Raw genomic sequence first — 115,343 nt, 5'->3', positions numbered from 1 at the left:
ACGCCGTCGTCAATCACCAGCGTAAAGCGCGGATCGTCATAGCTACCGGCATTGTGGTTAGGCAGATGCTCGCGGCAAAACGCCACCACGCCTGCGTCGATTTCCACCATCGTGATAGATTCCACGCCCTGGTGGCGAGTCACTTCACGCAGCATGGCGCCGTCGCCGCCGCCGATAATCAGCACGCGTTTCGCGTGGCCGTGGGCCAGCAGCGGGACATGCGTCATCATCTCGTGATAGATAAACTCGTCGCGTTCGGTGGTTTGCACCACGCCGTCCAGCGCCATCACCCGACCAAAGGCGGAGTTCTCGAAAATAATCAGATCCTGATGATCGGTCTTTTCGCGATAGAGCACTTTGTCGACGGCAAAGTATTGACCAAACTGATCGTGCAGCGTTTCGTGCCACATTGGATTCTCGGTCACTGGCTGATACCTCCTTCGTTAACAACCCTTAAAAATGGGCGCAACATCATAGCTAACTATGACCGTGGATGCACGGTCACCATTTCACCAAAGGAGCAGGGGAGGGGGATTACTTCACGTAGGCAAGCAGGCTTAACGAATCACGCGCCAGGGCTTTGCACTTTTTAGCGGTAGGAATAGCGATGCCGCTCAGATCGCGGTAACTGTCCTCGCCGAGCGCCTTCATATTAAAGCTGTCATAATTGCTTAGATCCCACTGATTCTGCTGGGCGAAAAAGACCAGCGCGCGGCGGATCTGGCCGTTCGGCAGGTTCTGGTAGCCACAATCATTTTTCAGAAATACAAAAACAGCCGTCAGGTCGGCCATGTCTTCCGCTTCTGATTCACTGAGCGCAAAACTGTTGGTGGAAAAGGCCAACAGACAGCCCAGAAACATTAGCCTGACTACTTTTCTCATCACGTCTACCACTCGCCAACCGATACCCAACGATAGCACATTTCATTCAGGCGCGACGAGGGGATTTCACCCCTCAGCGGGCTGATAAATTCCCATATCAAGCGGTCTGGTGCGAACGTCAGGTAGCGGAAAGCGGGCAGGAAAAGTACCTTTCAACGATTAAGAAAACACGCGGGCTTACGCACTGAAGAGCAAACAACCGAACGGATGAAACGATAAAAGTCATCGGCGTGGAGTCTTACGTCTGAACCCTTTTTTATGGCCCGCTTCTAACCTTTTGATTTTTATGGCGCGTAGCTCAGTGAAGAAAAAAGGGTTTTAGCCGGGAAAAGGCAAAATTTGTTTTTAATTCAGGCAATCCGGTAATATTCGCTCTTGTTCACTGCCGTACAGGCAGCTTAGAAAATGCCGCCCAAGGCATGACACGCAGCGAATACGTTCACTGCCGTACAGGCAGTCTCACATCTTATTCCTTCACCGCCAGACTTGACCTTCCCGCAAGGGGAGGGTTTAAGCTCAACGGGTGCACGTTGACGATAAGGACGGGAAGATGCAACGCCGAGATTTTATTAAGTATACCGCCGCGCTGGGGGCGATAAGCGCGCTGCCGACATGGAGCCGGGCCGCGTTTGCCGCAGAGCAACCCGCGCTGCCCCTCCCCGCGCTACTCACGCCGGACGCCCGCAGCAGCATCCAGCTCACGGTTCAGGCGGGTAAAACCGCATTTGCGGGCAAAAATGTCACGACCTGGGGCTACAACGGTTCGCTTCTGGGCCCGGCGATAAAACTGCGCCAGGGCAAGCCGGTAAATGTCAATATCCGCAATAACCTCGCCGAAGCGACCACGTTGCACTGGCACGGTCTGGAAGTGCCGGGGGCGGTGGACGGCGGGCCGCAGGGCATTATCGCGCCGGGTCAGACGCGCAGCGTGAGCTTCACGCCTGAGCAGCGCGCCGCAACCTGCTGGTTTCACCCGCATCAGCATGGCAAAACCGGTCATCAGGTAGCGATGGGGCTGGCGGGGCTGTTGCTTATCGAAGATACCGAAAGCCTGCAACTGATGCTGCCCAAAATCTGGGGCGTCGACGACGTGCCGCTGATCATTCAGGATAAGAAATTCACCGCCAACGGTCAGGTCGATTATCAGCTGGATGTGATGACCGCTGCGGTGGGCTGGTTTGGCGATACGCTACTGTGCAACGGCGCGATTTATCCGCAGCATACGCCGCCGAAAGGCTGGCTGCGTCTGCGTCTGCTGAACGGTTGTAACGCGCGTTCGCTGAAAATCGCCGCGAGCGATAACCGCCCGCTGTACGTTATCGCCAGCGACGGCGGCCTGCTGGCGGAGCCGGTGAAAGTGACTGAACTGCCGATGCTGATGGGCGAGCGTTTTGAAGTGCTGGTGGATACCAGCGACGCGCGGCCTTTCGATATCGTGACATTGCCGGTCACACAAATGGGCATGACGGTCGCGCCATTTGATAAACCGCAGCCGGTGGTGCGTATTCAGCCTGTCGTGGTGCCCGCCTCGGGGACACTGCCGGATAAGCTGGTGGACGTTCCGGCGCTGCCTTCGCTCGACGGGCTTCAGGCGCGCTGGCTGCAATTAATGATGGACCCGATGCTGGATATGATGGGCATGGATGAACTGGCGAAGCGCTACGGTAAGCAGGCGCTGGCAGGGAATTCGCACGGACAGATGATGGGCCAGATGGGACACGGGAAGATGTCGCATGGCGCCATGGGCCACGATGGTCACGGGTTTGATTTCCATAACGCCAATAAGATCAACGGTAAAGCCTTTGATATGAACGCGCCCGCGTTTGCGGCGGCGCTCGGCAAGTACGAGCGCTGGACCATTTCCGGCGAGGGCGACATGATGCTGCATCCGTTCCATATCCACGGTACGCAGTTCCGCATTTTGACTGAGAACGGCAAGCCGCCCGCCGCGCATCGCGCCGGATGGAAAGATACGGTATGGGTGGAAGGCGCGCGCAGCGAAGTTCTGGTGCGGTTTGATTACGCGGCGTCAGCCGAGCATGCCTATATGGCGCATTGTCATTTGTTAGAGCACGAAGACACCGGGATGATGTTAGGGTTTACGGTGGCGTGATGGATACGCGTTAATGGCGGGTGCGCTGTGCTTACCCGCCCTACAAAAGGATTATGGCGAGCTCTGTGTAGGGTGGGTAAGCGAAGCGCACCCACCGGTTCCCGAATAAATACACTGGTCCCAAATAAAGCCCGGCCCACAAACCGCGCCCATAAAAAAAAGCCCCTCGATGAGGGGCTTTTTGCTTTCCGATACGGTATTACTTCGCATCATCCGGCAGGGCATAGGCAACGATGTAATCGCCCATTTTGGTACCGAACGAACCGTGGCCGCCTGCAGAGATCACGACATACTGCTTGCCGTTCACTTCATAGGTCATCGGCGTCGCCTGGCCGCCAGCCGGCAGGCGGGCTTCCCACAGCTTCTCGCCGTTGGTCACGTTGTACGCGCGCAGATAGTTATCCGCGGTCGCACCGATGAACAGCACGTTGCCGCCGGTGGTGATCGGGCCGCCAAGCATCGGCATACCCATGTTAAACGGCACCGCGAACGGCATCGGGAACGGCATGCTGTCGCGCGGCGTACCGATACGTTTTTTCCACACCACGTCGTTGGTCTTCAGATCCAGCGCGGAGATATAACCCCATGCCGGCTGCTTACACGGCAGACCAAACGGAGAGAGGAACGGGTTCAGGGTGACGCCATACGGCACGCCGTACTGCGGCTGGATACCGGATTCCGTACCGGTGCCCTTCGCGTCTTTCGGCTGCTCCATCGGGTTGCCCGGACCACGCGGGATAAGCTTCGATACGAACGGCAGCGCCATCGGGTTGGCAATCGCCACCTGACGGTGCGGGTCAACGGCCAGGCCGCCCCATTCGAACATCCCCAGGTTACCCGGGAACACCAGCGTGCCCTGCTCGGACGGCGGCGTGAAGATGCCCTCGTAACGCAGGCTGTGGAACATCACGCGGCAGACCAGCTGGTCATACATCGTGGCGCCCCACATATCCGCGCCGCTCAGATCTTTCTTCGGACGGAAGGAAAGGTCAGAGAACGGCTGCGTCGGCGTTACGTAGTCGCCTTTCGCGGCGCCCTGCGGAACCGGTTTTTCCGGCGCCGGGACGACGAGCTTACCGTTACGGCGATCCAGCACGAAAATGTTGCCGGTTTTCGCAGGCGCGTAGATGACCGGAACGGTTTCGCCTTTCACGGTAATGTCAGCAAGGGTCGGCTGCGCAGGCAGGTCCATATCCCACAGGTCGTGGTGAACGGTCTGATAAGACCACACCAGCTTACCGGTAGACGCGTTCAGCGCGACGATGGAGCTCGCGTAGCGTTCCTGCTCCGGTGTGCGATTACCGCCCCAGATATCTGGCGTGGTCACGCCCATCGGCAGGTAAACCATGTCGAGTTTCGCATCATAAGACGCCGGCGCCCAGGAGTTCGGGGAGTTCAGCGAGAAATGATGTTCATCCGCCGGGATCGCATTCGGGTCTTTCGCGCCCGGATCGAACGCCCACAGCAGCTTACCGGTATTGATATCAAAACCACGGATGACGCCGGACGGCTCACGGGTGGAGAAGTTATCGGTCACCGCGCCTGCAATGACAATCACCTTATCGGTGACGATCGGCGGCGATGTCGGCTCGTACATACCTGGTGTAGTCACCGGCATGTTGGTTTGCAGGTTCAGAATACCTTTATTGGCGAAGCTTTCGCACAGCTTGCCGTTATCCGCATTCACCGCAAACAGACGACCGTCGTTCACCGGCAGGATAATACGACGCGGACAATCCGCGACGACATCCGGGTTGGCATTCGCCGTGGTCGCTTCGTGATACGACACGCCGCGGCACGTGACGTGCTGGAAGGTCGGGTTCGTATTCAGTTGCGGATCGAAGTGCCATTTTTCTTTACCGGTCGCGGCATCAACGGCGAAAAGACGCTGGTGCGCGGTGCAAAGGAAAAGGGTGTCGCCGACTTTAATTGGCGTCACTTCGTTAGTAATTTCACCTGGGTCATTCGGCAGCTTCAGGTCGCCGGTGCGGAACACCCAGGCTTCTTTCAGCTGATGAACGTTGTCGGTGTTGATCTGCTTGAGCGGGGAGTAACGCTGGCCTTCCTGGTTACGCCCGTAAGCCGGCCAGTCGCCGTCAGGAATGCTCTGGCTGCCGTTCACGGCGGCAGGGGTGCTGTCCGCGCTGAGCGTGCCGTTGATTTCCTGCGGATCGTTAAAGCCTGCCCAGAACAGCAGCCCGGCAGTAATGATTAACGAGACCAGCAGCGCCGGTACGCCTGCGCGAGACGGCGTGCTGAGGCGACGCCAGACAAACGGCAGAATCAGCCATACGCCGAAGAACACCAGCACGTCACAACGCGGCGTCAGCGCCCAGAAGTCGAAGCCGACTTCCCAGATGCCCCACGCCATCGTACCTAACAGGATGATTGCGTAGAGCCACAACGCCGCAGCGTTACGTTTCCACAGCAGCCAGGCGGTCGCCAGCATGCCTACCCCGGCGATGGGGTAGTACCAGGAACCACCGATTGAAACCAGCCATATACCACCAACCAATAAATACAGTCCTGATAATGCTGCGAACAGGGCTGTGAGAATCACGAGAAGCCGTGATTGTGTCTTTTTTGTTTCTTCCATAACCACACTCTTAATTTTTAAGTAGCAAGTTATTATAGTTGTTAACATATGTGATCTTAATCACAAAAAGAGCTTTTCGCACTTTTCTGTCGGAAGGGCGTTTTGCTGGTATACTGCCCCGCTTATCTATCGTTACCGGCAGCAGCCGCAGCGGGTATCGGTGATTTATTTTTAAATCAAACGGTTAGCGATATGAAACATACTGTTGAAGTGATGATTTCCGAGGCGGAAATTAAGGCGCGCGTCGAAGAACTGGGGCGTCAGATTACTGAGCGTTATCAGGACAGCGGCAGCGAAATGGTGCTGGTAGGGCTGCTGCGCGGCTCATTTATGTTCATGGCGGACCTGTGCCGTCAGGTTCACGTGGCGCATGAAGTCGATTTTATGACCGCCTCCAGCTACGGCAGCGGCATGTCCTCCACGCGCGATGTCAAAATCCTTAAGGATCTGGATGAAGATATCCGTGGCAAAGATGTGTTGATCGTCGAAGATATTATCGACTCCGGCAACACGCTCTCCAAAGTGCGCGAAATCCTGAGCCTGCGCGAGCCGAAATCCTTGGCCATCTGTACGCTGCTTGATAAACCGTCGCGCCGTGAAGTGGATGTCGCCGTGGAATATGTCGGCTTCTCCATCCCGGATAAATTCGTGGTGGGCTACGGCATCGATTATGCCCAGCGCTATCGCCATCTGCCGTATATCGGCAACGTCGTGATGCTGGAAGAGTAAATCCGGCGCACAAAAAAGGGGCCAGCGGCCCCTTTTTTTATTTCACGCTCGCCCTTATTTATGGCTGGCGTGGGTTTTCTGGATATTGGATACGCCTTTGCGATAGCCCTGTTCCAGCGTTTCGCGGTCAGTAGCGGTCACGTCCAGATCGCGCAGAAGACCGTCGTGGATGCCGTAGGCCCAGCCGTGAAGCGTCACTTTCTGGCCGCGTTTCCAGGCGGACTGCATGATGGTGGAGTGGCCGAGGTTATAGACCTGCTCCATCACGTTCAGCTCGCACAGCGTGTCGAGGCGTTTTTCCTGCGGCAGTTCGCCCAGCAGCGCGCTATGTTTAAACCAGATGTCGCGAATGTGCAGCAACCAGTTGTTAATCAGGCCCAGTTCCGGGTTTTCCACCGCCGCCTGCACGCCGCCGCAGCCGTAGTGACCGCAGATGATGATGTGCTCAACTTCCAGCACGTCAACCGCGTACTGGACGACGGAGAGGCAGTTAAGGTCGGTATGGATAACCAGGTTCGCCACGTTGCGGTGAACGAAAATCTCGCCCGGCTCAAGGCCAGTGAGGCGTTCAGCCGGTACGCGGCTGTCGGAACAACCGATCCACAGGAAGCGCGGTTTCTGCGCCTGCGCCAGACGTTCAAAAAAGCCAGGGTCTTCTTCCACCAGCATTTTTGACCAGACTTCGTTATTACTAATGAGTGTGCTGATATCTTTCATAGAGGTTAACAACCTGTAACCAGACAATTGCGTTGGGGTAATATAGGGCAACTAAACTTTTTTTTAAACCACACAACTTCTGCAAGTAAATAAGGTGACTGTACTTTCATGACCATTGCACTGGAACTGGAGCAGCTTAAAAAGACATATCCCGGCGGCGTGCAGGCGCTACGCGGCATTGATTTACAAGTCGAAGCGGGAGATTTCTACGCCCTGCTGGGGCCGAACGGCGCGGGGAAATCCACCACTATCGGCATCATCAGTTCGCTGGTAAATAAATCGTCCGGTCGGGTGCGCGTGTTTGGGTACGATCTGGAACGGGATGTGGTTAACGCGAAACGCCAGTTGGGTCTGGTGCCGCAGGAGTTTAACTTCAACCCCTTCGAGACCGTGCAGCAGATCGTGGTGAACCAGGCGGGTTACTATGGCGTTGAGCGTCGCGAAGCGGTCGAGCGCAGCGAAAAGTATTTAAATCAGCTCGATCTTTGGGAAAAACGCAACGAACGTGCGCGTATGCTTTCAGGCGGGATGAAGCGTCGTCTGATGATTGCCCGCGCGCTGATGCATGAGCCGAAGCTGCTGATCCTCGATGAGCCAACGGCGGGCGTGGATATCGAACTGCGCCGCTCGATGTGGGGCTTTCTGAAAGATCTTAACGATAAAGGCACCACGATTATCCTCACCACCCACTATCTCGAAGAAGCGGAGATGCTGTGTCGCAATATCGGCATCATCCAGCGCGGTGAGCTGGTGGAAAACACCTCGATGAAGTCGCTGCTATCCAAGCTTAAATCGGAGACGTTCATCCTCGATCTGGCCTCGAAAAGCCCGCTGCCGAAGCTCGAAGGCTATCAGTATCGTCTGGTGGATACCTCAACGCTTGAGGTGGAAGTGCTGCGCGAGCAGGGCATTAACAGCGTCTTTAATCAGCTGACCGCGCAGGGCGTTCAGGTGCTGAGTATGCGCAACAAAGCGAACCGTCTTGAAGAGCTGTTCGTCACGCTGGTGAATGATAAACAAGGAGAGCGCGCATGATGCAGCTTTACTGGGTCGCCCTGAAAAGTATCTGGGCGAAAGAGGTGAACCGATTTGCCCGCATCTGGATACAGACGCTGGTGCCGCCGGTCATCACCATGACCCTCTATTTTATTATCTTCGGCAACCTTATCGGCTCGCGTATCGGCGAAATGCATGGCTTCTCGTACATGCAGTTTATCGTGCCGGGTCTTATCATGATGGCGGTGATCACTAACTCTTACGCCAACGTGGCGTCGTCGTTTTTCAGCGCCAAGTTCCAGCGCAATATTGAAGAGCTGCTGGTGGCCCCGGTGCCGACGCATGTGATTATCGCCGGTTACGTGGGCGGCGGCGTGGCGCGCGGGCTATGCGTCGGTATTCTGGTAACCGCCGTGTCGCTGTTCTTCGTGCCGTTCCAGGTGCACTCATGGCTGTTTGTCGCCCTGACGCTGCTGATGACCGCCATTCTGTTCTCGCTCGCCGGGCTGCTGAATGCGGTGTTCGCCAAGACCTTCGACGATATCAGCCTGATCCCGACCTTCGTGCTGACGCCGCTGACCTATCTCGGCGGGGTGTTCTATTCGCTGACGCTACTGCCGCCGTTCTGGCAGGCGCTGTCGCACTTGAACCCGATCGTCTACATGATTAGCGGTTTCCGCTTCGGTTTCCTCGGGATCTCCGATGTTCCGCTGCTGTTTACCGTCGCGGTGCTGGCGTGCTTTATCATCGCGTTCTATCTGCTGTGCTGGTATCTCATCAGCCGCGGGCGCGGCCTGCGTTCCTGACGGGCTAACCGCGTCGGCGTTGATGAAAATCACGCCGACGCGTCGCCACTTCGCTACACTATCCCGCCGTTTCGAAGGAGATTCACCATGCCAGGCTGGGTTATCGCCTGCCACGATTACATCGCCCGCGACTACTCGCAGCAGCTTGAAGCGCAGTTTGGCCCGCTTGCGCAGTGCAGGACGGTTAATTACTGGGCAGGGCTTAGCACCAATATGTTAAGCCGCATGATGTGCGACGCGCTCTGGCATGTGGATACGGGCAACGGTGTGATTTTCCTGACCGACACCCCCGGCGGCGCGCCGTATCGCGCCGCGGCGCTGATGAGCCACAAGCATCCGCATTGTGAAGTCATCGCCGGCGTCACCTTATCGCTGCTGATGCAGATGTATCCGCTGCGTAAATCGTTGACCAGCGAGGCGTTTCGCGATGCTATCGTGCAGGCGGGCGGCGAGGGCGTTACCAGCCTGTGGCATGAGCAACAAAAAAATCCCCCGTTTGTTTTACTGCACGATTACTGATTACCAGGCTTGGTATTCATGTCACTTTTGTTAAAATGTGCATAATTTCACCTCTGGCAGTCACTGTTCCATCACTCCTATGCTAAATCGTCTCTTTTTCTGTCTGCTGCTGGCTGCAGGTGTCGCGCAGGCCAGCCTGCTCGGTCGCGAACAACCCTCTGCGCAATATATGCAAATCACCGAAGATGCCGCGATCTGGGCGAAGGTCGGCGATAGCGTTCAGACGGTCGGCACCGTCCGCGAAGGGCAATTGCTCGCCGTGGTGCCGATTGCCGCCGACTACTATGAATTTCGCTTCGGCTTCGGCACCGGGTTTATCGATAAAGCGCATCTGACCGGCGTGCAGGGCAGTAACCGCGTAAAAGACAGTCTCGGCGATCTGAATAAGCCGCTCAGCAACCAGAATCTGCTCACCTGGCGGGATGTCACCATCTATAACGAGCCGGATGCGAACAGCGCGCCGTTCGGCACGCTCGCGGAAAACCTGCGCTACCCTGTCGTCGGCAAGCTGAAAGACCGCCTCAACCAGACCTGGTATCAGATCCGCATTGGCGACCGGCTGGGTTATATCAGTAGCCTGGACGCGCAGGAAGATAACGGCATTCCGGTGCTGACGTACCACCATATCTTGCGCGATGAAGAGAACACCCGGTTTCGCCACACCTCGACCACCACGTCCGTGCGCGCCTTCAGCAACCAGATGACATGGCTGCGCGATCAGGGCTATGCCACGATTAGCCTCTACGATCTCGACGGCTACGTGCATAACCGTGTGAATCTGCCCGCCCGCGCGGTGGCGATCACTTTCGACGATGGGCTGAAGTCGGTTTATCGCTACGCGTATCCGGTACTGAAAGAATATGGCTTTAAAGCGACGGCGTTTATTATTTCGTCGCGCATTAAGCGCCAGCCGCAGCGGTGGGAGCCGAAATCGCTCCAGTTTATGAGCGTTTCCGAGCTGAAATCGATTCAGGGCGTGTTTGATATCCAGTCGCACACCCATTTTCTGCATCGCACCGACGGCGCGCGCCATCCGATTTTGTTAAGCCGCACGTATCACAACATTCTCTTTGATTTTCAGCGATCTCGCCGCGCGCTCTCACAGTTCAATCCGCACGTGCTGTTTCTCTCTTATCCGTTCGGCGGGTATGACGATAAGGCGGTGAAGGCGGCGGGCGACGCCGGGTTTCATCTGGCGGTGACGACGGTGAAGGGGAAAGTGAAGCCGGGCGATAACCCGTATTTGCTCAAGCGGCTCTATATTCTGCGCACCGATTCGCTGGAGACGATGGCGAAAATCATCAGTAACCAGCCGCAGGGATAAAAAAAAGCCCTCGCGAGGAGGGCGTTATGGCGATGCGGGAGGGCGGTTACGCCACCTGCACCGGCACCGCTTTGGCGAGACGTTTCATCTCGTTGTCGCCATCAAAATAGGCGACTTTCGGCTGCCAGCTGCGCGCCTGCTCATCCGGCATGGTCACGTAGCTTGCGATAATCAGGATATCGCCGACATCCGCGCAGTGGGCCGCCGCGCCGTTCACCGAAATGATCTTCGAGCCGCGCTCGCCCGCGATGGCGTAAGTCGAAAAGCGTTTGCCATTGGTCACGTTGTAGATATCAATAGCTTCATATTCCAGAATGCCCGCGGCCTCGAGGAAATCCTGATCGATGGCGCAGGAGCCTTCATAATGCAGGTCCGCCTGAGTAACTTTGACGCGGTGCAGTTTACCCTGCAACATGGTGCGAATCATAACTTGAACCCTGTTTACCTGAATGTCGTCAGAGCCGGGCGGTGACCCGGCTCCAGGAATTTATCCCGGGCAGTATTGCCCTTTTTACCCATGCTGTCTACTGGGTTAATTCCACGGTCTGATTGTCGATTAACCGCGCCTGGCCGAGCCACGCCGCCATCAGAATCACCGCCCGATGGCTTGCCGGTGAGAGCGCCTGCAGCGTGTCGGCATCGCGGATTTGCAGGTCGTCCGGACGGAAACCTTTCTCGCTGAGTTCGTCGCTTGCCGCGGCGATAATCGCCTCCAGATCGCGCTCGCCCGCGCGCAGTTTGTCCGCCATCGCGTTCATCACTTTGCTTAAGCCCGGCGCGATTTTACGCTGGTCGCTGGTGAGATAGCCGTTGCGGGAGCTGAGCGCCAGCCCGTCTTTGGCGCGTACCGTCGGCACGCCGACAATCTCGATGTCATAACCCATGTCGGCCGTCATTTTGCGGATCAGCGCGAGCTGCTGATAATCCTTTTCGCCAAAGCAGGCGACATCCGGCTGCACCAGGTTAAATAGCTTGCTGACCACGGTCGAGACGCCGCGGAAATGGCCCGGACGGCTTGCGCCTTCCAGCATCGTGGAAAGGCCTGGCACGTCAACATAGGTCTGGTCATTCATGCCCTGCGGATAGACCTCTTCCGGCGTGGGGGCGAACACGAAATCGGCGCCGCGTTTTTTCAGCTTTTCGCAATCTTCCTGAAGCGTGCGCGGGTAGCGCGCCAGATCGTCGGCGCGGTCAAACTGCATCGGATTAACGAAAATACTTACCACCACCGCGTCGGCGTTGGCTTTCGCCTCGTCCACCAGCTTCATATGACCGTCGTGAAGATTGCCCATGGTCGGCACCAGAGCGATGCGTTTGCCTTCCATGCGCAGGCGACGGATCTGCTGGCGCAGCAGCGGCAAGGTTTCAATAATCAGCACAATGACACTCCTTTAGTGAAAACTGTGTTCTTCGCCCGGATACGCGCCGGACTCCACTTCAGCAATATACTGGCGCACCGCGGCGCGCATATCGCCCGCTTCAGCCAGGAAGTTTTTGGCAAATTTCGGGATGTGACCGCCGGTAATGCCGAAGGCGTCATGCATCACGAGAATCTGCCCGTCAGTGACGTTACCGGCGCCGATGCCGATAACCGGAATGGAAAGCGCGTCGGTGATGCGCTGCGCCAGCGCGACTGGCACGCACTCCAGCACCAGAAGCTGCGCGCCGGCGGCTTCTAAGGCCAGCGCGTCGTTAAGCAGCGTCTGCGCGGCGGCTTCATCGCGGCCCTGTACTTTATAGCCGCCGAAAATATTGACGGATTGCGGGGTCAGCCCCAGATGCCCGCACACCGGCACCGCGCGCTCGGTCAGCATACGTACCGTGTCGGCAAGCCACTGGCCGCCTTCAATTTTCACCATATTGGCGCCCGCGCGCATGACGGCGGCGCTGTTTTCAAAGGCCTGCTCAGGCGTGGCATACGCCATAAACGGCAAATCAGCGAGCAGAAGACAGTGCGGCGCGCCGCGGCGTACAGCGCGCGTATGATAGGCGATATCGTCGACGGTGACCGGCAGGGTCGAATCGTGGCCCTGGACGGTCATGCCCAGCGAATCTCCCACCAGCATGACGCCAATTCCTTCTTCTTCAAAGAGTTTCGCAAAGCTGAAATCGTAGGCGGTGATGGTGGCGAATTTTTTGCCGGTTTCCTTCAGGCGTCGCAATTGAGAAATGGTTGTCGGTTTCATGGGTGTCCCGCAAACAGAAAAAAAGCAGTGTAAACGATGCGTTTACGGGAGGATACCGCGAGGAAATACGAAGGGGAACTTTTTGATTTACCAGTGGCGAATTGCTGAACAATCAAGGCGTTTGAGCACATCGGCCAGACGCTCGCCATCCGGGAAGCGCAGCGCGGGCGCTATCTCTGAAAGCGGCAGCAGCATAAAGGCGCGGTTTTTCATGTCGTAGTGGGGAACGGTCAGCCGCTCGGTGTTTATCGTCGCGTCGCCAAACAGCATGATGTCGAGATCGAGCGTACGCGGGCCCCAGCGCTCCGCTTTACGCACGCGCCCCTGCTCAAGCTCAATGCGCTGCGTGTTATCGAGAAGTTCTTCGGCGCTAAGCGTCGTCTCCAGCGCCACGGCGGCATTCAGGTAATCGGGCTGATCCTGCGGGCCAAGCGGCGGGGTGCGATAAAAAGAAGAGGTGGCCACAATGCGGCTGTGAGGAATACGCGCCAGCGCGGCCAGCGCGTTATTGACCTGAGAAAGCGGCTCGGCAAGATTGCTGCCGAGCGCGATAAAGGCCAGCGTCACGCGTTACCCTCGCGGCGCGGGGTGGTGCGACGGCGTGGACGACGCGTACGGCGACGCGCGGCCGGTTCGTCGCCCAGATCGTTGAGCATATCTTTTTGCATCGGCGGCGCGGCGGACTGGAATTCGCCCCACCAGTTCGTCAGGCGTTGCAGCTCGCTGTTGCTTTCCGCTTCGGCGCGCAGCGCCAGAAGATCGTAGGCGGCGCGGAATTTCGGATGCTCCATTAACTTCCACGCGCGTTTTCCCTGACGGCGAGACAGGCGCAGTTGCAGCATCCAGATATCGCGGATAAGCGTCGTGATGCGTTTGGGAATAGCCAGCGAGCGGCAGGCTTCATCCAGCACGTCGTTCATGGCGAGCGCGAACGCGTCGTAGTAGGCAAGGCCGCTCTCCTGGGCGATTTTCTGCGCCATTTCGAGCTGCGGATACCAGAACATCGCGGCGAACAGGAACGCCGGGTTCACGCGCATATCATTGTGAATGCGATGATCGGTGTTCTTCAGTACCTGCGCGATGATGCGCTCCATCGGGCTGTCGCCTTTCTCAGTGAAATAGCGGCTGATACCCGGGAACAGCGGCTGGAACAGGTTGTATTCGCACAGCAGGCGATACGTCGCATAGCCGTAACCGGCCTGCAACAGCTTCAGCGATTCTTCAAACAGACGCGCCGGCGGCACATCGTTCAGCAGCGTGGCGAGGCGCGGGATAGGCTCCCCGGTTTCCGGGCTGATGCGCATATCAAGCCGTGCGGCGAAGCGCACCGCGCGCAGCATACGGACCGGATCTTCGCGATAGCGCGTTTCCGGATCGCCGATAAGGCGAATAATGCCTTCGTTGAGATCGTTCAGGCCGCCGACATAATCACGTACCGTGAAATCGGCCACGCTGTAATAAAGGCTGTTGATGGTGAAATCGCGGCGCTGGGCGTCTTCTTCGATGGAGCCGAAAATGTTGTCGCGCAGCAGCATGCCGTTCTGGCCGCGCTGGGAGGTGGCGCGATCGCTTTCGCTCTCTTCGTGATGGCCGCGAAAAGTGGCCACTTCAATGATTTCCGGCCCGAACATCACGTGCGCCAGGCGGAAACGACGGCCGACCAGGCGGCAGTTGCGGAACAGCTTACGGACCTGATCCGGCGTGGCGTTCGTGGTCACGTCAAAATCTTTCGGCTTTTTGCCAAGCAGCAGATCGCGCACACCGCCGCCGACAAGCCAGGCTTCATAGCCCGCTTTATTCAGGCGGTACATCACTTTAAGCGCGTTCTCGCTGATATCTTTGCGGGAGATAGCGTGCTGTTCACGCGGGATTATGGTTATGGCGGGCTGTGCGACGCCTTCGTCAACCACGCTCTCCTCGCGGTTTAACACCTTACGGCAAAAATTAGCGACTCGGGTAAAAATGGTGCACCTCGGTAGTGTCAGACTCTGGACAAAAAACAGCGGCTAATATAGCTCAGCGCAACGCATTTGAGAATGCCGGATTCGCGGCTACCGCCGCAGGCACCGCGCTGAGAACCCATTTTTCCACCGCCTGACGCAACAGCGCTTCGGTGGAAAGCGAACGCCAGTCGTCATCGACCGGCTGGTTTAAAAACCTCAGCGCCTCAACCAGCACTGGCCGCGGATCGCCTTTGGGCAGCGGCGGCGCGTGGTTCTGTTTGGAAAGCTTATTACCATCCGGGTTCACCACCAGCGGCAGATGCACGTAATCCGGCGCCTGCCAGCCAAGTTGCTGGTAAAGCGAAATCTGGCGCACCGTCGGTTCGATAAGATCCGCCCCGCGCACGATTTCCGTCACGCCCTGGAAATGATCGTCGACGACGACGGCCAGGTTATAGGCGAACAGGCCGTCGCGGCGGTGAATAATAAAATCTTCGCGGGCGAGCGCCGGGTCGGCGATGATTTCACCGCGCAGCGTATCGGTAAACGCCATAACCGGGTGCGTCTGCACCAGGCGTACGGCGGCGTTCTCCGGGCCGTGATGCAACGCGCGGCAGTGGCCGTCGTAAATGCCGCCCCGTTGTTGAATGCGGCTGCGCGGGCAGGTGCAGTAGTAGCTTAGCCCGTGCTCGCGCAGGTACGCCAGCGCCTCGCGGTAGGCCTCGTGACGCTGCGACTGATACAGCACCTCGCCGTCCCAGTGCAGGCCGTAATGCTCAAGCTGGCGTAAAATCGCGTCGGCGGCACCCGGCACTTCGCGCGGCGGATCGATATCTTCGATACGCACAAGCCAGGCGCCCTGCAATGCACGGGCCTGAAGATAACTGCCGAGCGCGGCAATCAGCGAGCCGAAATGCAGTTCGCCGGAAGGTGAGGGGGCGAAACGCCCAACGTATGGCTTAACAGACATGGTGATGGCAGATATAAAAGAATACGGCGGGAAAATCCCGCCGTAAGTGTTATTAATTTGCGTCGGCGATTAGCCGGCCATCTGTTTTTCGCGGATTTCAGCGAGCGTCTTACAGTCGATGCACAGATCGGCGGTCGGACGGGCTTCCAGACGACGGATGCCGATTTCAACACCGCAGGATTCGCAGTAGCCGAAATCTTCGTCTTCCACTTTTTTCAGCGTCTTTTCAATCTTCTTGATAAGCTTGCGTTCGCGGTCGCGGTTACGCAGCTCAAGGCTGAACTCCTCTTCCTGGGCGGCACGGTCTACCGGATCCGGGAAGTTTGCAGCTTCATCCTGCATATGGGTTACGGTGCGATCGACTTCATCCCGGAGTTGATTACGCCATGCCTCAAGAATACGCCTGAAGTGCGCCAGCTGGGCTTCGTTCATATACTCTTCGCCCGGTTTCTCCTGATAAGGCTCCACCCCAGCGATGGCGAGAATACTCAGGGACGATGTTTTACGGTTTTGCCCTTCTTGCATGTTGCTTCTCCTTAACACGCACTATCGATCCCCTTCTCGGGGGAAAAATCAGGCCGCTATAAATAACAGAAGCTTTTCCGGATAGCAATTATCTAAACGTTACACTTGACAACCCTGTGAGGAAAAGCGTATTTGCGCACGCGGCCGTATCATTATTAGTCGATTGCGGATCAACTGGTTATAAGCGAACCGGCAAAGGCGACGTCAGCGTTATCTCACTGGCGGAAAGCGAGGCCTTCCAGGCCAGCACTTCCACCCCCTTGCGCTGCGCCTCGCTCAGGAGCTCGGCATAGCGTTCATCAATATGGCGCGCCGGGGCGACCTGCGTAATGGCGGAGTGCAACACGGCGAACAACAGCACGGCGCGATCCCCTTGTTCCACTACGCTCATCAGCTCCCGCAAATGCTTCTGACCGCGCGCGGTCACCGCATCCGGGAAGTACCCTGAATCCTGCTCCGACAGCGTCACGGATTTCACCTCAATATAGCAGTTAACCTTGTCACTCGCCTGCAACATAAAGTCGATGCGGCTGCGTTCGGCACCGTACTTGACTTCACTCTTCAGGCTCTCGTAACCGACGAGCGCAGGCAGCCTCTGCGCCTGCAAGGCCTCTTTCACCACCGTGTTGGCGCGCAGCGTATTCACGCAAATAAAAGCGCCGTCACGGGTTTCAGTTAATTCCCAGGTGTGCGGATATTTGCGCGTCGCGACGTCAGAGGTGGAATACCAGACGGTATCCCCCGGCGTCGCGCAGCCGGTCATCGCACCGGTGTTCGGGCAGTGCAGGGTTAAGGTGTCGCCTTGCGGCGTGACCACATCGGCAAGAAAGCGCTTGTAGCGCTGAATCAGCCGGGCCGGTTGCAGTGCGGGCGTAAATTCCATGTCGCTTCCTTATGGGTTCAGAGACCAGCTTTGCAGCGGCTGGTAACGGGTACGTCCCTGTTCAAATCGCGATTCATACAGCACAAACTCCCGCACCGGAAGCTGCCAGCCAAACCCTGGCGGCGGCAGCCTGACCGGGTGCTGAGCGTTACGCAGTAATGTGACATGCGGATGAAAGGGTTGCGTGCTTTGTGGGCAACCGCTGCGCGCCGCCTGCGCACGCAGCAGATTCGCGAGCTGCAACAGGCCGCGCGGCGGCTGGCGGGAGCCGAGCCAGACCACCTGCGAGCGGGGCCAGTGCCCGGCGTCGTCGAGCGCAAGCGTAAACCCTGGCTGTTGAATACGCCCGGCAAGCGCGCTTAACGTGCGCTGTTTTTGCGCGCTGACGTCGCCTAAAAAGGCGAGCGTGATATGCAAATTCGCGGCGGCGATGGGCCTGCCCGCGTCGGGCGCAAAGCTTGCGGCGCGCCACTCAATAATGCGTTGCTGAAGGTCGGCTGGCAGCGGCAGCGCGAAAAACAGCCGTTTCTGGTCTGACATAGCGGTAACTCGTAATGATCGGGCGGAATGCTACAATGCGTGCCTTTCATAGTAACCCTCTGGAGCCTGTCGTGTCGTCTTTACCGGTCGCCGCCGTTTTACCTGATCTTCTCAACGCCCTGCAGCACGCGCCGCAGGTGCTGCTGTGCGCCCCGACCGGCGCCGGGAAATCGACCTGGCTGCCGCTGGAAATCTTAAAATCCGGCGGTCTGGACGGAAAAATCATCATGCTGGAGCCCAGACGGCTCGCGGCGCGTAACGTGGCGCAGCGTCTGGCGGATCTGCTCGGCGAGCCATGCGGCGAAACCGTGGGCTACCGGATGCGCGCCGAAAGCTGCACCGGCCCGGCCACCCGGCTGGAAGTGGTGACCGAAGGCATTCTGACGCGGCTGTTGCAGCGCGACCCGGAGCTTTCCGGCGTGTCGCTGGTGATCCTTGATGAATTCCACGAGCGCAGCGTGCAGGCGGATCTCGCCCTGGCGCTGCTGCTCGATGTCCAGCAAGGGCTGCGCGAGGATCTCAAACTGCTGATTATGTCTGCGACCCTGGACAACGCGCGCCTGCAGGCGATGCTGCCGCAGGCGCCGACGGTGGTGTCCGAAGGGCGCAGCTTCCCGGTGGAGCGGCGTTACCAGACGCTCTCTGCGCATCAGCGTTTCGATGAGGCGGTGGCGCAGGCCGTGAGCGGCTTGCTGCGTGAAGAATCCGGTTCGCTGCTGCTGTTTTTACCGGGCGTCGGCGAGATCCAGCGGGTGCAGACGCAGCTTGCAGAACGCGTGGGGCGCGATGTGCTGCTGTGTCCGCTCTACGGCGCGCTGCCGCTCGCCGAGCAGCGCAAGGCTATCCTGCCCGCGCCGTCCGGCTTTCGCAAAGTGGTGCTCGCCACCAATATCGCGGAAACCAGTCTGACCATCGAAGGCATCCGGCTGGTGGTGGACAGCGCCCAGGAGCGCGTGGCGCGCTTTGACGCCCGCACTGGCCTGACGCGGCTTATCACGCAGCGCATCAGCCAGGCGTCGATGACCCAGCGCGCCGGTCGCGCCGGACGCCTTGAGCCCGGCATCTGTCTGCATCTTCTTCCGAAAGAGCAGGCGGAGCGCGCCGCCGCGCAGGCGGAAGCCGAAATTACCCAAAGCGATCTCTCCGGGCTGCTGCTGGAGCTGCTGATGTGGGGATGCCGTGACGTAACGGATCTCCAGTGGCTGGATCTGCCGCCCGCGGCGAACCTTGCCGCCGCGCGCGAACTGCTCACCGCGCTGGGCGCGCTGAAAGACGGCCAGTTAACCGCGCGCGGACGCCAGATGGCGCAGTTCGGCAACGATCCGCGCCTCGCCGCGATGCTGGCCTGCGCAGAAGGCGCTGACGCTCAGGCGACGGCGGCGCGGCTCGCCGCAATCATGGAAGAGCCGCCGCGCGGGGCGGAGGCGGATTTGCGCAGCGCCTTTTCCCGAAGCCAGAGCAACTGGCAGGCCCGCTGCGCGCAACTGATGAAGCGGCTTAACGCCCGCGGCGGCACGCCGTCGCTCTCTCTTGCGCCCGCGCTGCTGGCCTGCGCGTTCAGCGACCGTATCGCGCGCCGTCGCGGTCAGGAGGGGCGCTATCAGCTCGCCAACGGCATGGGCGCGATGCTCAGTCAGGACGACGCGCTGACACGCTATGAGTGGCTTATCGCGCCGCTGCTGCTTCAGGGCAGCCACAGCGCCGACGCACGCATTTTACAGGCGCTGCCGCTCGACATCGACGCGCTCATTGACGCATGCCCGCATCTGCTGAGCCAGCGCGATTCGCTGGAGTGGAATGACGAACAGGGCACGCTGCGCGCGCAGCGCCGCTGGCAGGTTGGGCAACTGGTGCTGAAAACCCAGCCGCTCTCAAAGCCTTCCGAAGAGGAGCTTCACCAGGCGATGCTTAACGGCATTCGCGAAAAAGGGCTTTCTGTTCTTAACTGGACGCCAGAGGCGGAGCAGTTGCGCCTGCGTTTGCAGTGCGCGGCGCGCTTTCTGCCGGAACATCCGTGGCCGGACGTCAGCGACGAGGCGCTGCTGGCTTCGCTCGATGTCTGGCTGTTACCCGCGCTTCGCGGCGTACATTCGCTGCGCGCGCTGAAAAACATCAATCTCGCCCAGGCGCTGCTGCATTTACTCGACTGGACGCAGCGGCAACGGCTGGATAGTGCGCTGCCGGAGCATTACACTGTGCCGACCGGCAGCCGGATAGCGATTCGCTATCATGAGGAAAACCCACCGGCGCTGGCCGTGCGCATTCAGGAGATGTTCGGTGAGGCCGACACGCCGGTTATCGCCGAAGGCCGGGTGCCGCTCACCCTTGAACTGCTTTCGCCCGCCCAGCGACCGCTACAGATCACGCGCGATCTCAGCGCGTTCTGGCGCGGCGCCTGGAAAGAGGTGCAGAAAGAGATGAAAGGGCGCTACCCGAAACATGTCTGGCCGGACGATCCGGCGAATGCGCTGCCGACCCGGCGCACCAAAAAGTATCAGTAACGACGGCCTTGCCGTCGTGATGATTTGAGAGCTTTCTTCTTCCGCCTGCGGGCGGAAGAGCCAAGAATCTGGCCTTTGCGCCTGTACGTTGTGGAGAAAAAGCATGGCGGGGAATGACCGCGAACCTATCGGACGCAAAGGACGACCGACGCGTCCGACTAAACAGAAGGTAAGCCGTCGTCGTCTCAGGGAAGAGGATTATGACGATGAGTATGAAGACGATGATGAGGAGCCGATGCCGCGTAAAGTAAAAGGCAAAAAAGGCAAGGGCGGCAAACGCCGCTGGCTGTGGCTTCTGTTAAAGCTGTTTGTGATTTTTGTGGTGCTGCTGGTTATTTACGGCGTCTATCTCGATCAAAAAATCCGCAGCCGTATCGATGGCAAAGTCTGGCAACTGCCGGCGGCGGTCTATGGGCGCATGGTTAACCTTGAGCCGGATATGACCATCAGCAAGCAGGAGATGGTGAAGCTGCTGGAGGCGACGCAGTATCGTCAGGTGACGAAAATGACGCGCCCTGGCGAATTTACCGTCCAGGCGAACAGCATCGAGATGATTCGCCGTCCGTTCGATTTCCCGGACAGCAAAGAGGGGCAGATCCGCGCGCGCCTGGAGTTTGATGGCGACCATCTGGCCTCTATCGAGAACATGGACAGCAACCGTAACTTCGGTTTCTTCCGCCTCGATCCGCGGCTGATTACGATGCTGTCATCGCCCAACGGCGAGCAGCGCCTGTTTGTGCCGCGCTCCGGCTTTCCGGATCTGCTGGTCGATACGCTGGTCGCGACGGAAGACCGCCACTTCTATGAGCATGACGGCATCAGCGTCTGGTCGATTGGTCGCGCGGTGCTGGCGAACCTGACGGCGGGCCGCGCGGTGCAGGGCGGCAGTACGCTGACGCAGCAGCTGGTGAAAAACCTGTTCCTGACCAACAAGCGCACCCTGTGGCGTAAAGCCAACGAAGCGTACATGGCGCTTATCATGGACGCGCGTTATGACAAAGATCGTATCCTTGAGCTGTACCTGAACGAGGTGTATCTCGGTCAGAGCGGCGACGATCAGATCCGCGGTTTCCCGCTGGCGAGCCTCTACTACTTCGGCCGTCCGGTGGAAGAGCTTAGCCTCGATCAGCAGGCGCTGCTGGTGGGCATGGTGAAGGGCGCGTCGCTCTATAACCCATGGCGTAACCCGAAACTGGCGCTGGAGCGTCGTAACCTGGTGCTGCGCCTGCTCCAGGAGCAAAAGGTCATCGACCAGGAGCTCTACGACATGCTGAGCGCCCGTCCGCTCGGGGTGCAGCCGCGCGGCGGCGTAATCTCCCCGCAGCCGGCGTTTATGCAGATGGTGCGTCAGGAGTTGCAGGCGAAGCTTGGCGACAAAGTGAAAGATCTCTCCGGCGTGAAGATTTTCACCACGTTTGACTCGGTCGCGCAGGATGCGGCGGAGAAAGCGGCGGTGGAAGGTATTCCGGCGCTGATTAAACAGCGCAAGCTGAAGGATCTGGAAACCGCGATGGTGGTGGTGGACCGCTTCACCGGCGAAGTCCGTGCGATGGTCGGCGGCGCGAATCCGCAGTTCGCGGGCTATAACCGCGCCATGCAGGCGCGCCGTTCGATTGGCTCGCTCGCCAAACCGGCGACCTACCTGACCGCGCTTAGCCAGCCGAACACGTACCGTCTCAACACCTGGATCGCCGATGCGCCGATCGCCCTGCGCCAGCCGAACGGGCAGGTGTGGTCGCCGCAGAACGACGATCACCGCTACAGCGGCCAGGTGATGCTGGTGGATGCGCTGACGCGCTCCATGAACGTGCCGACCGTCAACCTCGGTATGGCGCTGGGGCTGCCCGCCGTGACCGAGACCTGGAAAAAACTCGGCGCGCCGGAAAATCAGCTGCATCCGGTTCCGGCTATGCTGCTCGGTGCGCTGAACCTGACGCCGGTTGAAGTGGCGCAGGCGTTCCAGACCATCGCGAGCGGCGGCAACCGCGCCCAGCTCTCCGTGCTGCGTTCGGTAATCGCCGAAGATGGCAGCGTGCTGTATCAGAGCTTCCCGCAGTCGGAGCGCGCCGTACCGGCGCAGGCCGCCTACCTGACGCTCTGGACGATGCAGCAGGTCGTGCAGCGCGGCACCGGCCATGCGCTGGCGGTGAAATTCCCGAAACTGCATCTCGCCGGGAAAACGGGGACCACCAACAACAACGTCGACACCTGGTTTGCCGGTATCGACGGGCGTGAAGTGGTGATCACCTGGGTGGGGCGCGACAATAACCAGCCGACCAAACTCTACGGGGCCAGCGGCGCGATGGCGATTTACCAGCGCTATCTGACCAATCAGTCGCCGATCCCGCTGGATCTGACGCCGCCTGAAGATATCGTCGACATGGGCGTTGATGATATGGGCAATTTCCTATGCGGCGGCGGTGGTATGCGTACGCTGCCAGTCTGGACCAGCGATCCGAATGCGCTCTGCCAGCAGAGCCAGCCGGTCGCGCCGTCGGGCAATCCGTTCGATCAGTCTGCGCCGCAGCAGCCGCAACAGCAGCAGCCTCAACAGGCGCCGCAGCAGGAAGAGAAGAGCGACGGCGTCGCGGGCTGGATTAAAGATATGTTCGGCAGCAACTGACGTCCCCTTCGGTAACACAGGGCTTAGCGCCTCTCCGGCTTCGGCGGGAGCAGGGCTAAGCCCTTTTTTATTGTCACGGGTCTTTAAAGTGCCGGTAACGTTTCGATAGCCGCTGATTAACCAGATAATTTCCTCTGGTGATTAATTGGGCCATTGGCCGCCCGCGCTGCGCCAGGCGCTTGCTATATAAACAACCTTTCGCATATCATCTCGGGCGCATAATAATAATTCTCGTTTACGTTATCATTTGTCACTATCACTCAGAGAAATTAGCATGGCGCGTTCTACTCACACTCAGATCAATACCAGGATTTGCAGACTGGCGGTTGTTGTTGCTACGGCGTGCGGCGGTTTTACCGCCTCCGCGTTAGCCGCCGACGGCCAGAAAGAGGAAACCATCACCGTTTCCGCTGCTGCTGCGCAGGAGAGCGCCTGGGGCCCGGCCCCGACCATTGCGGCAAAACGTTCCGCGACCGCCACCAAAACCGATACGCCGATTGAAAAAACGCCGCAGTCCGTGTCCGTCGTGACGCGCGAAGAGATGGACATGCGTCAGTCTCAGTCGGTGAAAGAAGCGCTGGGCTATACGCCGGGCGTGGTTGTCAGCAACCGTGGCGCCTCTACCACTTATGACTTTGTCAGCATTCGCGGGTTTACGTCCGTGGGCTTAAGCCAGAACAATTATCTGGATGGGCTGAAACTGCAGGGCAACTTTTACAACGATGCGGTTATCGACCCTTACATGCTGGAACGCGTGGAGCTGATGCGCGGCCCGACGTCCGTACTTTATGGTAAGAGCAATCCCGGCGGCATTATCGCGATGGTCAGCAAGCGTCCGACCACCGAACCGCTGCATGAAGTCCAGTTCAAAATGGGCACGGATAATCTTTACCAGACCGGTTTTGACTTCAGCGACTCTCTGGACGATAACGGCGAGTTTTCTTACCGCCTGACCGGCGTGGCGCGCTCAAACGATCAGCAGCAGGTTAACGCTAAACAGAAACGCTACGCGATTGCGCCGTCGTTTACCTGGCGTCCTGATGAAAACACGAATTTCACGTTCCTTTCTTATTTCCAGAACGAACCGCAAACCGGCTACTACGGCTGGCTGCCGAAAGAGGGAACGGTCGAACCGTTACCGAACGGCAAACGTATCGGCAGCGATTTTAACGAAGGCGCGTCTAATAACTCCTATTCCCGCAACCAGAAAATGGTGGGGTATAGCTTCGAGCACGCTTTCGACGATACCTTTACCGTGCGCCAGAATCTGCGTTTTGCAGAGATGAAAACGGCGCAGCAGAGCGTCTACGGCACGGGTATTCAGGCAGATGGCCATACGCTGAACCGCGGCACCGTCGTTGATAACGAGCGTCTGCAGAACTTCAGCGTCGATACCCAGCTACAAAGCAAATTCGCGACCAGCGCCCTGGATCACACGCTGCTGACCGGTGTCGATTTCATGCGTATGCGCAACGACATCAATGCCGCGTTTGGCTCAGCGCCAGCCATCGATCTTTACGGCTCTTACACGCCGGAAGACTTTGATTTTGGTAATGCCGAGCCATATCAGCTTAACGAAACGAAACAGACCGGTATTTACGTTCAGGATCAGGCTGAATGGGATAAATGGGTGTTTACGCTCGGCGGCCGCTATGACTGGTCTCAACAAGGGACGACCGTACGGGCTGATGGTGGTTCTATTGAGCGCAACGACCACCAGTTTACCTGGCGCGGCGGCGTGAACTACCTGTTCGACAACGGTATTTCTCCGTACGTTAGCTACAGCCAGTCTTTCGAGCCGAACGCTTTTGATCTCTACAGCACGCCGCGCATGGCTTTTGCGCCGTCTAAAGGCGAGCAGTATGAAGCGGGCGTGAAATATGTGCCGAAAGATATGCCGATCGTGATTACCGGCGCGGTGTATCAGCTGACCAAAACCAACACGCTGACTACCGATCCTAATGACGCAACCTTACAGGTGCCATCGGGTGAAGTGCGCTCGCGCGGTGTCGAGCTGGAAGCCAAAGCCGCAGTTAATGCGAACATCAACGTGACGGCGTCTTACACCTATATTGATGCGGAATACACCAAAGACACCAATCTCAAAGGCAATCACGTTGAGCAGGTGCCGCGCAATATGGGCTCGCTGTGGGGCGATTACACGTTTAATAATGGACCGCTCTCCGGGCTGACGATTGGCACCGGCGGTCGCTTTATCGGCTCCAGCTACGGCGATCCGGCGAATACCTTTAAAGTCGGTAGCGCCGCGGTCATGGACGCTGTGGTCAAATATGACCTCGCGCGAGTGGGCCTGCCAGGCTCAAGCGTTGCGGTAAACGTTAATAACCTCCTTGACCGTGAATATGTCTCTAGCTGCTTCCAGACCTATGGTTGTTTCTGGGGCGCGGAACGTCAGGTTACGGCGACCGCAACATTCCGCTTCTGATCCGTCTTCGGGCACGCTCCGGCGTGCCCTTCAACAAGTTGGCTACCATGCAGGACAAAATTTCCTCGCCCGATGCTGGTTTTTCGTTAAAAGATCTCACTTTCCGTGTGCCCGGACGCACGCTGCTGCACCCCTTATCGCTCACCTTTCCGGCGGGCAAAGTCACCGGTCTCATCGGCCATAACGGCTCCGGCAAATCCACGCTACTGAAAATGCTGGGGCGTCACCAGAAACCCTCCGGGGGTGACATTCTGCTTAACGGTGAGCCGCTCGCGGACTGGAACAGCAAAGCGTTCGCGCGTGAAGTCGCGTATCTGCCGCAGCAACTGCCTGCCGCTGAAGGCATGACGGTGCGTGAACTGGTGGCGATTGGCCGCTACCCGTGGCACGGCGCGCTCGGGCGTTTCGGGGCGGAAGATCGCGAACGGGTGGAGGAAGCGATTAGTCTGGTAGGGCTTAAACCGCTTGCGCACCGGCTGGTGGACAGCCTTTCCGGCGGTGAGCGCCAGCGCGCCTGGATAGCCATGCTGGTAGCGCAGAACAGCCGCTGCCTGCTGCTCGACGAGCCGACCTCGGCGCTGGATATCGCCCATCAGGTTGACGTGCTGGCGCTGATCCACCGCTTAAGCCAGCAGCGCGGGTTAACGGTGATCGCGGTGCTGCACGACATCAACATGGCGGCGCGTTACTGCGACCATCTGGTGGCGCTGCGCGGCGGGGAGATGATAGCTCAGGGCAGCCCGCTTGAACTTATGAACGGCGAAACGCTGCAACAGATTTATGGCATTCCGATGGGCATTCTGCCGCATCCGGCGGGCCTGGCACCCGTGAGCTTTGTCTGCTGATGCGCGATATTCTCTCTACGCCTTTCAGCCGTCGGCGTCTGATGACGGCGATGGCCCTCTCGCCGCTGATGTGGCACATGGCGAAAGCCCGTGCGGCATCGGTGGATCTCAAACGTATCGTGGCGCTCGAATGGCTGCCCGTCGAACAGCTTATCGCGCTCGGCGTGGTGCCTTTCGCGGTCGCGGATGTGCCGAACTATCGCCTGTGGGTTGACTACCCGCCGCTACCGGATTCCGTCATCGACGTCGGGCTGCGTACCGAGCCGAATCTGGAGTTGCTTACCCAGCTTCAGCCGTCGCTGATGATCTGGTCGGCCGGTTATGGCCCGGCGGAGGCGCAGCTTAAGCGTATCGCGCCTGGTATGGGCGTGACGTTTACCGACGGCAAAGCGCCGCTTGCCATGGCGCGCCAGTCGCTCGTGGCGCTGGCCGCACGGCTGGGGCTGGAGAGCGCGGCGCAGGCTCACCTTGATGAGTTTGAACGGTTCCTGGCGCAGATGAAGCTGCGCTTTGCGGGCCGCGGTCAGCGTCCGCTGCTGATGATGTCGTTACTGGACTCACGCCACGCGCTGACGCTCGGCACGAACAGCCTGTTCCAGCCGGTGCTGGATGCGGTAAATATTCCCAACGCCTGGCAGGATAAGACCAATTTCTGGGGCAGCGCGATTGTCGGCATCGAACGCCTCGCGCAGTTCCGCGACGCTGACGTCATCTGCTTTGAGCATGGCGATGATCAGGCGATGCGCCAGCTTGCCGCCACGCCGCTCTGGCAGGCGATGCCGTTTGTGCGTGAGGACCGGTTTCAGCGCGTGCCCGCCGTCTGGTTTTACGGCGCGACGCTTTCGGCGATGCGCTTTGGCCGCGTGCTGGATAACGCGCTGGGAGGCCGGGCATGAGACAACGTTCTTTGCTGTTCCCGGCGCTGTTGCTGGGGCTGTTGTTCGCGCTGGCGCTCGGTCTGAGCTGGGCTAACCTGAACGCCTGGTTGCCGCGCGCGCAATGGGGCGAGGCGCTGTGGCGCCCGGATATCGACGCCATCGATCAGATGTTGTTCCACTACAGCCTGCTGCCGCGCTTTGCGGTGTCGCTGTTGGTTGGCGCAGGGCTTGGGCTGGTGGGCGTGCTGTTTCAGCAGGTGCTGCGTAACCCGCTTGCGGAGCCGACCACGCTTGGCGTGGCGACCGGCGCGCAGCTTGGCGTGACCGTAGCGACGCTCTGGGCGTTGCCGGGCGGCGTACTGACCGCTCAGTTCGCGGCGCTGGCCGGGGCCTGCGTGGTCGGATTGCTGGTGTTCGGCGTCGCCTGGGGTAAACGTCTCTCGCCGGTCACGCTCATTCTGGCGGGCCTGGTGGTGAGCCTCTATTGCGGTGCCGTCAATCAACTGCTGGTGCTGTTCCACCACGATCAGCTGCAAAGCATGTTTTTATGGAGCACCGGCGCGCTTAACCAGAACGACTGGAGCGTGGCGGCGCGGCTGTGGCCGCAACTGCTGGCGGGCTTTTTACTGACGCTGCTGCTGCTGCGCCCGCTTACCCTGATGGGGCTGGATGACGGCGTGGCGCGCAATCTGGGGCTGGCGCTGTCGCTGGCGCGGCTCGCGACGCTGACGCTGGCGATTGTCATCAGCGCGCTGCTGGTCAACGCGGTCGGGATCATCGGGTTTATCGGCCTGTTCGCGCCGCTGCTCGCGAAAATGCTCGGCGCGCGTCGGCTGCTGGCGCGGCTGTTGCTGGCCGCGTTCATTGGCGCGCTGCTGCTGTGGCTATCGGATCAGTTTATCCTCTGGCTTTCCCGCGTCTGGCTGGAAGTGTCTACCGGGATGGCGACGGCGCTGTTTGGCGCGCCGCTGTTGCTGTGGCTCCTGCCGCGTCTGCGTACCATGAGCGCGCCGGCGATGAATGCGGGCGACGCGATCCCGGCCGAGCGCGGGCAGGTGGGGCGCTGGGCGCTGGGCGGGCTGTTGCTGTTATTGGGCGTGGCGGCGCTGGCGCTCTGTTTTGGTCGCGACGCGAATGGCTGGGTATGGGCGCAGGGCGACGTGCTGCGCGAGTTGCTGAGCTGGCGCTGGCCGCGCGTGCTGGCGGCGATGTGCGCGGGCACCATGCTGGCGGCGGCGGGCTGTATTATCCAGCGGCTGACCGGCAACCCGATGGCGAGCCCGGAAGTGCTGGGCATCAGTTCCGGCGCGGCATTCGGCGTGGTGTTGATGCTGCTGTTCGTGCCGGGCGACGCGTTTGGCTGGCTGCTGCCGGCGGGCAGCGTCGGGGCGGCGGCGACGCTGATGATTATTCTGATTGCCGCCGGACGCGGCGGGTTTTCGCCGCACCGGATGTTGCTCGCCGGGATGGCGCTCAGCACCGCGTTTACGATGCTGCTGGTGATGCTTCAGGCGAGCGGCGATCCGCGTATGGCGCAGGTGATCACCTGGATCTCCGGCTCCACTTACAGCGTGACGCCGCAGCAGGCGCGCAATTCGTTGTGGGTGATGCTGGCGCTGCTGGCGTTGACGCCGCTGTGCCGTCGCTGGCTGACGGTGCTGCCGCTCGGCGGCGAGACGGCGCGTGCGGTGGGAATGGCGCTGACGCCGACCCGCATCGTGCTGCTGTTGCTGGCCTCGGCGCTGACCGCGGCGGCGACGCTGACCATCGGGCCGCTGAGCTTTATCGGGCTGATGGCGCCGCACATTACGCGGATGCTCGGTTTTCGCCGCGCGTTGCCGCAACTGGTTATCGCCTCATTGCTGGGCGGTATGCTGATGATGCTGGCGGACTGGGCGGGGAGGATGGCGATGTTCCCGTACCAGATCCCGGCGGGGCTGCTGGCGACGTTTATCGGCGCGCCATATTTCGTGTATTTGTTGCGTAAGCAGAGCCGTTAATCAGAGGCAGGAAATCAGGAGGGGCGTTCGGTTGGTGAGAAGGTGGGTGCGCTACGCTTACCCACCCTACCCACCCTACAATGACTCACCTTTATCGATGCATTGTAGGGCGGGTAAGCGTAAGCGCACCCGCCACGGTCAAAAAAACCTTACAGCTTCGCGAACACCCGGCGCGCGGCGTCGATGGTGTTATTAATATCCTCTTCGCTGTGCGCGACGGACATAAAGCCCGCTTCAAACGCCGACGGAGCGAAGTACACGCCTTCTTCCAGCATCAGATGGAAGAAACGCTTAAAGCGCTCGACATCGCATTTCACCACATCCTGATAGCAGGTCACGCTGTCGGCATCGGTAAAGAAGAAACCGAACATCCCGCCGACGTGGTTCACCACCAGCGGCACGCCTGCGTCCCGCGCGGCATCCAGCAGGCCGTCCGCCAGTTGGGTCGTCAGCGCGTCAAGGGTACTGTGCACGCCAGGCTGCGCCACTTCGCTCAGGCACGCGAAGCCTGCCGCCATCGCGATCGGGTTGCCGGAGAGCGTGCCCGCCTGATAAACCGGGCCGGTCGGCGCCAGCGCTTCCATCACTTCGCGACGTCCGCCGAACGCGCCCACCGGCATACCGCCGCCGATAATTTTGCCAAGACAGGTGAGATCCGGCACCACGTTGTAGTACGCCTGCGCGCCCGCCAGCGCGACGCGGAAACCCGTCATCACTTCATCAATGATCAGCAGCGCGCCGAATTCGTCGCACAGCGCCCGCAGGCCCGGCAGGAAATCGGGCTGCGGCGGAATGCAGTTCATGTTGCCCGCCACCGGCTCAACGATGATGCACGCGATATCCTGCGGGTAACGCTCGAAGGCTTCGCGCACGGAGGCGAGATCGTTATAGGTGCAGGTCAGGGTATGTTTCGCGAAATCCGCCGGTACGCCTGGCGAATTCGGCTGTCCGAGGGTCAGCGCGCCGGAGCCCGCTTTCACCAGCAGGTGATCCGCGTGGCCGTGGTAGCAGCCTTCGAATTTGATGATTTTATCGCGGCCGGTAAAGCCACGCGCCAGGCGGATAGCGCTCATGGTCGCTTCGGTGCCGGAGTTCACCATACGCACCATATCCATCGTCGGCACCAGGTCAGTGACCAGCTGCGCCATTTTGACTTCCATTTCCGTCGGCGCGCCGAAGCTCAGGCCGCGCTCAGCCGCTTCAATCACCGCGTTGCGGATAGCCGGGTGGTTATGGCCCAGCACCATCGGGCCCCAGGAGCCAACGTAGTCGATATAGGCTTTGCCGTCGGCGTCATAGAGATAAGCCCCGTCCGCCCGTTCGATAAACAGCGGCGTGCCGCCCACGCCGGTAAAGGCGCGCACCGGCGAGTTAACGCCGCCTGGGATAAGTTCGCGGGCGGCGGCAAAGAGGTTTTCAGACTTACTCATGAATCGGCTCCTGATTCGGGGAAAAGAGGGATAACGGGTTATTCTAAGTCATCCCTTCTTGGTTATGAAAGTTTTGCCCGATTAAACCCCGACAGCGGGCAGGGCTTTTTTGAATGACGCCGCCGCGCGGCGTATAATACGTAGCCTGAATGAATCCCGGAGAATCTGTTCGCATGAACCCGCAGACGACATCCCCACGCCGCGTCAGAGGATTTCAACACGCCGCTGTTATCCGCCAGTTACTGTCGCGCGACAAAACACCGCTGACAATCTTACTGCTGGCGACGCTCACCGGCCTGTTGACAGGGCTTGCGGGCGTGGCGTTTGAAAAATCGGTCGCCTGGGTCACGGCGCATCGCATTGAAGGGCTGGCGCAGGTGGCGGACAGTCCCTGGCTCGTCTGGCTGCTGGCGTTTCTGTTTTCCGCGCTGCTGGCGATGGCAGGGTATTTTCTGGTGCGCCGCTTCGCGCCGGAGGCGGGCGGTTCAGGCATTCCTGAAATCGAAGGGGCGCTGGAGGAGTTACGTCCGGTGCGCTGGTGGCGCGTACTGCCGGTGAAGTTTTTCGGCGGCATGGGCACGCTCGGCGCGGGCATGGTGCTCGGACGCGAAGGCCCGATGGTGCAGATGGGCGGCAATATCGGGCGCATGGTGCTGGATATTTTTCACCGTCCGGACGCCGAGGCGCGCCATACGCTGCTGGCAACGGGGGCGGCGGCGGGTCTTGCGGCGGCCTTTAACGCGCCGCTCGCCGGCATCCTGTTTATTATCGAAGAGATGCGCACGCAGTTTCACTACAACCTTATCTCCATTAAAGCGGTGTTCACCGGCGTTATTATGTCGACCATTGTCTTTCGCATTTTCAATGGCGAAGGGTCGGTGATTGAGGTGGGGCAACTGGCCGACGCGCCCGTCTACACGCTCTGGCTCTATCTGCTGCTGGGCATCATTTTCGGTGCGGTGGGGCCGCTGTTTAACCGTCTGGTGCTGGGGATGCAGGATGTGTTCGCACGTATTCATGGCGGAAATATCACCCGCTGGGTATTGCTTGGCGGCGCTATCGGCGGCACGTGCGGTCTGCTGGCGCTGTGGGAGCCTGCGGCAGCGGGCGGCGGATTTGGCCTGATCCCCATCGCGGCGGCGGGTAATTTTACCATCGGTATGATGCTGTTTATTTTCATCGCGCGCGTGCTGACGACGGTGTTCTGTTTTTCCTCCGGCGCGCCGGGCGGGATTTTCGCCCCGATGCTGGCGCTCGGCACGCTACTTGGCAGCGCGTTCGGCATGGCCTGCGCCGCCTGGTTCCCGGAGTGGCATTTACAGGCGGGCACGTTCGCTATCGCCGGGATGGGCGCATTGCTTGCCGCCTCGGTCAGGGCGCCGATTACGGGCATCGTGCTGGTGCTGGAGATGACCGATAATTACCAGCTCATTTTGCCAATGATTATTACCTGTCTCGGCGCGACACTGCTCGCCCAGTTCCTCGGCGGCAAGCCGCTCTATTCTACGATCCTCGCGCGAACGCTTGCGAAACAGGAGGCGGAGCGACAGGCGCAGGCCGACGGGCGGAATACTTGAACGATTTACCAGGGTAATAGATAATGGCCCTAAAGATCGGGTTATTCTTTGCCCGATTGCTGGTTTCAACGGGAGCAAAAAATGAGTGATGACGTAGCGCTGCCGCTGCAGTTTACCGACGCAGCAGCCAATAAAGTAAAAAGCCTGATCGCCGATGAGGACAACCCGAATCTCAAGCTGCGCGTCTACATCACCGGTGGTGGTTGCAGCGGCTTCCAGTATGGTTTTACCTTTGATGACCAGATCAATGATGGCGATATGACTATCGAGAAGCAGGGCGTGTCGCTGGTCGTTGACCCGATGAGCCTGCAATATCTGGTCGGCGGCGCGGTGGATTACACCGAAGGCCTCGAAGGCTCGCGCTTCGTGGTGAACAACCCGAACGCCACCAGCACCTGCGGGTGTGGTTCTTCCTTCAGCATCTGATTGCCTTGCTGAAACAAAAAAGCCGTGTTTTAAGACACGGCTTTTTTTATGGCTTACGCTTTTTCGTCCAGCGCGAAGGTGGGGAGCTTGAGATGCCAGCGGATCGCCGCAAGCCGGATCGCCAGCGTCACCGCCATGCCCATCATACTCGCCTGCTCCAGCGGCACCGCAAAGGTATAAAACGCCGTCGCATGGACGATGCCGCCCACGATGCACGCGGTGGCGTAGATTTCGGTCCGCAGGATCATCGGGATTTCGCGCGCCAGCACGTCGCGAATAATGCCGCCGCCGACGCCCGTCACTACGCCCATGCAAATCGCCACCAGCGGGCCGGTGCCGGCCATAAACGCTTTATTCACCCCGATGCCGACAAACACCGCGAGCCCGACGGCGTCCAGCACCGGCAGCACCCACTTCGGCAGGCGACGCGGCTGGCGCACCAGCGCAATCGTCAGCAGACACGTCACCATCGCTACCACCAGATCGGTGGGATCTTTCACCCAGAAAACCGGACCGTGATCGAGCGCCATATCGCGGATCGTGCCGCCGCCCACCGCGGTCACCACGCCCAGCACCAGTACGCCGAAAGGATCCATACGCAGTTTGCCCGCCAGCAAAACGCCGGAGATGGCAAACACTGCGGTGCCAATAATATCCAGCCAGTAAACCAGCATGATGTTCCTCGACTCGTTATTTTACCTCTGCCAGCGCCTGGCAGAGCTGATTCGCGGCGAGGATAATACGCGGGCCGGCGCGTTCAAACCAGTCATCGTTAATGCTTATGATCGGGACATTGAGCTGAGGCTGCCAGAACAGCCGCGTGGCGGTGACGGACGTCTCGCCGCCGGTGATAATCACCGCCGCAGGATGGCGCGCCAGCACCTGTTCGCGGCTCACCTGCGGCCAGGGAACGGGGCTGTCGGCGAAAATATTCTCGCCGCCGCAGGTCTCGACTATCTCATTCTGGATAGACGCGTGGTTGGTGGTAAAGAGCGGGCGCGTGCCGAACTGTAAAAACACGCGCTTTTTCGGCTGGCCTTTATAACGCGCGGCGAGCGCCTGCCAGCGCTGTTCGAGCTCACGCGCTGCCGCCTGCGCCTTTTCCGGCGTCGGGCTGTAAGGCGCGAGCGCGCGTAGCGCGTCGGCCACCTGCGCGACATTTTGCGGATCGAGCCAGAGCACGTGAATGCCGAGCGATGTGAGCTGATTTATCTGCCGCTCGGGATTGCCGCCGCGCCAGGCGACCAGCAGATCGGGTTTGAGCGTCGCGATACGCTCAACGTTCATCCCTTGCCAGTTCGCGACCTGTTCGAGATGACGCGCGGCGTCGGGGTAGTCAGAGTAAGCGCTGACCGCAACCGGCGTAATGCCGGCGGCAAAGGTGAGTTCGGTATTGGCGGGGGAGAGGGTAATCACCCGCGGCGCGGCAAAAAGCCACGCCGGGAGGACAAACAGGACGATAAGCGCCCTGTTAAGCCAGCGTTTAGCCACGGTTCAGGCTCGTGAGCAGCGTTTCGACCATCATGCTCGACTGCTTCGCCGCCACCGCCAGGAACTCTTCAAAGCTCAGGTGCGACTGCTGATCCGCAACGTCAGAAATGGCGCGCACCACGACAAACGGCACGCCGAAGTTATGGCAGACATGACCAATCGCGGTCGCTTCCATCTCAACGGCAATCGCCTGCGGGAAGTTATGGCGGATTTTCGCGAGGTTCACGGAGCCGTTGATAAAGGCATCGCCGCTCACCACCAGCCCGCGTACTGCGTGCAGGTTGAGCTGTTCGATCGTTTCCTGCGCCGCCGCGATCAGTTTTTCATCGGCTTTGAACGCCGCCGGGCAGCCCGCCATCTGGCCATATTCGTAGCCGAACGCGGTCACGTCGGCGTCGTGGTAGCGCACTTCGTCGGACACCACGATGTCGCCTACTTTCAGCGAGGGCGCGAGACCGCCCGCCGAGCCGGTATTGATAATCACGTCAGGTTTGCAGTGCTCCAGCAGCAGCGTCGCGCCCATCGCGGCGGAAACTTTACCGATGCCCGATTTCAGCAGCGCCACGTCCACGCCGTTGAGCGTGCCGGTGTAAATTTCGCAGCCGGCGATATTCAGGGTCTGGCGGTTGTCGATTTTGTCACGCAGCAGCGTCACTTCTTCTTCCATTGCGCCAATAATGCCTGCTTTCATAGAGATACTCGCTAAATGATGGATTCAGAGGCATAGTCTATCATGGCAGACAGCAAGGATTTAATTCGCGTGCGCGCAGACCGGGAGGGCGGATGGAGAAAATCGATTTCCGAAACAAAATCAACTGGCATCGCCGGTATCGCTCGCCGCAGGGCGTAAAGAGTGAACACGAGATCCTGCGCATCTTTGAAAGCGATCGCGGCCGCATTATTAACTCGCCCGCGATCCGCCGTCTGCAACAGAAAACCCAGGTTTTTCCCCTTGAGCGTAACGCCGCAGTGCGCACCCGTCTTACACATTCGCTGGAAGTCCAGCAGGTCGGGCGCTATATCGCCAAAGAGGTGTTAAGCCGCCTGAAGGAGCAGGGGCTGCTTGAGGCGTATGGCCTGGCGGAACTGACCGGGCCGTTTGAGAGCATTGTCGAGATGTCGTGCCTGATGCATGACATTGGCAATCCGCCGTTCGGTCACTTCGGCGAAGCGGCGATTAACGACTGGTTCAGCCAGCGGCTCTTTCCGGCGGATGCCGAAAACCAGCCCGTAAGCCAGGACCGCTGTACGGTGCAGACGCTGCGCCTGCAGGAGGGCGAAGAGGCGCTTAACGCCCTGCGCAGCAATGTACGTCGGGATTTGTGTCATTTCGAGGGTAACGCGCAGGGAATACGGCTGGTGCATACGCTGCTGCGCATGAATCTCACCTGGGCGCAGGTCGGCGGTATTCTTAAATATACGCGCCCGGCCTGGTACAGCGGAGCAGTGCCGCAAACCCACAGCTACCTGATGAAAAAGCCTGGGTTTTATCTCTCCGAAGATCAATATATTTCGAGGTTGCGTAAAGAACTGCAATTAGAAACTTACAGTCGCTTTCCGCTCGCCTGGATTATGGAGGCGGCCGACGATATTTCTTATTGCGTGGCCGATCTCGAGGATGCGGTGGAAAAACGCATTTTCAGCGTCGAGCAGTTATATCAGCATCTCTACGAGGCCTGGGGCGAACATGCGCCTGGCGATCTCTTTAATCTGGTGGTGCAAAACGCCTGGGATAAATCGGGAACCAATCAATTGCACCACAGCGCGGAAGATCAGTTCTTTATGTATCTGCGCGTCAATACGTTAAATCGACTGGCGCCTTACGCCGCGCAGCGCTTTATTGATAATTTGTCCGAGGTCTTTGACGGCTCGTTTAATCATGCGCTGCTTGAAGATGACAGCCCATACAGCCGTCTGCTGGAGCTGTATAAAAATGTCGCGGTACGTCATGTATTTAACCACCCTGACGTCGAGCAACTGGAGCTGCAGGGCTACCGGGTCATTAGCGGTTTGCTGGATATTTATCGCCCGTTGCTCTCGCTGACGCTGGCGCAATTTCGTGAGCTGGTGGAAAAAGAGAGCGTGCGAACGTTACCGATTGAATCGCGCCTTTATCATAAACTTTCTTCCCGGCACCGGCTGGCTTATATCGAGGCCGTGAGTCATCTTCATCCTCAGGCGGCGGATTTCCCGGTTTGGGAATATTATTATCGTTGCCGTCTTATCCAGGACTATATCAGCGGAATGACCGATCTCTACGCCTGGGATGAATATCGCAAACTGATGGCGGTAGAATAACCCCGCTTCGTTTTGTAAAGACGCCCAATAAATTTTTACTTTTTTCAGAAAATTAACAATGGAACTTCGCGCTATAAATCGACTCTGACAGACACCTTCACAGCAATTTATTTGCGTTACTTGTTAGTTGAGAATGAATCGATGAAAAAAACCACGTTAGCAATGAGTGCGCTGGCCCTGAGCCTGGGGCTGGCATTAAGCCCGGCTTCCTTCGCCGCTGAAACCGCGTCCGCCGTGACGTCGCAGGCGATGCCGAGCCTGGCGCCGATGCTGGAAAAAGTCATGCCTTCTGTCGTCAGCATTAACGTTGAAGGCAGCACAACGGTCAATACGCCGCGTATGCCGCGCAACTTCCAGCAGTTTTTCGGCGATGATTCGCCGTTCTGCCAGGATGGCTCTCCGTTCCAGAGCTCTCCGTTCTGCCAGAGCGGCCCTGGCGGTCAGGGCGGCGCTGACGGCAATGGCCAGCAGCAGAAATTTATGGCGCTGGGCTCCGGCGTGATTATCGACGCCGCTAAAGGTTATGTGGTCACGAATAATCACGTGGTGGATAACGCCACCACCATCAAAGTGCAACTGAGCGACGGCCGTAAGCTGGACGCGAAAATGGTGGGTAAAGATCCGCGCTCCGACATCGCGCTTATTCAGATTCAGGACCCGAAAAACCTGACGGCGATTAAACTTGCCGACTCCGACAGCCTGCGCGTCGGCGATTATGCCGTCGCCATCGGCAACCCGTTCGGGCTTGGTGAAACGGTGACGTCCGGTATTGTCTCGGCGCTCGGTCGCAGCGGCCTGAACGCGGAAAACTACGAGAACTTTATCCAGACCGATGCGGCGATTAACCGCGGGAACTCCGGCGGCGCGCTGGTGAACCTGAACGGCGAGCTTATCGGCATCAACACCGCGATCCTGGCGCCTGACGGCGGCAACATCGGTATCGGCTTCGCTATTCCGAGCAACATGGTGAAAAGCCTGACGTCGCAGATGGTCGAATATGGCCAGGTGAAACGCGGCGAGCTGGGTATCATGGGGACCGAGCTGAATTCTGAACTCGCTAAAGCGATGAAAGTGGACGCGCAGCGCGGCGCGTTTGTAAGCCAGGTTCTCGCGAACTCTTCCGCCGCCAAAGCGGGCGTGAAAGCGGGCGACGTGATTGTGTCGCTGAACGGCAAGCCGATTAGCAGCTTCGCGGCGCTGCGTGCGCAGGTCGGCACCATGCCGGTCGGCACGAAACTGACGCTTGGCCTGCTGCGCGACGGCAAACCGGTGAACGTCGATCTGGTGCTGCAGCAGAGCAGCCAGACGCAGGTAGACTCGTCTTCTATCTTCAGCGGTATCGAAGGGGCGGAGATGAGCAACCGTGCCGGCAAGGAAAAAGGCGTGGTGGTCAACAGTGTGAAAGCGGGTTCGCCTGCGGCACGCATTGGCCTGAAAAAAGGAGATGTTATTGTCGGCGCGAACCAGCAGCCGGTGAGCAATATCGCCGAACTGCGCAAAATCCTCGACAGCAAACCGTCGGTGCTGGCGCTGAATATTCAGCGTGGCGACAGCTCTATCTATCTGCTGATGCAGTAAGAGACGCTCTGAAAACAAAAGGCCGCGATTGCGGCCTTTTTTACGTCTGATGCCCTGCGATAAAACGCGCGGGCAACGCTTATTTGTTGCGGGTGAGCTTTTCGAGGTCGGACTCGATCTCGGAGATCTTGTTCGCCACGACGCTTTCCAGATGGCGCAGATCGTCGAGGATTTTGCGTTTCAGATCCACTTCGGTGCGGTCGCGCTGGCAGAGTTGATCCAGCTCGTCTATCACGTAGCGCAGGTTAGGGCTGATTTCCTGCACTTCTTTGTAACCCTGACCGACGCCGTCGGCGACCACGGTTTTGCGCTGGCGTGGGTATTTAAACTTCACGCTTTTGGCGAAGAACTCGCCCTTATCCTTATGGAAGTAGATCTTCAGGATATCGTTGTTCGCTTCCTGGCGCAGACTGTAACGGTCGATTTCATCAGGATTGGTTATGCCAAGACTCTTAAGGTTGTCGTACATAGCGATCCCCCTGGGGAAATATTAACCTTTAGATAATTAATGAAAAGATCTCATCGCGCCACCCTCAGATGTGAAAAAGGCGGGCCAGGCCCGCCTTTTTTCGTTCTGCTTAGTCGATGGTGCGAAGCAGTTCATTGATACCGACTTTACCGCGGGTTTTCGCGTCGACTTTCTTCACGATCACCGCGCAGTAGAGGCTGTATGTCCCATCTTTCGACGGCAGGTTGCCGGAAACCACCACGGAGCCTGCCGGCACGCGGCCGTAGAAGACTTCGCCGGTTTCGCGGTCATAAATTTTGGTGCTCTGGCCGATGTAAACGCCCATCGAGATAACAGAGCCTTCTTCAACGATAACGCCTTCCACCACTTCAGAGCGCGCGCCGATAAAGCAGTTATCTTCAATGATAGTTGGGTTGGCCTGCAGCGGCTCCAGTACGCCGCCGATGCCGACGCCGCCGGAGAGGTGAACGTTTTTACCGATCTGCGCGCAGGAGCCGACGGTAGCCCAGGTATCCACCATGGTGCCTTCATCGACATATGCGCCGATGTTGACATAAGACGGCATCAGTACGGTGTTGCGGGCGATAAACGCGCCCTGGCGCACGGCGGCGGGAGGCACCACGCGGAAGCCTTCTTTCTGGAAGCGCGCTTCGTCGTAGTTAGCGAATTTCATCGGCACTTTGTCGAAGTAGCGGCTTTCGGCGCCTTCAATCACCTGGTTGTCGTTAATGCGGAAGGAGAGCAGCACCGCTTTTTTCAGCCACTGGTGGGTGACCCACTCGCCGTTGATCTTCTCTGCGACGCGCAGTTCGCCGCTGTCCAGCAGGGCGATAACCTGGTTGACCGCCTCGCGGGTGACGGCATCGACGTTCGCCGGCGTAATGTCGGCGCGGCGCTCGAAAGCGGATTCAATAACGTTCTGTAGCTGCTGCATAATTAGCTTCTTTCCTGATAACTTTTGGGTATTAAAAATTCACTACACTTTATCGTTTGGATTGAGGGCCTCTGTCAACCGTTGTCTCACCTCTTGCTGGAGCAGATTATTAAGCCCACGCCGGTCCGCTGTCGCGATTATAAATAAATCTTCTACTCGCTCCCCGATTGTACTGATTCGGGCTCCGTGCAGCGAAATGCCGAGGTCGGCGAAGACCTGTCCGACGCGCGCCAGAAGGCCGGGCTGATCGAGCGCGATAAGCTCCAGAAACGATTTTCTGTCGGTATGGGTCGGCAGAAAACTCACCTCGGTTTCCACCGTAAAGTGCCGCAGTTTGGCCGGCTGACGACGCGGCTGCGGCGGCTGCCAGGTGCGCTGGGTGATCGCCTGCTCAAGACCGTGGCGAATCGCCTCGTGGCGGTCCGGGGAAAGCGGGCTGCCGTCCGGCTCCAGAACAATAAAGGTATCCATCGCCATATCGTCGCGGGTTGTGAAGATCTGCGCGTCGTGCACGCTCAGATTGCGCCGGTCGAGCTCGGCGCAGACCGCGGCGAAGAGGTAAGGGCGGTCCGGGCTCCAGATGAATATCTCGGTGCCGCCGCGCGTCGCCTGCGGGCTTAGCAGGATCAGCGGCTGGCTGAGATCGTGGTGGAGCAGATGCCGCGCGTGCCAGGCGAGCTGGTTCGGGCTGTGGCGCACAAAGTAGTTGGCGCGACAGCGTCCCCAGATGTGGTGCAGCGCCTCTTCATCGATATTCTCCATACGCAGCAGCGCCAGCGCCTGGAGCTGGTGATGACGCACCCGCTCGCGCATGTCGGGCGTGCTTTGCATGCCGCGGCGCAGCTGTTTTTCAGTCGCGAAGTAGAGCTCGCGCAACAGGCTCTGCTTCCAGCTGTTCCAGAGCGTCTCGTTGGTGGCGCAGATATCCGCCACCGTCAGGCAAACCAGGAATCGCAGACGGTTTTCGGTCTGCACTTCTTCGGCGAACTGTTTAATGACTTCCGGATCCTGAATGTCACGGCGCTGGGCTGTGACCGACATCAGCAGGTGGTGGCGCACCAGCCAGGCGACCAGCTGCGTTTCACGCGAGTTCAGGCCGTGCAGCTCGGCGAATTTCAGGATGTCCTGCGCGCCCAGCACCGAGTGGTCGCCGCCGCGTCCTTTGGCGATGTCATGGAACAGCGCGGCGATGAGGATCAGCTCCGGGTGCGACAGGCGCGGCCAGAGATCCACGCAGAGCGGGTGTTTCGAGCGCGTCTCTTCTTTGGCGAAGCTTTCCAGCTTCAGCAGCACGCGGATGGTGTGCTCATCCACCGTATAGGCGTGGAACAGATCGAACTGCATCTGGCCAACGATATGCGACCACTGCGGCATATAGGCCCACAATACGCTGTGGCGGTGCATCGGCAGCAGGCCGCGGCTGACGGCGCCCGGATGGCGCAGCATCGCCAGAAACAGCGAGCGCGCCTCCGGGATGTAGCACAGCGGCTGTTTAAGATGACGACGCGCGTGGCGCAGATGACGCAGGGTGGTGGAGTAGATGCCGGTGATGTCGCGATTACGCACCATCATATAAAACATGCGCAGGATGGCCTGCGGCTCGCGGATAAACAGCGTTTCATCGCGCAGATCGATAAGCGTGCCGCGCAGCTGGAAATCGTCATCCAGCACGCGCGGTTTTTCATCGGTCGTCAGCGCAAGGATAGCTTCGTCGAACAGTTGCAGCAGCATCTGGTTAAGCTCGCCGACGCGGCGCGTGACGCGGTAGAAATCCTTCATCATATGCTCAACCGGCTCGTTGCCTTCGCCTTCATAACGCAGGCGCTGGGCTACGCTCAACTGGCGGTCGAACAACAGACGGTTGTCGTAGCGGTTGAGTTCCAGATGCAGGGCAAAGCGAATGCGCCACAGCAGATGCTGGCACTCGTCAAGCTCGTTGCGCTCAGCTTCCGTCAGAAAGCCGAAGCCGACCATTTCACGCAGCGACGTGGCGCCAAAGTGGCGGCGCGCCACCCATTGCAGCGTGTGAATATCGCGCAGACCGCCAGGGCTGCTTTTAATGTCCGGCTCCAGGTTATAACTGGTGCCGTGATAGCGCTGGTGGCGCTCGTTCTGCTCTTCCACTTTGGCGGCGAAGAATTTCTCCGAAGGCCAGAAACCGTCGCTGAAAATGTGCTTTTGTAACTCAAGGAACAGCGCCACGTCGCCAATCAGCAGGCGCGATTCGATAAGGTTAGTGGCCACGGTGAGATCCGAAAGCCCTTCCAGCAGACACTCTTCAAGCGTGCGTACGCTGTGGCCCACTTCCAGCTTCACGTCCCACAGGAGCGTCAATAGCTCGCCTACTTTTTGCGCCTGCGCTTCGCTTAAGCGTTTGCGGCTCAGGATCAGGAGATCGATATCCGATAACGGGTGCAGTTCGCCGCGCCCGTAACCGCCCACCGCTACCAGCGCGGCGTCGGTGGTTTCGCCAAAGCCCGCGGCGAGCCACAGCCGTTGCAGGAGCTGGTCGATAAATTCAGTACGCGCTTCAATCAGCCGTTCGGCGCTATAGCCATCGTCAAACGCGGCGCCCAGCCACTGCTGAAAGGCGTCGAGATGGTGTTTGATTTGCGCGCAGTTCAGCGCGTCGGCAGGCCAGGTGGCGGGGTTTTCAGGCTGTCCGGGAAGAGGAGCAAGCGTGGTATTCACCGACTGCTCGGGTAATGTGTTACTCATCATGCGCCACCCATAAAAAAAGCCGGCGTTTGCCGGCTTCTTATTAGTCGTTATGCGAAATGATGTTGGGTATGGTGTCGTCTTTACGCAACGTCAGAATTTCGCAGCCGTTATCCGTCACCACAATAGTATGCTCGTACTGTGCAGACAAGCTGCGATCCTTGGTTTTCACCGTCCAGCCGTCCTTCATGGTGCGGATGCGGTAGTCGCCGGCGTTAACCATCGGCTCGACCGTAAAGGTCATGCCCGGTTGCAGCACCACGCCGCCGTCATCGGCATCGTAATGCAGCACCTGCGGCTCTTCATGGAAGCCGCGGCCGATGCCGTGTCCGCAATATTCGCGCACCACGGAGAACCCTTGCGCTTCGACGAATTTCTGAATGGCGGCGCCGAGGGTGCGCAGACGAATGCCCGGCTTCACCATGCGCAGCGCGACATACAGGCTTTCCTGCGTAATGCGGCACAGGCGCTCGCCCAGAATGGTCGGCTTGCCGACGATAAACATTTTAGACGTGTCGCCGTGGTACTCATCTTTAATGACGGTCACGTCGATGTTGACGATATCGCCATCTTTCAGCAGCTTGCCGTCATCGGGAATGCCGTGGCAGACCACTTCGTTAATAGAAATACACACGGATTTCGGGAAGCCGTGGTAGTTCAGGCTTGCGGAGATCGCATGCTGGTGGTTGGTAATGTAATCGTGACAGATGCGATCCAGCTCGCCCGTACTGACGCCTGGTTTCACATGTTCTTCGATCATTTCAAGCACTTCAGCGGCAAGCCTGCCCGCGACGCGCATTTTTTCGATTTCTTCAGGGGTTTTAATTGAAATAGCCATAATCTGGTCCGCTGGTGCCGGAAAATTCGGCAATACTGATAAATGTAAAACAATGGTATCAGGGCATCAGGAAGGTGCCAAATTGAGAATCATTAAGGGCGCCTCCTGTGAACAACTATTGGAGTCCGGGGCGAATTTGTGATATAAAGCGCGCCGGACTTCTGTACCAGAATCCTGGCACAGAGGCGACTACTCTCACTTTGTGTAATAACACACACGTATCGGCACATATTCCGGGGTGCCCTTCGGGGTCGGTAATATGGGATACGTGGAGGCATAACCCCAACTTTTAAACAGAGGTTTTAAATCATGGCAACTGTTTCCATGCGCGACATGCTCAAGGCTGGTGTTCACTTCGGTCACCAGACCCGTTACTGGAACCCGAAAATGAAGCCGTTCATCTTCGGTGCGCGTAACAAAGTTCACATCATCAACCTTGAGAAAACTGTACCGATGTTCAACGAAGCCCTGGCTGAGCTGAGCAAAATTTCTTCCCGTAAAGGTAAGATTCTGTTCGTCGGTACCAAACGCGCTGCAAGCGAAGCGGTGAAAGAAGCTGCTAACAGCTGCGACCAGTTCTTCGTGAACCATCGCTGGCTGGGCGGTATGCTGACTAACTGGAAAACCGTTCGTCAGTCCATCAAGCGCCTGAAAGATCTGGAAACTCAGTCTCAGGACGGCACCTTCGATAAGCTGACCAAAAAAGAAGCGCTGATGCGCACTCGTGAGCTGGAAAAGCTGGAAAACAGCCTCGGCGGTATCAAAGACATGGGCGGCCTGCCGGACGCACTGTTTGTTATCGACGCTGACCACGAGCACATCGCTATCAAAGAAGCAAACAACCTGGGTATCCCGGTATTTGCTATCGTTGATACCAACTCCGATCCGGACGGTGTTGACTTCGTTATCCCGGGTAACGATGACGCCATCCGTGCTGTCAGCCTGTACCTGAATGCTGTTGCTGCAACCGTTCGTGAAGGCCGTTCTCAGGATCTGGCTGCTCAGGCGGAAGAAAGCTTCGTAGAAGCTGAATAATAAGGCATGCTCGTTTAGAGCCCTTATTAACCAGGTAGTAACAAGTTTGGTTAGGGGGCCTGTCTCAGGCTCCCTTTTTTGTTTGAGTCGGGTGTGCCGGACGCTTCCGGCAGGCCTGGACTTATCTCCCCGCACGAGATAACCGAGGATTATAGAATGGCTGAAATTACCGCTTCCCTGGTAAAAGAGCTGCGCGAACGTACTGGCGCAGGCATGATGGAATGTAAAAAAGCTCTGGTTGAAGCTAATGGCGACATCGAGCTGGCTATCGAAAACATGCGTAAATCTGGCGCGATCAAAGCAGCGAAAAAAGCAGGCAACGTAGCTGCTGACGGCGTGATCAAAACCAAGATCGAAGGCAACTACGGCGTGATCCTGGAAGTTAACTGCCAGACCGACTTCGTTGCTAAAGACGGCGGTTTCCAGGCGTTCGCTGACAAAGTACTGGACGCTGCTTTTGCGGGCAAAATCACCGACGTTGAAGCACTTAAAGCGCAGTTCGAAGAAGAACGCGTTGCTCTGGTTGCTAAAATCGGCGAGAACATCAACATCCGTCGTATCGCATCCCTGGAAGGCGACGTTCTGGCAAGCTACCTGCACGGCGCGCGTATCGGCGTTCTGGTTGCGGCTAAAAACGCTGACGAAGAGCTGGTTAAACAGCTGGCGATGCACGTTGCTGCAAGCAAGCCGGAATTCGTTAAGCCGGAAGACGTGTCTGCTGACGTGGTAGAAAAAGAGTACCAGGTACAGCTGGACATCGCCATGCAGTCTGGCAAGCCGAAAGAAATCGCAGAGAAAATGGTTGAAGGCCGCATGAAGAAATTCACCGGCGAAGTTTCTCTGACCGGTCAGCCTTTCGTTATGGACCCGAGCAAAACCGTTGCTCAGCTGCTCAAAGAGCACAACGCTGATGTGACTAACTTCATCCGCTTTGAAGTGGGCGAAGGCATCCAGAAAGTTGAGACTGACTTCGCAGCAGAAGTTGCTGCCATGTCCCGCCAGTCTTAATGGTGTAAAAGAGCCGCCTGAGGGCGGCTCCTTTTTATCCGTCATTCATAAATTTCGGCCTGCTCTTATATAGCCGGAGCCGGAATGCGACGCATCATGTCGCCTGAATTAACCATCCCATTCGTTGACAGTTCCAGGAAAGAAACATGGCTACCAATGCAAAACCCGTCTATAAACGCATTCTGCTCAAGCTGAGTGGCGAAGCGCTGCAAGGAGCAGAAGGCTTCGGTATTGATGCGAGCATTCTGGATCGCATGGCGCAGGAAATTAAAGAGCTGGTGGAGCTGGGCATCCAGGTCGGGGTGGTGATCGGCGGCGGCAACTTATTCCGCGGCGCTGGCCTTGCCAAAGCCGGTATGAACCGTGTCGTGGGCGACCACATGGGTATGCTGGCGACCGTAATGAACGGCCTTGCGATGCGCGACGCGCTGCACCGCGCCTATGTTAACGCGCGCCTGATGTCTGCCTTCCCGTTAAACGGCGTGTGCGACAACTATAGCTGGGCTGAAGCTATCAGCCTGCTGCGTAACAACCGCGTGGTCATTCTGTCCGCCGGTACCGGCAACCCGTTCTTCACCACTGATTCCGCTGCCTGCCTGCGCGGTATCGAAATTGAAGCCGAAGTGGTGCTGAAGGCGACGAAAGTCGACGGCGTGTATTCCGCAGACCCGATGAAAGATCCGACCGCGACGCTCTACGATCAGCTGTCCTACCAGGAAGTGCTGGAAAAAGAGCTGAAAGTGATGGATCTGGCGGCCTTTACGCTCGCACGCGACCACAAATTGCCGATTCGTGTCTTCAACATGAATAAGCCGGGCGCGCTGCGCCGCGTGGTAATGGGCGAAAAAGAAGGCACTTTGATTACGGAATAATTTTCGTTTCAAAGGAATCAGGGTAAGATTCCGCTTTAAAATCAGTTTCCGTGACCAGGCGACCCGTCGGGTGCCGCAAGATAAAGAGGCTATACTTAGCACGCAGCCGCAAGGCATCGTGGCGCAGGTGTGGTCTGCCTGATAACCAGTTTTCAAGGATTCGTAACGTGATTAGCGATATCAGAAAAGATGCTGAAGTACGCATGGACAAATGCGTTGAAGCATTCAAAACCCAAATCAGCAAAGTGCGTACCGGCCGCGCTTCCCCAAGCCTGCTGGACGGGATCGTGGTGGAATACTACGGCACGCCGACGCCGCTGCGTCAGCTGGCTAACGTTACCGTAGAAGATTCCCGTACGCTGAAAATCAACGTATTCGATCGCTCTATGAGCCCGGCCGTTGAGAAAGCGATTATGGCATCTGACCTCGGCCTGAACCCAAGCTCGGCAGGCAGCGATATCCGCGTTCCGCTGCCGCCGCTGACCGAAGAGCGTCGTAAAGACCTCATCAAAGTGGTGCGTGGCGAAGCCGAGCAGGCGCGCGTCGCTATCCGTAACGTCCGTCGCGACGCGAATGATAAAGTGAAAGCGCTGCTGAAAGATAAAGAGATTGGCGAAGATGAAGATCGCCGCTCTCAGGACGACGTTCAGAAAATGACTGACGCCGCCATCAAGAAAGTGGACGCGGCGCTGGCTGATAAAGAAGCCGAGCTGATGCAGTTCTAATCCCTTTCTGATGATACCGTAAACGCCGTACAGGAGAACCGCATCGCGGTTTTCGCTGGCGGCGTTTTGCATTGGATCGCGCGTCTGCGCGGTGCGTTTATTCTTATTTCACGTTGAGCGCCTCATGAAGCATTTAACCATTCTCGGCTCTACCGGCTCTATCGGTTGCAGCACCCTTGATGTTATCCGTCATAATCCGGACAAGTTTGCGGTTACCGCGCTGGTGGCGGGCAAGAATGTCGCCCGAATGGTTGAACAATGTCTGGAGTTCCGCCCGCGTTTCGCGGTGATGGATGATGAGGCGAGCGCCCGTGAACTGCGTGACACGCTGCGCGAGCAGGGCAGCCGCACTGAAGTATTAGCCGGGCGCGACGCGGCCTGCGAGATGGCGTCGCTTGATGAGGTGACGCAGGTGATGGCGGCCATCGTCGGCGCCGCTGGGCTGCTGCCGACCCTTGCCGCTATCGCGGCCGGTAAGCAAGTGTTACTGGCGAATAAAGAATCGCTGGTGACCTGCGGACGCCTTTTTATGGAGGCGGTCGCGCGCAGCGGGGCGCAACTGCTGCCGGTGGATAGCGAGCATAACGCGATTTTTCAGAGTTTACCGGCAACAATTCAACACAACCTGGGGTACGCTAAACTTGAGGAAAGCGGAGTTTCTTCGATTATCCTCACCGGATCTGGTGGACCGTTTCGACAGACGCCTTTGCCTGAACTGGCGGCAATGACGCCGGACCAGGCGTGTCGTCATCCTAACTGGTCGATGGGGCGTAAAATATCCGTCGATTCGGCTACCATGATGAATAAAGGTCTCGAATACATTGAAGCTCGCTGGCTATTTAACGCCCGGGCAGACCAGATGGAAGTGTTGATTCATCCACAGTCGGTGATTCATTCCATGGTGCGCTATGCCGACGGCAGCGTGCTGGCACAACTGGGCGAACCCGATATGCGCACCCCCATCGCGCATACGATGGCCTGGCCAGCGCGTGTCCCTTCCGGCGTGACGCATCTGGATTTTTGCAAGATAGCGACGCTGAGCTTCGGCGAACCGGATTATCAGCGCTATCCGTGTCTGAAGCTCGCCATTGACGCCTTTGAAAAAGGGCAGGCGGCGACGACAGCGCTTAACGCGGCGAATGAGATTACGGTCGCCGCTTTTCTTGCCGGAGAGATTCGTTTTACGGATATCGCAGCGCTTAATCAGGCGGTGCTGGATGAAATGGATCTTCGTGAACCGCAAAGTGTGGATGAAGTGCTCACCGTAGATGCCGAAGCGCGCACTGTTGCGCATAATCGGGTGATGCGTCTCGCAAGCTGATGATTAATCACGCGGCGAAGGCGACGTTATTTGTGAGCGCTCTGCTTCGGTGATATAGTCTGCGCCACCTGAATACGGGTGGGTGAGCCTGGCCGGTCGGGCGAGCCGTGGTTGTCACGGCTTTTTTATGCAAAGGCTTCAGTATTCCTGAGTACCGCTTAATCCTTATCAGGGAATAAATACGCGTTATGTTGTCTGTAAACCTTCCATTAAGCGAAAACTTGCCCGCACATGGCGCGCGCCATGTTGCCATTATTATGGATGGCAATGGTCGCTGGGCGAAAAGACAAGGGAAAATCAGAGCCTTTGGCCACAAAGCGGGGGCGAAGTCAGTTCGCCGCGCGGTTTCTTTCGCTGCAAACAATGGTATTGAGGCACTGACGCTTTACGCATTCAGCAGCGAGAACTGGAACCGCCCCGCTCAGGAAGTCAGCGCGCTGATGGAGTTATTTGTCTGGGCGCTCGACAGCGAAGTCAAAAGCCTGCATCGCCACAATGTGCGTCTGCGGGTCATCGGCGATATTAGCCGTTTTAACACCCGCTTACAGGACCGTATCCATAAAGCCGAAGCGTTAACCAGCCAGAATAGCGGGCTGACGTTGAATATCGCCGCGAATTATGGCGGACGTTGGGATATTATTCAGGGAGTGCAGCATTTAGCGGCACAGGTCCAGGAAGGTTTACTGCGTCCTGACCAGATTGATGAAGAGATGCTCAGTAAGCAGATCTGCATGAATGAGCTGGCTCCCGTAGATTTAGTGATTAGGACAGGGGGAGAGCATCGCATCAGTAATTTCCTGCTGTGGCAAATTGCCTATGCAGAACTCTATTTTACCGATGTTCTCTGGCCTGATTTTGATGAACAAGACTTTGAAGGTGCGCTAAATGCCTTTGCCAACCGGGAACGTCGGTTCGGCGGCACAGCACCTGGTGGCATCGATGCCTGATGGGGGTAGCTTTTGCTGAAGTATCGCCTGATTTCTGCGTTTGTTTTAATACCGGTTGTTATCGCCGCGCTGTTTTTATTGCCGCCGATGGGGTTCGCGATTGCGACGCTGGTCGTTTGCGTGCTGGCCGCCTGGGAATGGGGGCAACTGAGCGGTTTCGTTTCCCGATCTCAGCGGGTATGGCTGGCGCTGCTTTGCGGGCTGCTTCTGGCGCTGATGCTCTTTTTTCTGCCCATCTACCAGGCGCCGATTAACGTTCCGCTGGTCGAAGGCGCGCTCTGGGCGTCGCTGGGCTGGTGGGTGGTTGCCCTGTTACTGGTGCTGTTCTACCCCAATTCCGCGGCATTCTGGCGCCATTCTAAAGCGCTGCGTCTGGTGTTCGGCCTGCTGACGATTGTTCCGTTTTTCTGGGGCATGGTGGCGCTGCGCGCCTGGCATTACGACGCCAATCATTACAGCGGCGCGCTCTGGCTGTTGTATGTGATGATTCTGGTCTGGGGTGCGGATTCCGGCGCGTATATGTTCGGTAAAATGTTCGGCAAGCATAAGCTTGCGCCGAAAGTCTCTCCGGGTAAAACCTGGCAGGGCTTTATCGGCGGCCTTTTTACCGCGGCGATTATCTCCTGGATTTACGGTGCGTGGGCCGATCTTAACGTCGCGCCTGTGACGTTGTTGACCTGTTCTATCGTTGCCGCGCTGGCCTCTGTGCTGGGCGATCTGACCGAAAGCATGTTCAAGCGCGAAGCAGGCATTAAAGACAGCGGGCATCTCATTCCCGGTCACGGCGGCATTCTCGATCGCATCGACAGCCTGACGGCGGCGGTGCCAGTTTTCGCCTGCCTGTTGCTGCTGGTCTTCAGGACGATTTAACGGAATAAATTATGTTGAGCATACTCTGGAATCTGGCGGCTTTTATTATCGCACTGGGCGTTCTTATTACGGTGCATGAGTTCGGCCATTTCTGGGTTGCGCGTAAAGCGGGCGTGCGCGTGGAGCGCTTCTCCGTCGGCTTTGGTAAAGCGCTGTGGCGGCGCACTGACCGCCACGGCACAGAATACGTCATCGCCCTCATCCCGCTGGGCGGCTATGTCAAAATGCTCGACGAGCGCGTGGAGCCGGTAGCCCCGGAACTGCGTCACGAAGCCTTCAATAATAAAACCGTGGCGCAGCGCGCCGCGATTATCGCCGCCGGGCCCATCGCCAACTTCCTCTTCGCTATTTTCGCCTACTGGCTCGTTTTTATGATGGGCGTACCGGGCCTCAAACCGGTGATTGGTGAAATAACGCCCAATTCCATCGCGGCGAAGGCACAAATCGAACCTGGCACGGAACTAAAAGCTGTAGATGGCATCGAAACGCCAGACTGGGATGCTGTGCGTCTTGAACTTGTCGCCCGTATCGGCGACGAGAATGTGACACTCAGCATTGCCTCGCCAGGGGACACGGCGGCCACGGATAAAGTGCTCGATCTTCGCCAGTGGCAGTTCGAGCCGGATAAAGAAGATCCGGTTGCGTCGCTTGGCATCAGGCCGTTTGGACCGAAGATTGAACCTGTGCTTGCGCAGGTGCAACCGAAGTCCGCCGCCAGTAAAGCGGGTTTGCAAGCCGGAGACAGGATCGTTAAAGTCGATGGGCAGCCGCTCAGTGAGTGGTCAACCTTTGTGACGACGGTGCGGGATAATCCGGCGCGGCCGCTCGCAATCGACATAGAAAGACAGGGGAGCCCCTTGTCTTTGACGCTGATACCGGATACAAAACCCGGTAACGATAAGGCGGAAGGGTTTGCAGGCGTGGTGCCGAAGATTGCGCCGCTGCCCGATGAGTACAAGACAGTGCGCCAGTATGGGCCGTTCCATGCGATAACAGAAGCGACGACGAAGACGTGGCAACTGATGAAGCTGACGGTCAACATGCTGGGAAAATTACTGACCGGCGACGTTAAACTGAACAACCTCAGTGGGCCAATCTCGATTGCCCAGGGGGCAGGGATGTCAGCGGAGTTCGGGTTGATTTACTACCTGATGTTTCTGGCGCTGATCAGCGTGAACTTAGGGATTATCAATCTGTTCCCGCTACCCGTACTCGACGGGGGGCATTTGCTGTTTCTGGCGATTGAGAAGCTTAAAGGCGGGCCGGTTTCCGAGCGAGTTCAAGACTTTAGTTATCGCATTGGCTCAATTTTGCTGGTGCTGTTAATGGGGCTTGCACTTTTCAATGATTTCTCTCGGCTATAGAGAGCAGGTTAGGAAGAACGCATAACAACGATGGCGATGAAAAAGTTGCTCATAGCGTCGCTGCTGTTTAGCAGCGCCACCGTATACGGTGCAGACGGGTTCGTAGTGAAGGACATTCATTTCGAAGGCCTGCAGCGAGTCGCCGTTGGTGCGGCCCTCCTCAGCATGCCGGTTCGCGTTGGCGATACGGTAAGTGACGAGGATATCAGTAATACTATCCGCGCGCTGTTTGCCTCCGGCAACTTCGAGGATGTGCGGGTGCTGCGCGACGGCGATACACTGCTCGTTCAGGTGAAAGAGCGCCCGACGATCGCCAGCATTACTTTCTCCGGCAACAAGTCGGTGAAAGATGACATGCTCAAGCAGAACCTCGAAGCCTCTGGCGTGCGCGTGGGTGAATCCCTCGACCGCACTACGCTTTCCGATATCGAAAAGGGCCTGGAAGACTTTTACTACAGCGTGGGTAAATACAGCGCCAGCGTAAAAGCCGTGGTCACGCCGCTGCCGCGTAACCGCGTTGACCTGAAGCTCGTCTTCCAGGAAGGCGTTTCTGCCAAAATCCAGCAGATCAACATCGTCGGCAACCGCGCGTTCAGCACCGAAGAGCTGATTTCCAACTTCCAGCTGCGTGACGAAGTGCCGTGGTGGAACGTGGTGGGCGATCGCAAATACCAGAAGCAAAAGCTTCAGGGCGATCTCGAAACGCTGCGTAGCTACTACCTCGATCGCGGTTACGCGCGTTTTAATATCGACTCCACGCAGGTCAGCCTGACGCCGGATAAAAAAGGCATTTACGTCACTATCAACGTGACTGAAGGCGATCAGTACAAGATTGCAGGCGTTGAAGTCAGCGGCAACCTGGCGGGTCACTCCGCTGAAATCGAGTCGCTGACTAAAATGCAGCCGGGCGAGCTTTACAACGGCACGAAAGTGACCCGTATGGAAGACGACATCAAGAAACTGCTTGGCCGTTACGGTTATGCGTATCCGCGCGTGCAGACGCAGCCGGAAATCAACGATGCCGATAAAACCGTCAAGCTGCATGTGAATGTCGATTCCGGCAACCGCTTCTATGTGCGTAAGATCCGCTTTGAAGGTAACGACACCTCCAAAGATGCCGTACTGCGTCGCGAAATGCGTCAGATGGAAGGCGCGTGGCTTGGCAGCGATCTGGTGGATCAGGGCAAAGAACGTCTGAACCGCCTCGGTTATTTCGAAACCGTCGATGCGGACACGCAGCGCGTTTCCGGCAGCCCGGATCAGGTCGATGTGGTGTACAAAGTCAAAGAGCGTAACACCGGTAGCTTTAACTTCGGCGTAGGTTACGGCACCGAAAGCGGCGTGAGCTTCCAGGTGGGCGTACAGCAGGATAACTGGCTCGGTACCGGTTATTCCGTTGGCATCAACGGCACCAAAAACGATTACCAGACGTACTCTGAGTTCTCCGTGACTAACCCGTACTTCACGGTAGATGGCGTGAGCCTCGGCGGGCGCATCTTCTACAACGACTTTAAAGCGGACGATGCGGACCTCTCCTCATACACCAACAAAAGCTATGGTGTGGATGGTACGCTGGGCTTCCCGATTAACGAATACAACACGCTGCGCCTCGGCTTAGGTTACGTACACAACGACCTGTCGAATATGGAACCGCAGGTGGCGATGTGGCGTTACCTGGATTCCCTGGGCCAGAGCGCGAAAACGACCTCTGATGACAACGGCTTCTCGGCGGACGATTTCACGCTGAACTACGGCTGGACCTATAACCACCTTGACCGCGGCTTCTTCCCGACGTCAGGTTCACGTGTAAACCTGAACGGTAAAGTGACGATCCCGGGCTCTGATAACGAGTTCTATAAACTTACGCTCGATACGGCAACCTATGTTCCTATCGATGAAGACCACAAATGGGTGGTTCTGGGTCGTACGCGTTGGGGTTACGGCGACGGTCTGAGCGGCAAAGAGATGCCGTTCTATGAAAACTTCTATGCGGGCGGTTCCAGCACCGTACGTGGTTTCCAGTCCAACAACATCGGTCCTAAAGCCGTTTACTACAGTGGTCCGGGTCTGGATAACTGTGACAAAGCGGTGGGCGGCTACTGCTCGTCTGACGATGCGGTAGGCGGCAACGCAATGGGGGTCGCAAGCCTTGAGTTTATTACCCCAACGCCGTTCCTGAGCGAGAAATACGCGAACTCTGTTCGTACCTCTCTGTTCGCCGACGCGGGTACCGTCTGGGATACCAACTGGAAGAACACAGCGGCCATGCGTGCGGCGGGCGTGCCGGATTATAGCGATCCGAGCAACATCCGTATGTCTGCGGGTATTGCGTTACAATGGATGTCTCCGCTTGGGCCGCTGGTGTTCTCGTATGCCCAGCCGTTCAAGAAATACGAGGGAGACAAAGCAGAGCAGTTCCAGTTCAATATTGGCAAGACCTGGTAATGTTCATTACAAGGGAATGCGTTTAGCAGTCGCGATGACTTTCGGTGCGTGCGCATAGCACGCATCCGGGCCACGCAAAGAATAGTGCTTTCGGGCACATATGGGATGGTAAGGAGTTTATTGTGAAAAAGTGGTTATTCGCTGCAGGTCTTGGCCTGGCAATGGCAGCATCAGCTCAGGCTGCTGACAAGATCGCTGTAGTTAACATGGGTAATCTGTTCCAGCAGGTTGCACAGAGCACTGGTGTTTCTAAAACGCTGGAAAACGAGTTCAAAGGCCGCGCCGGCGAACTGCAGCGCATGGAAACCGACCTGCAGGCTAAAATGCAGCGTCTGCAGCGTGACGGCTCTACCATGAAAGCGAGCGATCGCAGCAAACTGGAGAAAGACGTCATGGCGGGTCGCCAGGAGTTCTCCAGCAAAGCGCAGCAGTTCGAACAGGATCGCGCACGTCGTTCTAACGAAGAACGCGGCAAACTGGTGACTCGCATTCAGAGCGCCGTTAAAAAAGTGGCTGCTGACCAGGATATCGATCTGGTAGTAGACGCCAATACTGTGGCTTACACCAGCAGCGATGTAAAAGACATCACCGCCGATGTGCTGAAACAGGTTAAATAAGTAATGCCTTCAATTCGACTGGCTGATTTAGCCCAGCAGTTGGATGCGGAGTTACACGGTGATGGCGATATCGCCATCACCGGCGTCGCTTCCATGCAATCTGCAAAGAGTGGGCAAATCACGTTCATGGTAAACCCGCGTTACCGTGAGCAACTGGCGCACTGCCAGGCCTCCGCGGTCGTCATGACCGAGGCCGATCTTCCCTATGCCAACAGCGCTGCGCTGGTAGTGAAAAATCCCTACCTGACTTACGCGCGTATGGCTCAGATTCTCGATACCACGCCGCAGCCCGCCTCCAGCATCGCGCCGAGCGCGGTGATTGACGCCTCTGCGCGGCTTGGCAATAACGTGGCCGTCGGTGCCAACGCTGTGATTGAATCCGGTGTGGAGCTTGGCGACAACGTCGTTATCGGCCCTGGCTGTTTTGTCGGTAAAGACAGCAAGCTTGGCGCCGGTACTCGCCTGTGGGCGAACGTCAGTATTTATCACGATATTCAGATTGGCGAGAATTGCCTGATCCAGTCCAGCACCGTCATCGGTGCCGACGGTTTCGGCTACGCTAACGATCGCGGCAATTGGGTTAAAATTCCACAACTTGGCCGCGTCATTATCGGCGATCGCGTTGAGATTGGCGCCTGTACCACTATCGATCGCGGCGCGCTTGATGACACGATTATCGGCAATGGCGTGATCATTGATAATCAGTGCCAGATTGCACATAACGTCGTGATTGGCGACAATACGGCGGTCGCAGGCGGCGTCATCATGGCTGGCAGCCTGAAAATTGGCCGCTACTGCATGATTGGCGGCGCCAGCGTGATTAATGGCCATATGGAAATCTGCGATAAAGTAACGGTAACAGGGATGGGGATGGTCATGCGTCCTATTACTGAACCTGGGGTCTATTCTTCAGGCATACCGCTGCAACCGAACAAAGTGTGGCGCAAAACGGCGGCGCTGGTGATGAATATTGATGAAATGAACAAACGCTTAAAAGCAGTTGAGCGTAAAGTCACTAACCAAGACTAACTCGCCGGTAAATAAAGCCTGCCCGCCAACAGAACCGCGGCCTGCAAGCGATCCAGAATCGCCGCAGGCCGTGTTATTATTGCCCATTCAGTATATTTTTAGACAGGAAGAGTATTTTGACTACTGAAACTCATACTCTGCACATTGAAGAGATTTTAGAGCTTCTGCCGCACCGTTATCCATTCTTGCTGGTGGATCGCGTGCTGGATTTTGAGGAAGGTCGTTTTCTACGCGCAGTAAAAAATGTCTCTGTAAACGAGCCTTTTTTCCAGGGTCACTTTCCTGGTAAACCCATTTTTCCGGGCGTGTTGATTTTAGAAGCCATGGCGCAGGCCACCGGCATTCTGGCTTTCAAAAGCGTTGGCAAACTGGAACCGGGTGAACTTTACTATTTTGCAGGCATCGATGAAGCGCGCTTTAAGCGCCCTGTCGTGCCAGGCGACCAGATGGTGATGGAAGTTACCTTTGAAAAAACGCGCCGTGGAGTGACTCGCTTCAAAGGCGTCGCGCTGGTTGACGGTAAAGTGGTGTGTGAAGCCACCATGATGTGTGCACGGAGCCGGGAGGCCTGATACGTGATTGATAAGACCGCCTTTATTCATCCCACCGCCATTGTGGAAGAGGGTGCCGTTATCGGCGCTAACGCCCACATTGGTCCGTTTTGTATTGTCGGCCCTGATGTCGAAATCGGTGAAGGTACCGTACTGAAATCGCACGTTGTCGTGAATGGTCATACTACGATCGGTCGCGATAACGAGATCTATCAGTTCGCTTCTATCGGCGAGGTAAACCAGGATCTGAAATATGCTGGCGAGCCGACCCGCGTCGAGATTGGCGATCGCAACCGCATCCGCGAAAGCGTCACCATTCATCGCGGCACGGCACAGGGTGGTGGTCTGACGAAGGTGGGCAGCGATAACCTGCTGATGATAAATGCGCACATTGCGCATGACTGCACAGTAGGCAACCGCTGCATTCTTGCCAATAACGCCACGCTTGCCGGACATGTTTCCGTTGATGATTTCGCTATCATCGGCGGCATGACGGCCGTGCATCAGTTCTGCATCATCGGTGCACACGTCATGGTGGGCGGCTGCTCCGGCGTCGCGCAGGACGTACCGCCTTATGTGATCGCGCAGGGCAACCACGCGACCCCGTTTGGCGTGAATATCGAAGGGCTCAAGCGTCGCGGCTTCAGCAAAGAAGCGCTGCACGCTATCCGTAACGCTTACAAGCTGCTTTATCGCAGTGGTAAGACGCTGGATGAAGTGAAGCCGGAAATCGCAGAGATTGCCGCGAAGCATCCTGAAGTGCAGCCGTTCTACGATTTCTTCGCCCGCTCCACGCGTGGTCTGATTCGTTAATGACCCGTCCGCTTACGATTGCCCTGGTCGCCGGAGAAACCTCCGGCGATATTCTTGGTGCCGGTCTCATCCGTGCGCTCAAGGCGCGCGTACCAAACGCGCGTTTTGTCGGCGTCGCGGGCCCGCGTATGCAGGCCGAAGGCTGCGAAGCCTGGTATGAAATGGAAGAGCTGGCCGTGATGGGAATTGTGGAAGTGCTGGGCCGCCTGCGGCGCCTGCTGCATATCCGCGCCGATCTCACGCAGCGCTTCACCGCGCTGAAACCGGATGTGTTTGTCGGTATCGACGCGCCGGATTTCAACATCACGCTGGAAGGCAACCTGAAACAGCAGGGCATTCGCACTATTCACTACGTCAGCCCGTCCGTCTGGGCCTGGCGCCAGAAACGCGTTTTCAAAATAGGCAGAGCCACCGATCTGGTGCTCGCGTTTCTGCCTTTCGAAAAAGCGTTTTATGACAAATTTAACGTTCCGTGTCGCTTTATCGGGCATACCATGGCGGACGCGATGCCGCTGGATCCGGATAAAAACGCGGCGCGTGACGTGCTGGGTATCGCCCACAACGCCCGCTGTCTGGCGCTGTTGCCAGGCAGTCGCAGTGCGGAAGTGGAAATGCTAAGTGCGGATTTCCTGAAAACCGCGCTGCGTTTACGCGAGCATTACCCGGATCTCGAAATCGTCGTGCCGCTGGTCAACGCGAAGCGGCGCGAGCAGTTCGAGCGCATCAAAGCGGAAGTCGCGCCACAGCTGATCGCGCATCTCCTTGACGGCCACGCGCGCGAAGCGATGATCGCAAGCGACGCGGCGCTTCTTGCCTCCGGCACCGCCGCGCTCGAATGTATGCTGGCTAAATGCCCGATGGTGGTTGGCTATCGCATGAAGCCGTTCACCTTCTGGCTGGCGAAACGGCTGGTGAAAACTGAATTTGTGTCGTTGCCTAATCTGCTGGCCGGGCGTGAGCTGGTGAAAGAGCTGCTCCAGGACGACTGCGAGCCGCAGAAGCTCGCCGACGCGCTGCTGCCGCTGTTGGCTGATGGCAAGCAGAGCCATGATATGCACGACACTTTCCGTAAACTGCATCAGCAGATCCGCTGCAATGCCGATGAACAGGCGGCGGACGCGGTGCTGGAACTGGCGCAATGATGGAATTTATCTATCCCCATACGCATCTGGTGGCGGGCGTTGATGAAGTGGGCCGCGGCCCGCTGGTCGGCGCTGTGGTCACTGCTGCGGTGATCCTCGATCCGCTCAATCCCATCGTCGGGCTGGCGGATTCCAAAAAGCTGTCTGAAAAGCGTCGTCTTGCGCTGTTTGACGAGATCAAAGAGAAGGCGATCGCCTGGAGTCTTGGGCGCGCGGAGCCGCACGAGATTGACGAGCTGAATATTCTCCACGCCACGATGCTGGCTATGCAGCGCGCGGTGGCGGGGCTTGCCGTCACGCCCGAATATGTGCTGATAGATGGCAATCGCTGCCCGGCCCTGCCGATGCCCAGCATGGCGGTCGTCAAAGGCGACAGCCGGGTGGCGGAAATCAGCGCTGCGTCGATACTGGCTAAAGTAACGCGCGACGCGGAAATGGCTGAACTGGACCTCACCTTTCCTCAGTATGGATTTGCCCAGCACAAGGGCTATCCGACCGCCTTTCACCTTGAGCGGCTTGCCGAGCACGGCGCGACGGCGCATCATCGGCGCAGCTTCGCGCCGGTCAGACGCGCGCTGGGCATTGCCTCTTAACGACGAAACAGAGTTAACCGGAAACAGAAATGGCTGAACCTCGTTTTGTGCACCTGAGAGTGCACAGTGACTATTCCATGATCGATGGACTGGCAAAAACGGGGCCGCTGGTAAAAAAGGCGGCCGCGCTTGGCATGCCTGCCTTTGCCATTACTGATTTCACCAACCTGTGCGGGCTGGTAAAATTTTACGGCGGCGCGCATGGCGTCGGCATGAAGCCGATTATCGGCGCCGACTTCAATATGCAGTGCGACCTGCTGGGTGAAGATTTCTCGCATATCACCGTGCTGGCGGCGAACAATACCGGCTATCAGAACCTGACGTTGCTTATCTCTCGCGCCTACCAGCGCGGTTATGGCGCGGCCGGCCCGTGGATTGACCAGCAATGGCTGGCGGAGCTGGGCGAAGGGCTGATCCTGCTCTCCGGCGGTCGTCAGGGTGACGTTGGTAAGTGTTTACTTCGTGGTAATAACGTCATGGCCGAGCAGGCGCTGGCGTTTTATCAGGAACATTTCCCGGACCGTTATTATCTGGAGCTGGTTCGCACCGGCCGTCCGGATGAAGAGCGCTATCTTCATGCGGCGGTGGCGCTCGCGGAAGAAAAAGGCGTTCCGGTCGTTGCCACCAACGACGTGCGCTTTATTGAGCCCGGCGATTTCGACGCCCATGAAATTCGCGTCGCTATCCACGACGGCTTTACGCTCGATGATCCGAAAAGACCGCGCCACTATTCGCCGCAGCAATATCTGCGTACTGAAGAGGAGATGTGCGAGCTGTTCTCCGATCTCCCGGAAGCGCTGGAAAACAGCGTGGAGATTGCCCGCCGCTGTAACGTGACGGTGCGTCTTGGCGAATATTTCTTGCCGCAATTCCCGACCGGCGACATGACTACCGAAGATTTCCTGGTCATGAAATCGAAAGAAGGTCTGGAAGAACGCCTTGAGTTCCTGTTCCCGGACCCGGAAGAGCGCGTACAGAAGCGTCCGCCCTATGACGAGCGCCTGGAGATCGAACTCCAGGTTATCAACCAGATGGGCTTCCCCGGTTACTTCCTGATCGTGATGGAGTTTATCCAGTGGTCGAAGGATAACGGCATTCCGGTAGGGCCGGGCCGTGGTTCGGGCGCGGGATCGTTGGTGGCGTACGCGCTGAAAATCACCGATCTCGATCCGCTGGAGTTTGATCTGCTGTTCGAACGTTTCCTCAACCCGGAACGTGTCTCCATGCCCGACTTCGACGTCGATTTCTGCATGGAAAAACGCGACCAGGTGATTGAGCACGTGGCGGACATGTATGGTCGCGACGCGGTTTCCCAGATTATCACCTTCGGCACCATGGCGGCGAAAGCGGTTATTCGCGACGTAGGCCGCGTGCTGGGGCACCCTTACGGGTTTGTCGATCGCATCTCTAAACTGGTGCCGCCCGATCCGGGTATGACGCTTGCGAAAGCGTTCGAAGCCGAACCGCAGCTACAGGAAATTTACGATGCCGATGAAGAGGTCAAAGCTCTCATCGACATGGCACGTAAGCTCGAAGGGGTGACGCGCAACGCCGGTAAACACGCCGGTGGGGTCGTGATCGCGCCGACCAAAATTACCGACTTCGCGCCGCTGTATTGCGACGAGATGGGCCATCATCCGGTCACGCAGTTTGATAAAAACGATGTCGAATACGCGGGCCTGGTGAAGTTCGACTTCTTAGGTCTGCGCACGCTCACCATTATCAACTGGGCGCTGGATATGATTAACGCCCGGCGCGCGAAGCAAGGGCTGGAGCCGATCGATATCGCGGCCATCCCGCTGGATGACAAGAAAAGCTTCGACATGTTGCAGCGCTCGGAAACCACCGCGGTCTTCCAGCTTGAATCGCGCGGCATGAAAGATCTTATCAAGCGTCTACAGCCGGACTGCTTCGAAGATATGATAGCCCTGGTGGCGCTGTTCCGCCCGGGACCGCTGCAGTCGGGCATGGTAGATAATTTTATCGACCGTAAGCACGGGCGCGAAGCCATCTCTTACCCGGATATTCAGTGGCAGCACGAGAGCCTGAAGCCGGTGCTTGAGCCGACCTACGGCATCATTCTGTATCAGGAACAGGTGATGCAGATAGCCCAGGTGCTTTCGGGTTATACCCTCGGCGGCGCGGATATGCTCCGTCGCGCGATGGGTAAAAAGAAACCCGAAGAGATGGCCAAGCAGCGCTCCATCTTCGAAGATGGCGCGAAAAATAACGGCGTCGACGGCGAGCTGGCGATGAAAATCTTTGACCTGGTGGAGAAATTCGCCGGGTACGGATTTAACAAATCGCACTCTGCCGCCTATGCTTTGGTTTCCTACCAGACGCTGTGGCTTAAAGCCCACTATCCGGCGGAGTTTATGGCGGCGGTCATGACCGCCGATATGGACAACACCGATAAAGTGGTTGGGCTGGTGGATGAGTGCTGGCGCATGGGGCTTAAGATCCTGCCGCCGGATATCAACTCCGGGCTGTACCATTTCCACGTCAACGATGACGGGGAGATTGTCTACGGCATCGGCGCGATTAAAGGCGTCGGCGAAGGCCCCATCGAGGCCATCATCGAGGCGCGTAATAAAGACGGCTACTTCCGCGAGCTGTTCGATCTCTGTGCCCGTACCGACACCAAAAAGCTCAACCGCCGCGTACTGGAAAAACTGATCATGTCCGGGGCGTTCGACCGCCTCGGGCCGCACCGCGCCGCGCTGATGAATTCGCTCGGCGACGCGCTGAAAGCGGCGGATCAACATGCGAAAGCCGAGGCTATCGGCCAGGCGGATATGTTCGGCGTACTGGCGGAAGAGCCGGAGCAAATCGAGCAATCCTACGCCAGCTGCCAGCCGTGGCCGGAGCAGGTGGTGCTGGATGGCGAGCGTGAAACGCTGGGGCTGTATCTCACCGGTCACCCCATCAACCAGTACCTGAAAGAGATCGAGCGCTATGTCGGCGGCATGCGCTTAAAAGATATGCATCCTACCGAACGTGGCAAAGTGACCACGGCGGCGGGTTTGATAATTGCCGCGCGGGTTATGGTCACCAAGCGCGGCAATCGTATCGGCATCTGTACGCTGGATGACCGTTCCGGGCGTCTTGAAGTGATGTTGTTCACCGATGCTCTGGAAAAATACCAGCATCTGCTGGAAAAAGACCGAATCCTTATCGTCAGCGGACAGGTCAGCTTTGATGACTTCAGTGGGGGCCTTAAAATGACCGCCCGTGAAGTCATGGACATTGACGAAGCCCGCGAAAAGTATGCGCGCGGGCTTGCTATCTCGCTGACGGACAGGCAAATTGATGACCAGCTTTTAAACCGACTCCGTCAGTCTCTGGAACCCCACCGTTCGGGAACCATTCCAGTACATCTCTACTATCAGAGGGCGGATGCACGCGCCCGGCTGCGCTTTGGCGCGACGTGGCGTGTCTCTCCGAACGATCGTTTACTCAACGATCTGCGTGGCCTGATTGGTTCGGAGCAGGTGGAACTGGAGTTTGACTGATGCGCTGCATCAGGTTCCGGGCGCCTGAATCGCTGGACTCAACCCGCGTGGCCTGCCAGGTTCGGAGCAGGTGGAACTGGAGTTTGACTAATACAGGAATACTATGAGTCTGAATTTCCTTGATTTTGAACAGCCGATTGCAGAGCTGGAAGCGAAAATCGATTCCCTGACTGCGGTTAGCCGTCAGGATGAGAAACTGGATATTAACATCGATGAAGAGGTGCATCGTCTGCGCGAAAAGAGCGTAGAACTGACGCGTAAAATCTTCGCCGATCTGGGAGCCTGGCAAATTGCCCAGCTGGCGCGTCATCCGCAGCGCCCCTATACCCTGGATTATGTCCGCCTGGCCTTTGAGGAGTTTGACGAGCTGGCAGGCGATCGCGCCTATGCCGACGACAAAGCGATCGTGGGCGGCATCGCGCGTCTGGACGGGCGTCCGGTGATGATCATTGGCCACCAGAAAGGGCGCGAAACCAAAGAGAAAATTCGCCGCAACTTCGGGATGCCGGCGCCGGAGGGTTACCGTAAGGCGCTGCGCCTGATGGAAATGGCCGAGCGCTTCAACATGCCGATCGTGACCTTCATCGACACCCCTGGCGCGTACCCGGGCGTGGGCGCGGAAGAGCGAGGTCAGTCTGAGGCTATCGCCCGTAACCTGCGTGAAATGTCTCGCCTGAAAGTGCCGGTTATCTGCACCGTTATCGGTGAAGGCGGCTCCGGCGGCGCGCTGGCTATCGGCGTTGGCGATAAAGTGAATATGCTGCAATACAGCACCTATTCCGTTATCTCACCGGAAGGCTGCGCCTCCATTCTGTGGAAAAGCGCCGATAAAGCGCCGATCGCGGCGGAAGCGATGGGTATCATCGCGCCGCGCCTGAAAGAGCTGAAACTTATCGACAGCGTGATCCCTGAACCGCTGGGCGGCGCGCACCGCAACCCGGAAGTCATGGCGCAGTCGCTGAAAGCGCAGCTGCTGGCGGATCTCGCCGATCTCGACGTGCTGAGCAAAGACGATCTGCTCAACCGCCGCTATCAGCGTCTGATGAGCTACGGTTACGCCTGATAAACGGCGGATAAAAATCTCAATGAGGGTCGCGCAAGCGGCCCTTTTTTATGGGCGCTCGCCGCTGATGAAATGTGATTTTTGCAATGAGTTAACGTGAGATACCCCGTCTTTCTTCCTTCCTACACTCGCTGGTGAACCACAACCACAAGGGGACACCGGAATGGAAATAGTAAAAATCGCGGCGATTGGCGCCGCAGGGTTTTTCGCAGGCTCGCAGGCGCTGGCCGCGCCGCTGCTCAGCAGCAGTACGCCTTACACCATCAACGCCAGCGACCTCACTAAAAAAGAGCAGGAGCTGAGTAATTTTCCACTGATGCAGTCGGTAAAAGGCGCTATCCGCACGCTGGATAACGCGCAGGTCGAACAGATAGCGCCGGGGCGCGCCGCGAACCCGGATAACGTCAAACGCGTCGAGAAAATCCTCACCGCCCAGGACTGGGAGTTTCTCTTTCCGCTGCGCGCGCCGGAATACACCTATACGAATTTCCTGAAAGCCGTCGGCAAATTCCCGGCGGTGTGCGGCAATTACAGTGGCGGGCGCAACGCCGAGGCTATTTGTCGGAAATCGCTCGCCACCATGTTCGCGCACTTCGCGCAGGAAACCGGCGGCCATGAGAGCTGGCGCGAGCAGCCGGAGTGGCGGCAGGCGCTGGTCTATCTGCGCGAAATGGGCTGGAACGAGGGGCAGAAGGGCGGCTATAACGGCGAATGTAATCCGGATACATGGCAGGGGCAGACCTGGCCGTGCGGCCGGGATAAAGACGGCGATTACATGAGTTACTTCGGGCGCGGCGCTAAACAGCTTTCGTATAACTACAACTACGGGCCATTCTCAGACGCCATGTATGGCGACGTCCGTCCGCTGCTTGATAAACCGGAAATGGTCGCCGATACCTGGCTGAATCTCGCCAGCGCAATCTTTTTCTTCGTCTATCCGCAACCCCCTAAACCCGGCATGCTGCATGTGATCGACGGCACCTGGATACCGAATGAACACGATAAAGAGAGCGGGCTGGTGCCCGGTTTTGGCGTCACCATTCAGATTATCAACGGCGGCGTGGAGTGCGGCGGCGAGGCGGAAAACGCCCAGTCGCTTAACCGTATCGCGTATTACAAAGAGTTTGCCAAATACCTGAAGGTGCCGGTCCCGGCGGATGAAGTGCTCGGCTGTAAGAAAATGAAGCAGTTCGATGCGGGCGGCTCGGGTGCGTTGCCTATTTACTGGGAGATGGACTGGAGCTGGAGCACCACCACGCCGGACGGCCAGGCTTATGCCTGCCAGCTGGTGGGTTATCAGACGCCGTTCAGCGCGTTCAAAGAGGGGGATTACGCTAAATGCGTGCAGAACCACTTTAACGTGAACATCGTCAACGACGCCTCGGGCGGCACGACGCCCGCGCCGCAGCCTGAACCACAACCTCAACCGCAACCGTCTCCGACGCCTTCTGGCGGCAACGTAGCGCCGATCGCGCGTATCAGCGGCCCTGTGGGCGCGGTGGAATCGGGCAGTAAAGTTTCGTTGAGCGCCACCGGCTCCAGCGATGAAAACGGCGATGCGCTGACCTACACCTGGATGGCGCAGACCGGGCAGACGCTGAGCGGCAAAGACAAGAACGTAGTAACCTTCACTGCGCCGGAGAGCTCCAGCGACGCGCAGTACACCATCAGCCTGAAAGTGGACGATGGCAAGCTGAGCGATACCACTAGCTATGTCCTCAACGTGAAAGCGAAAGCCAAAACGCCGGACGCCGGTCCGGTGAGCTATCCGTCGTGGAGTGCCAGCCAGAGCTGGAAGCCGGGCGACATCGTGCTTAACCATGGCGCGCTCTACCAGTGCAAACCGTTCCCGGCGGGCGGCTGGTGCAGCGTGGCGCCGGCTTACTATGAGCCTGGCGCAGGCCTGAACTGGCAGGATGCCTGGGACGCGCTGTAAGGGAAAAGCCAGCCTGCGGGCTGGCTTTCAATTTTTGACGACTCACGAGAAGGCGAAAAGCGTATGCCAGGTTTTTTGCCTTCTCGCCTGTTGTTCCGCTTCGCTCAACTATGCTTACCAGACGGTTTTTTTTGCCAGGGGGTAAGCAGTGAACATCATCGCCATCATGGGGCCGCACGGCGTTTTCTATAAAGACGAGCCGATGAAAGAGTTGCAGGCGGCGCTCCAGCAGCAGGGCTTTCAGCTAATCTGGCCGAAAAACAGTAACGATCTGCTGAAGTTTATCGAGCACAACCCGCGCATCTGCGGCGTCATTTTCGACTGGGATGAGTACAGTCTCGATTTGTGCTGTGAAATCAATCAGCTCAACGAGTATTTGCCGCTCTATGCGTTTATCAATACGCACTCTACGCTTGATGTCAGCGCGAATGAGATGCGCATGGCGCTCTGGTTTTTCGAATATTCGCTGGGCATTGCCGACGACATCGCGACGCGCATTCGCCAGTACACCCAGGAGTATCTCGACAACATCACGCCGCCGTTTACTAAAGCGCTGTTCACGTATGTGAAAGAGGGCAAATACACGTTTTGCACGCCGGGCCATATGGGCGGCACGGCGTATCAGAAAAGCCCGGTCGGCTGCCTGTTTTATGATTTTTTCGGTGGCAACACGCTAAAGGCGGATGTCTCGATCTCCGTCACCGAGCTGGGATCGCTGCTCGATCACACCGGACCGCATCTGGAGGCGGAAGAGTATATCGCCCGCACCTTCGGGGCCGAACAGAGTTATATGGTGACCAACGGCACGTCCACCTCTAATAAGATAATCGGGATGTACGCCGCGCACGCCGGCAGCACGGTACTCATCGATCGCAACTGCCATAAGTCGCTCACGCATCTGCTGATGATGAGCAATATTGTGCCGCTGTGGCTCAAGCCCACTCGCAACGCGCTCGGCATTCTTGGCGGCATTCCGAAGCGGGAATTTACCCGCGAGTCGATTGCCCAAAAAGTGGCGCAAACCCCGGACGCCAGCTGGCCGGTTCATGCGGTCATCACCAACTCCACCTATGACGGGTTGCTGTATAACACCAACTGGATCAAACAGACGCTGGACGTACCCTCGATCCATTTTGATTCCGCCTGGGTGCCCTATACCCATTTTCACCCGATCTACAAAGGCAAGAGCGGCATGAGCGGCGAGCGCGTGCCCGGTAAAGTATTCTTTGAAACCCAGTCGACCCACAAAATGCTGGCGGCGCTGTCGCAGGCGTCGCTGATCCACATTAAAGGCGACTATGACGAAGAGACGTTCAACGAAGCGTACATGATGCACACCACTACCTCGCCGAGCTATCCGCTGGTGGCGTCCATTGAAACCGCCGCGGCGATGCTGCGCGGCAATCCGGGCCGCCGCTTGATCAACCGCTCGGTGGAGCGGGCGCTGCATTTTCGTAAAGAGGTGCAGCGTCTTCGTGAAGAAACCGACAGCTGGTTCTTCGATATCTGGCAGCCGGAGGAGATTGACGAAGCGGACTGCTGGCCCATCACGCCCGGCGATGACTGGCACGGCTTTACCCATGCTGACCACGATCATATGTATCTCGATCCGGTAAAGGTCACTATTCTGACGCCGGGCATGGACGCGCAGGGCAATATGGAGAAAGAGGGGATCCCTGCGGCTCTCGTGGCGAAATACCTCGACGAACGCGGCGTGGTGGTGGAGAAAACCGGGCCGTACAACTTGTTGTTCCTGTTCAGTATCGGCATCGATAAAACCCGCGCGATGGGCCTGCTGCGCGGGCTGACGGAGTTTAAGCGCGCTTATGACCTTAATCTGCGGGTGAAAAACATGCTGCCCGATCTCTGGGCGGAAGATCCGGACTTCTACCGCAACATGCGCGTGCAGGAGTTAGCACAGGGGATCCACAAGCTTATCCAGCAGCACGATCTGCCGGATCTGATGCTGCGCGCGTTTGACGTCTTGCCAGAAATGAAAATGACGCCGCATGAAATGTATCAGCAGCAGGTGAAGGGCAATGTGGAAACGGTGGAGATTGAGAAGCTGATCGGGCGGGTGTCCGCCAATATGATCCTGCCATATCCGCCCGGCGTGCCGCTGGTGATGCCTGGCGAGATGATCACGGAAGATTCGCGCGCAGTACTCGATTTCCTGCTCATGCTCTGCTCCATCGGCAGACACTATCCCGGCTTTGAAACGGATATCCACGGGGCGAAGTGCGGCGAAGACGGCGTCTATAGGGTACGTGTCCTAAAAAGCGAGTAACCCCTTGTTTTGCCGCATCAGGCTCAGTAACGTGCCAGACAATCATAAGGAGGGATTATGCTGGGTTTAAAACAGATTCACCATATCGCCATTATCGCGACGGATTACCACCGCAGCAAAGCGTTCTACTGCGACACTCTGGGGTTTACTCTGCAGTCGGAGGTTTACCGTGAGGCGCGCGATTCCTGGAAGGGCGATCTGGCGCTGAACGGGCAGTATGTGATCGAGCTTTTCTCGTTTCCGTTTCCGCCCGCGCGGCCAAGCCGTCCGGAAGCCTGCGGTTTGCGCCATCTCGCGTTCAGCGTGGATGATGTCGAGAGGGCGGTGGCGTTTCTGGAAAGCCGCGGCGTGACGTGCGAGGCGGTACGTGTGGATCCGCTCACCGGCAAGCGCTTCACATTCTTTAACGATCCGGACGGCCTTCCGCTGGAACTCTACCAGCAGTAACGCTTGCTCCCGGCGCCATTGCCCGGTAAGTTGCCTGGCAATGGCCCTTCTTTCTTTCGACGTAATGGACACTTCTCTGCTCTCTGCCCTGCGGGGCCGACGCCAGCTGCTGGTGGCTTACAGCGGCGGGCTCGATTCGACGGTATTGCTCCACCAACTGGTGCGGTTGCGCGAGACGCATCCTGAACTGCGCCTGCGCGCCATCCACGTTCATCATGGCATCAGCCCGAACGCCGACCGTTGGGCGGCGCACTGTCAGGCGATCTGCCACCGCTGGCAGGTGCCGTTTGAGCTGGCATATGTGGAACTGGCGCAGGATGGGCTCGGCCTTGAGGCGCAGGCGCGCAAAGCGCGCTACCAGGCGTTTGAAGCGGCGCTTTTGCCGGGCGAAGCGCTGGTCACGGCGCAGCATCTTGATGACCAGTGTGAAACCCTGCTGCTGGCGCTCAAGCGCGGCAGCGGTCCGGCGGGGCTGGCGGCAATGCCTGCCGAACTGCCGTTTGCGGGAAGCGCTATCCTGCGCCCGCTGCTGAATACGTCGCGCGCGCAGCTGGAGGCGTGGGCCGATCGTCACCAGCTTCTGTGGATCGATGATGAAAGCAACCAGGACGATCGCTTCGATCGCAACTTTTTACGCCTGCGCATTCTGCCTGCGCTGCAAGCGCGCTGGCCGCACTTCACCCAGGCGGCGGCGCGCAGCGCGCAACTCTGCGGCGAGCAGGAGCAGCTGCTGGATGAACTGCTGGCGCCGGAGCTTGCCGCGCTGATGGACGGCAAAACGCTGGCTATCGCGCCGCTCGAAACCATGAGCGAGATAAAACGCGCCGCGCTGCTGCGCCGCTGGCTGGCCGCGCTGAATGCGCCGATGCCCGCCCGCGCCACGCTGCAACGTCTCTGGGATGAAGTGGCGCAGAGCCGTGAGGATGCCGCGCCGCGCCTTAAATCCGGCGACTATGAGGCACGGCGTTATCAGGGGCGGCTGTGGTGGATCAGAGCGCGGCAGGGGCAGCGCCAGACGGTGCTTGCCTGGCCCGATCCGCATGTGGCGTTGCCCCTGCCGGAGGCGCTGGGCCGCCTGAGTTTCGGCGAGGCAGGCGACGCCGTGCGTCCGCCGCGTCCCGGCGAGTCAGTCTCAGTGCGCTTCAGCGCGCCGGGGATGTTGTATATCGTCGGGCGCGATCGCGGGCGCACGCTGAAAAAACTCTGGCAGGAACTTCAGGTGCCGCCCTGGCGACGCGAACTTACGCCTGTCCTGTTTTATGATGAGCGACCCATTTGCGCGCCCGGCCTGTTTATTACCCGTGAGGGCCAGACGCAGAACGAACCGGGCTGGATGCTGGCCTGGCATAAGGAGCATAACGATGATTAAACATGGCATGTTGCTGGCGAGCCTGATGGCGCTAAGCCTGGCGGCCCAGGCCAAAGGCGATGCGGCGGCGGGTGAGGGGAAAGCGGTCATGTGCGTCGCCTGCCACGGCGCGTCCGGGAAAGCCAGCGCGCCCCTGTATCCTAATCTCGCGGGGCAAAATGAGGCGTATCTTGAACACGCGCTTCAGGCATATAAAAAAGGCGAGCGCAGCGGCGGACAGGCGGAAATCATGAAGGCGTATGTGAGTGGGCTGTCGGATGAAGATATCGCCAATCTGGCGGCTTACTATGCCGGGCAGAAGCCCTGAGAAAAAACGGGCAGCCGCCAGGGCTGCCCGTCAGGGTGGAACGCGCGTCAGGATTCGCTAACGACCACCGTACCGATTTGTGGATGGCTGAAGCTCGCAATTTTGTCGAGACGCACTTCGCGCTCGGCTCCGGCTTCATCAGCAATTAAATATTCGACGTTTTTGCGCGTAACCAGATCCTGCGCTTTGGCCTTAATGACCTCGCCGCTTTTAAGTTCCAGCGTCAGTAATAAGTGATGCTGGCAGGCGAGCTCGAGGTTGTCATAGTCATCGCAATTGATGGGTTGATAGGCATCATTCATTGACATAATCGCTCACCAGTAAGTTCGCGGCAGCATACGCCGCCTGTTCCCTGACCGACTCTGAGAGGGCTTCATCAGAGGCCACCTCATTCAGAGCCCTTAATACGCAGCCCAGCGCGTCGGGAATGTACCCCAGATCGCCGCTGGCTATCTGCGAATAGCGCTGTCGTATTAATTCACAATATTTATCCACATACCCTCCTGTCAGAGCCTGACGACAGACTTCACCGCGGGATGCAAGTCTAAGCCTACGTAGTTAAACTCTGTTTAGCAAGGTGACTATACCATAGTCATCAGAGCCATAGCGCAGGCTGTGGCGGCGTTACCGCGCTCCGCTTGAATCGGCAGCCAGCCGACGCGTATTGGGCTACAATACCCCCCAACTTTTCAGGGGGCCCTATGGCGTTAAAAGCAACCATTTATAAAGCGGCGGTCAATGTGGCCGATCTCGACCGGCAGCAATTCCTCGACATCAACCTGACGCTGGCGCGTCATCCTTCGGAAACGCAGGAGCGGATGATGCTGCGTCTGCTGGCCTGGATGATGTACGCCGACGAGCGGTTGCAGTTCACCCGCGGGCTGTGCGCCGATGACGAGCCGGAGATCTGGCTGCGTAACGATCATCTCGGCATCGATCTCTGGATTGAGCTCGGGCTGCCGGAAGAGCGGCGCCTCAAGAAGGCGGCGAGCCAGTCGCAGCAGGTGGCGCTGTTTACCTATAATGACCGCGCAGCGCAGGTCTGGTGGCAGCAGAATCAGGATAAGCTGCGGCAGTATAAAAACCTGACTATCTGGAATATCAATGATGAACAGCTCGCCCAACTGAGCGCGCTGGCACAGAGAACCATGACGTTACAGGCCACGTTGCAGGAAGGCATCATCTGGCTTTCCGGCGGCGAGGAAAGCCTGGAGCTTCATCCCGCCGTCTGGCAAGGTCAGGCATGATCACGTTTTCGCGAAGCGTGGCGGTGCCCGATGAAGAGGTGACGTTCAGCGCCATCCGGGCGCAGGGCGCGGGCGGGCAGCATGTGAATAAAAGCTCGACGGCCATTCACCTGCGGTTTGATATCAACGCCTCCAGCCTGCCGGATGAATGGAAAGCGCGCCTGCTGGCGGCGAGTCATCATCTGATCACCGCCGAGGGCGTGGTGATTATCAAGGCGCAGGAGTATCGCAGCCAGGAGATGAACCGCGAGGCGGCGCTGGCGCGTCTTGTTATGCTGGTCCGGGAACTTACTGCTACGCAAAAGCGTCGAAAGGAGACTCGCCCGACGCGCGCTTCGAAAGTGCGCCGCCTGGAGGCGAAAACCCATAAGTCCGCCACCAAAGCCATGCGGGGTAAAGTGCGCGGTATGCCGGATTAAAAGCGCCACGAACGATAAGGAAATACGGTGAAAAAACTCATTTTTTGCGCAGCGGCGGCCTTAAGCCTGTTTGCGCTGTTTGGCTGTAACAACCGGGCAGAAATGCAGACCTTAGCGCCGACCAGCGCCGCAGAGCTGAAGCCGATGCAGCAGAGCTGGAAAGGCGTGCTGCCCTGCGCCGATTGCGAAGGCATCGAGACCGCGCTGTTTTTAGAGAAAGACGGCACCTGGGTGATGAATCAACACTATCTGGGTGCGAAAGGTCAGGCGGTGTTCGCCTCTTACGGCACCTGGGCGCGCACCGCCGATAAGCTGGTGCTCACCGACAGCCAGGGTGAGAAAAACTATTTCCGCGCGCGCGGCGAGGCGCTGGAGATGCTCGACCGGGAAGGCAACCCAATTAAATCGTCGCTGAATTATCGACTGGATCCGGTCAGCGACCCGCTGCCGCAAACCCCGATGACAATGACGGGGATGTATCAGCACGGCGCGAATGCAGCCACCTTTACCGACTGCGCCACCGGGCGCGAGACGGGCGTGGCGAATCATGCGGTGCTGGCGCATGATTACCAGAGCGCCCGCGGCGCGAGCCAGAAACCGGTACTGCTGGTGGTGGAAGCGCACTTCACGATGACGGTTGACCCGGCTAATGGCGCGGTGCAAAAGCGTCTGGTGGCCGACCGCAAAGTGGCGTTTAAGCCCGGCAAAGATTGCGACCACCCGTACCGGTGACAGGTAAGCCGATAAGAAAAAGGCCCTCCATGGAGGGCCTTTTTAATGCAACGTGGAAAGCGCTTAGCGCTTCACATTCGCCACCAGGTAATCAAGGATGTCGCCGGTTTTGATCATCTTCTTCTCGCCGTCGCGACGGTATTTGTATTCAATCTCGTCGTTGTCGAGGTTGCGATCGCCAATCACCACCGTGTGTGGAATGCCGATAAGCTCCATGTCGGCGAACATCACGCCCGGACGTTCTTTACGATCATCCATCAGCACATCGATGCCTTTGGCGCGCAGCTCAGCGTAGAGTTTCTCCGCCAGCTCCTGCACGCGGAAAGATTTGTGCATGTTCATTGGCAGAATCGCGACCTGGAACGGCGCAATCGCGTCCGGCCAGACGATACCGCGATCGTCATGGTTCTGCTCAATCGCCGCCGCCACCACGCGCGTTACGCCGATGCCGTAGCAGCCCATGGTCAGCACCTGGTTACGGCCATCTTCGCCCTGTACGGAGGCTTTCAGCGCGTCGGAGTATTTGGTGCCAAGCTGGAAAATATGGCCTACTTCAATACCGCGTTTGATAAGCAGCGTGCCCTGACCATCCGGGCTCGGATCGCCGGCTACAACGTTGCGGATATCGGCAACCTGCGGCGTCGCCACGTCGCGATCCCAGTTGATGCCGAAGTAGTGTTTGCCGTCGATGTTCGCGCCTGCGGCGAAATCGCTCATCGCGGCCACGCTGCGGTCAATCACGACCGGCACTGGCATATTCACCGGGCCAAGCGAACCCGGACCTGCGTTAACCGCGGCGCGGATTTCGGCCTCTGTGGCGAACGTCAGCGGGCTGGCGACCTGCGCCAGTTTTTCGGCTTTCACTTCGTTCAGTTCGTGGTCGCCGCGTACCAGCAGCGCCACCAGCGGGAAATCGCTGCCTTCAGCGGCTTTCACCAGAAGGGTTTTCACGGTTTTCTCAACCGGCAGGCTGAACTGCTCAACCAGCTCGGCGATGGTTTTCGCGTTCGGCGTATCGACCAGCGTCATTTCCTGCGTTGCCGCCGCGCGCGGGGTCAGCGGGGCAACCGCTTCGGCGAGTTCAATGTTGGCGGCGAAATCCGAGGTGTCGGAGAACACGATATCGTCTTCGCCGCTCTGCGCCAGCACCTGGAATTCGTGAGACGCGCTGCCGCCAATCGAGCCGGTATCCGCCTGCACCGGGCGGAAATCGAGCCCCATGCGGGTAAAGATTTTGCTGTAGGCGTCATACATCGCGTCGTAGGTCTGCTGCAGCGATTCCTGCGTGGTATGGAAAGAGTAGGCGTCTTTCATCAGGAACTCGCGCGAGCGCATCACGCCGAAACGCGGGCGCACTTCGTCACGGAATTTGGTCTGGATCTGATAGAAGTTGAGCGGCAGTTGTTTGTAAGAGCTCAGCTCGTTGCGGATCAGATCGGTGATGACTTCTTCGTGCGTCGGGCCAAGCACAAACGCGCGATCGCCGCGATCGACAAAGCGCAGCAGCTCCGGACCGTACTGCTCCCAGCGGCCGCTCTCCTGCCACAGTTCAGCAGGCTGAACCACTGGCATCGACACCTCGATAGCACCGGCGTTGTTCATCTCTTCACGCACGATATTTTCGACTTTTTTCAGGACGCGCAGGCCGGTCGGCAGCCAGGTGTATAACCCGGAGGCCAGCTTGCGGATCATCCCGGCGCGCAGCATCAGCTGGTGGCTGATAACCTCCGCGTCGGCAGGTGTCTCCTTCAGAGTGGAGAGCAGATATTGGCTAGTACGCATGTTGTTACGGTTCCGTTTGAACGTGTGAATTCAGGCACTGTAAAGCCTGACACAAAAAAGTGGTTTAGTGTACCAGTGAGAATGGGCCGCCAAAAGAGAGGCTACGGAAATTAACGCGGCTCCAGCGCGTAGACTTCAAAGCCCTGCGGCGTCACACGCCAGCGGACATTGAAATCGAGCAACCAGACGGCGTAGCTTTTGCCGGTTTCCTCATCTTTACGGTAAGCCGGACGCGGATCCTGGGCGAGCACTTCAACGATGAACTGGCCAAGATTTGGGTAGCGCTTCTCAAGGTGCGGCAGGGCGTGCGCGATGTCCTCGGTAAAGGCGACCGGCACTGCGGCATCCGGCGCCTCCCGGGCATAGCCCGCGCGCGCGTCAGGCAACGCTTCGGCGAACGGGAGATAGGGTTTGATATCTATCACCGGCGTGCCGTCCACCAGATCCAGTCCGCCGAGCGTCAGGATCACGCGGTCTTTTTCGCAGCGGATGCTCTGAAGTTCCACCAGCGACATGCCGACGGGGTTCGGGCGAAAGGTAGAGCGCGTGGCGAAAACGCCCATTCTGGCATTGCCGCCAAGACGCGGAGGACGCACGGTAGGGCGCCAGCCGCCTTCCATCGTTTGATGGAAAACAAACACGACCCAGATATGGCTAAACGCCTCCAGCCCGCGCATGGCGTCAGGCTGGTTATAAGGCGCGATTAAATGCAGCTCGCCGCGCGCGCTGTTGACCAGTCCTGGCTGGCGCGGCACGGCGAATTTTTCTTTATAAGGCGAGCGAATGACACCAATTTGCTCAAAGGCAAAGGTGGTCATTTGGTCGGAACGCTAAGGGCAGAGCCTACGCAAACGGCCTGGCGGTAGCAGCCCGGCGTGCCGCTGGTGACTTCACAGCTGTGCAGCAGAACGGCGTTCGCTTTCATTTTAGAGGCGTTGATCTGCAGACGCTTACGGGCCGTCGGGATATTCGGCGGAGAGTCCTGGTTAGTGGCCTGGCAGGATTCACCACTCACTTCGCCTAAATCGCGGAAGGGTTTGCCGACCAGATCTGCAGCGTTGGTATAGATTTTTACCGGAGCAGGGCGAACCGTTTTCTGGCGAACAGGCTCGGATTTTTGCGGCGACGCGGTGCTTTGAACAGGTTCTACAGGGGATCTGTTTAGCACGGAACAGCCGCTCAGGATGAATGCTAAAAGACAGATCGGTAAAGCACGCATAATAATTCCTCGTCGGTGATAAAAACGTGGCTTATTGAATCAGGAGCTTGCAGAAATAACAAGACGGGCTTAAGCCCGTCCTGAAATTATAACCGTCAGCAATCAAAACGGCTTACCAGCCTTTGACGGCGCCGCCGTTAAAGACTTTATTTGCGGCTTCATTCACTTCGTCAGACTGGTAAGCCTGAACGAATTTCTTCACGTTTTCCGCGTCTTTGTTATCTTCGCGGGTCACAATCATGTTCACGTACGGAGAATCTTTGTCTTCCACGAAGATGCCATCTTTCGCCGGGGTCAGGTTGATCTGGCTGGCGTAGGTGGTGTTAATCACCGCAAGGGCAATCTGGTCGTCATCCAGCGAGCGCGGCAGCTGCGGTGCTTCGAGTTCGACAATCTTCAGGTTTTTCGGGTTTTCGGTGATATCCAGTACGGTCGGCAGCAGGCCGATATCGTCTTTCAGCTTGATAAGACCCACTTTCTGCAGCAGCAGCAGGGAACGGCCAAGGTTGGTCGGATCGTTCGGTACGGCGACCTGCGCGCCCGGTTGCAGGTCATCCAGCGATTTAATTTTGCGGGAGTAACCGGCGATCGGGTACACGAAAGTGTTGCCGACGGAAACCAGCTTGTAGCCGCGGTCTTTGATCTGCTGATCCAGATACGGTTTGTGCTGGAAGGCGTTAGCGTCGATATCGCCTTTGCTCAGCGCTTCGTTCGGCAGCACATAGTCGTTAAAGGTGACCAGCTCGACATCCAGACCATATTTCTCTTTGGCGACTTTTTTGGCGACTTCAGCAACCTGCTGTTCCGCACCCACAATCACGCCCACTTTAATATGGTTCGGATCTTTTTCTTCCTGACCGCAACCTGCCAGGGCCAGCGTGCCGAGAAGGGCGCCTACTGCCGCAAAGGTTTTAAACTTGAAAGACATAACCATTCCTTAACTGAAAAGTATATTGATGTTGTGTGTAACGTTACTTGTGAGTGACCGCCCGGACGATACGATCGCCTGAGAATTGAATTAAATACACCAGTACGACCAGTAAGACTAATACGGTATTCATCACGGTGGCGTTATAGCCGATGTAGCCGTACTGATAACCGATCTGGCCCAGGCCGCCTGCGCCGACCGCGCCGCCCATGGCGGAATAGCCGACAAGAGTGATAAGCGTAATCGTCGCGGCGTTCACGAGACCCGGCAGCGCTTCAGGCAGCAACACTTTACGAACGATCTGCATCGGCGTGGCGCCCATTGCGCGCGACGCTTCAATAAGACCCGACGGGATCTCCAGCAGGGCGTTTTCCACCATACGGGCGATAAACGGCGCGGCGCCGACGGTCAGCGGTACGATGGCCGCCTGCAGACCAATGGAGGTGCCGACGATAGTGCGGGTAAACGGGATCATCCATACCAGTAAGATAATAAAAGGAATGGAGCGGAAGATATTCACCAGCGCAGAGAGAATACGATAGAGCTTCGCGTTCTCGATAATCTGGCCCGGACGCGTTACGTACAGCAACACGCCAACTGGCAGGCCAATCACAAAACCGAAAAAGCCGGAAACAAAGGTCATTGCCAGCGTTTCCCAGATGCCGCGCACCAGTAACCACATCATTGCTTCAGACATAACCCAGAACCTCTACTTTTACATGATGTTGTTGCAGGTAAGCGATGGCCGCTTGCGTTTCTTCCTGTGTGCCGTGCATTTCCGTCAGCATGATGCCGAACTTCACGCCGCCGGCGTAATCCATCTGCGCGCTGATAATATTGTTGTTCACGTTATAGCGGCGTGCGGTCTCGGAAAGGAGCGGCGCGTCAACCGACTGGCCTGTGAATTCAAGGCGCAGCAGCGGGACGCGGTTATCGCCGGATTGCGCGTTAAGACGCTGGGCGTAATCTTCCGGGATATCCAGATGCAGTGTGGACTGGATAAACTGCTGAGCCAGCGGCGTTTTCGGGTGCGAGAACACTTCACTGACGCTGTCCTGCTCAATAAGCTCGCCGTTGCTGATCACCGCAACGCAGTCGCAGATACGCTTCACGACATCCATTTCATGCGTAATGAGCAGAATAGTAAGACCCAGGCGACGGTTGATGTCTTTCAACAGCTCCAGAATGGATCGGGTGGTGGCAGGGTCGAGCGCGCTGGTGGCTTCATCGCACAGCAGCACTTTCGGGTTGCTCGCCAGCGCACGAGCAATCGCCACGCGCTGTTTCTGACCGCCGGAGAGATTCGCCGGATAAGCGTCCTGCTTTTCGCTCAGGCCAACCAGATCCAGCAGCTCGGTCACTCGACGTTTGATTTCGTCGCGCGGCGTGTCGTCCAGCTCCAGCGGGAGCGCGATGTTGCCAAAAACGGTACGCGATGCCAGCAGATTAAAATGCTGGAAAATCATGCCAATCTGGCGACGGGCTTTCGTCAGTTCTGATTCAGAAAGCGCGGTCAGCTCCTGGCCGCCGACCAGGACGCTGCCTTGAGTGGGGCGCTCAAGCAAATTGACGCAGCGGATGAGCGTACTCTTACCGGCGCCGGAGGCACCAATCACGCCATAAATCTGTCCTGCCGGGACATGCAGGCTGACATTATTCAGAGCCTGAATGGTGCGGTTTCCCTGCTGGAACACTTTGGTGATATTCGACAGTTTGATCATCAGGTTATTTATTATCTTATAGGAGTTAGCCGTGGCATTTTGTTCTGCCTTATACGGGCGGTGACCGTAAACAGAATGGATGGTAAGGCATCCAGACGTCTAAATCAATCTGACTGTCTGCAATGAGCGCTTTCTCCGTCCAGGAATCATGCGATACTAGACAGCATTATTTAAGGCAGGAGTTTTTCAGGTGGCTAAATCTGTACCGGCAATTTTTCTCGACCGCGACGGCACCATTAATATCGATCACGGTTATGTCTCTGAGATTGACCGCTTCGAGTTTATCGACGGCGTTATCGATGCGATGCGCGAACTCAAAGCGATGGGCTTTGCGCTGGTGCTGGTGACGAATCAGTCCGGCATCGCGCGCGGGAAGTTTACCGAAGCGCAGTTTGAACAACTCACAGAATGGATGGACTGGTCGCTGGCCGATCGGGACGTCGATTTTGATGGCATCTATTATTGCCCACATCACCCTGAAGCCGCAGTGGAAGAGTTTCGTCAGAATTGTGACTGCCGTAAACCGCAACCGGGCATGCTACTTTCTGCGCGTGATTTTCTGCACATCGATATGGACGCCTCTTATATGGTGGGCGATAAATTAGAAGATATGCAGGCGGGTGCAGCGGCAGGCGTCGGCACAAAAGTGCTGGTGCGTACCGGCAAACCTGTGACGCCAGAAGCAGAAGCGGCGGCCGATTGGGTGTTAAATAGCCTCGCGGCGCTGCCGGAAGCTATCAAAAAGCGCTAAAAACGCGCGCAATGATGAAAAGGTGAGCGGTTGTGATTTTTTTTAAGTTTTCCGCTTGCCATTACTTCTGAGCTCCCTATAATGCGCCTCCATCGACACGGCGCTGATGACAAACATCTCACAGCGACGGTGAGTCGGAAAGAGAAAAATCCTGAAATTAAGGGTTGACTCTGAAAGAGGAAAGCGTAATATACGCCACCTCGCGACAGCAGGCTGAAAGCCTTGTCGCACCGCTCTTTAACAATTTATCAGACAATCTGTGTGGGCACTCGGGGCACTGATATCTTAACGTCTTCGGACGATAAATGAATATCAAGTCTCAAGTGAACAACAGTTAATTCATTACGAACTAACAGTTTAATTCTTTGAGCATCAGACTTTTAATTGAAGAGTTTGATCATGGCTCAGATTGAACGCTGGCGGCAGGCCTAACACATGCAAGTCGAACGGTAACAGAGAGCAGCTTGCTGCTCTGCTGACGAGTGGCGGACGGGTGAGTAATGTCTGGGAAACTGCCTGATGGAGGGGGATAACTACTGGAAACGGTAGCTAATACCGCATAACGTCTTCGGACCAAAGTGGGGGACCTTCGGGCCTCATGCCATCAGATGTGCCCAGATGGGATTAGCTAGTAGGTGGGGTAAAGGCTCACCTAGGCGACGATCCCTAGCTGGTCTGAGAGGATGACCAGCCACACTGGAACTGAGACACGGTCCAGACTCCTACGGGAGGCAGCAGTGGGGAATATTGCACAATGGGCGCAAGCCTGATGCAGCCATGCCGCGTGTATGAAGAAGGCCTTCGGGTTGTAAAGTACTTTCAGCGAGGAGGAAGGGGTTGTGGTTAATAACCGCAGTCATTGACGTTACTCGCAGAAGAAGCACCGGCTAACTCCGTGCCAGCAGCCGCGGTAATACGGAGGGTGCAAGCGTTAATCGGAATTACTGGGCGTAAAGCGCACGCAGGCGGTTTGTTAAGTCAGATGTGAAATCCCCGGGCTCAACCTGGGAACTGCATTTGAAACTGGCAAGCTTGAGTCTCGTAGAGGGGGGTAGAATTCCAGGTGTAGCGGTGAAATGCGTAGAGATCTGGAGGAATACCGGTGGCGAAGGCGGCCCCCTGGACGAAGACTGACGCTCAGGTGCGAAAGCGTGGGGAGCAAACAGGATTAGATACCCTGGTAGTCCACGCCGTAAACGATGTCGACTTGGAGGTTGTGCCCTTGAGGCGTGGCTTCCGGAGCTAACGCGTTAAGTCGACCGCCTGGGGAGTACGGCCGCAAGGTTAAAACTCAAATGAATTGACGGGGGCCCGCACAAGCGGTGGAGCATGTGGTTTAATTCGATGCAACGCGAAGAACCTTACCTGGTCTTGACATCCAGAGAATCCTGCAGAGATGCGGGAGTGCCTTCGGGAACTCTGAGACAGGTGCTGCATGGCTGTCGTCAGCTCGTGTTGTGAAATGTTGGGTTAAGTCCCGCAACGAGCGCAACCCTTATCCTTTGTTGCCAGCACATAATGGTGGGAACTCAAAGGAGACTGCCGGTGATAAACCGGAGGAAGGTGGGGATGACGTCAAGTCATCATGGCCCTTACGACCAGGGCTACACACGTGCTACAATGGCGCATACAAAGAGAAGCGAACTCGCGAGAGCAAGCGGACCTCATAAAGTGCGTCGTAGTCCGGATTGGAGTCTGCAACTCGACTCCATGAAGTCGGAATCGCTAGTAATCGTGGATCAGAATGCCACGGTGAATACGTTCCCGGGCCTTGTACACACCGCCCGTCACACCATGGGAGTGGGTTGCAAAAGAAGTAGGTAGCTTAACCTTCGGGAGGGCGCTTACCACTTTGTGATTCATGACTGGGGTGAAGTCGTAACAAGGTAACCGTAGGGGAACCTGCGGTTGGATCACCTCCTTACCTGAAAGATACAACCTCGTAGTGCTCACACAGATTGTCTGATAGAAAGTAAAGAAGCAAAACCTCTACAGGCTTGTAGCTCAGGTGGTTAGAGCGCACCCCTGATAAGGGTGAGGTCGGTGGTTCAAGTCCACTCAGGCCTACCAACTCCGCAGGAGTTGAAGAGGTTTAACTACGATGGGGCTATAGCTCAGCTGGGAGAGCGCCTGCTTTGCACGCAGGAGGTCTGCGGTTCGATCCCGCATAGCTCCACCATCACTTCAGAGTGTACTCCCTGAGTATACTGCGAAGTATTTGCTCTTTAACAATCCGGAACAAGCTGAAAATTGAAACAGACACGCTGTTGCATTTCTCCGTAATAAGGAATGCGCGGTGTGTCAGAGTCTCTCAAACTCGCAGCACGAAGACTTCTTCGGGTTGTGAGGTTAAGCGAACAAGCGTACACGGTGGATGCCCTGGCAGTCAGAGGCGATGAAGGACGTGCTAATCTGCGAAAAGCGTCGGTAAGGTGATATGAACCGTTATAACCGACGATGTCCGAATGGGGAAACCCGGTGCACTCTGGTGCATCATCGTTTGATGAATACATAGTCAAACGAGGCGAACCGGGGGAACTGAAACATCTAAGTACCCCGAGGAAAAGAAATCAACCGAGATTCCCCCAGTAGCGGCGAGCGAACGGGGAACAGCCCAGAGCCTGAATCAGCTTGTGTGTTAATGGAAGCGTCTGGAAAGTCGCACGATACAGGGTGAAAGTCCCGTACATGAAAGCATACAGGCTGTGAGCTCGATGAGTAGGGCGGGACACGTGATATCCTGTCTGAAGATGGGGGGACCATCCTCCAAGGCTAAATACTCCTGACTGACCGATAGTGAACCAGTACCGTGAGGGAAAGGCGAAAAGAACCCCGGCGAGGGGAGTGAAACAGAACCTGAAACCGTGTACGTACAAGCAGTGGGAGCCTTCGTAAGAGGGTGACTGCGTACCTTTTGTATAATGGGTCAGCGACTTATATTCTGTAGCAAGGTTAACCGTATAGGGGAGCCGAAGGGAAACCGAGTCTTAATTGGGCGTTAAGTTGCAGGGTATAGACCCGAAACCCGGTGATCTAGCCATGGGCAGGTTGAAGGTTGGGTAACACTAACTGGAGGACCGAACCGACTAATGTTGAAAAATTAGCGGATGACCTGTGGCTGGGGGTGAAAGGCCAATCAAACCGGGAGATAGCTGGTTCTCCCCGAAAGCTATTTAGGTAGCGCCTCGTGAATTCATCTCCGGGGGTAGAGCACTGTTTCGGCTAGGGGGCCATCCCGGCTTACCAACCCGATGCAAACTGCGAATACCGGAGAATGTTATCACGGGAGACACACGGCGGGTGCTAACGTCCGTCGTGAAGAGGGAAACAACCCAGACCGCCAGCTAAGGTCCCAAAGTCATGGTTAAGTGGGAAACGATGTGGGAAGGCCCAGACAGCCAGGATGTTGGCTTAGAAGCAGCCATCATTTAAAGAAAGCGTAATAGCTCACTGGTCGAGTCGGCCTGCGCGGAAGATGTAACGGGGCTAAACCATGCACCGAAGCTGCGGCAGCGACACTATGTGTTGTTGGGTAGGGGAGCGTTCTGTAAGCCGTCGAAGGTGTGCTGTGAGGCATGCTGGAGGTATCAGAAGTGCGAATGCTGACATAAGTAACGATAAAGCGGGTGAAAAGCCCGCTCGCCGGAAGACCAAGGGTTCCTGTCCAACGTTAATCGGGGCAGGGTGAGTCGACCCCTAAGGCGAGGCCGAAAGGCGTAGTCGATGGGAAACAGGTTAATATTCCTGTACTTGGTGTTACTGCGAAGGGGGGACGGAGAAGGCTATGTTGGCCGGGCGACGGTTGTCCCGGTTTAAGCGTGTAGGCTGACTTTCCAGGCAAATCCGGAAAGTTAAGGCTGAGGCGTGATGACGAGGCACTACGGTGCTGAAGTGACAAATGCCCTGCTTCCAGGAAAAGCCTCTAAGCATCAGGTAACATTAAATCGTACCCCAAACCGACACAGGTGGTCAGGTAGAGAATACCAAGGCGCTTGAGAGAACTCGGGTGAAGGAACTAGGCAAAATGGTGCCGTAACTTCGGGAGAAGGCACGCTGACATGTAGGTGAAGCCCCTGCGGGTGGAGCTGAAGTCAGTCGAAGATACCAGCTGGCTGCAACTGTTTATTAAAAACACAGCACTGTGCAAACACGAAAGTGGACGTATACGGTGTGACGCCTGCCCGGTGCCGGAAGGTTAATTGATGGGGTTATCGCAAGAGAAGCTCCTGATCGAAGCCCCGGTAAACGGCGGCCGTAACTATAACGGTCCTAAGGTAGCGAAATTCCTTGTCGGGTAAGTTCCGACCTGCACGAATGGCGTAATGATGGCCAGGCTGTCTCCACCCGAGACTCAGTGAAATTGAACTCGCTGTGAAGATGCAGTGTACCCGCGGCAAGACGGAAAGACCCCGTGAACCTTTACTACAGCTTGACACTGAACATTGAGCCTTGATGTGTAGGATAGGTGGGAGGCTTTGAAGCGTGGACGCCAGTCTGCGTGGAGCCAACCTTGAAATACCACCCTTTAATGTTTGATGTTCTAACCTGGCGCCGTGATCCGGCGTGGGGACAGTGTCTGGTGGGTAGTTTGACTGGGGCGGTCTCCTCCCAAAGTGTAACGGAGGAGCACGAAGGTCAGCTAATCCTGGTCGGACATCAGGAGGTTAGTGCAATGGCATAAGCTGGCTTGACTGCGAGAGTGACGGCTCGAGCAGGTGCGAAAGCAGGTCATAGTGATCCGGTGGTTCTGTATGGAAGGGCCATCGCTCAACGGATAAAAGGTACTCCGGGGATAACAGGCTGATACCGCCCAAGAGTTCATATCGACGGCGGTGTTTGGCACCTCGATGTCGGCTCATCACATCCTGGGGCTGAAGTAGGTCCCAAGGGTATGGCTGTTCGCCATTTAAAGTGGTACGCGAGCTGGGTTTAGAACGTCGTGAGACAGTTCGGTCCCTATCTGCCGTGGGCGCTGGAGAATTGAGGGGGGCTGCTCCCAGTACGAGAGGACCGGAGTGGACGCATCACTGGTGTTCGGGTTGTCATGCCAATGGCACTGCCCGGTAGCTAAATGCGGAAGAGATAAGTGCTGAAAGCATCTAAGCACGAAACTTGCCCCGAGATGAGTTCTCCCTGAGACTATAAGTCTCCTGAAGGAACGTTGAAGACGACGACGTTGATAGGCCGGGTGTGTAAGCGCAGCGATGCGTTGAGCTAACCGGTACTAATGAACCGTGAGGCTTAACCTTACAACGCCAAAGAAGTCTGGCGTGTTGAGAGAGAGATTCAGCTTGTGACGGATAAATGTTCATGGCGAAAGCGGTGAACAGACAGAATTTGCCTGGCGGCTGTAGCGCGGTGGTCCCACCTGACCCCATGCCGAACTCAGAAGTGAAACGCCGTAGCGCCGATGGTAGTGTGGGGTCTCCCCATGCGAGAGTAGGGAACTGCCAGGCATCAAATTAAGCAGTAAGCCGGAACAATAATCCGGTGGTGTGAAGAAATTCGGTGGAGCGGTAGTTCAGTCGGTTAGAATACCTGCCTGTCACGCAGGGGGTCGCGGGTTCGAGTCCCGTCCGTTCCGCCACTTATTAAGAAGCCCTGAGTATTTACTCAGGGCTTTTTTTCGTCTATGCATTAGTTATTACTGCATTGGCAAAAACTCCTGCTTTTATTGCTCTTTTTCGCTTCAACTATTCCTCTCCTACTCTTCGCCTGTGCAGAGGAGAGGTAAATTATGACCGTTCCCCCACATTAGGTTTAGGCACATCCCGTCCGGAAGGTGACGTCGTAATCGCATCGGGGAGAAACGCGCTTGAACTGGGCTAACGCGCTACTGATTGGAGCTGATGCAGCAGGCTATCAATACCGTAAGCGTCGGCAATATAGCGACTAACCAGATTGAGCTGCCGCGTTATCTGCAAAACCGTACGGTGATTAAATAGGCACAGGTGAAGAGTATTCATATTACTTCTTATATGACGCTGGCTTATGGCAGCGCGGTTAAGGATGAAAAACGATTATCCGAATCGCGCAAAAGCATAATGCCACGCCTGCGAAGCCCATTCTCAGTCGGGCAATGGCTCTGGGCTGTTGGGTGATCCCTTCTTCCACGAAGCGCCAGAACTTACACAGTAATCTGCTCACGCTTGATGCTAATGATATGAAGGCTATCGCCGCGCTGGAGCGCAACAAGCGCCTGGTAAGCCCTGACGGCCTGGCTCCTGAAGGGGATTGAAGATAGCCCCAGGGGGCTATTTTTTTAACTGCTCGCTCAGAAAGTCGATGAATGTTCTGATCCGCGTGCTCACTGCACGATCGCTGTAATAGACCGCGCTGAAGGGCATTTCCACTGGCAGACGATACTCTGCCAGTAATTCCACCACGTCTCCCCGCTTAATTTCTTTATCAATCATATAGTCTGAAAGACAGGCGATGCCGTTGCCGGTGAGGCACAGTTGTTTAAGCGTTTCACCGCTGTTCGAGGTCATTCCCGGCGTAATCTCCAGTAACTGACCATCTTCACAGGCGACCGGCCACGTATTCAGGGATACAGGCTCCGTGAAGCCAAGGCAGATATGTTCTTTAAGATCGCAGATGGTTTCTGGCACCCCGTGGCGCGCCAGATAGTCGGGCGACGCAACAATTTTCCGATAACTAATAAAGAGTGGTCGCGCGCGCAGGCTGGAATCGGTCAGCGTACCTGCCCGGATGGCCACATCCACTTTGCGCTCAATCAGATTGATAAAGGTTTCCGAAGAGACCAGCGAAAGCGTGACTTCAGGGTAGCGTTCGCGAAAGGGCTTAATCATGGGCAGAAGCAAATGGAGGATCACAGGCGTGGCAGCGTCGATCCGCAACAGCCCGCGCGGCGTCTGGCGGCTTTCCATCAGTTCGGTTTCCGCCGATGCCATCTCCTGTAAAACTTGCTGGACACGGCGAAAATAACGCTCGCCTTCCTCTGTCAGGCTCAGCTGGCGCGTCGTGCGGTTCAGCAAACTCACCCCAAGTTTCATCTCAAGCTTCTTCACTGCGCGGCTGACGGCGGAGTTCGCGAGGTTAAGCTGTTCTGCCGCCCGGCTGAAACTCCGGCTTTCCACGACGGCGACAAAAATAATCAGTTCATCAGAAGAGGCTTTCATTATTGCTCCGTCGGCAAAATTTCAGGGCGATTTTAGAGATTTTTGTTATTTAACCACAGCGCCATGCGGCGCGCCATTAACGGCGCGGTGAGGCGGCGTGCCGGCGCGAATTCTCGTCGCGTCTTACATGCAGCACTCATATGGCTTTCATCCCGCCCATTGCATCTGTGAGCTAAAATCCCTATAACAGGTAAAGGTCGCTTATCTTGCGAACACATCTACAGGGGTTAGCAGCGAAACGTGCGAAAAAATACTTATGCCATGCGCTATGTCGCCGGTCAGCCAGCAGAACGCATTCTGGCGCCAGGATCGTTTGCGAGTATAGGAAAGGCATTGCCCGCCGGCGCCCCCTTGCCCGGAGACGGTTCGCTCCGGGTGCTGGTCTGGAATATCTTCAAGCAGCAGCGCGCTGAATGGCTCTCGGTCCTGCAAAATTTCGGTAAAGAGGCGCACCTGGTATTGTTACAGGAGGCGCAGACGACGCCAGAACTGGTTCGATTCGCGACGTCTAACTATCTGGCGGCCGATCAGGTACCGGCCTTTGTGCTGCCGCAGCATCCGTCAGGCGTGATGACGCTCTCTGCTGCGCATCCGGTCTATTGTTGCCCGCTTCGCGAGCGTGAGCCTATCCTGCGTCTCTCTAAATCGGCGCTGGTGACGGTCTACCCGCTGCCCGACGGTCGTTTGCTGATGGTGGTAAACATTCATGCAGTCAATTTCAGCCTCGGCGTGGATGTCTACAGTAAACAGCTGGGACCCATCGGCGATCAGATAGGCCATCACAGCGGCCCGGTGATTATGGCCGGCGATTTCAACGCCTGGAGTCGCCCGAGAATGAATGCGCTTTACCGCTTCGCGCGTGAAATGTCGCTGCGTGAAGTGCGTTTTACCGATGACCAGCGCCGCCGCGCGTTTGGTCGCCCGCTCGATTTCGTGTTTTATCGCGGTCTTGCCGTACAGGAAGCTTCCGTTCTGGTTACCCGCGCCTCCGATCACAACCCGCTACTCGTCGAATTCAGTCCCGGCAAACCTGAGCAGAAGTAAGGTGTGTCAGGTCTGCCGTTGGGCAGACCCTGTGCCTGCCCTTTCTTTTACTCAACGCAAGGACATGACAATGGCAACACACTCTCATCACGACAATGTCGACAAGCAGTTTGGCTCCCAGGCGAAGGCCTATTTAACCAGCCAGGTGCATGCAACGGGGCGCGATCTCGTTCATCTGCGCGAGCGGCTGGCGGCATTCCCGCAGGCGCGCCTGCTCGATCTGGGGTGTGGGGCAGGGCATGCCAGCTTTACGGCGGCGGAACAGGTACGGGAAGTGGTGGCTTACGACTTATCTTCTTCCATGCTTACGGTCGTGGAAGAGGCGGCGCGTGAACGTGGGCTTACCCATCTGTCGACCTGTCAGGGCTATGCTGAATCGCTGCCTTTTGAGGCGGAGAGTTTTGATATTGTCATCAGCCGTTATTCGGCGCACCACTGGCACGATGTCGGGCTGGCGTTGCGTGAGGTGAAGCGTGTTCTGAAGCCCGGCGGCATGATGATCATGATGGATATTCTGTCGCCGGGCCATCCGGTGCTGGATATCTGGCTGCAAACCATCGAGGCGCTGCGTGACACCTCGCATGTCCATAACTATGCCAGCGGCGAATGGTTGCAGATGTTCAATCAGGCGGGGCTTATCACCCGAGACGTGCGTACCGACAGGCTGAAGCTGGAGTTTGGCAGCTGGATTGCGCGTATGCGCACGCCAGACGTGCTGACGCAGGCAATACGGCTTTATCAGCAAAGCGCGTCGGCTGACGTGCAACGCTATTTCGCGCTGCAGGAGGACGGCTCCTTTACCAGCGATACCATCATCGTTGAGGTAAATAAGGCGGCGTAACGTCATAAAAAGAAAAAGGCACCGGGGGAATCGGTGCCTTTCTACTCTTATCGCGGCTTGTCGTCAGGAATCAGGCGTTGAACTGTTCTTCACAAACAGGGTGATTTGATCGCCCGGTTGCAGATTGTCCGTATCACTGTTCCAGCGCAACACATCCTTGATGTTAACGCCATGACGCTTAGCGATGCTTGCGAGCGAATCGCCCTTACGCACTTTATAGGTGATGCTGTCATTGTTGCTTGCCAGTTCACCCGCGCCGCTAACCGTGCCGACAGAGAGCGTCTGGCCTGGTTTCAGCTTCGCGCCGCGCAGATTATTCCAGCGCTGCAAATCTTTGGTGCTGACGTTCATCCGTGCGGCAATTGCGGAAAGCGTATCGCCAGACCGGACTTTGTACGTCCGCGCCGACAGCGAATTATCCGCAACCAGCGTCGGCTGAACCGCGGCGATTTCACCGGCTGCCAGAGACGTACGCAACTGCTGCGCATGTTTCTGCGGCACCATTACGTACTGTGGCCCGCTTACGCCAAGGGTAGAGCCCTTAACGCCAGCATTAAAGGTTTTCAGTTTATTCACTGAAATCCCCGCCATTTCCGCCAGCTGTTCCATTTCCACCGGATTATTGACCTTCACGCGTGCCAGCGCGCGGCTTTCATCCGTTGACGGTAAACGCACCCCATACCTTTTGCTGTTTTTGAGAATGTCACTCAACGCCAGCATTTTCGGCACGTAAATTTTGGTTTCCTGTGGCAGTGAGAGCGACCAAAAATCCGTGGGTTTGCCACGTGCTTTATTCGCTTTCATTGCCTTCAATACACGACCTTCACCGCTGTTATAAGCCGCGACAGTGAGTAACCAGTCGCCGTCGAACATACGGTTCAGACGCTGCATCATGTTGAGTGCGGCAGTGGTTGAGGCCACCACGTCACGACGCGCGTCGTAATTTCGGGTCTGTTTTAAACCATAATTCCGCCCCGTGCTCGGGACAATCTGCCAGATGCCTGCGGCATTCGCGCCAGATGTCGCGTGGGGGTTAAAAGCGCTCTCCACTATGGGTAGTAGTACCAGTTCCATTGGCATATTACGTTTTTTAATCTGCCCGGCTATCCAGTACATATACGGCTCTGCCCGTAAAGTTACATCGTGGAGATAGCTCTTATTACTCAAATACTTCAGTTTTTGTTCGCGGATCCGGTCATTTTCCGGAATCCCCATCTTTAGCTCGTCGCCAATGAAAGTCCACAGGTCCTGATCTTGCGCGAGGAACGTTCCATCGTCCATCCACCGCGCAGAAGCCGCTCGACCAGCGAACTTTCCTGCTTCCCCTTGACCAGCCGCAGAAAGGCTCTGTGCATGCTGTTGGACACCGCCGTCATGTTGAGACGCCTGGCACCCCACAAGCAGGACAGAGGCGAGTAAGATCGCTTTTGCCTTCATGTGTGTGTCAATAGTTGCTTAAAAGACGAGCAATGATAACGGCGAAGTTTCCTGAATACAAGTAAGAATTTTTAGAAGTTATCTTTCTTTGACCTTAACCACGCGAATCTCTCCTCAGGGGTTGACAACCGCAGATCTGGATTAATTTTATCAATTAAATCATCGTCTTCCAGACGCAGGTAAAGATTTATTTGACGCTCATTTTTAAGAATTGAGGGGAGTGTTTTTTGATTTTTCGCACGTAACTCATTAACTTCTCGATAATATTGGGTTAAAACCGGATCGTTCGGTAAAATAGCCACTAAAAACTTAAGATTGCTTAATGTGTACTCGTGGGCGCAGCAAATGAGGGTATTTTCAGGCAGTGCGTTTATTTTCTGGAAGGACTGATACATCTGCGTGGGCGTGCCTTCAAACAGGCGTCCGCAGCCAGCCGAGAACATCGTGTCACCGCAGAAAAGATAAGGGAAACTGAAATATGAGAAATGTCCTAAAGTGTGACCTGGCGTAGAGAACGCGAGGAATTCACAACCCAGAACGTTGAACTTCTCGCCATCGTTGACTATAACCTGCGCGCCTTTGCTGCGAGTCTCTTCCGGCCCGTACACGATGAGATCCGGAAACCGCGCCACTAACGCTTTCACGCCGCCTGTATGGTCGTGATGATGATGTGTAAGCAGAATTGCCACCGGCTGCCACTGGTTTTCCTCAATGGCGCGAAAAACGGGTTCCGCCTCGCCCGGGTCGACAATCAGGCATTTTCCTTCCTCATCATTCAACACCCAGATGTAGTTATCCTCGAAAGCAGGAATACTGTTAAGATTCATAAATCACCTCTTATGCGTTACGGAAGGTAGTGATGAAACCGGCAAGGACACCCGCGACACTCAGCGCACCGGCCCACTGGGATGCGTTTTCCTGGGGCGACCATTACCGCGCGACGCTTGAGCGGGAACTCCAGCCCTGGCTTGGGAAAATGTATGGCTTTCATTTACTTAAGATAGGCAATCTCAGCGCGGAGATAAATACCGAAGCCTGCGCTATTTCACATCAGGTCAATATCGCCCTGCAGGGCGACGCGTTGCAGGTGCAGGGCGATCCGCTGCATCTGCCGTTTGCCGCGAAATCCGTGGATGCCTGCCTGCTGGCGCATACGCTGCCCTGGTGCCCCGATCCGCACCGTCTGCTCAATGAGGCGGACCGGGTGCTGATTGACGACGGCTGGCTGATTATGACGGGCTTCAATCCGGTCAGCCTGCTCGGGGCCGCAAAACTTCTGCCGGTCATGCGCAAACGCGCGCCTGTGAATAGCCGGATGTTTACGATGATGCGTCAGATGGACTGGTTGTCGCTGCTTAATTTCGAACTGCTCTATTACAGCCGCTGCCAGGTGTTGCCGTGGTGTCGGCAGGGCGGAAAGATGCTGACCAAACATCTGCCGGCGCTGGGGTGTTTACAGGTGATGGTGGCGCGTAAGCGCACCATCCCGCTGACGATGAACCCGTTAATGAAGGCGCGCGCCCGCACGCATCTGCGTCCGGCGGTCGGCGCCACGCGCCAGTATCGTAAACCTTAGCTGGCCGTCGCTTCCGGCTGATAGCCGGTATCTTCCAGCGTCGGCGCCATGGCGGCGGCGCGGGCCAGTTCGTCGCAGCGCTCGTTTTCCGGGTGACCAGCGTGGCCCTTTACCCATTCCCATTTGATTTCGTGCTGGCTCAGCGCCGCATCCAGCCGTTGCCATAAATCGACATTTTTCACCGGCTTCTTCTCGGCCGTCTTCCAGCCGCGTTTTTTCCAGTTATGGATCCACTGCGTGATGCCCTGGCGCACATACTGGCTGTCAGTGCTCAGCGTCACAATGCAGTGCTCGCGCAGCGCCTCAAGGGAGACAATCGCCGCCATCAGCTCCATACGGTTATTGGTAGTCAGGCGATAGCCCGCGCTGAAGGTCCGCTCATGCTGTTTGTAGCGCAGGATAGCGCCATAGCCGCCCGGCCCTGGGTTGCCGAGACAAGATCCATCGGTGAAAATTTCTACCTGTTTACGCATCTCTGGTAGACTTCCTGTGAGTAAAAAGCCAAGTCTGACATAAACGAGCGCTATGAGCACAGCTATTACACGACAGATCGTTCTGGATACCGAAACCACCGGTATGAACCAGATAGGCGCCCATTATGAAGGGCACCGCATTATTGAGATCGGTGCGGTCGAAGTCATCAACCGCCGCCTGACCGGCAATAACTTCCACGTCTACCTCAAGCCCGACCGTCTGGTGGACCCGGAAGCCTTTATGGTTCACGGGATCTCCGATGAGTTCCTGATGAATAAACCCGTTTTCGGCGATGTGGTGGAAGATTTTCTCGATTACATCCGCGGCGCTGAACTTGTCATCCATAACGCCTCGTTCGATATCGGCTTTATGGATTACGAATTCGGCATGCTTAAACGCGGCCTACCGAAAACCGAAACGTTCTGCAAAATCACCGACAGCCTGGCGCTGGCCCGTAAAATGTTCCCGGGCAAGCGCAACAGCCTCGATGCGTTATGCTCGCGTTATGAAATAGACAACACCAAGCGTACGCTGCACGGGGCGCTGCTCGACGCCCAAATTCTCGCGGATGTGTATCTGGCGATGACCGGCGGGCAGACCTCCATTGCGTTCGCGATGGAAGGGGACGGGCAACAGCAGCGGGACGATACCGGCATTCAGCGCGTAGTGCGTCAGGCGTCGCGTCTGAAAGTGGTCAGGGCCTGCGATGAAGAGCTGGCGGCGCATGAATCGCGTCTCGATCTGGTGCAGAAAAAGGGCGGCAGCTGCCTCTGGCGCGCCTGATTGTACTGAAAACGCTGACAAATTCGCCGTGCGGGCGATTTTTAAAGCAAACGATTCAAAATGTGAGAAAAAGCGTTGACGGCACAGGGGGCAGTCCGTAATATTCGCCCCGTTCCCCAGGGAACACAACGCGGAGCGGTAGTTCAGTCGGTTAGAATACCTGCCTGTCACGCAGGGGGTCGCGGGTTCGAGTCCCGTCCGTTCCGCCACTATTCAGAAAGCCCGAATCAGCAATGATTCGGGCTTTCGTCATTTCCGCGTCAGGAAAAACGGCGGGCCGCAAACGGCCCGTGATGGTTTACCCGAGCGTAAACCGGTCGGCGTCCTGCCAGGCCGGGAATTTCTCGCGATAATCTTTAAGCGATTCCAGCGACAGCTCAGCTTCCACGCGTACCGCCTGATGCGCCTCGCTCGCGGCGATGATTTCGCCCTGCGGGTTGATAATGCGGCTGTCGCCGCGATAGTGATGGCCGTTGCCGTCGCTGCCGACGCGATTACAGGCCGCGACATACGCCTGGTTTTCGATAGCGCGCGCCGTCAGCAGCGCCTGCCAGTGCAGGGCGCGCGGGGCGGGCCAGTTCGCCACATACAGCGCCAGATCATAATCGTCGCGGTTGCGCGACCACACCGGGAAGCGCAGGTCATAACAGACCAGCGGCAGAATGCGCCAGCCGCGCCACTCCACCACCAGCCGCGTGTCGCCCGCCACATAATGCTGATGCTCATCGGCCATGCGGAAGAGATGCCGTTTATCGTAGCGATGCACCGCGCCCTGCGGCTCCACCAGTAAAAAACGGTTCACCGGCCCGCGCTCGCTCTGCAACGCCGCGCTGCCAGCCACCATCGCGCCGGTCTGGCGGGCTTTTTCCTGCATCCAGGCGACGACGGTCTCTTCGGGCAGCGACGACTGCGCGGCTTCCATCGCAAAGCCCGTGGTAAACATCTCCGGCAGCACAATCAGATCCCGTCCCTGCGCCTTTTCCAGCAGCACGTCGAAGTGGCGCAGGTTGGCGGGACCGTCCATCCAGCTCAGCGGCTGCTGCATCAGCGAAATTTTTAAACCAGACACGTTCAGACTCCCCCGTCATTGGCTACTCTGGCCACTTTATCATGCACGCGGCAGGATGCGAGGCAATAAAAAACCCCGCCGGAGCGGGGTTTTTTAACAGGGCTGGATCAGGCGGCTTCAACTTTACGTACCGTTTCCGGCAGCTTTACCGGCTGTGTCGCCAGCGCATCCGGCTCGAAATCGTCAACGTTAATGCTGCGCAGACGGCTCTCTTCGGCACGGATAAGAATAGCGGCCTCGTCTTCATTGATACGGCCTTCTTTCAGCGCGCGTTTCGCCAGCTCATCAAGACGGGTAAACGGCAGGTTTTTGCCCATCTCTTTGCAGATCCGCTGGTGGATAGGATCGGCGGCCATTACCTCCAGCAGCGCCTGTTCCAGCAGCCCGACCGGGTTATGCTCGCTCGGCGTCAGGTACTGACCGCGGCCGATACGTGAACGGGTCGCCGACGGCGTTTGCAGGATCTTCGCAAGCTTATGGTCGAGCTTATCGGAAGGCGCGTCGTAACGGCGGCCCGCCGGGAAAATCGCCAGGCTCAGCAGGCCTGCCACCGCGCCATTCGGGAAGTTACGCAGCAGATCGCTGATCGCCTGCTCGGCCTGATGCAGCGCATCCTGCACGCCCCAGTGCACCAGCGGGAGATCCGCCTCCTGGCGGCCTTCGTCGTCGTAGCGCTTGAGCACCGCCGAGGCCAGATAGAGCTGGCTCAGCACATCGCCCAGACGCGCCGAGATACGCTCGCGACGCTTCAGACTGCCGCCCAGTACCGCCATCGACATGTCGGAGAGCAGAGCCAGGCTGGCGCTCAGGCGGTTGATATGCTGATAGTAGCGGCGCGTGGCATCGCGGGTCGGGCTGCGGCTGGTCAGGCCGTTGGTCAGGCCAAGCCAGAAGCTGCGCACCATGTTGCTGCCCACGTGGCCGATATGACGGAACAGCAGCTTATCGAAGGCGTTAACGTCGTTATTCTGCGCCGCCGCCATCTCTTCCAGCACATACGGGTGGCAACGAATCGCGCCCTGGCCGAAGATCATCATGGTGCGGGTCAGGATATTCGCGCCTTCCACGGTAATTGCGATAGGCGCGCCCTGATAAGCGCGGGCCAGGAAGTTGCCCTCGCCGAGCATAATGCCTTTACCGCCTGCGATATCCATCGCATCAATAATGGATTGCTGACCGCGGTGGGTGCAGTGATATTTCACAATCGCCGACAGGACCGCCGGTTTTTCGCCAAGCATAATGCCGTAGGTGATAAGCGATGCAGCGGCGTCCATCACGTAGGCGTTACCGGCGATGCGCGCCAGCGGCTCTTCAATCCCTTCCATCTTACCGATCGAGACTTTGAACTGACGGCGAATGTGGGCGTAGGCGCCGGTGGCCAGCGCAATCGACTTCAGGCTACCGGTCGAGTTAGACGGCAGCGTAATGCCGCGGCCCACCGACAGGCATTCCACCAGCATACGCCAGCCCTGACCGGCCATCTTCGGCCCGCCGATGATATAGTCGATAGGCACAAAGATATCGTTGCCGCGCGTCGGGCCGTTCTGGAACGGCACGTTGAGCGGGAAGTGGCGGCGACCGATTTCCACGCCCGGCGTGTTCGTCGGGATCAGCGCACAGGTAATGCCGAGCTCTTGCTCGCCGCCCAGCAGACGATCCGGGTCAGAGAGTTTAAACGCGAGGCCCAGCACGGTGGCGATAGGCGCGAGCGTAATGTAGCGCTTGTTCCAGGTGAGGCGCATACCGAGCACCTGCTCGCCCTGCCACTCGCCCATGCAAACCACGCCGGTATCCGGAATGGCGCCCGCATCGGAGCCCGCTTCAGGACTGGTCAGCGCGAAGCAGGGAATTTCCACGCCACGCGCCAGGCGCGGCAGGTAGTGGTTCTTCTGCGCTTCGGTGCCGTAGTGTTGCAGCAGTTCGCCAGGGCCGAGGGAGTTTGGCACGCCGACGGTGATGGCGAGAATGCCGGAGACGCCGGAGAGTTTTTGCAGCACGCGGGACTGCGCGTAAGCCGAGAACTCCAGACCGCCGTACTCTTTTTTGATGATCATCGCAAAAAAGCGATGCTCTTTCAGGAACGCCCACAGCTCCGGCGGCAGATCCGCCATTTCATGCGTTATCTGGAAGTCATTCGCCATGCGGCACGCTTCTTCCACCGGGCCGTCAATAAACGCCTGCTCTTCGGCGGTCAGCTTCGGCTGCGGGTAGTTATGCAGCTTCTGCCAGTCCGGGTTGCCGCGGAACAGATCGCCTTCCCACCAGGTCGTCCCGGCGTCGATCGCTTCTTTCTCCGTGCGCGACATTGGCGGCATCACTTTACGAAAGCCGCGGAACACGGGCGCGGAGATCAGAGACTTACGCACCGGCGTAAGGTTCAACGGCACCAGAATAATCGCCAGCGGCACCAGCAGCCACAGCGACCACAAGCCGACGGCGCCCAGGGCGGCGGTCCAGGCGAGCAGGATCAGGCTGCTGAGTGGCAGGCTGACGCGATGGTAAAACAGCGCACCGATAAGAACGAGGGTGGCAACGATACTCAAGATCATCATAAAGAAAAGCTCCCTTGCTTGTAGGAGGTCTGACCACTTGTGATGATATGGTTGTAGAGGATGTTGCTTTTTTTAGCAATGCGTTCACAAAATAATTACAACCTGGCTCACATTGTTGCCGCACGTAAACGCAAAACCTGTACGCCTGGCGCGGCGTAGCGCTTCTCGCTCCCGGCACTATCCGCTACACTGCATCCGGTTACTTTTTAATGCTGAAGGATATCCCTCATGTACCAGGATCTGATTCGTAACGAGCTGAACGAAGCGGCCGAAACGCTGGCTAACTTTCTGAAAGATGAAGCCAATATTCACGCTATCCAGCGTGCGGCGGTGCTGCTGGCGGACAGCTTTAAAGCGGGCGGCAAAGTGCTCTCGTGCGGCAACGGCGGTTCGCACTGCGACGCGATGCACTTCGCCGAAGAGCTGACCGGGCGCTACCGTGAAAACCGTCCGGGCTACCCGGCGATCGCCATTTCCGACGTCAGCCACATCTCCTGCGTCGGCAACGATTTCGGTTACGACCACATCTTCTCCCGCTATGTCGAAGCGGTAGGGCGCGAGGGCGATGTCCTGCTCGGCATTTCTACCTCCGGCAACTCCGGCAACGTGATTAAAGCGATTGACGCCGCGCGCGCCAAAGGCATGAAAGTCATCACGCTGACCGGTAAAGACGGCGGCAAAATGGCGGGAACGGCGGATGTGGAAATTCGCGTGCCGCATTTCGGCTATGCTGACCGTATTCAGGAAATTCACATTAAAGTGATCCACATCCTGATCCAGCTTATCGAAAAAGAGATGGTCAAAGCCTGATAAGGCGCTGTCGCCGGACGCGCTCGACGCACGACCGGCTTGCCCCAGTGACGCCTTCCGACAGGAAGGCGGCGTGTGATGAGGTGATCTATGTGCGAACTGCTCGGGATGAGCGCCAACGTGCCGACGGATATCTGCTTTAGCTTTACCGGCCTCGTGCAGCGGGGCGGGGGAACCGGCCCGCATAAAGACGGCTGGGGCATTACCTTCTACGAAGGCAAAGGCTGTCGCACCTTTAAAGATCCGCAACCGAGCTACAACTCGCCCATCGCGAAGCTGGTGCAGGACTACCCGATCAAATCCTGTTCCGTAGTGGCCCATATTCGTCAGGCGAACCGCGGCGAAGTGGCGCTGGAAAACACGCACCCGTTTACCCGCGAGCTATGGGGCCGCAACTGGACTTATGCCCATAACGGCCAGCTTACTGGCTATCGCTCGCTCGATACCGGCCCGTTTCGCCCGATTGGCGAAACCGACAGTGAAAAAGCGTTCTGCTGGCTGCTGCATAAACTCACCACGCGCTACCCGCGAACGCCAGGCAACATGACGGCGGTCTTTCGCTATATCGCGGAGCTGGCGGGCGAACTGCGGGAGAAGGGCGTGTTCAATATGCTGCTGTCCGACGGGCGCTATGTGATGGCGTTCTGCTCCACCAATCTCTTCTGGATAACGCGCCGCGCGCCGTTTGGCGTGGCCAAACTGCTCGATCAGGATGTGGAAATTGATTTTCAGGAGGAGACCACACCGAATGATGTGGTCACGGTGATCGCCACTCAGCCGCTGACGGGCAATGAAACCTGGCACAAAATCATGCCAGGCGAGTGGGCGTTATTTTGTCTCGGGGAGCGTATAGTTTGACGCCAGCTGCGGGTGCACCACGCTGCTGCTGAGCGGCTTGCTGACCACGTAGCTGCCATTCACCACCGAAACCACCGGCGGCTGACGTGTCGTCATAAAGTAATCGTAGCCGGGCTTAAGCTGTTTCCAGAAGCCGATATAGTACGAATACTTGTGGCGCTCCATATTGGCGTCGGTCATGCGGAACGGATAGATGCTGACCTGCACGTTCGGCTGACCAAATACCAGCGCGCCGGTGACGAACTGGAAAATCTCATCGATATTTTTATCGGTCATCGCGTAGCAACCCACGGAAACGCACGCGCCGTGGATCATCAGATATTTCCCTTCATACCCGTTAGCGCGGTCAAAGGCGTTCGGAAAACCGATATTGATCGCTTTATAAAAACGGCTGTCGGGTTTGAGCTGGCTGCGTTGCACGCTATAGAAGCCTTCCGGGCTTTTGAAATCGCCCTGACGGCGTTTCGGCCCAAGACCGCCGGAATAGTTGCAGATGTTATAGCTATCCAGTAACTGATACTGCTCGCCCATCTTGACGTACAGCTCAAGCTTGCGCTCTTCCTTAAAGATCTGGATATAAACCGGGGAACCCATTAACTGCTGTTTTAATTCTTTTTTTATTGGGGTGACGCTGTCGCTACTGACTGTACTGGCCCATGAAAAGCACGACACCAGAAGCATCGCAATTAACAATGCGATTTTACGCATACTGCTTGTTTCCTTGATAAAGCTAAGACCGATGCCGAAAGGCGAAGGGATCCAAAATAAGACTATTCTGGTTCAGGAGCGCTCACATTAGCACCGCTATTATTTTTCGCAAGCGCTGCCTGCTGCGTTTACAATTAAGTTCCGCTTAACTTCCTTGCGCCCCACAGAATTTACTCAATTACGGTCGAATAAGGAAGGTCGCCGCCGCAGTACGGCGGCGTTATTCGATTAACGCGCGCGGGCGCTGAACTGGCCCGGCGAATCAACCATCACGCCGTCCGCGTTCAGCTCCACGGCTTTCTGGTAATCCTGCGGCGAGTTCACGCCAAACAAAATAATGTGCGCGTCGCCGTGGGAGCGGAAACAGTCCATCGCCTCTTTATCCCACGTCAGCGTGGCCGGTGAAACGCCTTCGCCAAGCGTGAATTTCTCCACCACTTCCACTTTGCGGTTCAGCTCCAGGCCGTACCAGCGTGATGGTTCATCGGCACCCGGCACCGGGCACTGATGCGCGAGGGACACGTTCGCGAGCCGGGTGCGGGTTTCGCTGCGGGTGGCGAAGCGCGCAATGGCTGGGGGCAGCGCCTGGAGATACTTATCTTCGGTGGAGTAGACGCGCACCCGCCCGAGGCTGTGCGTTTTCTCCAGTACCGCCAGAAGCTGTTGCCCCATGACGCCCGGCGCGGCATCCGGCGATTTAATGTCGATGTAAAATGGCGTCTGCGGCCATTTTTGCAGCACGCTCTCAAGCGTTGGGATCGTAGCCCCTTTGCCGCGCCACGGGTGTGTGTTGTCGCCCCATTTCCAGCCCGCATCCACGGCGCCCAGCTCTTGCGCCGTGAAACGGGAAACCGGGCCGCTGCTGTTGGTCAGCGCGCTTAAGTCGCTCGGACGGTAGAGCACCGGCACGCCATCTTTGCTGAGCTGCACCGTTACCCATATCGCGTCGGCGCGGTTTTCCAGCGCCAGCGCAATGGCGGGCAGGGTATTTTCCGGCGCGTCGCCGGTGCCGCCCCGGTGGGCTATCAATTGCGGGCTGGCGCAGGCCAGCGTGGCGGTGCTCAACAGCAGCGCGGCAAGCGAAACTCGAATCATGCTTTTCTCCTTAATCCCTGTGATTCAACGCAGTAGCAGCCATGTTGATATCACAGCTCTGTGACAGCCCGTGGCGGACAGTTGCCGCCGCGCCCATTTTTTGCCAGACTGTATGGACATACAGTGCGGGGTTTCGCGATGCGCAAAATCATTCATGTCGATATGGACTGCTTTTTCGCGGCGGTAGAGATGCGCGATAATCCAGCCCTGCGCGATATTCCGCTGGCGATTGGAGGCAGCCGCGAACGGCGCGGCGTTATCAGTACCGCCAACTACCCGGCGCGTAAATATGGCGTGCGCAGCGCGATGCCCACGGGCATGGCGCTCAAGCTCTGCCCGCATCTCACGCTGTTGCCGGGGCGTTTTGAGGCTTATAAAGAAGCGTCCGCCCATATCCGGGAAATATTCTCGCGCTATACCTCGCTGATTGAACCGCTCTCGCTCGACGAGGCTTATCTGGATGTCTCCCACAGCCCGCACTGTTATGGCTCGGCCACGCTGATGGCCAAAGAGATCCGCCAGACGATTTTCGACGAACTCCAGCTCACCGCGTCGGCGGGTATCGCGCCGATCAAATTCCTCGCCAAGATCGCCTCCGATCTCAACAAGCCCAACGGGCAGTATGTGATCACGCCTGAAGAGGTGCCGGCGTTTTTGCGCACGCTGCCGCTTGGCAAGATCCCAGGCGTCGGCAAAGTGACGGCGGCGAAGCTTGAGAGCCTCGGCCTGCGCACCTGCGAGGATGTGCAGAAGAGCGATCTCGCCGCGCTGCTCAAGCGCTTTGGCAAGTTCGGGCGTGTATTGTGGGAGCGTAGCCAGGGGATAGACGACCGGGAGATCAGCAGCGACAGGCAGCGTAAATCGGTCGGCGTCGAGCGTACCCTGGCGGAAGATATTCATGAATGGGCGGAGTGCGAGGCGATCGTGGAGCGGCTCTACCCGGAGCTTGAACGCCGCCTCGCCGCCGTTCAGCCGGATCTGCGCATCGCCCGCCAGGGTGTGAAGCTGAAATTTAATGATTTCCAGCTCACCACGCAGGAGCACGTCTGGCCGAAGCTTAACAAAGAGGATCTGCTCGCCACGGCGCGCAAAACCTGGGAAGAGCGCCGCAGCGGGCGCGGCGTGCGGCTGGTGGGGCTGCATGTGACGCTGCTCGACCCGCAAATCGAGCGGCAGCTGGTGCTGGGGCTGTAGGGGCTTATCCTCGGGCCCGGTGGGTGCGCTTCGCTTACCCACCCTACGTGATGATAACCGTCGGGAAGCGTAGGGCGGGTAAGCGTCAGCGCACCCGCCGCTGACACCCGCCACCGAACCCCTACCTGAACTAATAGTTATCCGCGATCCCTCATTGTACCGGCATACCGCACTCGTTATGATGCAGGCCGTTTTTCCCATTCTCTTCATCTGCAAAGGAGGCACATCATGACTTACACCACGCTGATTACGCTTTGCAGACTGACCCAGGACTAATTCCGCTTTTTTCATTGCCCGGGTTTTCGTCTGCCACATCCTTATTTTTTTCCACATTATGGATTGGTATATGGGCAATTTTATTCGTCCCTTGTCTGACGCTGTCGCATATCTTGCGTCGGACGATCTCTGGATTGAAAGCGCCGCCACGCAACAACTGTTAACCACCGCCAGGCTTGCGGGAATGACTCGCGTGGTCGGCATGCCGGATCTGCATCCGGGGCGTGGTTACCCCATCGGCGCGGCCTTTTTCTCCGTTACTCGTTTTTACCCGGCGCTGGTGGGTAATGACATCGGCTGCGGCATGGCGCTGTGGCAAACCTCGCTGTTAACCCGCAAGCTCAACCTCGATAAACTCGAAAAGCGCCTGCAAACCTACAGCGATATCGCCCCGACCGACTGGCTGGAAGCGGCGCTGCCGCCGTCGCTTGCTGCGCACCCGTATGCGGCGTCGCTCGGCTCGGTGGGCGGCGGCAATCACTTTGCGGAGCTGCAGCAAATCGACAGCGTCTATGACGACGACGCGATTGAGGCGCTCGGCATTCGCCCTGCGCAGCTCCTGTTGTTGGCGCACAGCGGCTCGCGCGGCTTTGGCCAGCAGATCCTGCGCGCCCACGTTGAGCGCTTCTCCCACGACGGGCTGGACGCGGGCAGCGAGGAGGCCAGCGAGTATCTGGCGCAGCATCAGCTGGCGCTCGATTTCGCGGTCGCCAACCGTGCGCTCATCGCGCGTCGTTTGCTGGCGCATATCAAAGAGACCGGCGAGCCGGTGCTTGATGTTAACCATAACCTGCTTGCGCCTTACACCTTAGGCGACACGCAGGGCTGGCTGCATCGTAAAGGTGCGACGCCCGCCAGTCTCGGCCCGGTCGTTATCCCTGGATCGCGCGGCGATTACAGCTATCTGGTGCAGCCGACGGGCGGCAGCGAGGCGCTCGATTCGCTGGCGCACGGCGCGGGCCGTAAATGGATGCGTACCGAGTGCAAAGGCCGTCTTTCCGGTAAATTCAGTCCGGCGCAGCTCTCCCGCACGGCCTTTGGCAGCCGGGTGATTTGTCGCGACCGTCAGCTTATCTACGAAGAAGCGCCGCAGGCGTATAAATCGATAGAGAGTGTAATGCAGTGCCTGACGGGCGCGGGGCTGGTGAAGCCGCTTGCACGCCTGAAACCGGTGCTGACCTTAAAAACCAGCGGGGAGCGAAGCGAATGATCTTATTGCAACTCTCTTCCGCTCAGGGGCCGGACGAATGTTGTCTGGCCGTCAGTAAGGCGCTGGAGGCGCTGCGCAAAGAGGCGGCGCAGGCGGATGTCGCGCTGTCGGTAATAGAAGAAGAGCCAGGGCCCCGCGCTGGTACGCTGCGTTCGGCGCTGGTCTCGCTTGAAGGCGAAAATGCGCAACCGCTCGCGCAGCGCTGGTGCGGGACATTACAGTGGATATGCGAAAGCCCGTATCGCCCGCGTCATGCCCGTAAAAACTGGTTTATCGGCGCGGCGGTGTTTACGCCGGTGGGTGATATGCCGCAAAGCGACATTCGTTTTGACGCGTTGCGCGCGTCCGGGCCGGGCGGACAGCACGTCAACAAAACCGACTCGGCGATACGCGCCACGCATGTGGCGAGCGGCATTAGCGTGAAGGTGCAGTCAGAGCGCAGCCAGCATGCCAATAAAAGGCTGGCGACGCTGTTGATTGCGCATAAGCTCGAAGAGCAGCGCGACGCGCAGAGCGCAGGTCAAAAAGCGCAGCGGCGGTGGTTTCATCATCAAATAGCGCGCGGCAATCCCACGCGGTGTTTTACGGGGAAAGGTTTTACGCCGGTGAAGTGATCGCGGCCGTGTTAAAGGTGGGCGCGCCAGACTGGAAGGTGGGTGCGCTCACGCTTACCCACCCTGGATGATGATAACCGTCGGGAAGCGTAGAGCGGGTAAGCGCAGCGCACCCGCCGTTGACACCCACCTTTCAAACTCGCCGTTTCCCGCCACGGCAAAAAAACCACAACAAAAAAGGCGGCCCCAGGGCCGCCTTTCTTTTGCATCAAACGTTTATTTCGCCGGGATCGCTTTCAGCAGTTCGGTCAGCAGTGTCCAGTAGTGGCCCACGCTTTCGATATGTACCTGCTCATCCGGCGAGTGCGGCCCGGTAATGGTCGGCCCGATAGACACCATATCCATCTGCGGGTACGGCTTTTTGAACAGCCCGCACTCCAGACCGGCGTGGATCACCTGGATATTCGGCGTCTTGTTAAACAGACGCTGATAGGTTTCACGCACCAGCGCCATCACCGGCGAGCTGGCGTCCGGCTGCCAGCCAGGGTAGCTGCCTTTGGCCGCGGTTTTCGCGCCAGCCAGCGCGCCGAGCGATTCCAGCATGCTCACTACATACTCTTTCCCGCTGTCGATAAGCGAGCGGATCAGGCAGATGATTTCCGCCTGCTCGTCGGTCATGGTCACCACGCCCACGTTCAGGGAGGTTTCCACCACGCCTTTCGCCACGTCAGAGTTGCGAATCACCCCGTTCGGCGTCGCGTTCAGCAGCGCGATAAACGCATCGCGGCTCTGCGCGGTCAGCGCGGTTTTATCGGTCGTAGCCGCTTCCAGCACAACGGTAATGTTCTTCTCTTTAACGGACAGCTCGTTTTTCAGGATATCGAGATAGGTATTCGCCAGCGTTTTCAGCTCGCCTGCGTTAGCGGCGGGCACCGCAACGGTCGCGAACGCTTCACGCGGGATGGCGTTACGCAGCGTGCCGCCGTTGAAATCCACCAGACGCAGATCCAGCGCCTGCGCATGTCCGCACAGGAAACGCGCCAGCAGTTTGTTGGCGTTGCCGAGACCCAGATGAATATCGCCGCCGGAGTGGCCGCCCTTCAGGCCTTTGAGCGTCAGTTTGAACGTCTCAAAACCGGCCGGGATAGCTTCGCGGGAGAGCGGCAGCGTGGAGATAAAATCGATACCGCCAGCGCAACCCATGTAGATTTCGCCTTCTTCTTCGGAATCGGTATTAATGAGGATATCGGCCTGCAGCCAGCCTGCCTGCAAACCAAACGCGCCGTCCATCCCGGCTTCTTCGGTCATGGTCAGCAGCACTTCCAGCGGGCCGTGTACGACGCTGTCATCCGCCAGCACCGCGAGCGCGGACGCCATACCGATGCCGTTATCCGCGCCAAGCGTGGTGCCGCGCGCTTTCACCCATTCGCCATCGATATACGGCTGGATAGGGTCTTTCGTGAAATCATGAACGGTGTCGTTATTTTTCTGCGGCACCATATCGAGGTGCGCCTGCAGCACGACCGGCTTGCGGTTTTCCATGCCGGCGGTGGCCGGTTTGCGAATTAAAATGTTGCCCACCTGATCGCGCTCGGCGAACAGGCCTTTTTCCTTCGCCCAGCCCATGATGTGTTCGGCGAGTTGTTCTTCATGGTAGGAAGGATGCGGAATGGAGCAGATTTTCGCGAAAATATCCCACAGCGGTTGAGGGGAGAGTTGAGACAGTTCAGACACGTTAAGTCTCCTTGACTGGGCCCGATGCAGCGCGGCGTACGGGCCTCTGGGTTATCGTTGTGATGTGCCGCAAGACGGGCCTGGGCAATAGCCCGAGAATACCACTTTCTTTTATGCCGTGCAGACCAAAGCGAGTAAAAACCACGGCCCATGCCGCGTGGCACTGGTTTTTAGCGGCTCAGATCTCTATAATCTCGCGCAACCTATTTTCCCCCTGAACACTTTTTAAGCCGTTTTTTAAACTGGCCGGGACACTTCACATGAGCGAAAAATACGTTGTCACCTGGGATATGTTACAGATCCACGCGCGCAAGCTGGCGAGCCGCCTGCTGCCTGCCGATCAGTGGAAAGGCATTATCGCCGTCAGCCGCGGCGGTCTGGTGCCTGGCGCACTGCTGGCGCGCGAACTGGGTATCCGTCACGTTGATACCGTCTGTATCTCCAGCTACGACCATGACAACCAGCGCGAACTGAAAGTTATCAAGCGCGCAGAAGGCGATGGTGAAGGCTTTATCGTGGTGGACGATCTGGTGGATACCGGCGGCACCGCAGTGGCTATTCGTGAGATGTACCCGAAAGCCCGCTTCGTGACGATTTTCGCTAAACCGGCAGGCCAGCCGCTGGTGGATGACTACGTCATCGATATCCCGCAGGACACCTGGATCGAGCAGCCGTGGGATATGGGCGTGGTCTTCGTACCGCCGCTGTCCGGCCGTTAATCCCGTCCTTACGCATCTTTACGCCCGGCAATGCCGGGCGTTTTTGTTTTTATCCGCCGCCTGCGAGTACAATCATGTTTTGTGCTGTTTTTACGGAGGCAGAAAGCATGTCGCAGGCCAATCTGAGCGAAACCCTGTTTAAGCCGCGGTTTAAATACCCCGAAACCTCGACGCTGGTGCGTCGTCTTCAGCACGCGCCGCCTCCGGTGATTCAGTCCACGCTGGACGGTAAAACGGTGCCGCAGTGGTATCGCATGATTAACCGGCTGATGTGGGTCTGGCGCGGCGTCGATCCGCTGGAAATTCTCGACGTACAGTCGCGTATCGTACTGAGCGACGCGGAACGCACCGATCCCGCGCATTACGATACGGTCATCGGCTATCGCGGCGGCAACTGGATTTTTGAGTGGTCGAAGCAGGCGATGGCGTGGCAGCAGCGCGCCGGACAGGAAACCGACGAAGAGGCCATCGGCAAGGCCTGGCTGATGGCTTCCACGCTCTACAGCATAGCCGCCTATCCGCACCTGAAAGGCGACACACTTGCCGAGCAGGCGCAGGTGCTGGCGAACCGCGCTTATGAGGAAGCCGCCACGCGGCTCTCCGGCGAACTGCGCGAGCTGGAATTCCCGATCCCTGGTGGCGCGACCATCACTGGCTTTCTGCATCTTCCCAAAGGCGGGCAGGGGCCGTTCCCGACCGTCCTGATTTGCGGCGGGCTGGACGCGCTGCAAAGCGACTACTTTAATCTTTTTGAGCGTTACTTCGCGCCGCTCGGCATCGCGATGCTCACGATTGATATGCCCTCGGTCGGCGCGTCGTCCAAATGGACGCTGACGCAGGATTCCAGCCTGCTGCATCAGCACGTGCTTCAGGCCCTGCCGAACCTGCCGTGGGTCGATCATACCCGCGTGGCGGCGTTGGGTTTCCGCTTCGGGGCGAACGTGGCGGTGCGGCTTGCTTATCTGGAGGCGCCGCGTCTGAAGGCGGTGGCGTGCATCGGCCCGATAGTGCATCAGCTCTTCAGCGATCCGGCGCGTCAGAATCAGGTGCCGGAGATGTATATGGATGTGCTGGCGAGCCGCCTTGGCATGTATGACGCCTCGGATAACGCGCTGCGTATCGAGCTCAACCGCTATTCGCTGAAAACGCAGGGGCTGCTCGGCCGCCGCTGCCCGACGCCCATGCTCGCAGGCTACTGGAAAAACGACATTTTCAGCCCGGAGGATGAGTCGCGTTTAATCGTGTCGTCATCTGTGGACGGTAAACTCCTGGAGATCCCCACTTCGCCGGTATACAGCAACTTTGATAAGGCGCTGCATCAGATTTCCGGGTGGGTAAACCATAAATTGCGTTAATGATTTGCTAATTTCCATTGGTTTGGTAAAACAATGGCTTCACAAAAGGAGATCGCAATGACGTTACCGAGTGGACACCCGAAAAGCAGGATGATTAAGAAATTCACTGCCCTTGGCCCGTATATTCGGGAAGAGCAGTGTGAAGGCAACCGCTTCTTCTTTGATTGCCTGGCTGTTTGCGTCAACGTCAAACCAGCGCCGGAGAAGCGTGAATTCTGGGGCTGGTGGATGGAGCTGGAAGCGCACGAAGACCATTTCACCTACACCTGGCAGTTCGGCCTGTTTGATAAAGAGGGCGACTGGACAGCGGTCCCTATCAAAGAGGACGAGGTCAAAGAAAAGCTGGCGCAGACGCTACGCGGTTTTCACGAAAGACTGCGCGCGCTGCTCGCCTCGATGGATTTAAAACTGGAGCCGGTAACAGAAGATCTGAAGCTTTCTGCATAAGCCGCATTTCAGTTAATACTTAAATAACGCATAAAAAATAACCCCGCCGACGCGGGGTTATTTTTTTCGTAGCCACAGTTTTTATTCAGGCGCGGCGTATTTCCGCGCCTGAGATTAATCAGAACTGATAGTTCAGGCCGACAGCAACAATGTCGTCGGTAGAAATTTTCAGGCGACGCGTCACGTCGTCTTCATCAATCTGGTTAATTTTGTAATCCACAAACGCGGACATATTTTTGTTGAAGTAGTAGGTCGCGCCCACGTCAACATAATTCACCAGATCCTGGTCGCCGATACCGTTTTCGATATCTTTGCCTTTCTGCATCACGTAGCCGAGAGACGGACGCAGACCGAAGTCGAACTGGTACTGGACCACGGCTTCGAAGTTCTGGGTTTTGTTAGCAAAGCCCTGATCGGCGGCGACAGCGCCTTTAATCGGGGTCATGTTGCGGGTTTCAGAATACATCACCGCCAGGTACAGGTTATTGGCGTCATACTTCGCGCCAGCGGCCCAGGCGTCTGCGCGCTCGCCGCCGCCCAGGGCTTTCAGCTCCTGCACGTTGGTACGGTCAGAGGTAGTGTAAGCGCCGCCCAGGACGAAATCGCTGCCGCCGAAGTCATAGGTCAGCGAGGTGCCGAAGCCGTCGCCGTTCGCGGTGGAGTAATCAGAGCGCTCGTTTTTGCCCTGGTATTGCAGGGTCATGTTCAGGCCGTCGACAGCGCCGAAGAAATCGCTGTTACGGTAGGTCGCGACGCCAGAGGTACGTTTGGTCATGAAGTTATCGGTTTTCGCGGAGGAGTCGCCGCCGAATTCCGGGAACATATCGGTCCAGGCTTCCACGTCATACAGGGCGCCCAGGTTGCGGCCGTAATCCAGCGAGCCAAAATCTTTCACTTTCAGACCCGCGAATGCCAGACGCGTTTTCTGGGAGCCGTCGTTTTCGGCGCGGTTGCCGGCGATCTCATATTCCCACTGGCCGTAACCGGTCAGGTCGCTGTTGACCTGCGTTTCGCCTTTGAAGCCCAGACGCGCGTAAGTTTTATCGCCGTCGTTGCTCGCGTCGTCGCTCATATAATGCATGGCTTTTACGCGACCATAAATATTGACTTTATTTCCGTCTTTATTAAACACCTCTGCGGCCTGAACAGCAGAAGACGCAACAATACCCATCACCACTAATGCCAGAGTGCTCTTTTTCATCATTAATCCCAATCATTATTTACGCGCTAAAATTCGCGGGTCAAAGACCTGTGAAAAAACAAGATGGGTTTTAACGGTCGGATATGAAAAAAATATGACAAAGTAAGATAAATTTTAAAAAGATATATTTTTCGTAAACTGTAATAAAAACATCAAACAGCGCCGCTATCCTTGCCGGTTCGCCAGCGCGGCGTGCGGTTTTTCCGGCCAGGAGTTGGCAAGGGCGCGCTCTCCTGTTACAACGTCGTTTTGGGTTTAATTTTTCCAATTTCGTTGATACGGCAAAACATCATGAGTAACAGCCAGACCCTGGTGGTGAAACTGGGGACCAGCGTCCTGACCGGCGGCTCCCGCCGCCTGAATCGCGCCCATATTGTCGAACTGGTGCGCCAGTGCGCGCAGCAGCACGCCGCCGGGCATCGCATTGTCATCGTCACGTCCGGGGCGATTGCCGCCGGGCGCGAGCACCTGGGCTACCCGGAACTGCCGGCGACCATCGCCTCCAAGCAGTTGCTGGCGGCCGTCGGGCAGAGCCGTCTGATCCAGCTCTGGGAACAGCTTTTTTCAATTTACGGCATCCACGTGGGGCAGATGCTGCTGACTCGCGCGGATATGGAAGATCGCGAGCGCTTTCTGAACGCCCGCGACACGCTCACCGCGCTGCTGGATAACCGCATCGTGCCGGTGATTAACGAAAACGACGCGGTCGCCACGGCGGAAATCAAAGTCGGCGATAACGATAACCTTTCGGCGCTGGCGGCAATTCTGGCGGGCGCCGATAAACTGCTGCTGCTGACCGACCAGCAGGGCCTCTTCACCGCCGATCCGCGCAACAACCCGCAGGCTGAGCTGATTCAGGATGTTTACGGCATCGACGACACGCTGCGCGCGATTGCGGGCGACAGCGTCTCCGGTCTTGGCACCGGCGGCATGGGCACCAAGCTTCAGGCCGCGGACGTCGCGGGCCGCGCGGGTATCGAAACCGTGATTGCGGCGGGCAGCAAGCCGGGCGTGATTAACGATGTTATCGAAGGGCTGCCGGTCGGCACGCGCTTCCACCCGCAGCAGACGCCGCTGGAGAACCGCAAGCGCTGGATCTTCGGCGCGCCGCCCGCCGGCGAAATCACCGTCGACGAGGGCGCGCAGTCGGCCATTCTGGAGCGCGGCAGTTCGCTACTGCCGAAAGGCATTAAAAGCGTGACCGGAAACTTTTCGCGCGGCGAAGTGATTCGCATCCGTAATCTGGAAGGGCGCGACATCGCCCACGGCGTCTCCCGCTATAACAGCGACGCGCTGCGCCGCATCGCCGGACACCACTCGCAGCAGATTGACGCCATTCTCGGCTATGAATATGGCCCGGTAGCGGTTCACCGCGACGACATGATCACCCAATAAGGAGCCTGCCATGCTGGAGCAGATGGGCCAGGCGGCTAAAGCCGCCTCATATCAGATGGCGCTGCTCTCCTCGCGCGAGAAAAATCGCGTGCTGGAGAAAATCGCCGACTATTTAGAAGCGAACGCCGAAGAGATTTTACTCGCCAACGAGCAGGATCTGCTGGAGGCGCGCCGCAGCGGGCTGAGCGAGGCGCTGTTAGATCGTCTGGCGCTCAACCCGCCGCGTTTACACGCCATTGCGAACGACGTGCGCCAGGTGTGTCATCTCGCCGATCCGGTAGGGCAGGTGATGGACGGCGGCCTGCTGGAAAGCGGCCTGCGCATCGAGCGTCGCCGCGTGCCGCTCGGCGTGGTCGGCGTGATTTATGAAGCGCGCCCGAACGTGACGGTGGATGTCGCCTCGCTGTGCCTGAAAACCGGCAACGCGGCGATTCTCAGAGGCGGCAAAGAAACCTGGCGCACCAACGCGGCGACCGTCAAAGTTATCCAGAAAGCGCTGGAAGAGTGCGGCCTGCCCGCCGCGGCCGTTCAGGCCATCGAAAGCCCGGACCGTGCGCTGGTCAGTGAAATGCTGCGCATGGACAAATACATCGACATGCTGATCCCGCGCGGCGGGGCAGGGCTGCATAAGCTCTGCCGCGAACAGTCGACCATTCCGGTTATTACCGGCGGCATCGGCGTGTGCCATATTTTCGTTGATGAAACGGCGGAATTCGCGCCCGCGCTCAACATTATCACCAATGCCAAAACCCAGCGCCCGAGCACCTGTAACACGGTGGAGACGCTGCTGGTGCATGAGGCCATTGCAGAACGTTTCCTGCCGGAACTGAGCCGCGCGATGCATGAACGTGGCGTGACGCTGCACGCCGATGCGCGCGCGCTGGCGCTGCTTTCCGGCGGCCCGGCGACTGCTGTGGCGGTGCAGCCGGAAGCGTTCGACGACGAATGGCTGTCGCTCGATCTTAACGTGAAGCTGGTGGCAGGCATCGACGAGGCCATCGCGCATATTCGCGAGCACGGCACCCAGCATTCGGACGCCATTCTCACCCGCACGCTGCGCCACGCCGACCGTTTCGTGAATGAAGTGGATTCGTCCGCGGTGTACGTGAACGCCTCGACGCGCTTTACCGACGGCGGGCAGTTTGGTCTTGGCGCCGAAGTGGCCGTCAGCACGCAGAAGCTTCACGCCCGCGGCCCGATGGGCCTCGAAGCGCTGACCACCTACAAGTGGATCGGCTACGGCGACGATACGATTCGTGCTTAACTGAGGGCCGGGTGATGCAAAAATCGCCGCTTGATTCGCAAGGGCATTGACGTATCACCCGCTTTTACATAACCTTTTACCCCGTGCTCACGCACACCCTTTCTCAGGGCCGATATAGCTCAGTTGGTAGAGCAGCGCATTCGTAATGCGAAGGTCGTAGGTTCGACTCCTATTATCGGCACCATCTAAGAAAATCAATCACTTAGCGTCAAAAATCTAAAGGATTGTATCTTTCATTATCATCCTTGATAACACTTGGTAAACGCCTTTGCGTTGTATCGGCTCAAGGATTGTACAACGCACTGGCGGGTAGTTACCAGGCTCAAGCCCGAACAGCATTAGAAATTTTGACATCCCTTGAAGCTGGAAGAGTTGCCGGACTCTCTAAACACATCACTTGAACCCTTAGCGATACGTTCCGCGCTTCGTGCGGCGCTTACACGTCGAGATGAAGTTGCAGAGAATAAACAGGCGTAATGTTGGGAAGACTAACCGGATCGGGAAAGAATCCGGCTCTGCCACGTTTTCGATCACCGGAGTATAACGATCACCTGATAAGAGAACGTGCTAAGGCTTTATCCTCCCTGCGAAGGGATTACACCCTGCGGAAGCGCTACGCGCCGCCTTTTCTTATGTTCCCAACACGGCACGTAATGGTCATTTATTATCTGCACCATTGTAACTTTCCTCGTAATGTCTCTCTGCTGTACGTTGAGCGCTGGCAGATTCAGCGGAGGGGATATCATGTCAAAAGCTAACCAAAAAGCAGCTACGAAGCGCAATAACCGACAGATAGACGCTCGTAAATTCCTGGCTACACCGGAGGGAAAAGCCTGGCTTGCTAGGAAGCAGCAGGAAGAAGCAGAGGTCAAAATAGCGCGAGCGGCTAACGCTTTGTTTTGAGAGTCTTGAAAGCGACGAGCTGTAGTGTTTCGCACTTTATACCCAAGTGAATGGAATCTTCTATGAGGTGAAATGTTGAGTTAGAATATGTTGGATAAGACCATGGAGAGTTTATGGACACTGAACTGATATCTGGCTTGGTTGGTGCTGTCATAGGTGGTTTATTCACACTATGGGGAACAATGATCGAAGGTAGACGACAGCAAAGAGAAAGCGATGAGCAAGCTAAACTTAGTAAGCTAAATGTACTGATTGGGATCAAGGCTGAGATAACATCTTTAAATGATGTATATAGTAAACGAATGGTAAAAACTATCGAGTCTTACGACTGCACTGTTCCCTTCGATCACTTATTTCCGATAACACAAAATAACTTCTCATTTTACGAAAGTAATGCAACTGAATTGGCATCAGTGGATGAGAAAACTTTGAAAGCTGTTGTGGGATTTTATGCGAGCGCAAGGAGTTTGGTTGATTCTTATCAAATGAATAATGTTCTTATTGTGGAGTTAAAACGACAACAAACTGTATATCTCGAAACACAATCAGACGTACACAAAGCGAGCTTTCATAATTCATGGGCAACCTGTGTAGGATACGGTAAAGGATTAAAAGAAATCCACAACGAAGTCATGAACAAGATTACTGATTGCCTTGGCATTTTAGATTCGAACATAAGCGATCTTTATAAGGAAGAGAAAATAACGCTGCTTCGTAAAATCAAAAAGTTTTTAGCATTCGAAAAGTGAATTTTGTTAATAAACTTAATTTTGAGAGGAGTTATGAAGGGTATCTGTAAACTATGCCTTGAAGAGAAAGATTTAATGGAATCTCATAGCATTCCGAGAAGTTATTTCAAGCGTTTGAAGAAAAGTGACTCACAATTGATTATATTTCAGAAAGGAAGCAAACCGAAACGAGAAAATGTAGACCCTAAAGAGCCGCTACTATGTTTCGAATGTGAGCAGTTTATCAGCAATGAGTATGAATCGTATGGAACAAGGTTATTGAGAAATCATCATAATATTCGTAAAAATTCTGACCATATAATCATCAACTCATTTGATTATAAGCGATTCTATCTATTCTTATTGAGCATACTATGGCGAGCATCCATCTCTAAAAGCGTTCATTATTCAACCGTTAATGGTGTTCCTGAGTTGGATGACTTGATGAGGCATTGTATTAAAAACAAGCAAGTGCGTATAAATAAATTAAGTCACTTGAAGGTGGATAATTTCATTCGAATTTGTGTTTTTAGATTGATTGACACCACGAATAAAATTCCTGATTGTGTTATTAAAGCTATTCTTAGTAACTTTGCGTTTAGGAAAATGGATGAACTTGATGGCGTGGCATGGTACTTTATTGTAGAAGGGTTTGCGATATTCTTTATTTTCTCTGCTGGTAAAGATTATCATGATGTAATGAGAATGAGATTAAAATCGCAGTTGACTTCAGGAAGTCATCAGAAAATATTTAAGATTGATATTTTTCAATCGCCTTTTTTTGCAAAAATATTTATCGATTTGCTTAATGCTGCGAATGAAAATAAATAATTATTTTATAATTAATCATGGCCAACTCCCCGTTAATTAATACACCGCGATGTTAGTAATGTCTTCATAAGGCACATGAGGACATCCCCATAAAGAAGCGATTTTTCGACAAACAGGCCATCAGTATCCTCTGCGAAGCCGAAGCCGAAGCCGAAGCCGAAGCCGAAGCCGAAGCCGAAGCCGAAGCCGAAGCCGAAGCCGAAGCCGAAGCCGAAGCCGGGGTTACGACTCGGGAATTCTGCCGGAAGAAGTTTGACGGCATGGAAGTCCCCGAAGCCAAGTGGCTCAAGCCCCTTAATAGGAGACGCCCGCCTCAGGAAAGTACTCACTGAAGCCATGCTGAGGCACTTCAGGTGGCTGTGGGCTGAAAGTTCTGACGACAGACCAGAAGCGAAAAGCTGTAGAAATCATGTGCGAGGCGAAAGGTCTGTCGCAACGTCGTGCCTGTAAGCTGCAGGTCTGTAGCTGTCGATCTGCAGCTATAAGACTCAGTATGCTGCGGCTGATGCATATTTATCAGAGCGCATCACAGAATAGGCGCTCAATCGTTGTATCTAAACAGGGGCAGGTCATTACGGCGCTGCCACATGAAGGATTTGCCACTACCTTAGGATACGATGCAACGCATCCCGTCAGGGACTCTTCAATCATAATCATTTCATAAAAATAGTACTTTTATGAACCATAATAGTACCTTCGTGAACTATAAATAACATGTATCTTATTGATATATTTAGATTTTATTACCCATCTTCTTCTAGAAAGATGTTACTTAAAAGACTTAAAGTCTTTTAAGTAAAGGTGCATACTTCAAAAAACGCGATAATATTTCGATACGAGGTATGTATATGTCATTGGAAAATATGATAAAAATACTTGAAAGGTTAGCATCGATTTCTGACGATCTCACTAAATTGGCTCTCTCAATAGCCATCCTGCTTTTTGTCTACTCTTTTGTTGTAGGTAAGTGATATGAATTTTCTATGGAAACCAATGCCTTACTATATCATGAGAGATTGTGGTCTCTTAAAAAATTTTAAAAAAAACCAAGTATCTCAAGGTATATCGGCATTGAAAATTTTTATGCTGATTTGCCTAAAATCTGAGATTGATGAAAATGGTATTTATAGCGCTAACCTCACCTATGATCAAATTTCACAAATTTGTTCATTGAGCAGAAAATTGGTTAGCGATGGATTGCGTTTCCTGAAAGCCACTGGAGCTATTGAGGTTTCTGGCGACCGAAAGAAGAAGTATATTTTGCTGAATTGTGAGCGCAATGATGGTGTTCGAAGGGTTGCCAGATTTAGCTCTACTAATGGTCACTGGTGTAAGTTACCGTTTAAAGGCGTTGTTGATGAAAAAAACAGAATCACAGCCTTTGAGGCTATGACTAATAGGAGCGTACACGAACTTAATGCGCTGAGATTATTTTTGTACCTACTTATGGTCCGTTCCCGTGGATTTTCGCATTCCTTTGTAACATTAAAAAAAATTAAGACAAGACTATCAATAAATTATCAAGAGGTAATTATAGCAATTGGTTATCTTCAGTCTCTTGGTCTGGTGGTTAAGGTTGATGTTGGGACTAACTCAATCGGAAACTATGATGAGCGATTTTCAATTTCCTTTTTAGTTTGTGGCTGGGAAGGTCTTGAATGGAAGCCACGCTATCTTTCGGAGGAACAGGAGAAGAATCAGATAAATGATGTCTTCTAACCCTTTATGAAAGTGAATAAAACTGGCATTTTTTATGGGCATTAGATGTTTCTATACATCAATGATGGTCCTAACGTTCTTTTAATAAAAGAAGCACATCGTTTTGTTTGCCCAATTTCAGTAATTCGCCTCAAAAAGCTCGGCCTCCGAGCAGGCATCCTTAACTGTTCGTCCGGCTTCGGCGACTTAATTACAACGAGGATTTGGTGCTAAGTAAATCAGGCTTTACGCATGGCGAGCTCCTTCGTTGGCAGATTAAGTATGCCGGAATATGTCTAATGTTGATGGCACGGTTATGCGGGATACTTACAACTCCCCGACGGGTGTAATGGAAGTTCTGTACATAAATGAACTCCATAAAAAATCATTACCTGTACAAAAAAATTAATTTATAATTAGAGTGGTCGGGGCCATGATTTCGGAATTTTCATCATTTTACTGGTAATCAAATATAGCAAGGGGGATATTTACTTTGAGGCTGCTTTAATATGTCGCGATAGCATCTCAAGCCATTTTCTTAATTAACTATCCCGTCTTTAATAACACACCATTTTTTATTGGGTGCCCTAACAAAATAGCGTATTATTTTTGTCATTGAGCCCCGGCTCAATAAGCGAGACCCGAAAGTGCGCCAACACTTCCGGGCCTCTGACCACAAACGTTATACGGAGTAACGCTATGGCTAACGTCAATAGTAACACACCCGCACGCCCTGAAAATGAGGGCCATAATCTCAATCTGAACGCTCCCGCCACTCCGATGCCGCCGTCGGCGCATTCCAGAATGTTGAGCCTGCATACGCTGTGCGAAGTGCCGATCACGGCGGAAATGGATTTCTTCACGCTCGCCACGCTGTGTGAAGAGACGGTCAGCGAGCTGATTGAGTGTAAGGACGCGACGCTGTTTCTGGCGCTGGCCGGGAGACTGGCGCTGATGCTGGAATCCCTCGCCGCCGCGCTCGACAGACCGGTGCCGGCGCATCTGTTTGCCTCACTGACGGCCGATTCGCTCCCTTCAGAGGTGCCGTTCTGCATCGGCAGCGACGCGCAGATGCTGAGCCGCTACTGTAAAGCGCTGAATATGGCGTTGATAAGCCGCGCGCACCCGCCGGAAATAGCGGAAACGCTCACGGGGCTGCTGTTTGATCTCGTGAATCATCTGGTGGAATTTGTGAGAGCGCCCTGTTTTGTGCGCACCGGGGAAGGCTATAAAGACTGGGCCGGGCAGCACGTCATGTCGCTGAACTGACAGAAAGGCCGGGGACTCCCGGCCTTTGTTTATGTGGCCCAGGCGAAAGTTAAAAGCTATAAAGGAATACATATCGCTAATTTTCATTCAACTCATTTTCTTAATAAATACTAAATGGAAATATAATAGATGATGTAGATTAATTAATACAGATGCCTCATTGCTGCTGCCTGACTGTAATAACATGATTTATACGACTTTGATAAAGCACGCTTTGCAAAATAAAAATAATTTTATTGAATGACTATCTCCAGACCCTTTCTGGAGGAGTTACGTATGGATACTATTGAGCAACTGAATGGGACTTATTTTTTTAATGGTTTATCAAAATTAAGTGCTGGTG

101 protein-coding genes, 5 tRNA genes, 3 rRNA genes and 2 pseudogenes (2 of these 111 running past the window's edge) are annotated in these 115,343 nt (G+C 56.8%); 72 read left to right on the top strand and 39 right to left on the bottom strand.

The window, feature by feature from the left end; genetic code table 11:
* Positions 1 to 410, bottom strand: the 5' end (the start) of a protein-coding gene (gene speE, locus AB8W27_RS17005) for a polyamine aminopropyltransferase (RefSeq protein ID WP_032806177.1). 442 nt of this gene lie to the left of the window's left edge; the window shows 410 of its 852 coding nt (coding positions 1-410); it begins with the start codon at positions 408 to 410; its stop codon lies beyond the left edge, outside the window.
* 124 nt (positions 411 to 534) lie between these two features.
* Positions 535 to 882: a YacC family pilotin-like protein gene (locus AB8W27_RS17000; protein ID WP_015386992.1), complete on the bottom strand. Its 348-nt coding sequence runs from the start codon at positions 880 to 882 to the stop codon at positions 535 to 537.
* 550 nt (positions 883 to 1,432) lie between these two features.
* Here AB8W27_RS17000 and cueO point away from each other — a divergent pair.
* Positions 1,433 to 2,995, top strand: a complete 1,563-nt coding sequence (gene cueO / locus AB8W27_RS16995; RefSeq protein ID WP_012815324.1) for a multicopper oxidase CueO — start codon at positions 1,433 to 1,435, stop codon at positions 2,993 to 2,995.
* A 199-nt stretch (positions 2,996 to 3,194) separates the two neighbouring features.
* On the opposite strand, the gene AB8W27_RS16990 is transcribed toward cueO, so the two are convergent.
* Positions 3,195 to 5,591: a glucose/quinate/shikimate family membrane-bound PQQ-dependent dehydrogenase gene (locus AB8W27_RS16990; RefSeq protein ID WP_012815325.1), complete on the bottom strand. Its 2,397-nt coding sequence runs from the start codon at positions 5,589 to 5,591 to the stop codon at positions 3,195 to 3,197.
* A 192-nt stretch (positions 5,592 to 5,783) separates the two neighbouring features.
* On the opposite strand from AB8W27_RS16990, the gene hpt reads away from it, so the two are divergent.
* Complete coding sequence (gene hpt / locus AB8W27_RS16985) at positions 5,784 to 6,320, top strand: hypoxanthine phosphoribosyltransferase (RefSeq protein ID WP_012815326.1); 537 nt, start codon at positions 5,784 to 5,786, stop codon at positions 6,318 to 6,320.
* Between the two features lie 54 nt (positions 6,321 to 6,374).
* Here the strand turns inward: hpt and can are convergent, their stop codons facing one another.
* A complete protein-coding gene (can, locus tag AB8W27_RS16980) occupies positions 6,375 to 7,037 on the bottom strand; it encodes a carbonate dehydratase (protein ID WP_012815327.1) in 663 nt (220 codons plus the stop codon).
* A gap of 108 nt (positions 7,038 to 7,145) precedes the next feature.
* Here can and AB8W27_RS16975 point away from each other — a divergent pair, with 108 nt between their 5' ends.
* The 4 genes from AB8W27_RS16975 (at position 7,146) to AB8W27_RS16960 (ending at position 10,682) form a co-directional block, all read left to right on the top strand.
* Entirely contained in the window at positions 7,146 to 8,072 is a 927-nt protein-coding gene (locus AB8W27_RS16975; protein ID WP_007768866.1) for an ABC transporter ATP-binding protein, read from the top strand.
* Positions 8,069 to 8,839 carry an ABC transporter permease gene (locus tag AB8W27_RS16970; protein ID WP_012815328.1) on the top strand — a complete coding sequence of 257 codons (771 nt, stop codon included), beginning with the start codon at positions 8,069 to 8,071 and terminating at the stop codon, positions 8,837 to 8,839. The genes AB8W27_RS16975 and AB8W27_RS16970 overlap by 4 nt, the downstream gene beginning before the upstream one ends.
* Positions 8,840 to 8,926: 87 nt before the next feature.
* Positions 8,927 to 9,358, top strand: coding sequence for a PTS sugar transporter subunit IIA (locus AB8W27_RS16965; protein WP_041923201.1), 432 nt, complete (start codon positions 8,927 to 8,929; stop codon positions 9,356 to 9,358).
* Positions 9,359 to 9,437: 79 nt separating this feature from the next.
* Entirely contained in the window at positions 9,438 to 10,682 is a 1,245-nt protein-coding gene (locus AB8W27_RS16960) for a polysaccharide deacetylase family protein (RefSeq protein ID WP_041923202.1), read from the top strand.
* Between the two features lie 46 nt (positions 10,683 to 10,728).
* Here AB8W27_RS16960 and panD read toward each other — a convergent pair whose 3' ends face one another.
* The 9 genes from panD to thpR form a co-directional block, all read right to left on the bottom strand.
* Positions 10,729 to 11,109, bottom strand: coding sequence for an aspartate 1-decarboxylase (gene panD, locus AB8W27_RS16955; RefSeq protein WP_004387652.1), 381 nt, complete (start codon positions 11,107 to 11,109; stop codon positions 10,729 to 10,731).
* A gap of 97 nt (positions 11,110 to 11,206) precedes the next feature.
* Positions 11,207 to 12,061 carry a pantoate--beta-alanine ligase gene (panC, locus tag AB8W27_RS16950; protein ID WP_041923203.1) on the bottom strand — a complete coding sequence of 285 codons (855 nt, stop codon included), beginning with the start codon at positions 12,059 to 12,061 and terminating at the stop codon, positions 11,207 to 11,209.
* Between the two features lie 12 nt (positions 12,062 to 12,073).
* Positions 12,074 to 12,868, bottom strand: coding sequence for a 3-methyl-2-oxobutanoate hydroxymethyltransferase (gene panB, locus AB8W27_RS16945; protein WP_012815332.1), 795 nt, complete (start codon positions 12,866 to 12,868; stop codon positions 12,074 to 12,076).
* Between the two features lie 87 nt (positions 12,869 to 12,955).
* Positions 12,956 to 13,435 (bottom strand): 2-amino-4-hydroxy-6-hydroxymethyldihydropteridine diphosphokinase, encoded by a 480-nt coding sequence (gene folK, locus AB8W27_RS16940; RefSeq protein WP_012815333.1) that lies wholly within the window; start codon positions 13,433 to 13,435, stop codon positions 12,956 to 12,958.
* Positions 13,432 to 14,832: a polynucleotide adenylyltransferase PcnB gene (gene pcnB / locus AB8W27_RS16935; RefSeq protein WP_207552699.1), complete on the bottom strand. Its 1,401-nt coding sequence runs from the start codon at positions 14,830 to 14,832 to the stop codon at positions 13,432 to 13,434. The genes folK and pcnB overlap by 4 nt, the downstream gene beginning before the upstream one ends.
* Before the next feature lie 52 nt (positions 14,833 to 14,884).
* Positions 14,885 to 15,781, bottom strand: a complete 897-nt coding sequence (gene gluQRS / locus AB8W27_RS16930) for a tRNA glutamyl-Q(34) synthetase GluQRS (protein ID WP_041923205.1) — start codon at positions 15,779 to 15,781, stop codon at positions 14,885 to 14,887.
* Between the two features lie 69 nt (positions 15,782 to 15,850).
* Entirely contained in the window at positions 15,851 to 16,306 is a 456-nt protein-coding gene (gene dksA, locus AB8W27_RS16925; protein WP_001155227.1) for an RNA polymerase-binding protein DksA, read from the bottom strand.
* A 178-nt stretch (positions 16,307 to 16,484) separates the two neighbouring features.
* Positions 16,485 to 17,189: a DNA/RNA nuclease SfsA gene (gene sfsA / locus AB8W27_RS16920; protein ID WP_012815336.1), complete on the bottom strand. Its 705-nt coding sequence runs from the start codon at positions 17,187 to 17,189 to the stop codon at positions 16,485 to 16,487.
* 9 nt (positions 17,190 to 17,198) lie between these two features.
* Positions 17,199 to 17,729 carry an RNA 2',3'-cyclic phosphodiesterase gene (gene thpR / locus AB8W27_RS16915; RefSeq protein WP_012815337.1) on the bottom strand — a complete coding sequence of 177 codons (531 nt, stop codon included), beginning with the start codon at positions 17,727 to 17,729 and terminating at the stop codon, positions 17,199 to 17,201.
* Positions 17,730 to 17,800: 71 nt separating this feature from the next.
* Between thpR and hrpB the strand changes: the two genes are divergently transcribed.
* From hrpB to fhuB, 6 genes are all read left to right on the top strand, one after another.
* A complete protein-coding gene (hrpB, locus tag AB8W27_RS16910; protein ID WP_041923206.1) occupies positions 17,801 to 20,230 on the top strand; it encodes an ATP-dependent helicase HrpB in 2,430 nt (809 codons plus the stop codon).
* A 103-nt stretch (positions 20,231 to 20,333) separates the two neighbouring features.
* Entirely contained in the window at positions 20,334 to 22,853 is a 2,520-nt protein-coding gene (gene mrcB / locus AB8W27_RS16905) for a bifunctional glycosyl transferase/transpeptidase (RefSeq protein WP_041923207.1), read from the top strand.
* 274 nt (positions 22,854 to 23,127) lie between these two features.
* Positions 23,128 to 25,299, top strand: a complete 2,172-nt coding sequence (gene fhuA, locus AB8W27_RS16900) for a ferrichrome porin FhuA (RefSeq protein ID WP_012815340.1) — start codon at positions 23,128 to 23,130, stop codon at positions 25,297 to 25,299.
* Positions 25,300 to 25,346: 47 nt separating this feature from the next.
* Positions 25,347 to 26,144, top strand: coding sequence for a Fe3+-hydroxamate ABC transporter ATP-binding protein FhuC (fhuC, locus tag AB8W27_RS16895; RefSeq protein WP_041923208.1), 798 nt, complete (start codon positions 25,347 to 25,349; stop codon positions 26,142 to 26,144).
* On the top strand, positions 26,144 to 27,040 hold the full coding sequence (gene fhuD / locus AB8W27_RS16890) for a Fe(3+)-hydroxamate ABC transporter substrate-binding protein FhuD (RefSeq protein WP_041923209.1): 897 nt from the start codon (positions 26,144 to 26,146) through the stop codon (positions 27,038 to 27,040). Before fhuC ends, fhuD begins: the two co-directional genes overlap by 1 nt.
* Positions 27,037 to 29,022 carry a Fe(3+)-hydroxamate ABC transporter permease FhuB gene (gene fhuB / locus AB8W27_RS16885; protein WP_041923210.1) on the top strand — a complete coding sequence of 662 codons (1,986 nt, stop codon included), beginning with the start codon at positions 27,037 to 27,039 and terminating at the stop codon, positions 29,020 to 29,022. Before fhuD ends, fhuB begins: the two co-directional genes overlap by 4 nt.
* Before the next feature lie 149 nt (positions 29,023 to 29,171).
* Here the strand turns inward: fhuB and hemL are convergent, their stop codons facing one another.
* Positions 29,172 to 30,452, bottom strand: coding sequence for a glutamate-1-semialdehyde 2,1-aminomutase (gene hemL / locus AB8W27_RS16880; protein WP_012815344.1), 1,281 nt, complete (start codon positions 30,450 to 30,452; stop codon positions 29,172 to 29,174).
* Positions 30,453 to 30,625: 173 nt separating this feature from the next.
* On the opposite strand from hemL, the gene clcA reads away from it, so the two are divergent.
* Both clcA and erpA read left to right on the top strand, forming a co-directional pair.
* Positions 30,626 to 32,029: a H(+)/Cl(-) exchange transporter ClcA gene (gene clcA / locus AB8W27_RS16875; protein ID WP_012815345.1), complete on the top strand. Its 1,404-nt coding sequence runs from the start codon at positions 30,626 to 30,628 to the stop codon at positions 32,027 to 32,029.
* 81 nt (positions 32,030 to 32,110) lie between these two features.
* Positions 32,111 to 32,455 (top strand): iron-sulfur cluster insertion protein ErpA, encoded by a 345-nt coding sequence (gene erpA / locus AB8W27_RS16870; protein ID WP_004386149.1) that lies wholly within the window; start codon positions 32,111 to 32,113, stop codon positions 32,453 to 32,455.
* Between the two features lie 53 nt (positions 32,456 to 32,508).
* Here erpA and AB8W27_RS16865 read toward each other — a convergent pair whose 3' ends face one another.
* Genes AB8W27_RS16865 through mtnN form a run of 3 tightly spaced genes read right to left on the bottom strand, consistent with a single transcriptional unit; the run spans position 32,509 to position 34,637 of the window.
* Positions 32,509 to 33,129, bottom strand: coding sequence for a TRIC cation channel family protein (locus AB8W27_RS16865; RefSeq protein ID WP_007769285.1), 621 nt, complete (start codon positions 33,127 to 33,129; stop codon positions 32,509 to 32,511).
* 16 nt (positions 33,130 to 33,145) lie between these two features.
* The gene (btuF, locus tag AB8W27_RS16860) at positions 33,146 to 33,946 is read right to left on the bottom strand and encodes a vitamin B12 ABC transporter substrate-binding protein BtuF (RefSeq protein WP_012815347.1); all 801 of its coding nucleotides are present in this window, start codon (positions 33,944 to 33,946) and stop codon (positions 33,146 to 33,148) included.
* On the bottom strand, positions 33,939 to 34,637 hold the full coding sequence (gene mtnN, locus AB8W27_RS16855; protein WP_012815348.1) for a 5'-methylthioadenosine/S-adenosylhomocysteine nucleosidase: 699 nt from the start codon (positions 34,635 to 34,637) through the stop codon (positions 33,939 to 33,941). Before mtnN ends, btuF begins: the two co-directional genes overlap by 8 nt.
* 92 nt (positions 34,638 to 34,729) lie before the next feature.
* Between mtnN and dgt the strand changes: the two genes are divergently transcribed.
* Positions 34,730 to 36,244: a dGTPase gene (gene dgt, locus AB8W27_RS16850; RefSeq protein ID WP_041923211.1), complete on the top strand. Its 1,515-nt coding sequence runs from the start codon at positions 34,730 to 34,732 to the stop codon at positions 36,242 to 36,244.
* A gap of 141 nt (positions 36,245 to 36,385) precedes the next feature.
* Positions 36,386 to 37,822 (top strand): serine endoprotease DegP, encoded by a 1,437-nt coding sequence (gene degP, locus AB8W27_RS16845; protein WP_041923212.1) that lies wholly within the window; start codon positions 36,386 to 36,388, stop codon positions 37,820 to 37,822.
* Between the two features lie 79 nt (positions 37,823 to 37,901).
* Here degP and AB8W27_RS16840 read toward each other — a convergent pair whose 3' ends face one another.
* The 4 genes from AB8W27_RS16840 to map all read right to left on the bottom strand — a co-directional run bounded on the left by AB8W27_RS16840 (position 37,902) and on the right by map (position 42,781).
* The gene (locus tag AB8W27_RS16840; RefSeq protein ID WP_004386143.1) at positions 37,902 to 38,291 is read right to left on the bottom strand and encodes a DUF3461 family protein; all 390 of its coding nucleotides are present in this window, start codon (positions 38,289 to 38,291) and stop codon (positions 37,902 to 37,904) included.
* A 109-nt stretch (positions 38,292 to 38,400) separates the two neighbouring features.
* Positions 38,401 to 39,225 (bottom strand): 2,3,4,5-tetrahydropyridine-2,6-dicarboxylate N-succinyltransferase, encoded by an 825-nt coding sequence (dapD, locus tag AB8W27_RS16835; RefSeq protein WP_012815351.1) that lies wholly within the window; start codon positions 39,223 to 39,225, stop codon positions 38,401 to 38,403.
* 42 nt (positions 39,226 to 39,267) lie between these two features.
* The gene (gene glnD, locus AB8W27_RS16830) at positions 39,268 to 41,943 is read right to left on the bottom strand and encodes a bifunctional uridylyltransferase/uridylyl-removing protein GlnD (RefSeq protein WP_012815352.1); all 2,676 of its coding nucleotides are present in this window, start codon (positions 41,941 to 41,943) and stop codon (positions 39,268 to 39,270) included.
* A 43-nt stretch (positions 41,944 to 41,986) separates the two neighbouring features.
* Complete coding sequence (gene map / locus AB8W27_RS16825; RefSeq protein ID WP_007769358.1) at positions 41,987 to 42,781, bottom strand: type I methionyl aminopeptidase; 795 nt, start codon at positions 42,779 to 42,781, stop codon at positions 41,987 to 41,989.
* A 309-nt stretch (positions 42,782 to 43,090) separates the two neighbouring features.
* Here map and rpsB point away from each other — a divergent pair, with 309 nt between their 5' ends.
* The 22 genes from rpsB to AB8W27_RS16715 all read left to right on the top strand — a co-directional run bounded on the left by rpsB (position 43,091) and on the right by AB8W27_RS16715 (position 69,034).
* On the top strand, positions 43,091 to 43,816 hold the full coding sequence (gene rpsB / locus AB8W27_RS16820; RefSeq protein ID WP_004386139.1) for a 30S ribosomal protein S2: 726 nt from the start codon (positions 43,091 to 43,093) through the stop codon (positions 43,814 to 43,816).
* Positions 43,817 to 43,972: 156 nt separating this feature from the next.
* A complete protein-coding gene (gene tsf / locus AB8W27_RS16815; protein ID WP_004386138.1) occupies positions 43,973 to 44,824 on the top strand; it encodes a translation elongation factor Ts in 852 nt (283 codons plus the stop codon).
* Between the two features lie 146 nt (positions 44,825 to 44,970).
* Positions 44,971 to 45,696, top strand: a complete 726-nt coding sequence (pyrH, locus tag AB8W27_RS16810; protein ID WP_007697022.1) for a UMP kinase — start codon at positions 44,971 to 44,973, stop codon at positions 45,694 to 45,696.
* Positions 45,697 to 45,863: 167 nt separating this feature from the next.
* Positions 45,864 to 46,421, top strand: coding sequence for a ribosome recycling factor (frr, locus tag AB8W27_RS16805; RefSeq protein ID WP_007666696.1), 558 nt, complete (start codon positions 45,864 to 45,866; stop codon positions 46,419 to 46,421).
* 124 nt (positions 46,422 to 46,545) lie between these two features.
* Positions 46,546 to 47,742 (top strand): 1-deoxy-D-xylulose-5-phosphate reductoisomerase, encoded by a 1,197-nt coding sequence (gene ispC, locus AB8W27_RS16800; protein ID WP_041923213.1) that lies wholly within the window; start codon positions 46,546 to 46,548, stop codon positions 47,740 to 47,742.
* A 188-nt stretch (positions 47,743 to 47,930) separates the two neighbouring features.
* Positions 47,931 to 48,689 carry a (2E,6E)-farnesyl-diphosphate-specific ditrans,polycis-undecaprenyl-diphosphate synthase gene (ispU, locus tag AB8W27_RS16795; RefSeq protein ID WP_012815355.1) on the top strand — a complete coding sequence of 253 codons (759 nt, stop codon included), beginning with the start codon at positions 47,931 to 47,933 and terminating at the stop codon, positions 48,687 to 48,689.
* Between the two features lie 12 nt (positions 48,690 to 48,701).
* Positions 48,702 to 49,559: a phosphatidate cytidylyltransferase gene (cdsA, locus tag AB8W27_RS16790; RefSeq protein WP_012815356.1), complete on the top strand. Its 858-nt coding sequence runs from the start codon at positions 48,702 to 48,704 to the stop codon at positions 49,557 to 49,559.
* Between the two features lie 11 nt (positions 49,560 to 49,570).
* Entirely contained in the window at positions 49,571 to 50,923 is a 1,353-nt protein-coding gene (gene rseP, locus AB8W27_RS16785) for a sigma E protease regulator RseP (RefSeq protein ID WP_012815357.1), read from the top strand.
* Positions 50,924 to 50,953: 30 nt separating this feature from the next.
* Positions 50,954 to 53,368, top strand: a complete 2,415-nt coding sequence (bamA, locus tag AB8W27_RS16780; protein WP_012815358.1) for an outer membrane protein assembly factor BamA — start codon at positions 50,954 to 50,956, stop codon at positions 53,366 to 53,368.
* 122 nt (positions 53,369 to 53,490) lie between these two features.
* A complete protein-coding gene (skp, locus tag AB8W27_RS16775; protein ID WP_007697090.1) occupies positions 53,491 to 53,985 on the top strand; it encodes a molecular chaperone Skp in 495 nt (164 codons plus the stop codon).
* A 3-nt stretch (positions 53,986 to 53,988) separates the two neighbouring features.
* On the top strand, positions 53,989 to 55,014 hold the full coding sequence (lpxD, locus tag AB8W27_RS16770; RefSeq protein WP_041923214.1) for a UDP-3-O-(3-hydroxymyristoyl)glucosamine N-acyltransferase: 1,026 nt from the start codon (positions 53,989 to 53,991) through the stop codon (positions 55,012 to 55,014).
* 116 nt (positions 55,015 to 55,130) lie between these two features.
* The gene (fabZ, locus tag AB8W27_RS16765) at positions 55,131 to 55,586 is read left to right on the top strand and encodes a 3-hydroxyacyl-ACP dehydratase FabZ (protein WP_004386127.1); all 456 of its coding nucleotides are present in this window, start codon (positions 55,131 to 55,133) and stop codon (positions 55,584 to 55,586) included.
* Between the two features lie 3 nt (positions 55,587 to 55,589).
* Positions 55,590 to 56,378, top strand: a complete 789-nt coding sequence (lpxA, locus tag AB8W27_RS16760) for an acyl-ACP--UDP-N-acetylglucosamine O-acyltransferase (RefSeq protein ID WP_012815361.1) — start codon at positions 55,590 to 55,592, stop codon at positions 56,376 to 56,378.
* Positions 56,378 to 57,520, top strand: a complete 1,143-nt coding sequence (gene lpxB / locus AB8W27_RS16755) for a lipid-A-disaccharide synthase (protein WP_012815362.1) — start codon at positions 56,378 to 56,380, stop codon at positions 57,518 to 57,520. The genes lpxA and lpxB overlap by 1 nt, the downstream gene beginning before the upstream one ends.
* Positions 57,517 to 58,113, top strand: a complete 597-nt coding sequence (gene rnhB, locus AB8W27_RS16750) for a ribonuclease HII (RefSeq protein WP_012815363.1) — start codon at positions 57,517 to 57,519, stop codon at positions 58,111 to 58,113. The genes lpxB and rnhB overlap by 4 nt, the downstream gene beginning before the upstream one ends.
* 29 nt (positions 58,114 to 58,142) lie before the next feature.
* A complete protein-coding gene (dnaE, locus tag AB8W27_RS16745) occupies positions 58,143 to 61,625 on the top strand; it encodes a DNA polymerase III subunit alpha (RefSeq protein ID WP_012815364.1) in 3,483 nt (1,160 codons plus the stop codon).
* A gap of 103 nt (positions 61,626 to 61,728) precedes the next feature.
* The gene (gene accA / locus AB8W27_RS16740; protein ID WP_012815365.1) at positions 61,729 to 62,688 is read left to right on the top strand and encodes an acetyl-CoA carboxylase carboxyl transferase subunit alpha; all 960 of its coding nucleotides are present in this window, start codon (positions 61,729 to 61,731) and stop codon (positions 62,686 to 62,688) included.
* A gap of 163 nt (positions 62,689 to 62,851) precedes the next feature.
* Positions 62,852 to 64,624 (top strand): glycoside hydrolase family 19 protein, encoded by a 1,773-nt coding sequence (locus AB8W27_RS16735; RefSeq protein WP_041923215.1) that lies wholly within the window; start codon positions 62,852 to 62,854, stop codon positions 64,622 to 64,624.
* A 148-nt stretch (positions 64,625 to 64,772) separates the two neighbouring features.
* A complete protein-coding gene (locus AB8W27_RS16730; RefSeq protein WP_012815367.1) occupies positions 64,773 to 66,911 on the top strand; it encodes a lysine decarboxylase LdcC in 2,139 nt (712 codons plus the stop codon).
* Positions 66,912 to 66,968: 57 nt separating this feature from the next.
* A complete protein-coding gene (locus AB8W27_RS16725; protein WP_007759960.1) occupies positions 66,969 to 67,358 on the top strand; it encodes a VOC family protein in 390 nt (129 codons plus the stop codon).
* 64 nt (positions 67,359 to 67,422) lie between these two features.
* Positions 67,423 to 68,727: a tRNA lysidine(34) synthetase TilS gene (tilS, locus tag AB8W27_RS16720; RefSeq protein ID WP_041923216.1), complete on the top strand. Its 1,305-nt coding sequence runs from the start codon at positions 67,423 to 67,425 to the stop codon at positions 68,725 to 68,727.
* A complete protein-coding gene (locus tag AB8W27_RS16715) occupies positions 68,720 to 69,034 on the top strand; it encodes a cytochrome c (RefSeq protein ID WP_041923217.1) in 315 nt (104 codons plus the stop codon). Before tilS ends, AB8W27_RS16715 begins: the two co-directional genes overlap by 8 nt.
* Positions 69,035 to 69,081: 47 nt before the next feature.
* Here AB8W27_RS16715 and rof read toward each other — a convergent pair whose 3' ends face one another.
* Together rof and AB8W27_RS16705 are read right to left on the bottom strand one after the other, a co-directional pair.
* Entirely contained in the window at positions 69,082 to 69,342 is a 261-nt protein-coding gene (gene rof, locus AB8W27_RS16710) for a Rho-binding antiterminator (RefSeq protein WP_007760020.1), read from the bottom strand.
* Complete coding sequence (locus AB8W27_RS16705; protein ID WP_007760023.1) at positions 69,329 to 69,529, bottom strand: YaeP family protein; 201 nt, start codon at positions 69,527 to 69,529, stop codon at positions 69,329 to 69,331. Before AB8W27_RS16705 ends, rof begins: the two co-directional genes overlap by 14 nt.
* A gap of 206 nt (positions 69,530 to 69,735) precedes the next feature.
* Here AB8W27_RS16705 and AB8W27_RS16700 point away from each other — a divergent pair, with 206 nt between their 5' ends.
* Genes AB8W27_RS16700 through nlpE form a run of 3 tightly spaced genes read left to right on the top strand, consistent with a single transcriptional unit; the run spans position 69,736 to position 71,432 of the window.
* Positions 69,736 to 70,281: a YaeQ family protein gene (locus AB8W27_RS16700; RefSeq protein WP_041923218.1), complete on the top strand. Its 546-nt coding sequence runs from the start codon at positions 69,736 to 69,738 to the stop codon at positions 70,279 to 70,281.
* Positions 70,278 to 70,700, top strand: a complete 423-nt coding sequence (arfB, locus tag AB8W27_RS16695; RefSeq protein WP_012815371.1) for an alternative ribosome rescue aminoacyl-tRNA hydrolase ArfB — start codon at positions 70,278 to 70,280, stop codon at positions 70,698 to 70,700. Before AB8W27_RS16700 ends, arfB begins: the two co-directional genes overlap by 4 nt.
* A 27-nt stretch (positions 70,701 to 70,727) precedes the next feature.
* Positions 70,728 to 71,432: an envelope stress response activation lipoprotein NlpE gene (gene nlpE / locus AB8W27_RS16690; protein WP_041923219.1), complete on the top strand. Its 705-nt coding sequence runs from the start codon at positions 70,728 to 70,730 to the stop codon at positions 71,430 to 71,432.
* A gap of 63 nt (positions 71,433 to 71,495) precedes the next feature.
* Here nlpE and proS read toward each other — a convergent pair whose 3' ends face one another.
* From proS to metN, 6 genes are all read right to left on the bottom strand, one after another.
* The gene (gene proS, locus AB8W27_RS16685) at positions 71,496 to 73,214 is read right to left on the bottom strand and encodes a proline--tRNA ligase (protein ID WP_012815373.1); all 1,719 of its coding nucleotides are present in this window, start codon (positions 73,212 to 73,214) and stop codon (positions 71,496 to 71,498) included.
* A gap of 110 nt (positions 73,215 to 73,324) precedes the next feature.
* Entirely contained in the window at positions 73,325 to 74,032 is a 708-nt protein-coding gene (gene tsaA / locus AB8W27_RS16680) for a tRNA (N6-threonylcarbamoyladenosine(37)-N6)-methyltransferase TrmO (RefSeq protein ID WP_012815374.1), read from the bottom strand.
* The gene (gene rcsF, locus AB8W27_RS16675) at positions 74,029 to 74,433 is read right to left on the bottom strand and encodes an Rcs stress response system protein RcsF (protein ID WP_012815375.1); all 405 of its coding nucleotides are present in this window, start codon (positions 74,431 to 74,433) and stop codon (positions 74,029 to 74,031) included. The genes tsaA and rcsF overlap by 4 nt, the downstream gene beginning before the upstream one ends.
* Positions 74,434 to 74,545: 112 nt before the next feature.
* On the bottom strand, positions 74,546 to 75,361 hold the full coding sequence (locus tag AB8W27_RS16670) for a MetQ/NlpA family lipoprotein (RefSeq protein ID WP_007674157.1): 816 nt from the start codon (positions 75,359 to 75,361) through the stop codon (positions 74,546 to 74,548).
* A gap of 43 nt (positions 75,362 to 75,404) precedes the next feature.
* Complete coding sequence (locus tag AB8W27_RS16665) at positions 75,405 to 76,058, bottom strand: methionine ABC transporter permease MetI (protein ID WP_012815377.1); 654 nt, start codon at positions 76,056 to 76,058, stop codon at positions 75,405 to 75,407.
* On the bottom strand, positions 76,051 to 77,082 hold the full coding sequence (metN, locus tag AB8W27_RS16660) for a methionine ABC transporter ATP-binding protein MetN (RefSeq protein WP_012815378.1): 1,032 nt from the start codon (positions 77,080 to 77,082) through the stop codon (positions 76,051 to 76,053). Before metN ends, AB8W27_RS16665 begins: the two co-directional genes overlap by 8 nt.
* 190 nt (positions 77,083 to 77,272) lie before the next feature.
* Here metN and gmhB point away from each other — a divergent pair, with 190 nt between their 5' ends.
* The 8 genes and pseudogenes from gmhB to dkgB all read left to right on the top strand — a co-directional run.
* Positions 77,273 to 77,833, top strand: a complete 561-nt coding sequence (gene gmhB / locus AB8W27_RS16655; RefSeq protein ID WP_007760180.1) for a D-glycero-beta-D-manno-heptose 1,7-bisphosphate 7-phosphatase — start codon at positions 77,273 to 77,275, stop codon at positions 77,831 to 77,833.
* A 381-nt stretch (positions 77,834 to 78,214) separates the two neighbouring features.
* A 16S ribosomal RNA gene (locus AB8W27_RS16650) occupies positions 78,215 to 79,757 on the top strand.
* Positions 79,758 to 79,826: 69 nt separating this feature from the next.
* A tRNA-Ile gene (locus AB8W27_RS16645) sits at positions 79,827 to 79,903 on the top strand.
* 33 nt (positions 79,904 to 79,936) lie between these two features.
* Positions 79,937 to 80,012, top strand: a tRNA-Ala gene (locus tag AB8W27_RS16640).
* Positions 80,013 to 80,180: 168 nt separating this feature from the next.
* Positions 80,181 to 83,082: ribosomal RNA gene (locus AB8W27_RS16635) — 23S ribosomal RNA — on the top strand.
* Positions 83,083 to 83,173: 91 nt separating this feature from the next.
* Positions 83,174 to 83,289: ribosomal RNA gene (gene rrf / locus AB8W27_RS16630) — 5S ribosomal RNA — on the top strand.
* Together the 16S, 23S and 5S rRNA genes with 3 tRNA genes alongside form the textbook arrangement of a ribosomal RNA operon.
* Positions 83,290 to 83,343: 54 nt before the next feature.
* Positions 83,344 to 83,420: transfer RNA gene (locus AB8W27_RS16625), tRNA-Asp, on the top strand.
* 253 nt (positions 83,421 to 83,673) lie between these two features.
* Positions 83,674 to 84,071: pseudogene (dkgB, locus tag AB8W27_RS16620) on the top strand (2,5-didehydrogluconate reductase DkgB); the annotation flags it as partial.
* 16 nt (positions 84,072 to 84,087) lie between these two features.
* On the opposite strand, the gene yafC reads toward dkgB, so the two are convergent.
* On the bottom strand, positions 84,088 to 84,975 hold the full coding sequence (gene yafC, locus AB8W27_RS16615; RefSeq protein ID WP_041923220.1) for a DNA-binding transcriptional regulator YafC: 888 nt from the start codon (positions 84,973 to 84,975) through the stop codon (positions 84,088 to 84,090).
* A 240-nt stretch (positions 84,976 to 85,215) separates the two neighbouring features.
* Between yafC and AB8W27_RS16610 the strand changes: the two genes are divergently transcribed.
* Both AB8W27_RS16610 and AB8W27_RS16605 read left to right on the top strand, forming a co-directional pair.
* Positions 85,216 to 86,019, top strand: coding sequence for an endonuclease/exonuclease/phosphatase family protein (locus tag AB8W27_RS16610; RefSeq protein ID WP_012815381.1), 804 nt, complete (start codon positions 85,216 to 85,218; stop codon positions 86,017 to 86,019).
* A gap of 70 nt (positions 86,020 to 86,089) precedes the next feature.
* Entirely contained in the window at positions 86,090 to 86,860 is a 771-nt protein-coding gene (locus AB8W27_RS16605; RefSeq protein WP_012815382.1) for a class I SAM-dependent methyltransferase, read from the top strand.
* Between the two features lie 63 nt (positions 86,861 to 86,923).
* On the opposite strand, the gene mltD is transcribed toward AB8W27_RS16605, so the two are convergent.
* Positions 86,924 to 88,297 (bottom strand): murein transglycosylase D, encoded by a 1,374-nt coding sequence (gene mltD / locus AB8W27_RS16600; RefSeq protein ID WP_041923221.1) that lies wholly within the window; start codon positions 88,295 to 88,297, stop codon positions 86,924 to 86,926.
* 71 nt (positions 88,298 to 88,368) lie between these two features.
* Complete coding sequence (gene gloB, locus AB8W27_RS16595; RefSeq protein ID WP_012815384.1) at positions 88,369 to 89,124, bottom strand: hydroxyacylglutathione hydrolase; 756 nt, start codon at positions 89,122 to 89,124, stop codon at positions 88,369 to 88,371.
* A gap of 32 nt (positions 89,125 to 89,156) precedes the next feature.
* Here gloB and AB8W27_RS16590 point away from each other — a divergent pair, with 32 nt between their 5' ends.
* On the top strand, positions 89,157 to 89,873 hold the full coding sequence (locus AB8W27_RS16590; RefSeq protein ID WP_012815385.1) for a class I SAM-dependent methyltransferase: 717 nt from the start codon (positions 89,157 to 89,159) through the stop codon (positions 89,871 to 89,873).
* Here AB8W27_RS16590 and rnhA read toward each other — a convergent pair.
* The gene (gene rnhA / locus AB8W27_RS16585) at positions 89,870 to 90,445 is read right to left on the bottom strand and encodes a ribonuclease HI (protein WP_161571848.1); all 576 of its coding nucleotides are present in this window, start codon (positions 90,443 to 90,445) and stop codon (positions 89,870 to 89,872) included. The genes AB8W27_RS16590 and rnhA overlap by 4 nt on opposite strands.
* Between rnhA and dnaQ the strand changes: the two genes are divergently transcribed.
* Together dnaQ and AB8W27_RS16575 are read left to right on the top strand one after the other, a co-directional pair.
* The gene (gene dnaQ, locus AB8W27_RS16580; RefSeq protein WP_007760502.1) at positions 90,399 to 91,130 is read left to right on the top strand and encodes a DNA polymerase III subunit epsilon; all 732 of its coding nucleotides are present in this window, start codon (positions 90,399 to 90,401) and stop codon (positions 91,128 to 91,130) included. The genes rnhA and dnaQ overlap by 47 nt on opposite strands.
* 132 nt (positions 91,131 to 91,262) lie before the next feature.
* Positions 91,263 to 91,339 (top strand) — tRNA-Asp (locus AB8W27_RS16575).
* Between the two features lie 89 nt (positions 91,340 to 91,428).
* Here the strand turns inward: AB8W27_RS16575 and AB8W27_RS16570 are convergent.
* Together AB8W27_RS16570 and fadE are read right to left on the bottom strand one after the other, a co-directional pair.
* Entirely contained in the window at positions 91,429 to 92,199 is a 771-nt protein-coding gene (locus AB8W27_RS16570; protein WP_012815387.1) for an amidohydrolase, read from the bottom strand.
* A gap of 107 nt (positions 92,200 to 92,306) precedes the next feature.
* A complete protein-coding gene (gene fadE, locus AB8W27_RS16565; protein ID WP_012815388.1) occupies positions 92,307 to 94,751 on the bottom strand; it encodes an acyl-CoA dehydrogenase FadE in 2,445 nt (814 codons plus the stop codon).
* Positions 94,752 to 94,979: 228 nt separating this feature from the next.
* On the opposite strand from fadE, the gene lpcA reads away from it, so the two are divergent.
* Both lpcA and AB8W27_RS16555 read left to right on the top strand, forming a co-directional pair.
* On the top strand, positions 94,980 to 95,561 hold the full coding sequence (lpcA, locus tag AB8W27_RS16560; protein ID WP_007698112.1) for a D-sedoheptulose 7-phosphate isomerase: 582 nt from the start codon (positions 94,980 to 94,982) through the stop codon (positions 95,559 to 95,561).
* 90 nt (positions 95,562 to 95,651) lie between these two features.
* Positions 95,652 to 96,419: a class II glutamine amidotransferase gene (locus AB8W27_RS16555; RefSeq protein WP_012815389.1), complete on the top strand. Its 768-nt coding sequence runs from the start codon at positions 95,652 to 95,654 to the stop codon at positions 96,417 to 96,419.
* On the opposite strand, the gene dpaA is transcribed toward AB8W27_RS16555, so the two are convergent.
* Positions 96,390 to 97,127, bottom strand: coding sequence for a peptidoglycan meso-diaminopimelic acid protein amidase (gene dpaA / locus AB8W27_RS16550; RefSeq protein WP_007760544.1), 738 nt, complete (start codon positions 97,125 to 97,127; stop codon positions 96,390 to 96,392). The two genes, AB8W27_RS16555 and dpaA, sit on opposite strands and share 30 nt — an antisense overlap.
* A 228-nt stretch (positions 97,128 to 97,355) precedes the next feature.
* On the bottom strand, positions 97,356 to 98,222 hold the full coding sequence (locus AB8W27_RS16545; protein WP_041923222.1) for a glycerophosphodiester phosphodiesterase family protein: 867 nt from the start codon (positions 98,220 to 98,222) through the stop codon (positions 97,356 to 97,358).
* A gap of 138 nt (positions 98,223 to 98,360) precedes the next feature.
* On the opposite strand from AB8W27_RS16545, the gene dinB reads away from it, so the two are divergent.
* The 3 genes from dinB (at position 98,361) to prfH (ending at position 101,516) form a co-directional block, all read left to right on the top strand.
* Positions 98,361 to 99,416, top strand: coding sequence for a DNA polymerase IV (gene dinB, locus AB8W27_RS16540; protein ID WP_007760597.1), 1,056 nt, complete (start codon positions 98,361 to 98,363; stop codon positions 99,414 to 99,416).
* Positions 99,417 to 99,762: 346 nt separating this feature from the next.
* Positions 99,763 to 100,902, top strand: coding sequence for an RNA ligase RtcB family protein (locus tag AB8W27_RS16535; RefSeq protein WP_041923223.1), 1,140 nt, complete (start codon positions 99,763 to 99,765; stop codon positions 100,900 to 100,902).
* A complete protein-coding gene (gene prfH, locus AB8W27_RS16530) occupies positions 100,899 to 101,516 on the top strand; it encodes a peptide chain release factor H (protein ID WP_041923224.1) in 618 nt (205 codons plus the stop codon). The genes AB8W27_RS16535 and prfH overlap by 4 nt, the downstream gene beginning before the upstream one ends.
* A 216-nt stretch (positions 101,517 to 101,732) precedes the next feature.
* Here the strand turns inward: prfH and pepD are convergent, their stop codons facing one another.
* Entirely contained in the window at positions 101,733 to 103,190 is a 1,458-nt protein-coding gene (gene pepD / locus AB8W27_RS16525) for a cytosol nonspecific dipeptidase (protein WP_012815394.1), read from the bottom strand.
* 260 nt (positions 103,191 to 103,450) lie between these two features.
* Here pepD and gpt point away from each other — a divergent pair, with 260 nt between their 5' ends.
* The 3 genes from gpt (at position 103,451) to crl (ending at position 105,711) form a co-directional block, all read left to right on the top strand.
* Positions 103,451 to 103,909 (top strand): xanthine phosphoribosyltransferase, encoded by a 459-nt coding sequence (gene gpt / locus AB8W27_RS16520; RefSeq protein WP_007698209.1) that lies wholly within the window; start codon positions 103,451 to 103,453, stop codon positions 103,907 to 103,909.
* Positions 103,910 to 104,016: 107 nt separating this feature from the next.
* Entirely contained in the window at positions 104,017 to 105,264 is a 1,248-nt protein-coding gene (gene frsA / locus AB8W27_RS16515) for an esterase FrsA (RefSeq protein WP_041923225.1), read from the top strand.
* A 57-nt stretch (positions 105,265 to 105,321) separates the two neighbouring features.
* Complete coding sequence (gene crl, locus AB8W27_RS16510) at positions 105,322 to 105,711, top strand: sigma factor-binding protein Crl (RefSeq protein WP_007761101.1); 390 nt, start codon at positions 105,322 to 105,324, stop codon at positions 105,709 to 105,711.
* Positions 105,712 to 105,829: 118 nt separating this feature from the next.
* Here crl and phoE read toward each other — a convergent pair whose 3' ends face one another.
* A complete protein-coding gene (phoE, locus tag AB8W27_RS16505; protein ID WP_041924109.1) occupies positions 105,830 to 106,912 on the bottom strand; it encodes a phosphoporin PhoE in 1,083 nt (360 codons plus the stop codon).
* Positions 106,913 to 107,203: 291 nt separating this feature from the next.
* Between phoE and proB the strand changes: the two genes are divergently transcribed.
* The 10 genes and pseudogenes from proB to AB8W27_RS16455 form a co-directional block, all read left to right on the top strand.
* On the top strand, positions 107,204 to 108,307 hold the full coding sequence (gene proB / locus AB8W27_RS16500; RefSeq protein WP_004385346.1) for a glutamate 5-kinase: 1,104 nt from the start codon (positions 107,204 to 107,206) through the stop codon (positions 108,305 to 108,307).
* 10 nt (positions 108,308 to 108,317) lie between these two features.
* Positions 108,318 to 109,571, top strand: a complete 1,254-nt coding sequence (gene proA / locus AB8W27_RS16495) for a glutamate-5-semialdehyde dehydrogenase (protein ID WP_012815399.1) — start codon at positions 108,318 to 108,320, stop codon at positions 109,569 to 109,571.
* Positions 109,572 to 109,679: 108 nt separating this feature from the next.
* Positions 109,680 to 109,755 (top strand) — tRNA-Thr (locus AB8W27_RS16490).
* Between the two features lie 560 nt (positions 109,756 to 110,315).
* The gene (locus AB8W27_RS16485) at positions 110,316 to 110,474 is read left to right on the top strand and encodes a hypothetical protein (RefSeq protein WP_012815400.1); all 159 of its coding nucleotides are present in this window, start codon (positions 110,316 to 110,318) and stop codon (positions 110,472 to 110,474) included.
* Positions 110,475 to 110,587: 113 nt separating this feature from the next.
* The gene (locus AB8W27_RS16480; protein ID WP_012815401.1) at positions 110,588 to 111,223 is read left to right on the top strand and encodes a hypothetical protein; all 636 of its coding nucleotides are present in this window, start codon (positions 110,588 to 110,590) and stop codon (positions 111,221 to 111,223) included.
* Positions 111,224 to 111,256: 33 nt separating this feature from the next.
* A complete protein-coding gene (locus AB8W27_RS16475) occupies positions 111,257 to 112,033 on the top strand; it encodes a hypothetical protein (RefSeq protein WP_012815402.1) in 777 nt (258 codons plus the stop codon).
* A gap of 236 nt (positions 112,034 to 112,269) precedes the next feature.
* A pseudogene (locus tag AB8W27_RS16470) lies at positions 112,270 to 112,567 on the top strand (IS3 family transposase); the annotation flags it as partial.
* 459 nt (positions 112,568 to 113,026) lie between these two features.
* Complete coding sequence (locus tag AB8W27_RS16465; RefSeq protein WP_012815404.1) at positions 113,027 to 113,752, top strand: hypothetical protein; 726 nt, start codon at positions 113,027 to 113,029, stop codon at positions 113,750 to 113,752.
* A gap of 678 nt (positions 113,753 to 114,430) precedes the next feature.
* Complete coding sequence (locus tag AB8W27_RS16460; RefSeq protein ID WP_012815405.1) at positions 114,431 to 115,000, top strand: hypothetical protein; 570 nt, start codon at positions 114,431 to 114,433, stop codon at positions 114,998 to 115,000.
* A 276-nt stretch (positions 115,001 to 115,276) separates the two neighbouring features.
* Positions 115,277 to 115,343: the 5' portion of an STM2901 family protein gene (locus AB8W27_RS16455; RefSeq protein WP_012815406.1), read on the top strand. 380 nt of this gene lie beyond the right edge of the window; only the first 67 of its 447 coding nucleotides appear in the window; it begins with the start codon at positions 115,277 to 115,279; the stop codon falls past the right edge of the window.

It is taken from the genome of Cronobacter turicensis (genome assembly GCF_041222865.1).
GTDB classification, from domain to species: Bacteria; Pseudomonadota; Gammaproteobacteria; order Enterobacterales; family Enterobacteriaceae; genus Cronobacter; species Cronobacter turicensis.
This window is presented reverse-complemented; position numbering and strand designations above follow the sequence as displayed.

What these genes read in the sequence shown, in the direction of transcription:
- AB8W27_RS16840 (WP_004386143.1), bottom strand. Translation starts at nt 38,291, where the DNA reads ATGTACGACAACCTTAAGAGTCTTGGCATAACCAATCCTGATGAAATC.
- AB8W27_RS16545 (WP_041923222.1), bottom strand. Translation starts at nt 98,222, where the DNA reads ATGATTCGAGTTTCGCTTGCCGCGCTGCTGTTGAGCACCGCCACGCTG.
- fhuA (WP_012815340.1), top strand. Translation starts at nt 23,128, where the DNA reads ATGGCGCGTTCTACTCACACTCAGATCAATACCAGGATTTGCAGACTG.
- fhuD (WP_041923209.1), top strand. Translation starts at nt 26,144, where the DNA reads ATGCGCGATATTCTCTCTACGCCTTTCAGCCGTCGGCGTCTGATGACG.
- AB8W27_RS16465 (WP_012815404.1), top strand. Translation starts at nt 113,027, where the DNA reads ATGCCTTACTATATCATGAGAGATTGTGGTCTCTTAAAAAATTTTAAA.
- tilS (WP_041923216.1), top strand. Translation starts at nt 67,423, where the DNA reads ATGGACACTTCTCTGCTCTCTGCCCTGCGGGGCCGACGCCAGCTGCTG.
- dapD (WP_012815351.1), bottom strand. Translation starts at nt 39,225, where the DNA reads ATGCAGCAGCTACAGAACGTTATTGAATCCGCTTTCGAGCGCCGCGCC.
- AB8W27_RS16725 (WP_007759960.1), top strand. Translation starts at nt 66,969, where the DNA reads ATGCTGGGTTTAAAACAGATTCACCATATCGCCATTATCGCGACGGAT.
- erpA (WP_004386149.1), top strand. Translation starts at nt 32,111, where the DNA reads ATGAGTGATGACGTAGCGCTGCCGCTGCAGTTTACCGACGCAGCAGCC.
- AB8W27_RS16735 (WP_041923215.1), top strand. Translation starts at nt 62,852, where the DNA reads ATGGAAATAGTAAAAATCGCGGCGATTGGCGCCGCAGGGTTTTTCGCA.
- panB (WP_012815332.1), bottom strand. Translation starts at nt 12,868, where the DNA reads ATGAAACCGACAACCATTTCTCAATTGCGACGCCTGAAGGAAACCGGC.
- tsf (WP_004386138.1), top strand. Translation starts at nt 43,973, where the DNA reads ATGGCTGAAATTACCGCTTCCCTGGTAAAAGAGCTGCGCGAACGTACT.
- clcA (WP_012815345.1), top strand. Translation starts at nt 30,626, where the DNA reads ATGAACCCGCAGACGACATCCCCACGCCGCGTCAGAGGATTTCAACAC.
- ispU (WP_012815355.1), top strand. Translation starts at nt 47,931, where the DNA reads ATGTTGTCTGTAAACCTTCCATTAAGCGAAAACTTGCCCGCACATGGC.
- AB8W27_RS16960 (WP_041923202.1), top strand. Translation starts at nt 9,438, where the DNA reads ATGCTAAATCGTCTCTTTTTCTGTCTGCTGCTGGCTGCAGGTGTCGCG.
- crl (WP_007761101.1), top strand. Translation starts at nt 105,322, where the DNA reads ATGACGTTACCGAGTGGACACCCGAAAAGCAGGATGATTAAGAAATTC.
- AB8W27_RS16555 (WP_012815389.1), top strand. Translation starts at nt 95,652, where the DNA reads ATGTGCGAACTGCTCGGGATGAGCGCCAACGTGCCGACGGATATCTGC.
- yafC (WP_041923220.1), bottom strand. Translation starts at nt 84,975, where the DNA reads ATGAAAGCCTCTTCTGATGAACTGATTATTTTTGTCGCCGTCGTGGAA.
- rcsF (WP_012815375.1), bottom strand. Translation starts at nt 74,433, where the DNA reads ATGCGTGCTTTACCGATCTGTCTTTTAGCATTCATCCTGAGCGGCTGT.
- dpaA (WP_007760544.1), bottom strand. Translation starts at nt 97,127, where the DNA reads ATGCGTAAAATCGCATTGTTAATTGCGATGCTTCTGGTGTCGTGCTTT.
- rpsB (WP_004386139.1), top strand. Translation starts at nt 43,091, where the DNA reads ATGGCAACTGTTTCCATGCGCGACATGCTCAAGGCTGGTGTTCACTTC.
- AB8W27_RS16605 (WP_012815382.1), top strand. Translation starts at nt 86,090, where the DNA reads ATGGCAACACACTCTCATCACGACAATGTCGACAAGCAGTTTGGCTCC.
- gloB (WP_012815384.1), bottom strand. Translation starts at nt 89,124, where the DNA reads ATGAATCTTAACAGTATTCCTGCTTTCGAGGATAACTACATCTGGGTG.
- AB8W27_RS16965 (WP_041923201.1), top strand. Translation starts at nt 8,927, where the DNA reads ATGCCAGGCTGGGTTATCGCCTGCCACGATTACATCGCCCGCGACTAC.
- hpt (WP_012815326.1), top strand. Translation starts at nt 5,784, where the DNA reads ATGAAACATACTGTTGAAGTGATGATTTCCGAGGCGGAAATTAAGGCG.
- dksA (WP_001155227.1), bottom strand. Translation starts at nt 16,306, where the DNA reads ATGCAAGAAGGGCAAAACCGTAAAACATCGTCCCTGAGTATTCTCGCC.
- proB (WP_004385346.1), top strand. Translation starts at nt 107,204, where the DNA reads ATGAGTAACAGCCAGACCCTGGTGGTGAAACTGGGGACCAGCGTCCTG.
- ispC (WP_041923213.1), top strand. Translation starts at nt 46,546, where the DNA reads ATGAAGCATTTAACCATTCTCGGCTCTACCGGCTCTATCGGTTGCAGC.
- fhuB (WP_041923210.1), top strand. Translation starts at nt 27,037, where the DNA reads ATGAGACAACGTTCTTTGCTGTTCCCGGCGCTGTTGCTGGGGCTGTTG.
- AB8W27_RS16715 (WP_041923217.1), top strand. Translation starts at nt 68,720, where the DNA reads ATGATTAAACATGGCATGTTGCTGGCGAGCCTGATGGCGCTAAGCCTG.
- fadE (WP_012815388.1), bottom strand. Translation starts at nt 94,751, where the DNA reads ATGATGATCTTGAGTATCGTTGCCACCCTCGTTCTTATCGGTGCGCTG.
- lpxB (WP_012815362.1), top strand. Translation starts at nt 56,378, where the DNA reads ATGACCCGTCCGCTTACGATTGCCCTGGTCGCCGGAGAAACCTCCGGC.
- frsA (WP_041923225.1), top strand. Translation starts at nt 104,017, where the DNA reads ATGTCGCAGGCCAATCTGAGCGAAACCCTGTTTAAGCCGCGGTTTAAA.
- proS (WP_012815373.1), bottom strand. Translation starts at nt 73,214, where the DNA reads ATGCGTACTAGCCAATATCTGCTCTCCACTCTGAAGGAGACACCTGCC.
- cueO (WP_012815324.1), top strand. Translation starts at nt 1,433, where the DNA reads ATGCAACGCCGAGATTTTATTAAGTATACCGCCGCGCTGGGGGCGATA.
- dinB (WP_007760597.1), top strand. Translation starts at nt 98,361, where the DNA reads ATGCGCAAAATCATTCATGTCGATATGGACTGCTTTTTCGCGGCGGTA.
- AB8W27_RS16975 (WP_007768866.1), top strand. Translation starts at nt 7,146, where the DNA reads ATGACCATTGCACTGGAACTGGAGCAGCTTAAAAAGACATATCCCGGC.
- lpxD (WP_041923214.1), top strand. Translation starts at nt 53,989, where the DNA reads ATGCCTTCAATTCGACTGGCTGATTTAGCCCAGCAGTTGGATGCGGAG.
- AB8W27_RS16475 (WP_012815402.1), top strand. Translation starts at nt 111,257, where the DNA reads ATGAAGGGTATCTGTAAACTATGCCTTGAAGAGAAAGATTTAATGGAA.
- proA (WP_012815399.1), top strand. Translation starts at nt 108,318, where the DNA reads ATGCTGGAGCAGATGGGCCAGGCGGCTAAAGCCGCCTCATATCAGATG.
- gluQRS (WP_041923205.1), bottom strand. Translation starts at nt 15,781, where the DNA reads ATGTCTGTTAAGCCATACGTTGGGCGTTTCGCCCCCTCACCTTCCGGC.
- AB8W27_RS16480 (WP_012815401.1), top strand. Translation starts at nt 110,588, where the DNA reads ATGGACACTGAACTGATATCTGGCTTGGTTGGTGCTGTCATAGGTGGT.
- mltD (WP_041923221.1), bottom strand. Translation starts at nt 88,297, where the DNA reads ATGAAGGCAAAAGCGATCTTACTCGCCTCTGTCCTGCTTGTGGGGTGC.
- mtnN (WP_012815348.1), bottom strand. Translation starts at nt 34,637, where the DNA reads ATGAAAGCAGGCATTATTGGCGCAATGGAAGAAGAAGTGACGCTGCTG.
- gpt (WP_007698209.1), top strand. Translation starts at nt 103,451, where the DNA reads ATGAGCGAAAAATACGTTGTCACCTGGGATATGTTACAGATCCACGCG.
- degP (WP_041923212.1), top strand. Translation starts at nt 36,386, where the DNA reads ATGAAAAAAACCACGTTAGCAATGAGTGCGCTGGCCCTGAGCCTGGGG.
- AB8W27_RS16670 (WP_007674157.1), bottom strand. Translation starts at nt 75,361, where the DNA reads ATGTCTTTCAAGTTTAAAACCTTTGCGGCAGTAGGCGCCCTTCTCGGC.
- AB8W27_RS16485 (WP_012815400.1), top strand. Translation starts at nt 110,316, where the DNA reads ATGTCAAAAGCTAACCAAAAAGCAGCTACGAAGCGCAATAACCGACAG.
- panD (WP_004387652.1), bottom strand. Translation starts at nt 11,109, where the DNA reads ATGATTCGCACCATGTTGCAGGGTAAACTGCACCGCGTCAAAGTTACT.
- rof (WP_007760020.1), bottom strand. Translation starts at nt 69,342, where the DNA reads ATGTCAATGAATGATGCCTATCAACCCATCAATTGCGATGACTATGAC.
- can (WP_012815327.1), bottom strand. Translation starts at nt 7,037, where the DNA reads ATGAAAGATATCAGCACACTCATTAGTAATAACGAAGTCTGGTCAAAA.
- AB8W27_RS16990 (WP_012815325.1), bottom strand. Translation starts at nt 5,591, where the DNA reads ATGGAAGAAACAAAAAAGACACAATCACGGCTTCTCGTGATTCTCACA.
- glnD (WP_012815352.1), bottom strand. Translation starts at nt 41,943, where the DNA reads ATGAGTAACACATTACCCGAGCAGTCGGTGAATACCACGCTTGCTCCT.
- metN (WP_012815378.1), bottom strand. Translation starts at nt 77,082, where the DNA reads ATGATCAAACTGTCGAATATCACCAAAGTGTTCCAGCAGGGAAACCGC.
- dnaE (WP_012815364.1), top strand. Translation starts at nt 58,143, where the DNA reads ATGGCTGAACCTCGTTTTGTGCACCTGAGAGTGCACAGTGACTATTCC.
- AB8W27_RS16970 (WP_012815328.1), top strand. Translation starts at nt 8,069, where the DNA reads ATGATGCAGCTTTACTGGGTCGCCCTGAAAAGTATCTGGGCGAAAGAG.
- map (WP_007769358.1), bottom strand. Translation starts at nt 42,781, where the DNA reads ATGGCTATTTCAATTAAAACCCCTGAAGAAATCGAAAAAATGCGCGTC.
- AB8W27_RS16665 (WP_012815377.1), bottom strand. Translation starts at nt 76,058, where the DNA reads ATGTCTGAAGCAATGATGTGGTTACTGGTGCGCGGCATCTGGGAAACG.
- rnhB (WP_012815363.1), top strand. Translation starts at nt 57,517, where the DNA reads ATGATGGAATTTATCTATCCCCATACGCATCTGGTGGCGGGCGTTGAT.
- pyrH (WP_007697022.1), top strand. Translation starts at nt 44,971, where the DNA reads ATGGCTACCAATGCAAAACCCGTCTATAAACGCATTCTGCTCAAGCTG.
- phoE (WP_041924109.1), bottom strand. Translation starts at nt 106,912, where the DNA reads ATGAAAAAGAGCACTCTGGCATTAGTGGTGATGGGTATTGTTGCGTCT.
- rseP (WP_012815357.1), top strand. Translation starts at nt 49,571, where the DNA reads ATGTTGAGCATACTCTGGAATCTGGCGGCTTTTATTATCGCACTGGGC.
- dgt (WP_041923211.1), top strand. Translation starts at nt 34,730, where the DNA reads ATGGAGAAAATCGATTTCCGAAACAAAATCAACTGGCATCGCCGGTAT.
- AB8W27_RS16590 (WP_012815385.1), top strand. Translation starts at nt 89,157, where the DNA reads ATGAAACCGGCAAGGACACCCGCGACACTCAGCGCACCGGCCCACTGG.
- AB8W27_RS16700 (WP_041923218.1), top strand. Translation starts at nt 69,736, where the DNA reads ATGGCGTTAAAAGCAACCATTTATAAAGCGGCGGTCAATGTGGCCGAT.
- AB8W27_RS17000 (WP_015386992.1), bottom strand. Translation starts at nt 882, where the DNA reads ATGAGAAAAGTAGTCAGGCTAATGTTTCTGGGCTGTCTGTTGGCCTTT.
- mrcB (WP_041923207.1), top strand. Translation starts at nt 20,334, where the DNA reads ATGGCGGGGAATGACCGCGAACCTATCGGACGCAAAGGACGACCGACG.
- AB8W27_RS16865 (WP_007769285.1), bottom strand. Translation starts at nt 33,129, where the DNA reads ATGCTGGTTTACTGGCTGGATATTATTGGCACCGCAGTGTTTGCCATC.
- bamA (WP_012815358.1), top strand. Translation starts at nt 50,954, where the DNA reads ATGGCGATGAAAAAGTTGCTCATAGCGTCGCTGCTGTTTAGCAGCGCC.
- sfsA (WP_012815336.1), bottom strand. Translation starts at nt 17,189, where the DNA reads ATGGAATTTACGCCCGCACTGCAACCGGCCCGGCTGATTCAGCGCTAC.
- tsaA (WP_012815374.1), bottom strand. Translation starts at nt 74,032, where the DNA reads ATGACCACCTTTGCCTTTGAGCAAATTGGTGTCATTCGCTCGCCTTAT.
- AB8W27_RS16535 (WP_041923223.1), top strand. Translation starts at nt 99,763, where the DNA reads ATGGGCAATTTTATTCGTCCCTTGTCTGACGCTGTCGCATATCTTGCG.
- accA (WP_012815365.1), top strand. Translation starts at nt 61,729, where the DNA reads ATGAGTCTGAATTTCCTTGATTTTGAACAGCCGATTGCAGAGCTGGAA.
- arfB (WP_012815371.1), top strand. Translation starts at nt 70,278, where the DNA reads ATGATCACGTTTTCGCGAAGCGTGGCGGTGCCCGATGAAGAGGTGACG.
- AB8W27_RS16460 (WP_012815405.1), top strand. Translation starts at nt 114,431, where the DNA reads ATGGCTAACGTCAATAGTAACACACCCGCACGCCCTGAAAATGAGGGC.
- fhuC (WP_041923208.1), top strand. Translation starts at nt 25,347, where the DNA reads ATGCAGGACAAAATTTCCTCGCCCGATGCTGGTTTTTCGTTAAAAGAT.
- thpR (WP_012815337.1), bottom strand. Translation starts at nt 17,729, where the DNA reads ATGTCAGACCAGAAACGGCTGTTTTTCGCGCTGCCGCTGCCAGCCGAC.
- lpcA (WP_007698112.1), top strand. Translation starts at nt 94,980, where the DNA reads ATGTACCAGGATCTGATTCGTAACGAGCTGAACGAAGCGGCCGAAACG.
- prfH (WP_041923224.1), top strand. Translation starts at nt 100,899, where the DNA reads ATGATCTTATTGCAACTCTCTTCCGCTCAGGGGCCGGACGAATGTTGT.
- dnaQ (WP_007760502.1), top strand. Translation starts at nt 90,399, where the DNA reads ATGAGCACAGCTATTACACGACAGATCGTTCTGGATACCGAAACCACC.
- hemL (WP_012815344.1), bottom strand. Translation starts at nt 30,452, where the DNA reads ATGAGTAAGTCTGAAAACCTCTTTGCCGCCGCCCGCGAACTTATCCCA.